This is a genomic window from Desulfotomaculum copahuensis (genome assembly GCF_001655685.1).
Taxonomy (GTDB): Bacteria; Bacillota; Desulfotomaculia; order Desulfotomaculales; family Desulfovirgulaceae; genus Desulfotomaculum_G; species Desulfotomaculum_G copahuensis.
This window is the reverse complement of sequence record NZ_LYVF01000009.1, coordinates 1-115,343: the sequence shown is the minus strand read 5'-3', so window position 1 is coordinate 115,343 and position 115,343 is coordinate 1. Positions and strand designations below refer to the sequence as shown.

The 115,343-nt window shown below is 57.5% G+C and carries 105 protein-coding genes and 1 riboswitch (1 of these 106 running past the window's edge); of the genes, 24 read left to right on the top strand and 81 right to left on the bottom strand.

All coding sequences use genetic code 11. From position 1 onward, the window contains the following. From A6M21_RS01215 to A6M21_RS01155, 14 genes are all read right to left on the bottom strand, one after another. On the bottom strand, positions 1–595 hold the start of the coding sequence (locus A6M21_RS01215) for a TM1802 family CRISPR-associated protein (protein ID WP_151191744.1). It extends 1,508 nt beyond the left edge of the window; the window shows 595 of its 2,103 coding nt (coding positions 1–595); it begins with the start codon at positions 593–595; the stop codon falls past the left edge of the window. Between the two features lie 41 nt (positions 596–636). After that, positions 637–801 carry a type III-B CRISPR module RAMP protein Cmr1 gene (gene cmr1 / locus A6M21_RS19415; RefSeq protein WP_201721812.1) on the bottom strand — a complete coding sequence of 55 codons (165 nt, stop codon included), beginning with the start codon at positions 799–801 and terminating at the stop codon, positions 637–639. A gap of 7 nt (positions 802–808) precedes the next feature. Further along, complete coding sequence (locus A6M21_RS01210) at positions 809–1,066, bottom strand: hypothetical protein (protein WP_151191743.1); 258 nt, start codon at positions 1,064–1,066, stop codon at positions 809–811. Positions 1,067–1,177: 111 nt separating this feature from the next. Continuing rightward, positions 1,178–3,178, bottom strand: coding sequence for a TIGR03986 family type III CRISPR-associated RAMP protein (locus A6M21_RS01205; RefSeq protein WP_282434516.1), 2,001 nt, complete (start codon positions 3,176–3,178; stop codon positions 1,178–1,180). A 22-nt stretch (positions 3,179–3,200) separates the two neighbouring features. Further along, positions 3,201–3,761: a type III-D CRISPR-associated protein Csx19 gene (csx19, locus tag A6M21_RS01200; protein WP_078060293.1), complete on the bottom strand. Its 561-nt coding sequence runs from the start codon at positions 3,759–3,761 to the stop codon at positions 3,201–3,203. Continuing rightward, on the bottom strand, positions 3,751–5,262 hold the full coding sequence (locus A6M21_RS01195; protein ID WP_151191742.1) for an RAMP superfamily CRISPR-associated protein: 1,512 nt from the start codon (positions 5,260–5,262) through the stop codon (positions 3,751–3,753). The genes csx19 and A6M21_RS01195 overlap by 11 nt, the downstream gene beginning before the upstream one ends. After that, positions 5,243–6,841, bottom strand: a complete 1,599-nt coding sequence (locus A6M21_RS01190) for a type III-B CRISPR module-associated Cmr3 family protein (protein WP_066666070.1) — start codon at positions 6,839–6,841, stop codon at positions 5,243–5,245. The genes A6M21_RS01195 and A6M21_RS01190 overlap by 20 nt, the downstream gene beginning before the upstream one ends. Further along, positions 6,835–7,506 (bottom strand): RAMP superfamily CRISPR-associated protein, encoded by a 672-nt coding sequence (locus A6M21_RS01185; protein ID WP_066666069.1) that lies wholly within the window; start codon positions 7,504–7,506, stop codon positions 6,835–6,837. The genes A6M21_RS01190 and A6M21_RS01185 overlap by 7 nt, the downstream gene beginning before the upstream one ends. Next, positions 7,481–9,124 carry a hypothetical protein gene (locus A6M21_RS01180; RefSeq protein ID WP_066666068.1) on the bottom strand — a complete coding sequence of 548 codons (1,644 nt, stop codon included), beginning with the start codon at positions 9,122–9,124 and terminating at the stop codon, positions 7,481–7,483. Before A6M21_RS01180 ends, A6M21_RS01185 begins: the two co-directional genes overlap by 26 nt. Before the next feature lie 17 nt (positions 9,125–9,141). After that, positions 9,142–10,314, bottom strand: coding sequence for a PDDEXK family nuclease (locus A6M21_RS01175; RefSeq protein ID WP_066666067.1), 1,173 nt, complete (start codon positions 10,312–10,314; stop codon positions 9,142–9,144). A 398-nt stretch (positions 10,315–10,712) separates the two neighbouring features. Then, positions 10,713–13,061, bottom strand: coding sequence for a CRISPR-associated helicase/endonuclease Cas3 (locus A6M21_RS01170; protein ID WP_066666066.1), 2,349 nt, complete (start codon positions 13,059–13,061; stop codon positions 10,713–10,715). Further along, entirely contained in the window at positions 13,058–13,786 is a 729-nt protein-coding gene (gene cas5, locus A6M21_RS01165; protein WP_066666065.1) for a CRISPR-associated protein Cas5, read from the bottom strand. The genes A6M21_RS01170 and cas5 overlap by 4 nt, the downstream gene beginning before the upstream one ends. Before the next feature lie 6 nt (positions 13,787–13,792). Then, positions 13,793–14,779, bottom strand: a complete 987-nt coding sequence (gene cas7b / locus A6M21_RS01160) for a type I-B CRISPR-associated protein Cas7/Csh2 (protein ID WP_066666064.1) — start codon at positions 14,777–14,779, stop codon at positions 13,793–13,795. Next, the gene (locus A6M21_RS01155) at positions 14,776–16,815 is read right to left on the bottom strand and encodes a TM1802 family CRISPR-associated protein (RefSeq protein WP_066666063.1); all 2,040 of its coding nucleotides are present in this window, start codon (positions 16,813–16,815) and stop codon (positions 14,776–14,778) included. Before A6M21_RS01155 ends, cas7b begins: the two co-directional genes overlap by 4 nt. Before the next feature lie 234 nt (positions 16,816–17,049). Here A6M21_RS01155 and A6M21_RS01150 point away from each other — a divergent pair, with 234 nt between their 5' ends. Beyond that, positions 17,050–17,955: a nucleotidyl transferase AbiEii/AbiGii toxin family protein gene (locus tag A6M21_RS01150; protein ID WP_066666062.1), complete on the top strand. Its 906-nt coding sequence runs from the start codon at positions 17,050–17,052 to the stop codon at positions 17,953–17,955. Positions 17,956–18,098: 143 nt separating this feature from the next. On the opposite strand, the gene cas6 is transcribed toward A6M21_RS01150, so the two are convergent. From cas6 to A6M21_RS01120, 6 genes are all read right to left on the bottom strand, one after another. Beyond that, complete coding sequence (gene cas6 / locus A6M21_RS01145) at positions 18,099–18,848, bottom strand: CRISPR-associated endoribonuclease Cas6 (protein ID WP_066666061.1); 750 nt, start codon at positions 18,846–18,848, stop codon at positions 18,099–18,101. Positions 18,849–19,435: 587 nt separating this feature from the next. Continuing rightward, positions 19,436–19,708 (bottom strand): ferritin family protein, encoded by a 273-nt coding sequence (locus A6M21_RS01140; protein ID WP_066666060.1) that lies wholly within the window; start codon positions 19,706–19,708, stop codon positions 19,436–19,438. Positions 19,709–19,872: 164 nt separating this feature from the next. Beyond that, positions 19,873–20,358: a flavin reductase family protein gene (locus A6M21_RS01135; RefSeq protein ID WP_066666059.1), complete on the bottom strand. Its 486-nt coding sequence runs from the start codon at positions 20,356–20,358 to the stop codon at positions 19,873–19,875. Between the two features lie 286 nt (positions 20,359–20,644). Then, complete coding sequence (gene alr / locus A6M21_RS01130) at positions 20,645–21,763, bottom strand: alanine racemase (protein WP_066666058.1); 1,119 nt, start codon at positions 21,761–21,763, stop codon at positions 20,645–20,647. A 98-nt stretch (positions 21,764–21,861) separates the two neighbouring features. Further along, on the bottom strand, positions 21,862–23,007 hold the full coding sequence (ald, locus tag A6M21_RS01125; RefSeq protein ID WP_066666057.1) for an alanine dehydrogenase: 1,146 nt from the start codon (positions 23,005–23,007) through the stop codon (positions 21,862–21,864). Between the two features lie 308 nt (positions 23,008–23,315). After that, on the bottom strand, positions 23,316–24,719 hold the full coding sequence (locus A6M21_RS01120; RefSeq protein ID WP_066666056.1) for an amino acid permease: 1,404 nt from the start codon (positions 24,717–24,719) through the stop codon (positions 23,316–23,318). Between the two features lie 393 nt (positions 24,720–25,112). Between A6M21_RS01120 and A6M21_RS01115 the strand changes: the two genes are divergently transcribed. Together A6M21_RS01115 and A6M21_RS01110 are read left to right on the top strand one after the other, a co-directional pair. Next, a complete protein-coding gene (locus tag A6M21_RS01115) occupies positions 25,113–26,405 on the top strand; it encodes a sensor histidine kinase (RefSeq protein WP_066666095.1) in 1,293 nt (430 codons plus the stop codon). Next, complete coding sequence (locus A6M21_RS01110; protein WP_066666055.1) at positions 26,377–27,462, top strand: response regulator transcription factor; 1,086 nt, start codon at positions 26,377–26,379, stop codon at positions 27,460–27,462. The genes A6M21_RS01115 and A6M21_RS01110 overlap by 29 nt, the downstream gene beginning before the upstream one ends. Here the strand turns inward: A6M21_RS01110 and pyrE are convergent. Continuing rightward, entirely contained in the window at positions 27,410–28,012 is a 603-nt protein-coding gene (gene pyrE, locus A6M21_RS01105; RefSeq protein ID WP_427854587.1) for an orotate phosphoribosyltransferase, read from the bottom strand. The genes A6M21_RS01110 and pyrE overlap by 53 nt on opposite strands. A gap of 139 nt (positions 28,013–28,151) precedes the next feature. On the opposite strand from pyrE, the gene A6M21_RS01100 reads away from it, so the two are divergent. Further along, a complete protein-coding gene (locus tag A6M21_RS01100; RefSeq protein ID WP_066666054.1) occupies positions 28,152–28,322 on the top strand; it encodes a small, acid-soluble spore protein, alpha/beta type in 171 nt (56 codons plus the stop codon). Positions 28,323–28,576: 254 nt separating this feature from the next. On the opposite strand, the gene A6M21_RS01095 is transcribed toward A6M21_RS01100, so the two are convergent. The 4 genes from A6M21_RS01095 to A6M21_RS01080 all read right to left on the bottom strand — a co-directional run bounded on the left by A6M21_RS01095 (position 28,577) and on the right by A6M21_RS01080 (position 32,027). Further along, positions 28,577–29,077 carry a YajQ family cyclic di-GMP-binding protein gene (locus tag A6M21_RS01095; RefSeq protein ID WP_066666053.1) on the bottom strand — a complete coding sequence of 167 codons (501 nt, stop codon included), beginning with the start codon at positions 29,075–29,077 and terminating at the stop codon, positions 28,577–28,579. Positions 29,078–29,212: 135 nt separating this feature from the next. Next, positions 29,213–29,944: an orotidine-5'-phosphate decarboxylase gene (gene pyrF / locus A6M21_RS01090; protein ID WP_066666052.1), complete on the bottom strand. Its 732-nt coding sequence runs from the start codon at positions 29,942–29,944 to the stop codon at positions 29,213–29,215. Between the two features lie 157 nt (positions 29,945–30,101). Continuing rightward, a complete protein-coding gene (locus A6M21_RS01085) occupies positions 30,102–31,031 on the bottom strand; it encodes a dihydroorotate dehydrogenase (protein WP_078060290.1) in 930 nt (309 codons plus the stop codon). A 156-nt stretch (positions 31,032–31,187) separates the two neighbouring features. Beyond that, positions 31,188–32,027 carry a dihydroorotate dehydrogenase electron transfer subunit gene (locus A6M21_RS01080; RefSeq protein ID WP_066666051.1) on the bottom strand — a complete coding sequence of 280 codons (840 nt, stop codon included), beginning with the start codon at positions 32,025–32,027 and terminating at the stop codon, positions 31,188–31,190. A 324-nt stretch (positions 32,028–32,351) separates the two neighbouring features. Between A6M21_RS01080 and A6M21_RS01075 the strand changes: the two genes are divergently transcribed. Beyond that, positions 32,352–33,347, top strand: a complete 996-nt coding sequence (locus tag A6M21_RS01075) for a polysaccharide deacetylase family protein (protein WP_066666050.1) — start codon at positions 32,352–32,354, stop codon at positions 33,345–33,347. 133 nt (positions 33,348–33,480) lie between these two features. On the opposite strand, the gene carB is transcribed toward A6M21_RS01075, so the two are convergent. The 6 genes from carB to A6M21_RS01045 form a co-directional block, all read right to left on the bottom strand. Beyond that, complete coding sequence (gene carB / locus A6M21_RS01070) at positions 33,481–36,714, bottom strand: carbamoyl-phosphate synthase large subunit (protein ID WP_066666049.1); 3,234 nt, start codon at positions 36,712–36,714, stop codon at positions 33,481–33,483. A 73-nt stretch (positions 36,715–36,787) separates the two neighbouring features. Continuing rightward, positions 36,788–37,867: a glutamine-hydrolyzing carbamoyl-phosphate synthase small subunit gene (carA, locus tag A6M21_RS01065; RefSeq protein ID WP_066666048.1), complete on the bottom strand. Its 1,080-nt coding sequence runs from the start codon at positions 37,865–37,867 to the stop codon at positions 36,788–36,790. Between the two features lie 153 nt (positions 37,868–38,020). Beyond that, positions 38,021–39,310, bottom strand: coding sequence for a dihydroorotase (locus tag A6M21_RS01060; RefSeq protein WP_066666047.1), 1,290 nt, complete (start codon positions 39,308–39,310; stop codon positions 38,021–38,023). Next, positions 39,303–40,223 (bottom strand): aspartate carbamoyltransferase catalytic subunit, encoded by a 921-nt coding sequence (locus A6M21_RS01055; protein ID WP_066666046.1) that lies wholly within the window; start codon positions 40,221–40,223, stop codon positions 39,303–39,305. Before A6M21_RS01055 ends, A6M21_RS01060 begins: the two co-directional genes overlap by 8 nt. 43 nt (positions 40,224–40,266) lie before the next feature. After that, positions 40,267–40,806 carry a bifunctional pyr operon transcriptional regulator/uracil phosphoribosyltransferase PyrR gene (pyrR, locus tag A6M21_RS01050; protein WP_151191741.1) on the bottom strand — a complete coding sequence of 180 codons (540 nt, stop codon included), beginning with the start codon at positions 40,804–40,806 and terminating at the stop codon, positions 40,267–40,269. A 186-nt stretch (positions 40,807–40,992) separates the two neighbouring features. Further along, on the bottom strand, positions 40,993–41,268 hold the full coding sequence (locus tag A6M21_RS01045; protein ID WP_066666045.1) for a YqhV family protein: 276 nt from the start codon (positions 41,266–41,268) through the stop codon (positions 40,993–40,995). Positions 41,269–41,384: 116 nt separating this feature from the next. On the opposite strand from A6M21_RS01045, the gene A6M21_RS01040 reads away from it, so the two are divergent. The 3 genes from A6M21_RS01040 (at position 41,385) to A6M21_RS01025 (ending at position 44,436) form a co-directional block, all read left to right on the top strand. Then, the gene (locus A6M21_RS01040; protein WP_066666044.1) at positions 41,385–42,692 is read left to right on the top strand and encodes an MFS transporter; all 1,308 of its coding nucleotides are present in this window, start codon (positions 41,385–41,387) and stop codon (positions 42,690–42,692) included. Between the two features lie 386 nt (positions 42,693–43,078). Further along, positions 43,079–43,834, top strand: a complete 756-nt coding sequence (comA, locus tag A6M21_RS01030) for a phosphosulfolactate synthase (protein WP_427854586.1) — start codon at positions 43,079–43,081, stop codon at positions 43,832–43,834. Between the two features lie 146 nt (positions 43,835–43,980). Beyond that, positions 43,981–44,436 carry a DUF441 domain-containing protein gene (locus A6M21_RS01025; protein ID WP_242868721.1) on the top strand — a complete coding sequence of 152 codons (456 nt, stop codon included), beginning with the start codon at positions 43,981–43,983 and terminating at the stop codon, positions 44,434–44,436. Here A6M21_RS01025 and A6M21_RS01020 read toward each other — a convergent pair. Both A6M21_RS01020 and lspA read right to left on the bottom strand, forming a co-directional pair. Next, positions 44,433–45,377, bottom strand: coding sequence for an RluA family pseudouridine synthase (locus A6M21_RS01020; protein ID WP_066666040.1), 945 nt, complete (start codon positions 45,375–45,377; stop codon positions 44,433–44,435). The genes A6M21_RS01025 and A6M21_RS01020 overlap by 4 nt on opposite strands. After that, positions 45,364–45,837 carry a signal peptidase II gene (lspA, locus tag A6M21_RS01015; RefSeq protein WP_066666039.1) on the bottom strand — a complete coding sequence of 158 codons (474 nt, stop codon included), beginning with the start codon at positions 45,835–45,837 and terminating at the stop codon, positions 45,364–45,366. The genes A6M21_RS01020 and lspA overlap by 14 nt, the downstream gene beginning before the upstream one ends. 333 nt (positions 45,838–46,170) lie before the next feature. Here lspA and A6M21_RS01005 point away from each other — a divergent pair, with 333 nt between their 5' ends. The 3 genes from A6M21_RS01005 (at position 46,171) to A6M21_RS00995 (ending at position 47,823) form a co-directional block, all read left to right on the top strand. Continuing rightward, a complete protein-coding gene (locus tag A6M21_RS01005) occupies positions 46,171–46,506 on the top strand; it encodes an AMP-binding enzyme (protein ID WP_066666037.1) in 336 nt (111 codons plus the stop codon). A gap of 40 nt (positions 46,507–46,546) precedes the next feature. After that, positions 46,547–47,377: an SDH family Clp fold serine proteinase gene (locus A6M21_RS01000; RefSeq protein WP_066666036.1), complete on the top strand. Its 831-nt coding sequence runs from the start codon at positions 46,547–46,549 to the stop codon at positions 47,375–47,377. A gap of 212 nt (positions 47,378–47,589) precedes the next feature. Further along, positions 47,590–47,823, top strand: coding sequence for a hypothetical protein (locus A6M21_RS00995; RefSeq protein WP_066666035.1), 234 nt, complete (start codon positions 47,590–47,592; stop codon positions 47,821–47,823). Between the two features lie 16 nt (positions 47,824–47,839). Here A6M21_RS00995 and A6M21_RS00990 read toward each other — a convergent pair whose 3' ends face one another. Beyond that, positions 47,840–49,024: a hypothetical protein gene (locus A6M21_RS00990; RefSeq protein WP_066666034.1), complete on the bottom strand. Its 1,185-nt coding sequence runs from the start codon at positions 49,022–49,024 to the stop codon at positions 47,840–47,842. A 193-nt stretch (positions 49,025–49,217) separates the two neighbouring features. Between A6M21_RS00990 and A6M21_RS00985 the strand changes: the two genes are divergently transcribed. The 3 genes from A6M21_RS00985 to A6M21_RS00975 all read left to right on the top strand — a co-directional run bounded on the left by A6M21_RS00985 (position 49,218) and on the right by A6M21_RS00975 (position 50,503). Further along, the gene (locus A6M21_RS00985; RefSeq protein ID WP_066666033.1) at positions 49,218–49,559 is read left to right on the top strand and encodes a phage holin family protein; all 342 of its coding nucleotides are present in this window, start codon (positions 49,218–49,220) and stop codon (positions 49,557–49,559) included. A 164-nt stretch (positions 49,560–49,723) separates the two neighbouring features. Next, complete coding sequence (locus A6M21_RS00980; protein WP_066666091.1) at positions 49,724–50,203, top strand: bifunctional nuclease family protein; 480 nt, start codon at positions 49,724–49,726, stop codon at positions 50,201–50,203. 60 nt (positions 50,204–50,263) lie between these two features. Next, positions 50,264–50,503 (top strand): hypothetical protein, encoded by a 240-nt coding sequence (locus A6M21_RS00975; RefSeq protein ID WP_066666032.1) that lies wholly within the window; start codon positions 50,264–50,266, stop codon positions 50,501–50,503. A 130-nt stretch (positions 50,504–50,633) separates the two neighbouring features. Here the strand turns inward: A6M21_RS00975 and pheA are convergent, their stop codons facing one another. Next, the gene (gene pheA, locus A6M21_RS18580; RefSeq protein WP_066666031.1) at positions 50,634–51,983 is read right to left on the bottom strand and encodes a prephenate dehydratase; all 1,350 of its coding nucleotides are present in this window, start codon (positions 51,981–51,983) and stop codon (positions 50,634–50,636) included. 157 nt (positions 51,984–52,140) lie between these two features. Next, the gene (aroF, locus tag A6M21_RS00965; RefSeq protein WP_066666030.1) at positions 52,141–53,154 is read right to left on the bottom strand and encodes a 3-deoxy-7-phosphoheptulonate synthase; all 1,014 of its coding nucleotides are present in this window, start codon (positions 53,152–53,154) and stop codon (positions 52,141–52,143) included. A 644-nt stretch (positions 53,155–53,798) separates the two neighbouring features. On the opposite strand from aroF, the gene A6M21_RS00960 reads away from it, so the two are divergent. Next, the gene (locus A6M21_RS00960; protein ID WP_242868720.1) at positions 53,799–55,940 is read left to right on the top strand and encodes an acetate--CoA ligase family protein; all 2,142 of its coding nucleotides are present in this window, start codon (positions 53,799–53,801) and stop codon (positions 55,938–55,940) included. A 31-nt stretch (positions 55,941–55,971) separates the two neighbouring features. Here the strand turns inward: A6M21_RS00960 and A6M21_RS00955 are convergent, their stop codons facing one another. Beyond that, complete coding sequence (locus A6M21_RS00955; RefSeq protein ID WP_066666029.1) at positions 55,972–58,131, bottom strand: diguanylate cyclase; 2,160 nt, start codon at positions 58,129–58,131, stop codon at positions 55,972–55,974. A 419-nt stretch (positions 58,132–58,550) separates the two neighbouring features. Between A6M21_RS00955 and A6M21_RS00950 the strand changes: the two genes are divergently transcribed. The 7 genes from A6M21_RS00950 to A6M21_RS18570 all read left to right on the top strand — a co-directional run bounded on the left by A6M21_RS00950 (position 58,551) and on the right by A6M21_RS18570 (position 64,447). Beyond that, positions 58,551–58,847, top strand: coding sequence for a zinc-ribbon domain containing protein (locus A6M21_RS00950; RefSeq protein ID WP_066666028.1), 297 nt, complete (start codon positions 58,551–58,553; stop codon positions 58,845–58,847). 328 nt (positions 58,848–59,175) lie between these two features. After that, a complete protein-coding gene (lgt, locus tag A6M21_RS00945) occupies positions 59,176–59,970 on the top strand; it encodes a prolipoprotein diacylglyceryl transferase (protein WP_066666089.1) in 795 nt (264 codons plus the stop codon). A gap of 151 nt (positions 59,971–60,121) precedes the next feature. Then, complete coding sequence (locus tag A6M21_RS00940) at positions 60,122–60,409, top strand: hypothetical protein (protein ID WP_066666027.1); 288 nt, start codon at positions 60,122–60,124, stop codon at positions 60,407–60,409. 206 nt (positions 60,410–60,615) lie between these two features. Further along, positions 60,616–62,874, top strand: coding sequence for an FtsK/SpoIIIE family DNA translocase (locus A6M21_RS00935; protein WP_066666088.1), 2,259 nt, complete (start codon positions 60,616–60,618; stop codon positions 62,872–62,874). Positions 62,875–62,921: 47 nt separating this feature from the next. Then, complete coding sequence (locus A6M21_RS18575; protein ID WP_161485973.1) at positions 62,922–63,074, top strand: hypothetical protein; 153 nt, start codon at positions 62,922–62,924, stop codon at positions 63,072–63,074. A gap of 108 nt (positions 63,075–63,182) precedes the next feature. After that, positions 63,183–64,079 (top strand): Gmad2 immunoglobulin-like domain-containing protein, encoded by an 897-nt coding sequence (locus A6M21_RS00930; RefSeq protein ID WP_066666026.1) that lies wholly within the window; start codon positions 63,183–63,185, stop codon positions 64,077–64,079. Positions 64,080–64,279: 200 nt separating this feature from the next. Beyond that, positions 64,280–64,447 carry a hypothetical protein gene (locus tag A6M21_RS18570; RefSeq protein ID WP_161485972.1) on the top strand — a complete coding sequence of 56 codons (168 nt, stop codon included), beginning with the start codon at positions 64,280–64,282 and terminating at the stop codon, positions 64,445–64,447. 367 nt (positions 64,448–64,814) lie between these two features. On the opposite strand, the gene A6M21_RS00925 is transcribed toward A6M21_RS18570, so the two are convergent. The 44 genes from A6M21_RS00925 to A6M21_RS00715 form a co-directional block, all read right to left on the bottom strand. Then, positions 64,815–66,926 (bottom strand): penicillin-binding transpeptidase domain-containing protein, encoded by a 2,112-nt coding sequence (locus tag A6M21_RS00925; protein ID WP_066666025.1) that lies wholly within the window; start codon positions 66,924–66,926, stop codon positions 64,815–64,817. A gap of 17 nt (positions 66,927–66,943) precedes the next feature. Beyond that, on the bottom strand, positions 66,944–67,564 hold the full coding sequence (gene cobC / locus A6M21_RS00920) for an alpha-ribazole phosphatase (protein ID WP_151191739.1): 621 nt from the start codon (positions 67,562–67,564) through the stop codon (positions 66,944–66,946). Between the two features lie 167 nt (positions 67,565–67,731). Beyond that, a complete protein-coding gene (gene cobD, locus A6M21_RS00915; RefSeq protein WP_078060289.1) occupies positions 67,732–68,859 on the bottom strand; it encodes a threonine-phosphate decarboxylase CobD in 1,128 nt (375 codons plus the stop codon). A 2-nt stretch (positions 68,860–68,861) separates the two neighbouring features. Then, positions 68,862–69,629, bottom strand: coding sequence for an adenosylcobinamide-GDP ribazoletransferase (gene cobS / locus A6M21_RS00910; protein ID WP_066666024.1), 768 nt, complete (start codon positions 69,627–69,629; stop codon positions 68,862–68,864). Continuing rightward, the gene (locus tag A6M21_RS00905) at positions 69,626–71,020 is read right to left on the bottom strand and encodes a cobyrinic acid a,c-diamide synthase CobB (RefSeq protein WP_066666085.1); all 1,395 of its coding nucleotides are present in this window, start codon (positions 71,018–71,020) and stop codon (positions 69,626–69,628) included. The genes cobS and A6M21_RS00905 overlap by 4 nt, the downstream gene beginning before the upstream one ends. A gap of 102 nt (positions 71,021–71,122) precedes the next feature. Continuing rightward, on the bottom strand, positions 71,123–72,067 hold the full coding sequence (cbiB, locus tag A6M21_RS00900) for an adenosylcobinamide-phosphate synthase CbiB (protein ID WP_345788072.1): 945 nt from the start codon (positions 72,065–72,067) through the stop codon (positions 71,123–71,125). A 69-nt stretch (positions 72,068–72,136) separates the two neighbouring features. After that, a complete protein-coding gene (locus tag A6M21_RS00895) occupies positions 72,137–73,690 on the bottom strand; it encodes a cobyric acid synthase (protein WP_066666022.1) in 1,554 nt (517 codons plus the stop codon). A 101-nt stretch (positions 73,691–73,791) separates the two neighbouring features. Continuing rightward, positions 73,792–74,352, bottom strand: coding sequence for a bifunctional adenosylcobinamide kinase/adenosylcobinamide-phosphate guanylyltransferase (gene cobU, locus A6M21_RS00890; protein WP_066666021.1), 561 nt, complete (start codon positions 74,350–74,352; stop codon positions 73,792–73,794). A gap of 180 nt (positions 74,353–74,532) precedes the next feature. Beyond that, positions 74,533–74,707: riboswitch (cobalamin riboswitch) on the bottom strand. Positions 74,708–74,923: 216 nt separating this feature from the next. Beyond that, the gene (acpS, locus tag A6M21_RS00885) at positions 74,924–75,289 is read right to left on the bottom strand and encodes a holo-ACP synthase (protein WP_066666084.1); all 366 of its coding nucleotides are present in this window, start codon (positions 75,287–75,289) and stop codon (positions 74,924–74,926) included. A 242-nt stretch (positions 75,290–75,531) separates the two neighbouring features. Continuing rightward, positions 75,532–75,966 (bottom strand): DUF3842 family protein, encoded by a 435-nt coding sequence (locus A6M21_RS00880; protein ID WP_066666020.1) that lies wholly within the window; start codon positions 75,964–75,966, stop codon positions 75,532–75,534. A 244-nt stretch (positions 75,967–76,210) separates the two neighbouring features. After that, positions 76,211–76,477 carry a translation initiation factor 2 gene (locus tag A6M21_RS00875; protein WP_066666083.1) on the bottom strand — a complete coding sequence of 89 codons (267 nt, stop codon included), beginning with the start codon at positions 76,475–76,477 and terminating at the stop codon, positions 76,211–76,213. Between the two features lie 162 nt (positions 76,478–76,639). Beyond that, a complete protein-coding gene (locus A6M21_RS00870; RefSeq protein ID WP_066666019.1) occupies positions 76,640–77,830 on the bottom strand; it encodes an LL-diaminopimelate aminotransferase in 1,191 nt (396 codons plus the stop codon). Positions 77,831–77,994: 164 nt separating this feature from the next. Then, positions 77,995–78,831, bottom strand: coding sequence for a PHP domain-containing protein (locus tag A6M21_RS00865; protein ID WP_066666018.1), 837 nt, complete (start codon positions 78,829–78,831; stop codon positions 77,995–77,997). Positions 78,832–79,099: 268 nt separating this feature from the next. Further along, a complete protein-coding gene (locus A6M21_RS00860) occupies positions 79,100–80,065 on the bottom strand; it encodes a dipeptidase (protein WP_066666017.1) in 966 nt (321 codons plus the stop codon). 194 nt (positions 80,066–80,259) lie between these two features. Continuing rightward, on the bottom strand, positions 80,260–80,520 hold the full coding sequence (gene spoVS / locus A6M21_RS00855; protein ID WP_066666016.1) for a stage V sporulation protein SpoVS: 261 nt from the start codon (positions 80,518–80,520) through the stop codon (positions 80,260–80,262). Positions 80,521–80,649: 129 nt separating this feature from the next. After that, positions 80,650–81,426 carry a TIGR00282 family metallophosphoesterase gene (locus tag A6M21_RS00850; RefSeq protein ID WP_066666015.1) on the bottom strand — a complete coding sequence of 259 codons (777 nt, stop codon included), beginning with the start codon at positions 81,424–81,426 and terminating at the stop codon, positions 80,650–80,652. A 15-nt stretch (positions 81,427–81,441) separates the two neighbouring features. Then, the gene (locus A6M21_RS00845) at positions 81,442–81,960 is read right to left on the bottom strand and encodes a hypothetical protein (protein ID WP_066666014.1); all 519 of its coding nucleotides are present in this window, start codon (positions 81,958–81,960) and stop codon (positions 81,442–81,444) included. Positions 81,961–82,111: 151 nt separating this feature from the next. After that, a complete protein-coding gene (gene rny / locus A6M21_RS00840) occupies positions 82,112–83,635 on the bottom strand; it encodes a ribonuclease Y (RefSeq protein WP_427854585.1) in 1,524 nt (507 codons plus the stop codon). Between the two features lie 282 nt (positions 83,636–83,917). Then, positions 83,918–84,394 (bottom strand): regulatory protein RecX, encoded by a 477-nt coding sequence (locus A6M21_RS00835; protein ID WP_066666012.1) that lies wholly within the window; start codon positions 84,392–84,394, stop codon positions 83,918–83,920. Between the two features lie 15 nt (positions 84,395–84,409). Continuing rightward, positions 84,410–85,462 (bottom strand): recombinase RecA, encoded by a 1,053-nt coding sequence (gene recA / locus A6M21_RS00830; protein ID WP_066666011.1) that lies wholly within the window; start codon positions 85,460–85,462, stop codon positions 84,410–84,412. A 102-nt stretch (positions 85,463–85,564) separates the two neighbouring features. Further along, positions 85,565–86,803, bottom strand: a complete 1,239-nt coding sequence (locus A6M21_RS00825; protein ID WP_066666010.1) for a competence/damage-inducible protein A — start codon at positions 86,801–86,803, stop codon at positions 85,565–85,567. 164 nt (positions 86,804–86,967) lie between these two features. Beyond that, positions 86,968–88,443, bottom strand: a complete 1,476-nt coding sequence (locus A6M21_RS00820; RefSeq protein ID WP_066666009.1) for an AAA family ATPase — start codon at positions 88,441–88,443, stop codon at positions 86,968–86,970. Between the two features lie 130 nt (positions 88,444–88,573). Beyond that, positions 88,574–89,113, bottom strand: a complete 540-nt coding sequence (locus tag A6M21_RS00815; protein WP_066666008.1) for a hypothetical protein — start codon at positions 89,111–89,113, stop codon at positions 88,574–88,576. A 23-nt stretch (positions 89,114–89,136) separates the two neighbouring features. Further along, positions 89,137–89,682: a CDP-diacylglycerol--glycerol-3-phosphate 3-phosphatidyltransferase gene (gene pgsA / locus A6M21_RS00810; RefSeq protein ID WP_066666007.1), complete on the bottom strand. Its 546-nt coding sequence runs from the start codon at positions 89,680–89,682 to the stop codon at positions 89,137–89,139. After that, positions 89,679–91,007 carry a 30S ribosomal protein S12 methylthiotransferase RimO gene (gene rimO, locus A6M21_RS00805; protein WP_066666006.1) on the bottom strand — a complete coding sequence of 443 codons (1,329 nt, stop codon included), beginning with the start codon at positions 91,005–91,007 and terminating at the stop codon, positions 89,679–89,681. The genes pgsA and rimO overlap by 4 nt, the downstream gene beginning before the upstream one ends. A gap of 249 nt (positions 91,008–91,256) precedes the next feature. Then, positions 91,257–91,562 carry a hypothetical protein gene (locus tag A6M21_RS00795; protein ID WP_066666004.1) on the bottom strand — a complete coding sequence of 102 codons (306 nt, stop codon included), beginning with the start codon at positions 91,560–91,562 and terminating at the stop codon, positions 91,257–91,259. 25 nt (positions 91,563–91,587) lie between these two features. Next, positions 91,588–92,355: a RodZ domain-containing protein gene (locus tag A6M21_RS19030; RefSeq protein WP_427854584.1), complete on the bottom strand. Its 768-nt coding sequence runs from the start codon at positions 92,353–92,355 to the stop codon at positions 91,588–91,590. After that, the gene (mnmH, locus tag A6M21_RS00790; protein ID WP_066666003.1) at positions 92,249–93,436 is read right to left on the bottom strand and encodes a tRNA 2-selenouridine(34) synthase MnmH; all 1,188 of its coding nucleotides are present in this window, start codon (positions 93,434–93,436) and stop codon (positions 92,249–92,251) included. The genes A6M21_RS19030 and mnmH overlap by 107 nt, the downstream gene beginning before the upstream one ends. 186 nt (positions 93,437–93,622) lie before the next feature. Continuing rightward, positions 93,623–95,917, bottom strand: coding sequence for a DNA translocase FtsK (locus A6M21_RS00785; RefSeq protein WP_066666002.1), 2,295 nt, complete (start codon positions 95,915–95,917; stop codon positions 93,623–93,625). A gap of 370 nt (positions 95,918–96,287) precedes the next feature. After that, the gene (locus tag A6M21_RS00780) at positions 96,288–96,926 is read right to left on the bottom strand and encodes a cobalamin B12-binding domain-containing protein (protein ID WP_066666001.1); all 639 of its coding nucleotides are present in this window, start codon (positions 96,924–96,926) and stop codon (positions 96,288–96,290) included. Between the two features lie 51 nt (positions 96,927–96,977). Next, on the bottom strand, positions 96,978–97,295 hold the full coding sequence (locus A6M21_RS19215) for a uroporphyrinogen decarboxylase family protein (RefSeq protein WP_201721811.1): 318 nt from the start codon (positions 97,293–97,295) through the stop codon (positions 96,978–96,980). 13 nt (positions 97,296–97,308) lie between these two features. Next, entirely contained in the window at positions 97,309–97,986 is a 678-nt protein-coding gene (locus tag A6M21_RS19210; RefSeq protein ID WP_201721810.1) for a uroporphyrinogen decarboxylase family protein, read from the bottom strand. Between the two features lie 38 nt (positions 97,987–98,024). Then, on the bottom strand, positions 98,025–99,389 hold the full coding sequence (locus tag A6M21_RS00770; RefSeq protein WP_066666000.1) for an MFS transporter: 1,365 nt from the start codon (positions 99,387–99,389) through the stop codon (positions 98,025–98,027). A gap of 24 nt (positions 99,390–99,413) precedes the next feature. Beyond that, positions 99,414–100,556 (bottom strand): glycerate kinase, encoded by a 1,143-nt coding sequence (locus A6M21_RS00765; RefSeq protein ID WP_066665999.1) that lies wholly within the window; start codon positions 100,554–100,556, stop codon positions 99,414–99,416. Between the two features lie 325 nt (positions 100,557–100,881). Further along, complete coding sequence (locus A6M21_RS00760) at positions 100,882–102,111, bottom strand: CdaR family transcriptional regulator (protein ID WP_066665998.1); 1,230 nt, start codon at positions 102,109–102,111, stop codon at positions 100,882–100,884. A gap of 159 nt (positions 102,112–102,270) precedes the next feature. Further along, the gene (locus A6M21_RS00755; protein WP_066665997.1) at positions 102,271–103,521 is read right to left on the bottom strand and encodes an L-lactate MFS transporter; all 1,251 of its coding nucleotides are present in this window, start codon (positions 103,519–103,521) and stop codon (positions 102,271–102,273) included. A gap of 15 nt (positions 103,522–103,536) precedes the next feature. After that, positions 103,537–104,538 (bottom strand): uroporphyrinogen decarboxylase family protein, encoded by a 1,002-nt coding sequence (locus tag A6M21_RS00750; RefSeq protein WP_066665996.1) that lies wholly within the window; start codon positions 104,536–104,538, stop codon positions 103,537–103,539. Positions 104,539–104,932: 394 nt separating this feature from the next. Then, positions 104,933–105,256, bottom strand: coding sequence for a DUF6951 family protein (locus A6M21_RS00745; protein WP_066666082.1), 324 nt, complete (start codon positions 105,254–105,256; stop codon positions 104,933–104,935). Between the two features lie 22 nt (positions 105,257–105,278). Beyond that, positions 105,279–106,559 (bottom strand): ASKHA domain-containing protein, encoded by a 1,281-nt coding sequence (locus A6M21_RS00740; protein ID WP_066665995.1) that lies wholly within the window; start codon positions 106,557–106,559, stop codon positions 105,279–105,281. 205 nt (positions 106,560–106,764) lie between these two features. After that, positions 106,765–108,384: a response regulator gene (locus A6M21_RS00735; protein ID WP_066665994.1), complete on the bottom strand. Its 1,620-nt coding sequence runs from the start codon at positions 108,382–108,384 to the stop codon at positions 106,765–106,767. Positions 108,385–108,386: 2 nt separating this feature from the next. Continuing rightward, entirely contained in the window at positions 108,387–110,246 is a 1,860-nt protein-coding gene (locus A6M21_RS00730) for a histidine kinase (protein WP_066665993.1), read from the bottom strand. A gap of 90 nt (positions 110,247–110,336) precedes the next feature. After that, on the bottom strand, positions 110,337–111,134 hold the full coding sequence (locus A6M21_RS00725; RefSeq protein WP_066665992.1) for a methyltetrahydrofolate cobalamin methyltransferase: 798 nt from the start codon (positions 111,132–111,134) through the stop codon (positions 110,337–110,339). Positions 111,135–111,668: 534 nt separating this feature from the next. Beyond that, complete coding sequence (gene gap, locus A6M21_RS00720) at positions 111,669–112,694, bottom strand: type I glyceraldehyde-3-phosphate dehydrogenase (RefSeq protein WP_066665991.1); 1,026 nt, start codon at positions 112,692–112,694, stop codon at positions 111,669–111,671. A 143-nt stretch (positions 112,695–112,837) separates the two neighbouring features. Next, on the bottom strand, positions 112,838–113,602 hold the full coding sequence (locus A6M21_RS00715; protein ID WP_066666081.1) for a DeoR/GlpR family DNA-binding transcription regulator: 765 nt from the start codon (positions 113,600–113,602) through the stop codon (positions 112,838–112,840). A gap of 326 nt (positions 113,603–113,928) precedes the next feature. Between A6M21_RS00715 and A6M21_RS19410 the strand changes: the two genes are divergently transcribed. Both A6M21_RS19410 and A6M21_RS19405 read left to right on the top strand, forming a co-directional pair. Next, positions 113,929–114,138, top strand: a complete 210-nt coding sequence (locus A6M21_RS19410) for a nucleotidyl transferase AbiEii/AbiGii toxin family protein (RefSeq protein WP_427854581.1) — start codon at positions 113,929–113,931, stop codon at positions 114,136–114,138. Positions 114,139–114,467: 329 nt separating this feature from the next. Beyond that, complete coding sequence (locus A6M21_RS19405; protein ID WP_066665989.1) at positions 114,468–114,779, top strand: DUF6922 domain-containing protein; 312 nt, start codon at positions 114,468–114,470, stop codon at positions 114,777–114,779. The last annotated feature ends 564 nt before the right edge of the window (positions 114,780–115,343 follow it).

The window sequence follows — 115,343 nt, the reverse complement described above, 5'->3', positions numbered from 1 at the left end:
CCATATAAAGATAAGATCCGCCGGTTTCGGGGAATACCAGGGCAATCAGGGCATACCCCTGATTCCGCTTATCTGCTGCCTTCGCCTCTACTTGCTCCACCAGGCTGCTGAGCCGGCCGGCAACGGCTTCCAGATCCCTTTCACTTAAACTAACTGGCAAGTCAAGGGTTTTATCCAGCCGCTTGTCGAGAAACTTTACGACCTCGCCAGGAGCCGTCAATTTAGCCATGCTGTTCGGGTATGCCGGGTAGACGGCCACCCCGTACCGCCCCTGGGGTACTGTGGGATTGCCTCCGGAAGCCAGGGCATAGGGCAGGGCCAGTCCGCGGGCGGTATCCGGCATGAACACCGTCTTTTTTTTCTTTGCGCTTTTCTTTTTCACCTCACTTTCCAGTTCCTCATAATCGCCCCAGGTCATGAGTGGCAGGACACCCCACCTCAGACATTCCTCCCCAGGGGCCAGCTCAACAACGATAACATTTTCCAGAAACCTTCCATCGGTGGAGACGTCCGTAACCTGATGGAGTGTCTCGGCAGGAGTCATGCCGTAGGCCAGGAAAGGTCTGCCGGTAGAGATTAGTTTTTCTATAAACACCTGTTTCACCACCTTATAAGATAAAATTGAAAAAGACTTTTCTACCTATCAAGCTTAAAACCATCTTCCGCCTGAACGGCCCGCCACCAAAAGCGCATGGCGCCTTTCAGCGAAGGGGCGCGGAACTCCGGTGTCAGACCGTCCGCTCCGGCTATAAACATCGGCGTCAAAACGCGGCACTCAAAAGTTATTCTTCCTACAGGCACAATACTTTCACTCCCTTCTTTCCCTGTCCAGCCAGATCAGCTCACCCAGCACATAGGGGTCGTCCCTCTGCTCCTGCGGCAGGCGCCGGTCCACCAGGTCCGCCCGCCGGACCGCCCGGCCCAGATCCGCAGCAAGGGCGGCCACCTGCTGCACGGTATGCTGCATGGCCGTGGTACCGCCAGTGATATTCACCACCATTTCATCCGCCTGCTTGACGGCCGTGACAATGTCCTCGAAGGTTGAACAACGAACGAGGTAGAGCATTGTTTCACTTCCCTCGTTCAGGAATAAATTCCCGATGTATTTTTATCATAATTCCTTTTCCGTCTTCCTTTTCAATTAGATATTTGACTATACCATTCCCCGGAAACATTCTTATAATGATCCATCTCTATCGGATTTATCAATATCAAGGGGGTCCGGCAGAACCCTGCGATCCTTGAAGGAACTGAGTTCCATATAGCCAGTACTTTCCCGAGGCGGCCCTGGCCACTCCAAGATCTTCAAAAGCCTCATGATACGTCCGGTGTCAGCCAGACAATCGGCGTTTTCTTTGTCGGTAGAGTCAATGGCTTCTAAGATTTTTGACTCAAAAGCTTTCATCAATTGTTCCGGGCTCTTATTGACAACATCTCCCTGGTACCAGATACCATTCTGCATCAATTTCATATAGCGGCTCTTACGTTCCATCAAGTTCAACTCCGGTACAATTTTCACCGTCCCCATGCCCAAGGGCTTGCCCATCCCTAGCTTATGGCGGTACCCTATCCCCTTTTTACCGGGAAGCATCAGCACCCAAAGCAAGGCTCCCAGTTCTTCGTCTTTTAAATTTTCAAAGTAAATACGGAAAGTGAATTTCACTCCGGGCTTCACCGGTATGATACGGGTATACTGTTTAAAAAACCGCTTCATTTTTTCTTTATCAGATTCCACTATGTCCTTTAGGTTGACGCAACCTTTATGCCAGTAAAGCTTATGCCCCCTTATGACCGTTGCGTGCAGCGGGCTGGCATAGTGGCAAAGCCTACTGGGATTATCCGGCTCCGACTGGGTGAGATAATGCTGAAAAGCCGTGGGCTTTGGCGAACTGAGCACTTTCGGCGGAACCGGCTTTTCTGCCGACAAGCAGCCGCCTGGAGCCGGCAGAAGACGGGCATCGGTGAAAAAGACCCGCCCGGACCGACCGTCTGTTATCTTTTCTTTAACTTCTTTGGCGGCAGAAGGTGCAAAGCCGAATATGGCTTCTGCCATGTCCAGTTCTCCTTCTCCGCGCAGAGCCAGGGGAACAAAGTCACGTGGGGTGGCAGCACGATTCAATTGTTCCGGAATGGCTGGTATTCTAAAATTTGGACAGTGCCCGAAAAAGAAAACCCGGCGGTTTTCCAGAATATAGAAAACTGGACGACCATCTACAAGACATCCATACTCCCTGTCAAACGGCTTTTCTTTTTGGAAAGGAGTCAGCGTATTCTTGTAATCTTCCAGAACATTTTTTTCGATCTTCAAAGGATTTGCTCCATTATCTTTTTCCAGTACAATAACATGGGTGGTTCTTCGGGTTTTCTGCTCCTGGCTGGCCGCCTCCCCTGCTGTTTCCCGCATGCTGCCGGTGCAGACGAGAACCCCTTTATACTTGTAACCGGCATTTCTTGCCCCAATTTTCTGAACGACGAACTTTCCCTTTATTATTTTTCCGTCAAAACTAATGTCATGATACTGAGGAATGTATTCTGGATCTTCCAGTTTAATAAAGCCCCGCAGTCCCGTTATTTTTTTGTCTTTCACTTCCAGGTAAGGCTTATAAGGCTTTTTCGCGGCCAATCCGCATTTTACGGGCTCAAGTGCCGGAATGATAAACCAGTCGTTTCTTTTTTTCTCAAGGTAGCCTGCCTTGACACCGGTCATCATGCTGCGATAGACCGCCGCCAGGGGATCCTTTTTCTGAGAGGCCGCCACCGCGCGGAAAGTCACCCCGGGTTCCCCGGCCACCCACTGCATCTTGCCAAAAGATGCAATCTCCAAAAGCGACCGCGTCATACCCCGCAGGCTGCTTCCCGGTATCACCGGCTGCGGCGGCCGGCCGGGACCGTTGGTGGAAAAAAAACGGGCCCGCTCGTTCTTATGATCTTCAGCCAGCTCGTGAAATTCCTTATCCCCGTATTTTTTGAAAAAGTCCGGGCTCATGGCCGACCGGATGTAAAGGGGCGTCTCCACAGTGAGGGTACAGTCGATGTAACCGTTGTTGCAGGTGTAGACGTCATGTCCGGGCAGACTACCGACATCAACTGTCACCACTCTTTCCGGCAGGGGGACAAAATTATAAGGGGCGCGGGCTACACGGCGTGGGTCTTTAGGGCTCTCGTGTCTCGGGTTCACCTTGGATTCACTTCCTTTTACGTCAATATTTCAAGGACACCAGGCGGCTAAAGGCAATAAAAGCCTGGCCGTCGTCGGAGTCGTAATCTATATAGTGACGCACTTTAAGCCTTACCGGCAGCTCAGCCCCTTCCGGCAGCGGCGGGGCATGGAGCAGTCCTTCGCTGCCCTGCCGCAACAAGGCAAAGCCGTCTTTCCAGCATTCAAGCTTATTACCCCACAGGAGTTGGTCTTCATCATAATATTCTTTCTCCTCCCCCACGCCGTCCCGTATCAGCCTGGCCCGCCGGTCACCGCCGTCCTGCCACAAAAACAGCTCTCCCTCTTTTCCGAAAAGGCGGGCCTGCTGCAGCGTGACCGCCCTCAAAGGAGGGGAAACCTCCGGAAAAGAATCGCCGGAGAGGGCAAGTCCCGCCTCCCTGCTTTCGCCCCAGATCACCCCGTCATCCGCATGGGCTAAAAACCAGCGCAGGCCGTAAAGGCGGCTCTGCCGGCAGAACCAGTCCTTAATATCATTTTCCAGTCCTGCCGGAACCGGCAGACAATCAATTTTTACCAAACCTGCGGTCATCTTACAGGCCATTTTCCTCCATCCTCCTTACAAATGCCCGCACATGTTTTTCAAGTTCTTCCGGTGGCCCGCCTTCGATAATTAACTGGTTGACCGAAGTTTCTCTCAATAGCCATTCCTTTTCCAGCCGGCCGTTGTTTATGCAAGCAACTCTTGCTTCCAGCCCCCTCAGCCGCCCCCTGCCGATACCGGCCCCGCCGCCCAGGGGCAGGTCGCCGGTCCACAGGTCCTTCAGCAACAACAGCAAAAGCCCGATCTCTTCTTCCTCCGGATTCTGGACCGTTAGTTTCACCTTTACCCTTGTTTCATCCAGGCCATAAAGCGGCTGCTCGTTGAAGAGGGCTGCCGGGAAAGCGCCGCCGGTAAAACGGTCTATCTTTACCCGGTTCACCACCTGTTCCAGCGGTGCGACGATTTCGGTCTCCTCCACCGCCAGGCGGCCGGCCCGGGGAGCCCTGCTTTCTCCGGGCGGGCCGAAAAGTCCATTGACCAGATCGGTGGCATTTTCCTCTGGGCCAATAGTCCTGGCGATGCGCAGCGCCCGGGCCCGCAACGCGCCGGCCAGGCTCGTACCGCTCAACACCGGCACCGGGCGGTGCCGCTTAAGCCGAAAAGACCGTAAGTGCACCGCATCCGGATCGTCCGCCCCGCCCGAACCGGACCTGATAATCAGAGAGCCGTCCAGGGTAAAGATGGCGTCCAAAGAAAAGAGCCCCCGCCTGTCCAGGTCGGCATCAGGCACGTTCAACAGTTCACTGATCCGGGGGCCGCCGGCCTTTTCGCCTTCGCCGCCGGACAACCATGCCCAAAGCCCTTCCGGCCTGCCCAGGTTATAATGGTGCACTTCCCACCAGTTCACCCGGCAGCGGCCGAAGCCCCGGTTTTTACGGGCTCCCAGGGCTATCTCCCCCCTCTCCAGCCCCTGCAGTGTTATAGCCAGCCCGTGCAACAGCTTTTCCCGGTCACCTTCCTTAACCAGAAGTTCCAGGCGCAAGGGGAATCCAGCGCCGGCTGCCAGCAATTCCCAATCGTATTTTTTCTTATCTTCCGCAACACGGGTTGCCGCGTTGACGGCTACCCCATCCCGTAACTCAATTTGGTAACCAGCACTTTTGTTCCCGTGCGCCGTTTCATCAGTAAATTTCCCGTTGGCTTCATCACCCGCCGGAAAGGGATTTTCCTCCGCCAGGACGTCGCTGACTATAAGCCAGCTTTGTTCGCCTTCGTCGTCTTTTTGAAAACCGAGTAAGGTATTTTCCAGGCTGCCCTTCTTACCATCCGCCCGGTAGCCCTGCTCCCGCTCCCGCAGGTAGTTACGCAAAGCTCCGGCCAGGGATGCGCCTGTGAGGACGGCGCGGCCTGTCAGGGAGTCCCGGTGAAGGGGCATGTCCACCATGGTAATCCCACCATCTCCCCCAAAGTGGGCCGGAGTTTCCAGTACCAGCCGGCCGGTGATCACAATGCGCTCGCGGATCTCGCGGCTATGCATCCATTTACATCTGGCTTCCTGCACGGCTCCGTTCCTCCTTTACCGCTTTACCCAGCACACCATCAATCAACCGGACGGTGTATTCCAGGGCCAGTTCAGGGGTCAACTCCGGCTTAAGTCCCCCCACCGAGGGCAGTTTTTTCTTTTCCACTCCGAGGATATCCCACATCCCGTCAAGATTCCCGGCCATTTCTTTTACCCATTTTGCCAGCGTCTGTTCCAACAAACCATCTTGCACAACTGCCCTGCTGAACTGTATAGAAGCCGTTTTCTTCATCTTTTCCAGGTGATCGAGCAACGGCTCTATTTTCTTTTCGCCGATTGCCTGCCTCAGCACGGTTCGCAATCTGGAAACCTGGCTTCTGTTGGGGAGGGATTTGATGGCTATGCGCTGTATGGCGCCTGCCAGATATTCGTCCAATTTCGCCCGGAGCATCCGCTTCACCATTATTTCAGCAAGGAAGCGGGCCTCCCCGTCGTCTTCACCTAAAACATAGCGCGGACTCTGATCTTCGGCAGCTTTTCCCCGCACGGTTATCTCTTCGGTCCGGTGCCAGTTCACCGCCAGGCGTCCGAATCCCTCTACGCGTCTTTCGCCAATGCCGGTTACGACCAGTTTTTTCAGGCGATCCATAAGCTCCTTACTATATCTGTAAATAAAAACACTGCCGGCCTGGATGGCCATGGACTGGGGAAGGGGCAGGTTCCAGGTGCGGTTGAAGCCGCCCACAATGCGGGTGCGCTTGAAAGCTCTCAATTTTTCCTGGCCGGGCACATGAAGGGCGGGTTCCAGGTCCGCTGCCCAATTGCCGGTCTTCCCGTCCCGAACAAGAGCATCACTTAAAAGAGTTACCACCACCTCGCCCGTATCCTCTCCCACGGGGTCGTATTCCCGCCAGTGGTCCTCCCATGACGCATCACCGATCTCCACCCTGCCGTAGCCGGCCAGGTGTGAACCGCCCAGACTGAATTCCGCTCCCCGGAAAACCAGCCTCTCGAACTCATTTTTAAAAGAACCAGCTTCGGCTGCAGGCAGCTCTTTCGTAAAAACAATGGCAGCGCGGTATCTCTCACCCGGCGCCAGGGCCTGGTATCGAAAGACATTGCTCGTCCCGGGACGATTCACCCGCTGCCGGTCACCCCGGTCAATGTGCAGGCTCAGGTGCCAGTCAGGCTGGTAAAATTCCGCGCACAGTTCGTTTGCCCCAGTTTCTTCCACATCACAAAAAGGCTTGTCAACATGTTTCCAAACTACGGCCTGATCAGTTACGTCTTTGACTGCAAAGTCAAAAGCTGGTTCTTCTGTATCCTTTTCCGCGTGCCAGGAAAAGGGGGTGGGCAGGCTGCGCCCGCCTCTGCCGGTGACGGGATAGGCGTTTAAAATGCATACGGTTTCATTAAAAAACATCCGGCGGAACTGACTTTCAGCAGCATCTACTTTTCCACCCCGTTTCTCCCGGCGGATGTACCGGTTGATAAGGGCGCCGCGCAGCACACTGCCCGGGATGAAGTTGAAGCTGACGGCGCTGTTGGGGTCGCCTGCGCCCATCCGGGTGACCAAAAGAGGTTCCAGAAGAGTTATGGTAAAGGTATAGGCTAGCATCGCAGCACCTCCCTTTGAAAAACGCCAAAATACTTCTGTGTTACGTCCGCCATGTTGTGGTCGCAAAGCAATGCCTTGAGCTCACCCAAACCCCGGTTGCGCCCGGTGCCGGCCCGCCGGAGGGCCTTCACGCAGGCAGCCAGAAGAGCCAACTCCCCCGGCCCGGGTTCCACGTAAAAAGTCAGGGGCGCTTCAAAAACAGTCTCCCGCAGGATTACCCGCACAGAACGCAGCATCTCGTCCCGCGAGGCGCCGGTTTCAGCGCTGACGGCCGTCTGCCGGCGGATCGCTGTAAGAGACTCCAGCACCTGGCCGGGCTCGAGTTCCTCCCGCCCGACGCCGCTTTCCACCGCCTTCCGCAATTTCTCAGGCAGGCGGGCGTCTCCAACGTGCATGATGGACTGGTCACCGGCGCTGCTGCCGGGACAGCCGAACAGCCTTTGGGCCGCCTGCCGGAGGCTCTCATCCCATTTGCCTTGCAATCTTAAAGCAAAAATGATATTGGCGCACTCTTCCTGAAGGACACCTTTCAAGGCCCGGCCTCCCAGATAAGGGAGTCCCCACTGGTCGTGAGAGACCTCTGCGTCCACCCCGCCGGCCACCCCATCCCCCCGGCCGAAGACGGCATCGGTTAAAAGTTTAAACTTCAGCCACATTGTTTGCATGGTCAGCCACCTCCAGCGGTACGAAAAATTCCAGGGCTTCCAGGACGTCATAGCAAGTGCAGCGCCGGTCGACGTAGCCGTTTCTGGCGGATGCGTCATTGCCCGGCACAGCAGGTAAAAGAGGCAGCTGATAAATCAGGCGCAACTGCTCCACCGCTTCCTTTCCCCGGCGCAAAGCATCCTGCAGGCCCTTCAACTTGTTCTTCCTGGATGACCATTGATCTTTTTTAAACTCACCCACCATGAAGGCAAAGAAATCCCAGGCCTGCCAGTCCGTTCCCTTTACACCGCCCAGGCGGACCGGCCGCATGTTAATGGTTCTGTTATCCACGGTGTAGTCCTGCCGGCGGATCAGGTCCAGGGGCCGCAGTAAACCTCCCACAGCGAAATGCCAGTCCATGGCCGAGACTTCACTCTCACCGCTTTCCCGCTCCATCTCCTTTATATATTTTTTCGCGGATTGAGCCAGTTCTTCGGCCAGGCGGTACGCTCCGGCAAAGGGATAATGGGCCTTTACCACCGCCACCCCGGCCCTGGCCGACAGGGGTCGGCCGTTATCGGACAGCGGTTGGCCGCTCAAAATGGAAAGGTATTTCTGGGCTAAGGTAAGGCCGAGGCGGCCTTCACAGACAAAAGTGGTGTCGTCGCCGCCGAACACGATGGGACGAAAAGGAAGATAATTTTCTTTCAATTCAACAATGCCGGCCACCTTTTTGGCGCCGTCTGATTCTACGATGGATCCTTTTAGACAATCAACGGTTGCTTTCAGCGCTTTTTCGCCAGCTTCATTTACAGAATTGGAAAAACGGCGCATTGCCAGTATGTAAGGGCGGTTGTCCCCGGGTTCCGGGTATTGTTCGGCAATGGCGTTGACCCGGCTGCCTATCCCGTTACCGTCGGCATGCGCCACGGCAATGTAACTGGACCTCCCTCTGGCGAGGCCGAAGTCGTCGAATTCTTTGGGTATTCTGTACCGTTCTTTTCCGTCATCCAGGGTCAGGAGCTTCAAAAGCCGGCTGTGTGCCCCGTCAAAAGCCTTCAGCTTGGCCCGTACCGCCGCAGAAATACGCCTTTCCTCTTTGGCCTCTATACACACCGCCGGCAGGCCGGTGAACTGGCAGTCCGCCGTCACCCCCAGGCCGAGGAGCGGCGCCGATACCGGACGGTCGGCCTTTTTGGCGCTCAATTTTCCAATTACTTCTCGTACCTTTTTGGAAAGGGGGTCATTTTGCCAATCAAATTCTCCGTGCTTCACAACCACCTGCAGCCCCGGCGCTTCCAGCAAAGCACGCCGGGTGAGCCTTCCGGCGAATTCTTTCGCTTTTTCCAGGCAGCAAAACAGGATTACAGCGTTGCCCCCGCCCGCGTAAACCAATTCCGAAACCAGCCCGTCCCGCTCTATTTGCAGATCATTAATAAATTCTGCATTCACAACAATTTCTTTTTTCTCTAATATGATATTGGTAAGCCCTACTTCGGTTAAACCTTCGTACACCCATTCGTGGGTGACCCGGTGGACCAGTTCGGAGGCCCCCACGTTCTGTTTGAGGTTGTTGCTGGAAAAGACGTAATCCTGAATGGCTGCCGTATCCACCACAGTCAGCGCAAGCCGGCCCATACTTAGCCCCCCTTAAATTATGAGTTGAACCAGTCCATCAAGTATTCCGTCAGGGCCGGCCAGTGTTTTGATCCAAAAACGCGGATCTTTTTTTTCGGCACGTCCCATGACTCTTCCACCTCTTGTTGCAATAATTCCGGCCGGTCATAATTGCAAACAAGACCCACCTTGGCCTCGTCCCCTCCCATCTGCTTGGCCCGCACGTAAGCTTCAAAAAGGTGTTCCTTGCATTTTGCCTTATCATCTGAGACAATACATGATATGGCAAATAACTGATACCCCAGGATCAGGGCGACGTCCAGTTCAAAAGAACTGTCCTTTTGTTTAGAGTCTTTCTTGCATCTTAGATTCATGCCGTAATCACTGACATTAGTAATGTCATTTCGGTTAACTAACTGTATGATAATATTCAAAACATGGTTTTCCAGCCATTTTCCTTGAAACCAGATCTGGCTGGAAGAAAGCCCCCTTTCATAGCCCAGGAACCGGGCCAGGTTGTCTCCGTTGAATTCCAAACCATCGCAAATTTCCCGCATTGCCTGGATAACGCCATCCAATTCGTCCACTTGTAAAGGCAAATCTTTGCATTGGTTTTTATTTACCCATCTCTTCCAGACACTCAATGATTTTTCGTTTTTGTTAAGATCGGCGATCGCTTTACACAAATGAGGATATTTCAGTTCCTTGGAAAATTCATTTTCATCGAGGGTCAAGCCGTGCAGACTCAAAAGTTCTTTAAAGTTTATATTCACCTTGTTATTTGCCGTTATCTCAACTGGATATGCTCCCGATCTACCGGCTATCATTTTTAATTCCCAGGCGTCCAGGTAACTGAAAATGGCGTCGGGATCCGCATCTCTTACCGCCTGGAAAGCATGTACGGCCATTAGCTTGGTCCCGCCGGTATAATTCAGACCGATAACCGATTTGTCGCGGGCATATTTAGAAACCTCGCTGTAAATAGAGCAGGGGTCCGCCTCCTTTACCGACACCTTGCTCCATTTGCCCTCCGGCAGCTTTAACGTGCTCACCAGCCTGTTCGCCAGGTCCCCTGTCTCATCGCTGTGCACGAGATAAACGTGTGTTTTCGGACCGGCCAGCAATTTTGCTGTGACATAATTGGGCAGTGGATTGGTTCCAATAAGCAGAAAAAGGTGGTCGGTCGTGCATGAGGTTAATAATTTAGACATTATGTGGCACCATCCTTTTACTCCTAATCCTGGCATCTCACAAGATGTCGTAACTTGACCAGAAAATCTTTACATTTTCTTATTCCTTTCCTACTAAATCCTTTTGAAACTTCACATAAAGTTCATAGTCTCCTTCTTGCCGGTCATCATATAATTGGTCATATAGCCTTCCGTATTCTTCTTCTATGCAGCGAACGAAAAACTCCCCGCAGCCAATTCGCGTTCCGCCGATCTCAAGCTTCCTTCGGCCTTCTGTTATCAGTAACGAGCAATTTTCATATGTAATTCACTTTTGTTCACTGGTATACTACTCCGTCTCTAATTATTTCTTTTTTTGTTGGCAAAATTGATATCTCCCGCCCGGACTGCTTGAAACATGGCCGCGGAAAACAAACCACTTACAAAACCCTCGTTTCCCCCTCGACCAACAAACCGCGCTCGCTGGAATAATAACCTTCCTGCAAAATCCAGTGTCCAAGGTAATCTTCGGCTATCTGTTGCGGGTGAAAGCTAGGCCTGGCGTAAACACCAACGGAGATACGGGCAATTCGACCGGCCAGCCTTCTCCAGGCTTCCCTGCGCTTCCAGCGGTCGTGCTCACCACTGGCTCTGGCCATATCTTCTTTTAATTGAGGATCTTGCTGAATTACTAAAAACGTATATTGCATTTTTTCTTTTCCCCGCAGGAGTTCATGCACGGGCAGGTCTTCCTGCCAGCGGGCAAACCTGATCAAATGGATTCCGCCGGTATCTTTTTTGGAAAACAAACCTTGAAAGTAGCTGTTGGACAACTCAAGCACCTCTTCTTCCGGCACTTCCGTTTCGTTTTCAATCAAGTCCCTGGTCACCTGGAGGTGAATGGGATCATAAATCATTTCAGAATACCTTTCCCCTTCTTCGTCCACCAGGTCGACGATCTCCACCGGACAGCGACCTTTCTTGCCCTCCCGGTTGCAGCGCCCGGCAATCTGAACCAGGCTGTCCAGCGGAGCAAAGTCCCGGAGGACCAGGTCCATGTCGATATCGACACCGGCTTCAATGCACTGGGTGGAAACAACAATACACGGTTTACCCGCCTTAATCTTCTTAATAATCTCCAGGCGGTCCCCGGGAGTTACGTCCGCGCTGATAAAATAAACAGGTACCCCGGAAGCAGTTGAGGACGGGCCGGCCAGGGCATCTCTTACTCTCCGGGCGCTCCGGCGCGTGTTTAAGGTGAGCAAGACCCGTTTATTTTCCCCCGCCCATGCCGGCAGGCGGCTTTCCAACTCTTCACAAAACTGCTCTATGGACAATTTCTCTTTGGTTCTAAAACGAAGAACGTACCTTTTACAACTGGAGAAATATTTTTCAAACCCTGGGAGAAGCGGTAGCGTATCACTTACAAAGGGAGGTAATGTAGCCGACATCAGTAAAATTCTGCTGTTGCATGTCGTGACAAGGCTTTTAAATATTTTTTCCAGGGGTTGCCATAGCCGGCATGGAAGAGACTGCACCTCGTCCATGATAATAACGGCGTCGCAGAGATTATGAAAGCGCATCTGGTATCTGGCCTCAGGGTCCATCAGGCTCATCAGGAACTGGTCGTAGGTGGTGATAATTAACTCACTCCGCCAGGTATCCACATAGAAAGGCCTCTCCCCCTCTTCCAGCCATTCCGCATAGTTACGGTCGGCAAGGGAGTGGCTGGTCAGAAGCCATGCGCCGTCCGCCTCATACCCGCCGGCTTGCAGGAGATCTCCGTACACTTTTGTTGTCTGATCGATGATAGACAGAAATGGCAGTACCACAATTATCTTTGAGGGCTTGCCGGTTTCAGAAGCAGTCTTCTCTCTTAATTTAAAGGCCCAGTTGGCAGCCAGAAGGGTTTTACCGCTCCCTGTGGGTGCGGTCAGGCTGAAAATCCTTCCCTTCTCGTTTTTATCTATGGCAACCATTACTTCACGCCTGGCTTTTTGTCTCAACTGGTTCGTCGCCGAATCCCCGGGCATGCCTATATACTGATCAATCCACCGCGCCTGCCATTGCCTGGCGTCTCTTTTCAGATAACGCTCCGGGTCGGAAACAGCCAGAAACGCCTTATCGGCCTCCAGAAGCATGGAATAGACCAACTGGGCTTTCAGACGGAAATCAACGGCATCTTCTATGGATAGGGAGAACAATTTGGCTGCGACCCGGTTAATAAGAAATTTTTTTAATTTTACGAGAAATTTAACGACATCTTGAGCAGCAAGGCGTTGAAGGGGGTCTTTAAGATCAACGCCTGTTTCTTTTGCCAAGGCGGAGAAATTGACCATGCTCAACTGTTTTTTTAGCAGCCTGGCCTTTTCGCCACCGGCAAAATTGTCAATATCCCATTCCGGGCAGGAGGCTCCACCGAGCTTTTTTTCCGGCACCGTGGGCAACCTGCCGTGGTGACCCCTGGCAGCGGCCGCCAGAATCAGAGTATCCAGTTCGTCCCACCCCCCGTCAAGGGCTATGGCAAGGGTAAACAGCAGGGACAGGGGGGTATGGGACTTTTCGTCACCGGCCCCCCTGTAGCCGGGGGGATCTTTGATATATTCCTGAAACGCGCTCGTTCCCTTGCCCAGGTCGTGCAGTTCGGTCAGTTTTCCCAGCAGTTTTTTTACCGCCGGCGTTATTGTTTCCGGTAAGTGCCAGCTCCAGATGCCTTCCAGGGCTTTTTTGACCTGCTCGATATGTTCTTTGAGAAAGAGGTGCGGATGTGAGTTTATTCTTTCATTCATAAAAACATCAAAACCTTCTTCCCCGCCAGGTATGCCCCGGCGGTGCGGACCGGCACCGGGCGTCCTTCCCTCTCCATCAAGTAGCGGGCATGGTCAAAAACCCTTTCCGGGCTTACTGTTCTGGGCATTCGCAAAATGTTGACAGCCAGCTTATCGCTATATATCCTCTCAATGTCCGGTTTAACCTGTTCCAGCATCATAACGGTTTCCACCGGATAAATTCCTTCCGTCAGCTTTTCGGCATCCACGGTGCCAATATACTCCAGATCCGCCATCATCTCCGACAGCCCCAGATGTGGCTGGAAATACCAGCGTCTTTCCTTCAACCTTCCTTCCAGTTCGCTGTGGTAAGGCTCGGGCAATCCGGCCCATACTTCATATGAAGGCTCGAACAGCCATTCCTGATTAATCAAGGTGGCCTTTTCCGGTTTGGTAATTTTTTCTTGTTTTTGGTTTCTCTTTACCTCATATGGAAGTGAGTCGGGCGGGTCTTTGCGTAGCTTCGCCTTGTGCCAGTGCGTCTGAGGGATCTTGCCGGCAAGCGCTACTTCCATAGGTTCAAGGGCCACCTGCGGCCGGTCCTTGGCCAGGCCCAGCACGGCTCCTGCTATCCCCATGAGCACAGTCCGCGGCGGAACAGGGTAACTGATGGCGCTGGCCCCCGCATCCGCCCGTAAAAAATGGCCGAAACGCCCCTTTATGCGAAAGTTGATTAACTTAATCATTACTGATCAGCAACCTTCGGATATGCTTTCGATATCCATGGATACCCATCCGGCAGGCAGACCGGATGCAAGCTGGATATCTTCCGAAAGGGCGTAGCGCACCGTCTGAATCCGGCCGGACTGACCCGTGATCCTGTCCATAAGCATGCTCAGATCCACACGGTAGTCCGCCGGAGAAGACCAGGCCTTCTCATCTTTGCCGTTGACGGCGGCCAAACGGACGTAATCGTGCAGCCGGCCAAACTGAAACTCCTCTCCAGACTTGTATTCCACACTTATCAGCAGGTGCGGGACCTGACCCACTTTGGTCCTGGTGTTTGCCGCCGACCGCACGCCATGCCAGAGGGACTTCAAAAGCATCTCGTAATCAGAGTCGGTCATCCTGGAAATCCTGGCGGAATGCTCGTTGGCAACCCCCGAAAAGCCAATCATGGCGTACCGCAAGCCGAAATAAGTGGTGAAGGTCCCCTGCTCCTTGGACTCATCGCTGGCAAAAACCGACGTACCATGGATATCGACGCTTTCCGCCCGGTGCAGTACTTCACCCATATTCATCTGGACGGCACCGGTCATAGTCTTGGGCTCCGGCTTCGGCTCCCATTTTTCTTCTTTACCATCTTTGTTCATGATTTTTCCTTCTTTAAAGGCGAAGGAACTGCCGAACAAACGAGCGTCAATGAAGGCGTCCAGGATAATTTCCACCAGCTCTTTACCTTCGGCTTTTTCCTTTCCCACTGTATTCAGGTAATGGGCCACCCGTCCGGTCAGGTTGGTCGTCCTTCCTTCAATGTTGCCCACCAGGATGTCATATCCCCTGTGCTTCAAAAAATCCCTAGCAAAACGCTTCAGGCGTACGTCGGTAACATAATAAGTCCCATCGGGTAAAACTCTGGGGCGGTTTTCGTCGGGATCCCCATTCGGGTTTCCCATCTTGATATCGTACAGAAATAGAAATTCTCTCCGTCCGGATAAAGTTTTTTCATCGTCGCTCATTTAGAACCCCCTCCTTTATTTTTTTCTTCTCCAGGCAATATGTCGGCCACCATGGACTGTCCCAAAAGGAGATAATAGTTGGTCTGGGTTTCATTAAGATTGATTGCGTCCCCCAGTTTAACCCCTAAATGACCAATTTCCGAGATAAGGCTCCTTACTTTTTCACTTTTTTCGGTTTCATAGGCCAGCAGCTTTTCTCTGATCTTTGTGTAAAGCTCCGGTAAATCTTTTCCCTGCAGGGTGAGCCTTTTCAGCCAGCTCAGGGCGTTTGCGCCCACATTTACCCCCCTGGCGCCCTGGACCTGTAGCAGTTTCCCGTAAAGCACGCCCAGCATGAAGGCAAACGCCTTTTCTGGCGTGTTTATGCCGCTTTCCGGCCCGAAGTATGGTCTCAATTCTTCCATCCCGGGCTTGAAGTATTCTTTTTCCATCTCCATACACCCCACCTGTTTGAAATAATACAGCCACCAGTTCAGGTGCCTGACCCATCCGGCCGCCGTCAGGTACGGCCCCTTTTTACCCATGCCCTCATACAACAACCCCCTATGCCCTTCTTTCTGTTCTAAAGCCTCCAGCCAGTACCAGCGTGCCGTCGTCATAATCTCCTCCCAGAAGCGATCCTCCGGGATCCCGCTGTGACGGTAAACGCTTGCTGCGACCAGCCTTTTTAGCTGAAAAAGCTGCTTGCTTTTATTTACGCCTTCGGCCTTTTTACCACCCGGTCTCCAAAACAATGGACGCAGTGCCCGCAGGGACAGGTCCGGCTTGAAGTCCGCCTGCCCCTTTCGCAGCGGCACTTTTGGAAACAGGGGGTGCTTCCAGTTCAGCGCGACGGCGTTTTTTTCAGAAAGCTCCCTTAGCCGGCTGGGAACCACGTCGACAATCATACCGGTCACGTTCGCTATCTCCTGGCCGATGTCGGCCCAGAGGATGAGCAGATTCAAGACAGCCATTTTATCTTTCAGGAGCTCAAGGAGCCAGTCTTCATCCTGTTCCGCATCATCAGACATGTTTTCAATATAATCTTCTACTTCCCTCAAGACTTCGAGGCGGTCTTCTACCGGCAAACCAGGTAAAAACGACGGGATTATTAGGGCATTTTCGCCGGCGATCCTGGCGCTGAAGGGCAGCCTGTCTTTTTTCGGCCCGGTTTTTTTCAGGACGTGAAATTTATATATATATAGGAGATCGGCACAGGAACCGCACAGGGCAAACCTTTTCCAGGCCTCTACTGTATCAACCCCGGGAAAAGCGCCGGCCCTGTCCACGTTACAGAGGTTTATACCCGCCCCTCTCAATGCGTTGGGATAAACAGTTACCCCGCCGGCACCGCAAATGCAACACGTTTCTTCCTCTTTAGCCGGTGCATCTTTAGTAGCATATCTTTCCCCCGCCAGTTTCTCTGTCAACAGGTAATCAAGATACAGGGGGTTCTCACCCGGCAGCAGGCCTTTACTGTCCCTTACAGTAAGCATTACCGTGCCCTTTTGCGGCCCGATCCTGTCCACCGCGCACGCAAGCATGTTTGCGTAATCGCGATCCCGCCAGTTAAGCACTTCTCCACCTGGCAATCTGATCTCGTTACAGCCAAGGATGTCTACAATATCCTGGAAATAGGGTGACCAGGGCCTGTCTGCCTGTGCTACCTCATCAAAATATTTCATCGTCGTGATCAAAATTTTTTCCGACGGCCCACCTCCTTTCGTCTTATCATAGCTTCTTTTAATAACAGGCCCGACCTGGGCGCTCTGCGAGCCGGAAGGCCGCATAAATGGCAACTTGTCAGGCGTGCATCCCTGACCACCGGCACCGCTCACTATGTCCTGTACTGAAAGCCTCACCAGATTGTCAGCGCATTTCTCCAAAATATATACCGTTCCCATCCTGCCGCTGTCCTCTACCAGATAGGGAAACATCATGCCGGGAAAATTCCGGCGCAGGCTTTGATACCAATCTTCCACTTCAGCGGGCAGTTCTTCCCCGGCCAGTTCCCCCACAAGGAAATCCAATGCCATCACACGTGCCGCATCAATCAATTTATCACCTCCAAAATCGAAATGAATGTAAATTTCCTTAGATTGTTTTTATTGCAAGAATTACTTTACTTTAGATTACCTCATGTGGTAAAATCTTGTCAATAGTTTTTATTTAAACCTAAAAGATAATTTTTTTAGTATCCCTGCCAAGGAATTGAAACGATTGTTTTTATTGCCATTTAGCCTACCTATAAGGATTTAGCACTTGCTTAAAAACACCCGGGAGGGCTGTCATTGAGTCTGGACAAGAGCCGCGAAAAAGCTTTATTCTGGAGCACGCCGGAGGCTGTTTTAAAAAATCCTTCCTTTGCCACCTGGCTTACCAAGACCATCCTGTGTGAAGGTTCGGCCGCCGACATCGCCAAACTGGACATCCATCAGATTGAACAGACACTGACCGAAAGGTTTCTGCCGGCTGGAATAAGGACAATCTGGTCTGAATATTTGCATTCCGAAACGCAGAGGAGAGAAATAACTATGCGCCTTAATTCCTTGCAAAAAAAGACGTTAAAAATATTTACCAAAGTAAACAGCACCGGTGACTTTTACTTCACTGGAGGGACGGCCCTGGCCGTATGCTATCTCAAGCACCGTGAGTCGGACGATCTGGATTTATTTACTGATCAGGCCATTTCCCTGCCGCCAACGGCGCGGGAATTTGAAAGCCAGCTTCATGCGGCCGGTCTTGATGTGAAGGTGGAGAGGAGGCAGGCAACCTTTGTCAGGTTTTTAATTGAGCAGGAATTAAAGGTTGACCTGGCCCTTGATGCTCCATTCAGGCTCAAACCACCGGTACAACTTGACATCAACGGAATTAAAACATTTGTGGACGGGCTGGAGGACATCGCCGCCAATAAGATGCTGGCCTTGTTCGGCCGGGCGGAACCCCGCGACTTTATTGATGTTTATTTTCTATCCAGGGAGTACTTCGACTTTATGGAAATGACCAAAATGGCCGCCCAAAAAGATACCGGCTTTGATCTGTACTGGCTTGCCGCAGCTATGCAGGAGGCGGAAAAGATTGAACTGCTTCCGGTCAAAATGCTTAAACCTTTCAATCTGCAGGATTTGAAAACTTTCTACCGGGAGCAAAGGATCAAGCTGCTCAGGCGCATCGTCGGCAAGCCCGGCGGAAGTTAACGTGTAATACAAGACGCAACTGCGGTTGGCAAAATCAGTTTAACGCCATCTTTTAACGTCATCTATTGATGCCCGGTAACGCGGTTAACCGAAATACTTTGCCGGGCGTTATTAAGGCAAATCAATTTGCTAAAGTTAACTTTTCACGCCTTTCTTCCCCCCGCCTTCTCCACACACCCGTACCCCATGCTGCCCTTGCCCCCCAGACCGGCGTCCAGGGCCGTCTGCAGCAGTTCTTTGGGGCCGCTCAGCTGCAGGGGGCAGGTATAACCCTTGACCACCGTCCCCTTATAGGTGGTCACATGCAGGCGCGGCCTGTTCAGGGGGCGTACGCGGACCTCCCCCTCCGGGGCCTGGCGGCCGTGAAAGGCCTGGTACTTCTTCGCCAGGTTGGCAGTGATCAACTTGTCAAACTCCCCCTCGCCCGGCTGGTAATAACAGGTGTAGCGCCCCCCTTCGGGCCGCAGAAGGGTACTGTAGGCCACCACCGGTGACAGTGTGCGCACGGCCAATACCCCATCGTCCGCAAACTGTTCGTCGAAGCGCACCTCCTCCACGCGGAAAATTGATTGTCCCAGGCGGAGACGGTTCCGGGAAAGCAAATTATTAACCAGGGCCAGGAAAAACTTCACGTCCGGCGAAGTAACCACCAGGGTTGCCGTTTCCGGAAAAGCGATCGTCCCCGCGGTCCGGTCCAGGTTGAACCTGCCCAGAAGCCGGGAAAAGGCAAACATTTTATAGCTGCGCCCGCTGTTTTGAAAACCCCCGTCGTGCAGGCGGGCGGCCGTTTCCTCCGGCAGCGCGGCGTAAATGGCGGACTGGATCAGATAGTTGTAATGAATGGGCACGGCCGGCGTAGACGGCTCCATGCGAAGCTTTATGTACGCGTGCAAAGATATGACCCCCAAGCAATTAATTAGCCAGCCTTAAAATACTCTATAGTTACCAGACCTTACCTGTTATTACATGCCGGATCGCACAAGACCCGGTATATTGCGAAAAAGAGGCTTTGAAGTCACTGCAAGCCTGTCCAGCGGGAATCCCGTTGTTCCCGGGTGTTCCGGGAACGCCTGCCCGGCTTGTTTCAACACCGGTGCCAAATATGATTTAGTGTTGATTATAATCAATTACCCGGACAGCTTCCTGTCACCCATAAATTTTTAACGAAAAAATTTTTACAATAATTCCACACCACCACCGCAGGCAAAAAAAGCGCCGGTACAGTGAGCAAGAAAACTGTATGCCGGGGCAGTATAGGACTGCTAGACCTGAAAATTCAAGATTATTTCCGGTAACGGCCAGAATATCCCATCCAAATTATTGCTAAGTTCGCCAGGTTACTACATATTTCCTTCCCGGATCAGAGACATTTTAAGGACTCCTTGGGACCCGGGGTAAAGTTTTTGAAAGAGCATTATGGCTGACGGACTGGGTGTCCGGCACCATTATGATGAACGAAGCGCCTACGGCACACCCTTAATTATTGTTCCGGCATCTCCTGATAAGTGGAATGCTGCGAGTTATACTGGTTGATTTCCTGGTATTTGTTCAGGACATCACTTTGCCCGGAGGATTCCGCCAACTGATCCCGGATCACTGCGATATGTTTTTCCTCGGCCTTGGCCAAATCGGCAAACAGGCCGGCAAGCTTCCGGTTCTCACTGTCTTCGGCTTCCCGCATATAGCGTACGTATTGCATCAAAGCCTGCTCCTTCTGGTTCAATGCTTCCTGCAAATGGCTCAGGGTGTGCATAAAGCCCCTCCTCGAAGTTTTAAATCCTGTATAATATTTTGTTTAATCCCGCTTATTTTATCCCGCGCAAAAAAAATCCGGACACAAAAAGAGCAGCCCCTCCGGCTGCTCTTTAGCGCATATTTATTATACCCGGCAAGCCGCTTTCCCTGACTTGCCTTACATCACCGCATACTCACAGTTTTCCCCCGGTACATGATCAGCGGCTGCACATCTGCTGCTGCCACATCGGCCGCCACCACTTCGCCGATGAACAGGGTGTGATCACCGGCCGTATGCTGTCCGGTTACTTTGCATTCCAGGTTGGCCACACAGCCGGACAGGCGGGGAACGCTGATCGCCTCCGCCGGCTTTGTTTGCAAATTGAGCCGGGCGATCTTGTCCACATCCCGGCCGGAACGGGAGCCGCAGAAAGTTGATACTTCCTGCTGCGCCGCACTGAGCACGCTGACCATGAATTCACCGGTGCGGACAATCATGTCGTGCGAATAGCGGCCCGGAGCGACTGAGACCATCACCAGCAGGGGATTCGCCGAGACCTGGGAGACCCAGGCCGCGGTCATCACATTGTGTTTATCATTTTCCTTTGCCCCGACCAGGCAAACCGGCCAGATTAAAGTATTCACCGCGATTTTTACTTCTACAGCCATTTAAACCACCCTCCCAAGATTGGCGGCAAATCCGCCGGGTAAATATAAACCATAACTGGCAAAATCGTACCAGGTAGAGTATAGCACCGGGAAGAGCGGTTTGTCAATTTGCGCTGAACTGGCTCATTTAAGTAAGACAATACCCCGGAGAGCTACCTCCGGGGTTGGTCCTGGCACCGGTGTACACGGGCAAGTCCGCCGGTGACGGACTTGTGGAAGACCTGCTCCATATACACCCGCAGTAGAACGCCGGCGTTTTATCCTAGAGCGGCGCGTCCGGGAAAACCTACTCCACATACACCCGCGGCACCCGCTTGCTGATCAGGCAGACCAGCTCGTAGTTGATGGTGCCCATTTTGGCGGCCGGTTCTTCCACCGGCAGGAACTGATCGCCCTGGCGGCCGAAGAGCACGGCTTCGTCGCCCACCTGCACATCCGGGATGCCGGTCGCGTCCACCATGCACTGGTCCATGCACACCCGCCCGATTACCGGGGCGCGCCGGCCGTGAATAAGCACTTCGGCTTTGTTGGACAAGAGACGCGACCAGCCGTCGGCATAACCGATGGGCAGGGTGGCAATGCGTGCCGTGCCGGCGGTGGTAAATTTGCGCCCGTAGCTGACGGAGGTGCCGCCCGGCACTTCTTTGACGTAAGCCACTCTGGCCTTGAGTTGCATGGCCGGTTTCAGGTCGATGATTCGCTTTACTTCGGACGACGGCCACAGGCCATAAATGATGATCCCCGGGCGCACCAGATCCAGGTGCATTTCGGGCAGCTCCAGGGTGGTCGCGCTGTTGGCCACGTGTTTGACCGGAATGCTGATTCCCCGGGCGGCGATGCCGTCCATGGCCTGCATAAAGCGGCCGAACTGCCGGCGGGTGAAGGACTTGTCCGTTTCGTCGGCGGTGGCCATGTGGGTGAAAGCTCCTTCCACTTCCAGGCCCGGCAGATCGGACACTGCAGCGGCGAAATCCGGTGCTTCTTCCGGCGTGACACCGATGCGGCTCATGCCGGTGTCGATTTTAAGGTGCACTTTGGCTGTTTTGCCGGCTTTCACCGCCGCGGCGGAGAGCGACCGGGCCATTTCCATGGTAAATACGGTCTGGGTGATGTCGCGGGCGACCAGCATGTCAGCCTGCTCTTCCGGCGTATAGCCCAGGATCAGGATGGGCGCGGTGACGCCCCCCTCCCGCAGGGCCAGCGCTTCATTCAATATGGCCACAGCCAGGCGGGTGGCGCCGTTGGCCAAAGCCACCCGGGCCACGGGCAGGGCGCCGTGCCCGTAGGCGTCGGCCTTGACCACGGCCATCATCTCCGTGCCCGGCTTTAACAGCCCCTTGATTTGCCTTATATTGTGTGCAACGGCGCCCAGGTCGACTTCCGCCCGGACCGGACGGGTAAGCATAACCATCTCTCCCTTGTAGATACGGCGAAGGCCCCTCAGGCGAGAGGCCTTTGCTTTATCTATTCTACACCGGTGCGCCGTCAGGCACAACCGGTGCGCTAGGCGATGCGCATCATATCAACGGGCACATCGAGCAGTTCGTTCAGCGGCGTGTAGGGCATATTCAGCCCTTCGGCCACGGCTTTGTAAGTTATTTTGCCGTCCAGCACGTTGACGCCGCGGGCCAGGGCGATATCGTCCTTGGCCGCCCGGGCCAGACCCTTGTTGGCCAGTTCCAGGGCGTAGGGCAGGGTGACATTGGTCAGGGCAAAGGTGGAAGTGCGGGCCACCGCGCCGGGGATGTTGGCCACAGCGTAGTGGATGACGCCGTGCTTGACATAGGTCGGGTTGGTGTGTGTGGTCACCCGGTCGGCGGTTTCCACGCTGCCGCCCTGATCGATGGCCACATCAACAATTACGGAGCCCGGCTTCATCGCTTTGACCATATCCTCCGTGACCAGCTTGGGCGTCCGGGCGCCGGGAATGAGCACCGCACCGACAACCAGATCGGCATCCTTCACTGCTTCCTTGATATGATAGCTGTTGGACATGTATGTCTTCACCCGGGCGCCGAAAATGTCGTCCAGATAGCGCAGCCGGTCGGCGCTGTTGTCCAGGATGGTAACCTCGGCGCCCAGGCCGATGGCTACTTTGGCTGCATTGGTACCAACGGTGCCGCCGCCGACGATGGCCACCTTGCCAGGCAGCACGCCCGGCACGCCACCCAGCAGCACGCCGCAGCCGCCGTACTGTTTTTCCAGGAACTGGGCGCCAATCTGAATCGACATGCGGCCGGCCACTTCACTCATCGGCATCAGCAGGGGCAGGGCGCCCCGGTTGGTCTGAATGGTTTCATAGGCCACACCGGCCACTTTTTTGTTCAGCAGCGCTTTGGTCAACTCCGGCTCCGGAGCCAGGTGCAGGTAGGTGAACAGCAGCTGTCCCTCTTTGAACAGATCGTACTCCGACGGCAGGGGTTCTTTGACCTTCATGATCATGTCCGCCTGCGCGTACACATCCTTCGGTGCGGGCAGCATGCGCGCACCGGCGGCCACGTAGGCGTCGTCGGCGATGCCGCTGCCCAGACCGGCGCCGGCTTCGATGACCACCTGATGGCCGGATTTAACGAAAGCCTCCACTCCGGCCGGGGTGATGCCCACCCGGTATTCGTTGTCTTTAATTTCTTTGGGAACACCAATAATCATCTTCACGTACCCCCTTTTAAGTGTTTATACCCTTGCGCAGCGCATAGTTAACGGTGCACGATACACGCTTCCTGTTATCTATTTTCTCATATTTTACACAAAATACGTGCTACTTTCTTGCCCGGCGCTATTAAAATTTTGACCGGTTTGCCCTCTATTGTTGTTAAGCTCAATCAATGCCTGGTTTTTAAAAAAACTTCAAGCAAACGTTACGCCGCCGCTATTATGGTTAAATGGAGGACCCCGCCGGATGTCCGTTCTTTCTTTATGCGGCGGGGTCCAATGACAACCGTTGGAATGAGCGCAAGTTACAGGATTTTCTTGGCCGGCTCAGGCTGCAGGCGCCCGCTGTCCCTCCGGTGCAACCCGAGGAGATAGTAGGCCGCAATGACCACGGCAAACCAGATTACACCCACGTACAGGGCAATCCGGGTATCCGGAGTAAAGAACAACAGGACTACCACAAAGGCCAGGAAAGCCAGTACAATCCAGTTGGCCACCGGATAACCCGGCGTGCGGTAGGTCACTTTGGCCAGCTGATCCGGGCTCAGCGTTTTCCGGAATTTCATCTGCACCACCAGGATCAGACCCCAGACAAAGATGGCTCCCAAGGTGGCCACACTGGTTACGTAAATGAATACCTGTGCGGGCACCAGGTAATTGAGCACCACACCCAACAAAAGGCAGATGGAGGAGAAAATAATGCCCACAAAAGGAACTCCTGTCCGGCTCAACTTGCCGAAAAATGCCGGGGCGTTTTTCTGCAGCGCCAGGTTGTAGAGCATGCGCCCGGTGCTGAACAGGCCGCTGTTGCAGGAAGAAAGGGCCGCCGTGAGCACCACGAAGTTGATGATGCCGGCCGCCGCCGGAATACCGATTTTGGCGAAGGTCATCACAAACGGACTGCCCTTGGTCCCGATTTCATTCCAGGGATAGATGGACATAATCACCACCAGCGCACCGACATAGAAGATCAAAATCCGGTAGAGCACCTTGTCGATGGCCGAAGGAATAGCTTTTTCGGGGTGCTGCGCTTCACCTGCCGTCACGCCGATCAGTTCCACTCCCAGGTAGGCGAACATCACCATCACCAAAGCCATGATTATGCCGCTGAATCCTTTGGGGAAGAAACCGCCATGGGACCACAGGTTGCTAAAGCCGAGGGCCACCCCGTGATTGCCCAGGCCGAAGAAAATCATACCGGCGCCGACAATAATCATCACCACGATGGTCACCACTTTAATGATGGCGAACCAGAATTCAAATTCACCGTAAGCCTTGACGGCAATCAGGTTGACGATGGTCATGGCCACCAGGGCGATCAACGGCGGAATCCACTGGGGCATGCCGGGAATCCAGAATTTTACGTAAACACCGATGGCGGTGATTTCCGCCATGCAGGTGGTCAGCCACATGAACCAGTAAGTCCAACCGGTGACGTGCCCGGCCAGAGGGCCTAAAAAACGGTTGGCGTAGGCGCTGAAAGAGCCGGAAACCGGGTAGGCCACGGCCAGTTCGCCGAGCGCCCGCATGATGATGAATATGGCCAGGCCGCCGATGACATAGGAAAGCATCAGTGCCGGACCGGCTGTTTTAATGGCGGTGGCCGAACCGAGGAACAGGCCCACTCCGATTGCTCCACCGAGGGCGATTAACTGGATATGCCTTTCCTGCAAACCCCGGTGTAGCTCTTCTTTTGGCTGCTCGAGCATATCATTACCTCCTTTTGGTTTGATTTCTTCACTTTACAGATATCATTGACGGTATATGAACACATCCCGCCCTTTCTACCCGTAAAATCCGGTGCTTTGACCACAATAGCGCTCAACACCCGCTGTCAACGCCGGCCTCAACCCCTCCCCGCTTTTTAAATTACCTGATATATAAGACATGCAACAGATTTTCGACAATTTCAGCGGCATCCCTTGACAGGTAATATACCAGGATTGTCAAATATTTTAGCCCTGTCATATGACGAACAGGAACAGGCTGAAACTATTTTTACCCCGTCTGTTATTATTTTTACCCCCTCCGGCCGGAAAACCTTAACATACCCGCCGGGCGGCAAATTTGTTATAATTGTTTCAGGAACGGGAGGAATCTGTATGCGCTACAGCCGGGAAAACCTGCTGCATCTGATTGAACGGGACAAGTTCTTGAAGATAATTGAAAGTTTTACCAACGCCACCGACATTACCATTGATATCAATGATGTAGACGGAAATCCGCTGGTGGAACATGAGTTTTTTTACGGTTTTTGTTCCAGCGTCCGCTCCACGCCGGAAGGATTGAGACGCTGCATCCGCTCAAACGCCGAAGTAGGCTTCAAGACGGCAGCCACCGGAGAGGTGTGTTACGGCACCTGTCATGCCGGGATCATGCTCATGGCCGTACCGCTGGTGGTGAATGAACAGTTCTGGGGGTCGATTACCTGCGGTCAGATGCACCTGACCCCTCCCGGAGAGCAAGGTATCGGGGAAATGCTGCGCGCCACCGCCGATCTGGGGCTGGACCGGGAACATTTGATCAAAACCTTCCAGGAGATTCAGGTTTTTACCCCGGAAAAATGCCAGGCAGCCTCCCAGCTCATTCAGTACGTGGTCAACTATATTACCGAGTTGATTTACCGGGCCAGTGTCCAGGAACAGAAAAACAGGGAAAAACTGCGCTCCATGCATGAGGCCAAAACCAGGGCCGAACTGGAAAACAGCCTGCGCATGGCGGAATTGAAAAACCTGCAGGCGCAGATCAAACCGCATTTTCTTTTTAACACATTAAATGTAATCACCAGTCTGGTCACTTTGCATGAAAACGACAAGGCTTTAAAGACACTTTACGCCCTGTCCAACCTGCTGCGCTATAATGTGCAGCACCCGGCGGAACTGGTGCCGCTGCACCAGGAACTGAAATATGTACAAAGCTATCTAACCATTCAGCAAACCCGTTTCGGGGAGCGTCTGAAAACGCGTATTGATCTCGACGAGCGGTTGTTGGACCTGCCGGTGCCTTTTTTAAGCCTGCAGCCGCTGGTGGAAAACGCCTGCATTCATGGTCTGGAGCCCAAGGAAGGTACGGGCGGCCTGTTGATTACCGCCCAGGCGCGGGAAGACCGGGTGGAAATCCATGTGGTGGACGACGGGGTGGGCATTCCGCCCGCCGTACTGGAGACGCTGCGCCTGAATCTAAAACGGCCGCAGTTAGCCCTGCCCGGGCGGACGGAACGCGGTATCGGCCTCCGCAATGTCGATGAAAGGCTCAAGATTCATTTTGGCCGCGAATTCGGGTTGCTCCTGGAAAGCAGACCGGGAGAAACCCGCGTACGCATGCTGCTGCCGGTCAACGGACCGGTCAAAACAGGGGGATTGAATGATGTACAGCATATTGCTGGTGGAAGATGAGGAGTTGGAACGCAAGTTCCTGCGTCATTTGGTGGAAAACTGCGGCCGCCCGGTCAGGGTGGCGGGGGAGGCGGCCAACGGCAAGGAGGCAGTGGAACTGGCCGAAATGCTCAACCCGGACATTGTTTTGATGGATATACGCATGCCCGGCATGGACGGACTGGAGGCCACCGCCCGGATTAAAGCAAAAAACCCCGCCGTGGAAGTGATCATTATCACTGCCCACGGCCGGTTTTCATACTCCCAACAGGCCATTAAGAACAAGGTTTCCGACTATTTATTGAAGCCGGTACAGCCGGAAGTACTGGCCGAAGCCCTGGACCGGGTCATCACCGGGCTGGAGGCACAGCCGCCCGGGGTGGAGCGTTTCCTGGCCACCGCCCCGGCTTTGAACGCCGCCGCGTCCGATCTGGTCAAGGCCATTCGCTACTGTGATGCCGGTACCGCCCGGCAGTCCGTAAACAGGCTTGTCGACGGCTTTCTATCGGAAACGGGCCACCCGGACCGGGAACAACTGGCTGCTTTTGCCTTTGAAATGCTGGTCACGGCCGGCCAGGGCCTGCTGGCCGCCGGCGCCGGCGAGGTGGCGGTATCATCCCAGCAAAACGATCTGGCCAGGGAAATAAAAAACATTTCCAGCCTGCCCGGACTGGTGGCCTGGGCGGAAAAAGTCTACCGGGTGCACATCAGCTGGGTGCAGGAGCATAACGCCACCGGCGACCGGGCGGTGATCCGGCGGGTGCAGGAGTATATGCGCCGGCATTACAGCCGGGGGGTGACCCTGGAGGAAGCGGCCGGTTACGTTCATCTGAGCCCGGCCTATTTAAGCCGCCTGTTCAAACAGAAAACCGGCTCCAGTTTTGTCGAGCACCTTACCGCCCTGCGCCTGGAAGGGGCCAAGGAACTGCTCATTGCCTCGGATCAGACCATCGACCAGATTGCCACCACGGTGGGATTCAAAAATAACAGCTATTTCACCGCCGTATTCAAAAAGCGTGAAGGGGTCACGCCTTCGGAGTTCCGTGCGCGGGGGCAGGCTGACGGCTCCCGGGCTTGACGGCCGGCAGGCCACGGCGGCATAAGGGGCATTCCTCCGGCGCATAGCTTACCGCCGGCACCGTCACCAGGGCATGAAAGGGGACGCCAAAATCCACCGTGCCGTTGCTGCGATCGACCAGGGCGGCCGTTCCGGCCACCAGACCGCCGGCCCGGCGCACCACGTCGATCACTTCACGTACGGAGCCGCCGGTGGTCACCACGTCTTCCACCACCAGCACCCGTTCACCGGGCGCCAGTTGGAACCCCCGGCGCAGGGTCATGACCCCGTTTTCCCGTTCGGCGAAAATATTACGCGCTTGAAGCGCCCGGGCCGCTTCATAGGCCACCAGGATGCCTCCCATGGCCGGCCCGGCGACCACGCCGATCTCCCGCCCCTGAAAGGGGGCGGCCAGTTCCCGGCACAGCTCTTCGCAGTAACGGGGGTATTGCAGCACCCGGGCACACTGGAAGTAGCGGTCGCTGTGCCGGCCGGAGGTGAGCAGGAAATGCCCCTTGAGCATGGCTCCGGTTTTTTCGAAGATTTGCAACACTTCCTGTGATGTCAAAATTATCACCTCGAAAAATTTTTGCAACGCATAAATATGCCGGCAAATTCAGGATAAAACAAGAAATTTATTAAAGCATTGAAACTGCCCGTCAAAGGCATAATAAAAATGCTGCGTTGCCCGGAAAAAAGGGGGCAGGCTGATGAGCAGACGGCGTGGGGGCTTGATGTCCGACCGGTTGAAGTACGAGTTGGCCGAAGAACTCGGAGTGGCCGGCACCGTGCGTACAGAGGGCTGGGGCGGCGTTTCCTCGCGGAACTGCGGCAACCTGGTCCGCCTGGCCATCGAAAGGGCCGAACGGGCGATGATGTAAGGGCAACAGCAGCGGGGGATGCGCCTTCGGGCGCGTCCCTTTCACATCACATCCCGTGCCGGGCCCGGCCCCGGCAAAAGCCGTCCGGAAACCGCATCCGGAAACAGCATGCCGGCCGGGCGAAAACCCCGCCAGGCCGGAAAACGGTGCAGGCGGTCCGGCGCCGGAAAATGCCACCGGAAAGGGCGCCACCGTTCAGGCGCCGGAAACCGGCCCTGGACAAACCCGGTCTTGTTACCCCTACCCGGGGATGGTTACATAGTTCGCATGTTGATAAACTGCAGGGGCACTTCCCACTCCTGCTCCCTGATCAGGCGGATCACCGCCTGCAGGTCGTCCCGGCTTTTGCCGCTCACCCGCACCTGATCGCCCTGATAAGACGCCTGTATTTTCAGTTTGCTCCCCTTGATCAACTTGATGATCCGTGCCGATATCTCCTTGTCCAGCCCCTGAATCAGTTCCACCCGCTGGCGCACCGTATCGCCGGCCGCCTTTTCCACCTTGCCGTAACGCAGCGCTTTCAAATCCACTTTGCGTTTGAGCAGGCGGGGCTCCAGCACGTCGACCAGGCTTTTCAGCTTGAAATCATCATCGGCGTGCAAAATGATTTCTTTCCCGTCAAAATCAAGGCCGCACTTGCTGCCCCGGAAGTCAAAACGGGTGCCGATTTCACGCCGCGCCTGATTGACGGCGTTGTCCACTTCCTGCAAATCTATTTGAGATACAATGTCAAAGGAATTTTCCTTCGCTGCCATTGTTCGCCACCTCCCACAACTTTCAGCCAGCATTATACCACAAGAAGCGGAAAGAGCCAAATGAAACCTGTTACGGCGGGTTGAAACGCCGGGCGGTTTGGCATGTTGTTTAATAAACCGGTTGAGCCCGGCTTTTTAAACGGCGCCGGCCATTTCCGCCAGCAGCGCCCGTGCCGCCGCCGCCGGATCCGGCGCCCCGGTCACCGGACGGCCCACCACCAGATGGCTCGCTCCGGCGGCCAGCGCCGCGGCCGGAGTCATGATTCGACGCTGGTCACCGCTGCCAGCGCCGGCCGGGCGTATGCCCGGAGTGACAACGAGAAAGTCCGGCCCGCATTCCCGGCAAACCAGCGCCGCTTCCCGGGCCGAGGCCACCACTCCGTCCAGCCCGCACTCCCGGGCCAGGGCGGACCAGGCGGCCACCCGGTCCTGCACCGTCCCGGACAGACCCAATTCACGGTTGAAAGCCTGTTCATCGATGCTGGTGAGCACTGTCACGGCCAGCACCCGCGGCCGGCGGATTTTCAGCCGGTCCGCTTCCTCCCCGGCCGCGGCGGCGGCGGCACGCATCATGGCCGCCCCGCCGGCGGCGTGCACCGTGAGCATGCTCACTCCCAACCGGGTGAGGACAGCCGCGGCATGCCCCACCGTATTGGGTATGTCGTGCAGTTTCAGATCCAGAAAGACCCCGGCTCCCCGCTCCTTTAAGACGCTCACCACCGCCGGCCCGGCGCTGTAAAAAAGCTGCATACCGGTTTTGAACATCCCCGCGTACGGCTGCAACAGCTCCACCAGCTGCAGCGCCTGCTCCTTTGTATCCACGTCCAGCGCCACAATCAACTTTTCCCGTGCCTTGTCAAGCTCCAATCATTCACGCCTCCCCCATCCCCCGGACCACCGGGTTTTTGAATTTACCGCCGGTTCGGAACCGCCCTGTTTATCCTTCCCCGGCATGAACTTCCACCGGTATTGCCGCGCGGTGTCTTGTCCGGGCTTCCCGCCGCCGCTTCCTTCCCTGCCCGGGCTATTTTCCGTCTTTCCCGTGCGCCGCTCCCACCAGTTCGTTTATATCCCGGACGCCGTTGTCGGTCATGAACTTTTCCAGGCCGTCAATGACATCCATGGCCGCCCGCGGGTTGACGAAACTGGCCGTGCCCACGGCCACGGCGGTGGCGCCGGCCATGATCAGTTCCAGGGCGTCCGCCGCGGTAACCACGCCGCCCATGCCGATAATGGGCAGCTTCACCGCCCGGTACACCTGCCACACCGCCCGCACGGCCACCGGGCGGACGGCCGGACCGGAAAGGCCGCCGGTCACATTGGCCAGAAACGGCCGGCGGTGCTTGATATCGATGGCCATGCCGAGCAAAGTGTTAATCATGGAGAGGGCGTCGGCACCGGCGGCAGCGGCGGCTTCGGCTATTTCCACGATGCTGGTTACATTGGGCGACAGCTTGACGATCACCGGACGGGTGGTAACCGCCTTCACCGCCCGCACCACACCGGCCGCAGCCTCCGGATCCACGCCGAACTGCAGGCCGCCCTTGTGTACGTTGGGGCAGGAAATGTTCACTTCCAGGCCGGCCACCCCCGGCGCGCGCTCCAGCCTGGCTGCCAGGCGGGCGTAATCATCCTCCGTATCACCGGCGATATTCACAATCACCGGCAGGTCAAACTGCCGCAGGTAGGGCAGTGCTTCGGCAATAAAATGCTCCACGCCCGGGTTTTGCAAACCGATCGCGTTTAAAATGCCGGCCGGGGTCTCCACAATACGCGGCGGGGGGTTGCCTGCCCGCGGCTTCAAGGTGGTCCCCTTGACAACGATCGCCCCCAACCGGTTCAAGTCGACATAGGGCGCGTATTCCGGCCCAAAGCCGAATGTGCCCGAAGCGGTGGTCACCGGGTTCTTCATCCTGATGCCGGCGACATTTACGGCCAGACCGGGCCTGCTCACTCCTGAACAACTCCTTCATCAAAGAATGCGGCAGGCGTTCACCCCACCGCCATAAACCGCCACTGCGGGAAAAGTCGGGCCGGTGTAAAGAAGGTCCGTTTCCGCCGGGAACGGAATGGCACGGCCGCTCCACGCCCGGCGGTACCGGAATTGGCATCAAATCCGGTCTTCCCAGAGCACCGCATCCGCCGCAAACACCGGCCCCTCCACGCAAACCCGCTGGTAACCGGACGGACGCCCGTCCTCCCCGGCCGTCCGGCAGGCGCAGGCCAGGCAGGCGCCCACGCCGCAGCCCATCCGTTCCTCCAGGGAGACCTGGCCGGGCACCCGGTACCGCTTGAGCAGTGCGCAAACCGCCTGCAGCATGCCCCGCGGCCCGCAGGCGTAAACCGCATCCACCTCCCGGCCGGCCAGCAGGGGAGCCAGCAAATCCGTCACCGGACCGTGATGGCCCGCAGAACCGTCGTCCGTCGCCGCCCGCCGGACAAACCGGCCCGGCGCGAGCCATTCATCCGGTGGTCCGGCCGCGGGGAGTGACGGCACAATCAACTGCTCCCGGCTGCGGGCGCCGGCCAGTATATAACCGGAAACATCCCGTTCCGCCAGTTCCTGGCACAGAAAAAACAGCGGCGCTGCGCCGATGCCGCCCCCCACCAGCGCCATCCGCCGCCCCGGCGCTGGTATGGTAAAGCCGTGTCCCAGCGGCCCCAAAACATCCAGGCGGTCACCGGGCCGCCTGGCGGCCAGCAAGGCCGTTCCCCGTCCCGCCACCTGGTATAGCAGGGCCATCCGTCCCTTTCCCCGCTCCACGGCATGGATGCTCAAAGGCCGGCGTAACAGGGGATCGAGGTTTTCCGCACAGCGGACATGTACAAACTGCCCCGGTGCGGCGGCGCGACAGACCGCCGGCGCATCCAGCCACAAAAGTCGAATTCCGGCGGCCACCTCCCTGTTTTCCAGCACTTCCGCCAGCACGGCACTTTTTAACGAGACCATCCGTTCACACTCCAGTAATCAGGTTGATTCCGTACCGGCACAGGAAACTGATCGCCGGAAAAAATTTGTGCCGGCGCCCCGGCTATTAAAGGAATAATTGACAGCTGTGGCGAATAAATAGCTACTTTGTCGAGTATATATATACACCCGGAGACAGCGCCGGCGCAACTGATCCGGCCTGATTGCACACAATCAAGCTTCTATAGTTTTGGCGGTTCCGCCTGCGGAAAGGATCCGCCCGGCTGCACGGCCGGTCCGGTATGATCATTAACCGGATAACCGCTTGCGCAAAGTTGGACTTGGAAAACGGAGGCAAAAATAAAAATGAATCTCTCCTTATTCGCCAAAACCCTGCTGGTCCTGACACTTCCCTGGCTGCTTCCTTTCAACATCCACGCGCACGCCGCCGTACCGGCCGCTTACCAGTCCAATACCTACGAAAACCGGGTTGCCGTGCTGATGTACCATCATATCAGCAATACCGCCCGGAGCACCTCCACCATCACAACCCGGTTGTTCGCCGCACATCTGGATGCCCTGCAGCAAAACGGCTATCATGTCATTTCCTCGCCGCAACTGGCCGCATTTTTGTCCGGCCGGGCGGCCGTACCGCCCCGGGCGGTGGTGATCACTTTTGACGACGGCTATGAATCGTTTTACAAATACGCCTATCCCGCCCTGCGGGAACGCCATATGCCGGGCACCTGCTTCATCATCGTCAGCGCCGTGGGAGCGGGTGCCGATACACACACCCGGATGAACTGGAAGCAGGTACCGAAACTGACCTGGGCGCAGATGCGGGAAATGCAGGAGCACGACATGAGCTTCTATCCCCATTCCTACGACAACCACTACCTGGCGCAAACCTCACCGGGACCGGCCGGCCGGAACCTGCGCCCCGCCCTGGCCGGACCAATCTGGCTGGCCAAGCTGCACCGCCGGGAAACGCAGGCCGAATATGAGCGCCGGGTACACAGCGACCTGTTCAAGGCCAAAGAGATCATGGAAAAGGAACTGGGCCGGCCGGTGGATCAGTTTTCCTGGCCCTACGGGGCGGCCAGCCCGGCCGCCATGCGCATCGGGGAATCACTGGGCTATAAATACTTTTATTTTATTGACAAGGGACTGGACGATCAATTCACCGGTCCGGTCCACATCAGACGTATCAATGCCGGCAGCCCGGGCATAACGCCGGACATACTGCTGAAAAACCTGAACAAGTACGCCCTGCTTCCTCCCCCGCATCAATGGCAGGAAACTCTTTACCTGTTCCATCCGGCCTTGACCGGCCAGACCATCTTGCTGACGGACACCATTTAAGAGCGGGTGCGCTCATGCACCGGCAAGCATCTTTACACCACAAGCGGTTATCCCCGCCGGAGCGGAGCGTCCGCCATCTCCCGTGGCGGCACCCACCGGAAACTGCCGGAAACCGGCCGTTCAGACAACGCATTTATGCGTCCCGGATCTGTCTGCCGGCCGGCAGCGCCTGCAGGGGTACCGGTTCTATTATATCCCCCTCTTTGATCGAGGTGAGCACTTCCAGCATGGCCCAGGCGGTGTCCAGGGAAGTCAGGCAGGGCACGCCGTGCTCCACCGCCGCCCGGCGGATGCGGAAGCCGTCCCGTTCCGGCTCTTTGCCCCGGGTGAGTGTGCTCAGCACCAGGTGGATTTTCCCCGCCCGGATTAAATCTTCAATGTGAGGTGAACCTTCGCGCACTTTGTTCACCTGTTCCACGGCCAGGCCGGCGCCGGAAAGGTATGCCGCCGTGCCGGCGGTGGCGCAAATGTTATACCCCAGATCCGCCAGCCCTCTTAAGACGGGCAGCGCCTCTTTTTTATCCCGGTCGGCGATGGTGGCCAGAATCGTGCCGTCCCCGGGAATGCGGTAACCGGCCGCAACCAGCGCCTTGTACAGGGCCGCCGCATAGTCCGTATCCACCCCCATCACTTCACCGGTGGACTTCATTTCCGGCCCGAGGGCGATATCCACCTGAAGCAGCTTGGCAAAGCTGAACACAGGCGCCTTCACCCCGGTAAAATTTCCCTCCGGGTATAAACCGCCCCGGTAGCCCAATGCTTTTAATTTGCGCCCCATGATCGCCTTCGTGGCCAGGTTGACCATGGGAATGCCGGTGATCTTGCTCATGTAAGGCACGGTACGGCTGGCCCGGGGGTTGACCTCCAGCACGTACAGCCTCCCCTCGTGAAGCACATACTGGATATTAACCATGCCCCGCACGTTTAAAGCCCGGGCCAGGCGGGTGGTGTAATCCACCATCAACTCTTTGACCTCCCGGCTGATCTGGGCGGTGGGGTAAACGGCAATGCTGTCCCCGGAATGCACACCGGCACGCTCAATGTGCTTCATCACCCCCGGAATGAGCACCGTTTCTCCGTCCGCAATGGCGTCCACTTCCAGTTCATCCCCCTGCAGGTACTTGTCCACCAGCACCGGGTGCTCGGGAGTAACCTGCACGGCGGTATTCAAATAGTTGAACAGTTCTGCTTGATTATAGACTATTTCCATCGCCCGTCCGCCCAGCACGTAGGAAGGCCGCACCAGTACCGGAAAGCCGGTTTCCGCCGCTATCTCACCCGCTTCCGCCGCCGAAAAAACCGTCCGTCCCGGCGGCCGGGGGATGTCCAGTTCCGCCAGCAGTTGATCAAAACGTTCACGGTCTTCCGCCCGGTCGATGTCCTCCACCGCTGTGCCCAGTACGGGTATGCCGGCTGCGGCCAGCGGCGCGGCCAGGTTGATCGCCGTCTGCCCGCCGAACTGTACGATCACGCCTTCCGGACGCTCCTTTCCCAGGATGTGCAGCACATCTTCCGGGGTCAGCGGCTCGAAGTACAGCCGGTCGGCGGTATCGAAGTCGGTGCTCACCGTTTCCGGGTTGTTGTTGATGATCACCGCCTCGATCCCTTCTTCCCGCAGCGCCCATACCGAGTGCACCGAGCAGTAGTCGAACTCCACCCCCTGACCGATGCGTATGGGACCCGAGCCCAGCACCACCACCTTGCGCCGGCCGCCGGCGGCCGCTTCGTCCTCACCGTCGTAACAGGAGTAGTAATAGGGCGTCACCGCCTCGAATTCGGCGGCGCAGGTATCGACCATCTTATATGCCGGGACGATGCCGTGCCGGCGGCGCAGCGCCCTGATTTCTTCCGGCGGGCATTTGGACGCCCGGGCCAGACGGGTGTCGGCAAAACCCGTTTCCTTGGCCCGGCGCAAAACATCCGCGGTCAGGCCGTTCCGGCCCGCCCGGTACAGCGCCTTTTCCATCTCCACGATATTTTCCAGCTTGTTCAGGAAATAGGGATCAATGCCGCTCAAACGGTGGATGCGTTCTTTCAGCATGCCCCGCCGCAGCGCTTCGGCCACGGCAAACAGGCGCATGTCCCCGGGCCGGGACAGCATTTCTTCCAGCCGGGCATCATCATGCCCGGCCATCTCCGGCGGAAGCAGGCCGTCCTGCCCGGTCTCCAGTGAGCGCACCGCCTTTTGCAGTGCCCCTTCCAGTGTCCGGTCGATGGCCATCACTTCGCCGGTGGATTTCATCTGTGTGCCCAGGGTGCGGTCGGCCAGGCTGAATTTATCAAAGGGCCAGCGGGGGAACTTGACTACCACATAGTCGAGTGCCGGCTCGAAACAGGCATACGTCTTGCCGGTGACCGCATTTTTGATTTCGTCCAGGTTCAGGCCGACGGCAATTTTGCTGGAAACCTTGGCAATCGGGTAGCCGGTGGCCTTGGAGGCCAGGGCGGAAGAACGGGACACCCGCGGGTTCACTTCAATCACGTAATAGCGGTCGCTTTCCGGATCCAGGGCGAACTGTACATTGCAGCCCCCGGCCACCCCCAAAGCGCGGATAATGTTCAGGGAGGCGCTGCGCAGCATCTGATACTGCTTGTCGGTCAGGGTCTGCACCGGCGCCACCACGATGCTGTCCCCGGTGTGAATGCCCATCGGGTCGATATTTTCCATACTGCAGATGGTGATGCAGTTGTCAGAGCCGTCGCGCATCACCTCGAATTCGATTTCCTTCCAGCCCACCAGGCTCTTTTCAATCAGCGCCTGGTGAATGATGCTGGCCTTCAACCCCCGGGTGACAGTGGCCGCCAACTCCTCCCGGTTGTCAACCATACCGCCGCCCGAACCGCCCAGGGTGTAGGCCGGCCGCACCACCAGGGGGAAACCGGCCCGGCCGGCGAAAGCCACCGCTTCCTCCACACTGTTCACAATCGCGCTGGCCGGCACGGGCTCCCCGGTGCGCTCCATGGTGGCTTTGAATTCTTCCCGGTCCTCGGCCCGGCGGATGGCTGCCAGGGAAGTGCCCAGCAATTCCACTCCGTTGGCTTCCAGCACCCCGGCTCCGGCCAGCTCCAGCGCCAGATTCAAACCCACCTGGCCGCCCAGGCCGGCCAGCAGGCCGCCGGGCTTTTCCCGCCCGATGATCCGGGCGACGAATTCCGCTGTCAGGGGTTCCACGTAAACCCGGTCGGCCATGTGCGTGTCCGTCATGATGGTGGCCGGATTGCTGTTGATCAGCACCACTTCCAGGCCCTCTTCCCGCAGTGCCCGGCAGGCCTGAGTACCGGCATAGTCAAACTCGGCCGCCTGCCCGATCACAATCGGACCGGAGCCAATGACCATCACTTTTTTGATTCCTGGTTTAACCGGCATAAAAAACGGTAGGCCGTCCTTGCCGCCGTCCGGTTTTTCCCCGGTCCGGGCGGCCGGGCAACCGGCTACCGGGTCACCTCCCGTATTGTCGCATTAGATCCATAAACTGGTCGAACAGGTAGGCCGATTCCCGCGGTCCAGGCGAGGCCTCGGGATGGTACTGCACTGAAAAAACAGGCAGGTCCGTGTGCCGGATGCCTTCCACCGTACCGTCGTTCAGGTTGCGGTGGGAAACAACCACCGGCAGGCCGGCCAGGGAATCTTCAGCCACGGAAAAACCGTGGTTGTGGGAAGTAATATAAACCTTGCCGGTGGCCAGATCCTTCACCGGATGGTTGGCTCCCCGGTGGCCGAACTTCATTTTGTAGGTTGTCGCCCCCAGGGCCAGGGAAAGCACCTGGTGCCCCAGGCAGATGCCGAACATGGGCCGCCGCCCGATCAGTTCCCGCACCGTCCGGATGGCCGCCGGCACATCCACCGGGTCCCCCGGGCCGTTGGCCAGCAGGATGCCGTCCGGATCCAGGGCCAGTATTTCCTGCGCCGTGGCCGCGGGGGGCACCACCACCACCCGGCAGTCCCGCTGCCGCAGATGGCGGATAATGTTCAGCTTGGCCCCCATATCCAGCAGCACCACGGTGGGGCCGTTCCCCTCCAGGGTATAGCTTTTTTCCGTGGCCACCTCCGGCACCAGTTCCTGGCCGGTAAGCTGAGGGCAGGAACGCGCCCGGACCACCAGTTCCTCTTCATCCGCACAGGTGGTGCTCAACACCCCGCGCATGGTGCCCCGGCTGCGCAGATGACGGGTAAGCGCCCGGGTATCCACGCCGGACAGGCCGATCACATTCTCCCGGCGCAAAAAATCAGCCAGCGTATGGCTTGCCCGCCAGTTGCTGGGCCGGTCGCAGTCCTCACGCACCACGAAGCCGCGCACAAAGGATCTTTTCGCTTCGTAGTCGTCTATATTCACCCCGTAGTTGCCGATCAGGGGATAGGTCATCACCACAATCTGACCGCAGTAGGAAGGGTCGGTCAGAATCTCCTGATAGCCGGTCATGCCGGTGTTGAAGACCACCTCCCCCCAGCTGTCCCCACCGGCGCCGAAGGCCCGGCCGGCAAACACGGTTCCGTCTTCCAAGGCAAGTACTGCCTGCATGCATACAACACCTCCCAATTTGGTGGTGAACCGGGTCAAAGTCCGCTGCGGCGGTTGCCGTCCGTAAGGCGGCCCGGCGGAGCAGCGGTTGTCAAACGCGGTGCAAGCCGGGTCAGCGGGCCGGACGCCCGCTGCGCGTATATTACCTCCGGATTACCGGGTTGGACCGGCATCGTAAACCACCCGGCCCGCGACTATGGTCAGCACAGCCAGGCCGCGCAGCGTACGCCCGGCAAAAGGATTGTTGCGCCCTTTGCCGGCGAACCGGTCCGGGTCGACCACGGCTTCCAGTTCCGGATCAATCACTGTGATGTCGGCTGTCACGCCAATCTCCAGAGTGCCCCGGGCAATCCCCAGCACCCGCGCCGGGTTGACAGTCAGCCTGCGCACCGCCTCCACCGGGCTCAATACGCCCGGCGCCACCAGTTCCGTCCACACCAGGCCCAGGGCGGTCTCCAGGCCCACCATACCGCAGGGCGCTTTGGCGTATTCCACGTCTTTCTCCTCCGGGGTGTGGGGCGCGTGGTCGGTGGCAATCACATCAATGGTGCCGTCGGCCAGCCCCGCCCTGAGGGCGGCCACATCTTCCGCCGTACGCAGGGGCGGGTTCACTTTGGTGGCGGTATCGTAACCGGCCACCGCTTCGTCGGTGAGCGTGAAGTGATGGGGCGTGGCCTCCGCGGTCACCGGCACCCCCCGGTTTTTGGCCTCGCGGATTAAACGCACCGAACCGGCCGTGCTCACGTGGGCGATATGCAGCGGGCAGCCGGTTGCTTCGGCCAGGATGATATCCCGGGCAACCATCACTTCCTCGGCGGCGGCCGGGATGCCCGGCAGGCCGAGCACGGTAGACATGTACCCCTCGTGCATAGCGCCGCCGGCAGCCAGGGAAGGTTCTTCACAGTGGGAGATGATGGTCAGTCCGGTCATTTTGGCGTACTGCATGGCCCGGCGCATGATCGCCGCGCCGGCCACCGGACGGCCGTCGTCGGACAGGGCCACCGCCCCGGCCTCCTTAAGGGCGGCCATTTCGGCCAGTTGCTCCCCTTTGCTTTCCCGGGTAATCGCGCCAACCGGGAAAACATTCACCATTCCTTCGGTCTGTGCCTTTGCCCGGATGTAGCCGATCACCGCCGGGTTGTCCGCCACCGGATCGGTATTCGGCATGCAGGCCACACTGGTAAACCCGCCCCTGGCGGCGGCCGCCGTCCCGGTGGCGATGGTTTCTTTGGCCTCGTAGCCGGGCTCGCGCAGGTGCACATGCATGTCGATCAGGCCGGGCGCCACCAGCTTGCCGGACACATCCAGCACCACCGTCTCCTCCACGGTCAGCTCCCGGCCCACAGCGGCGATTTTGCCGTCAGTAATGAAAACGTCCGCGGCAATGATTTCCCCGGCCAGGGGGTCGATCACCCGGCCGCCTTTCAGCAAAAGCCTATTCATTCTTGCCACCTCCGGACAGCAGGTACAATATGGCCATGCGCACGGCCACCCCGTTGGTCACCTGCTCATTGATCATCGATTGCACGCCGTCGGCCACCGCCGGGGATATTTCCACCCCCCGGTTGACTGGTCCCGGGTGCATGACCAGAGCACCCGGCCGGGCCAGGGCCAGCCGCTTTTCATCCAAGCCGAACAAACGGGCATACTCCCGTACGCCCGGAAACAATCCCTGCTGCTGCCTTTCCAGCTGGATGCGCAGCATGATCACCACGTCGGCGCCGTCCAGCGCCTGTTCCATGTTCCGGCAGACCGCCGCCCCGGTGGCTTCGATGCCCGGCGGGATCATGGTGGCCGGCCCGCATAACCTGACTGTGGCGCCCATGGTGGTAAAGCCCCAGATATCGGAACGGGCCACCCGGCTGTGTAAAATATCCCCGATCACGGCCACTGTCAATCCATCCAGACGTCCGGTTTTTTCCCGCACGGTAAACAGGTCCAAAAGCGCCTGACTGGGGTGTTCGTGGGCGCCGTCCCCGGCGTTGATCACCGCCGCCGGCACCGTACGCGCCAGCATTTCCGCCGCCCCGGCCATCGGATGGCGCAGCACCACCACGTCCGCCCCCATGGCGCAGATGGTGCGGGCGGTATCCTTCAAGCTTTCCCCCTTCACCACGCTGCTGGCTGAAGCGGAAATGCTCACCGTATCGGCGCTCAAATATTTGGCGGCCAGCTCAAACGAAGTGCGGGTGCGGGTGCTCGGTTCGTAAAAAACATTGACCACCGTGCGCCCCCGCAGGGTAGGCACCTTTTTGATCTGCCGGCCGGTGATCTCTTTCATCGGCACGGCGGTGTCCAGGATCCGTGCGATCTCCGGCGCGGTCATCTGCTGCAGGCCCAAAAGATCCTTTTTCATTACGCCTTTCCCCCCGACGGCTCCTGCCGTTGCATGTAAACTGCTACTCTTTTTCCAAAATGAGCACTCTTTCCTCGGCGTCTATTTCCTGCAGGCGTACTGAAACGACTTCCCGCCGCGAAGTGGGTACGTTCTTACCCACATAGTCGGCCCGGATGGGCAGTTCCCGGTGACCCCGGTCGATCAGGGCGGCCAGTTGAATCTGCCGCGGCCGGCCCAGGTCCATGATCGCGTCCAGGGCGGCCCGGATGGTGCGGCCGGTATAAATAACGTCATCAACGAGCACAATTGTCTTATCCGTCACCGGAAAGGGCACTTCCGTCCGGTGCACCAGCGGCTGCTGGGCCAGGGTGGTCAGATCGTCCCGGTAAAGGGTGATATCCAGTGTGCCCACCGGCACCGAACTGCCCTCGATTTCCCGGATCCGCTCCGCCAGGCGGGCGGCCAGGGGCACCCCCCGGCGCCGGATGCCGATCAGGGCCAGGTTGCCGGTACCCTGATTGCGCTCGATTACCTCGTGCGCGATCCGGGTGAGCGCCCGCCGGATACCTTCCCGGTCCATGATCTGTGCTTTTTGTCGCATATCCAGTCCTCCCAAGTGTAAAAAATCGGGCATGGATTTAAAATGCACATAAAAAAGCCTGCTTACACCGGTAAGCAGGCATAATACGCCTCACGTCAATCGACCTTACCGGCCTCACGGGACCGATTTCAAGGTGACTTGATTATCCTGTTTATTTTACCAGCGGCCGGCTGAAAATGTCAAGCCCTAAAGACGGTGCACCCCGGTAAAAACCAGGGCGATGCCGAGCAGGATCAAAACCAGGCTGGACAGGGGCACTTTACCGGCCAGACCGGCCAGACCCAGGCTGGTGGTGGTGATTAAAACGGTGGGACCGACCAGTGCCAGCAGGCAGTTTATTTTAAAGGCCGTCTCCACCCGGTTGAAATAGAGCATGCCCATGGCCGCGCTGAACTCGATGCTGGCGGACAAAATCCGCAGGGCGGCCATACTGAGCACGATCCGGTCCAGCATTAAAAACATTGTTACCAACTCCTGCCAGAAATTTACTTTTATTTCTTATGCGGCATCCGCCCGGCAAATGCATACCCCCGTCAGGCGCGGAAAAAATAAGACCAGCAGAAAGGACGTTGATACAGATGGAACCTCCCCACCGGACCGCCGTGCTGGCCGCTCTAAGCGGTGTGCCCCTGATCATGGTGTTGGGCAACTCGATGCTGATCCCGGTTTTACCGGCCATCAAAGGCGCCCTGCACCTGACCGGCTTCAAGGTCAGCCTGCTAATCACCCTGTTTTCCATTCCGGCCGGCATGGTCATACCTGTTGCCGGTTTTTTATCCGACCGTTTCGGGCGCAAAAAGGTAATCATCCCCGCTTTAATCATCTACGGCCTGGGCGGCGTTGCCGCCGGCCTGGCCGCCCTCTTTTTAAAGAGCTTCGTTTTTCCGGCCATTCTGGGCGCCCGGATCATCCAGGGCATCGGGGCGGCCGGCACCGCCCCCATTGCCATGGCCCTGACGGGCGACCTGTTCACCGGACCGGAACGCTCCAAATCCCTGGGTATCATTGAGGCGGCCAACGGCCTGGGCAAAGTGATCAGCCCCGTGCTGGGCGCCCTGCTCGGCCTGATCACCTGGTTCGCCGCTTTTCTTTTTTTCCCCCTGGTAGTCATACCGGTGGCGCTGGGGATCTGGCTTTTGATCCGGGAACCGTCCGGCAACCGGAACAAACAGAACCTGGGCCAGTACCTGCATTCCATCGCCGCCGTATTTGAAAAAAAATCGGCCATGCTGCTGACCTCTTTTTTGGGTGGTTCCGTGGCTCTGTTGCTCCTGTTCGGGGTGCTCTTCTTCCTGTCCGAATACCTGGAAACCGCCTTCCGGCTGAGCGGAGTGCGCAAGGGACTGGCGCTGGCCGTACCGGTCCTGTTTATGTGCAGTACTTCATATATTACCGGCCTTTTGATTAAAAAACACCTGGCCTTGATGAAATGGCTGGTGGTGACCGGGCTGGCGCTGATGGCCGCCTCGCTGGCCGTGCTCGGTTTTTACCAGACCACCTGGCTTTTTTTCGTGGCCGTCTCCCTGGCCGGGGTGGGCACCGGACTCACCCTGCCCTGTCTGAACACGATCATCACCAGCGCCACTGCCGCCGAAAGACGCGGACTGGTCACCTCCCTTTACGGAGGGGTGCGCTTTGTGGGCGTGGCCCTGGGGCCGCCCCTGTTCGGCCTGCTGCTGGGCTACAGCCGCCCGCTGATGTTCTTCTCCACGGCCGGTCTGGCCGCCCTGGCCGCCCTGCTTTCTGCGGTGCTGATCCGGGTGCGCGACATGACCGCCCCCGGCGGCGGGGCGGAAAAAACCGCCGCCGGGAACAAGACGGAAGCCGCCCGCAGCGGTCAAAAGCCGGCCTGGGAATTCAGCCCGGCGCGCAAACCGTCGCCTTGACCGTATTTCCCCCTTTTGGTGCGCCAGGCGGGCCGTCCGGCCGGCGAGTCCGGACGGCCGGAAAGTGACGGCCGGGAATGCGCCGCAAGCTTCGGGGCGCATGGGTTTGTCAGGCACGCCGTTTGCTGTTTTGCGGTCCGTTTCCGCCGTCCGCCGGCGGTCTTTTTTGCCTTTTTTGCCAGGGTAACCTTCCCGTTAATCAATGAATAATTTAAAAGCACGGCAAACTCCGGCGGCAATCTGAATCCGGAGGTGACTGGCGACAGGCGGCCTGCCGGAAGTCCCCCGGCAGACTGTTACCGCGAAAGGAGATGAATGCCGTGAATGAACAAGGGACGGTAAATGGATCATGGCGGGAACTGCTGCACTTCCCCCTGGGGAAAAGAATGTCCAAACCCCGGGAACAGGGACTGACCATGATCATTGACAAGGGTCTCGGTCCGGCGGAAACCAGGGACATCCTGCATGTCGGCGGGCAGTATATCGATTTCTGGAAACTGGGCTTCGGCACTTCCGCCCTGTACCCTCCGGAAATGCTGGCGGAAAAAGTCCAGCTGATCAGGTCTTCCGGCATTGAGGTTTACCCCGGCGGCACATTTATGGAAGTGGCGATTTTACAGGAAAAACTCGACGAGTACCTGTATCTTGCCCAAAACACGGGATTTACCGCCGTGGAGGTGTCGGACGGCACCATTGACCTGCCCGGGGAAATCCGGGAGCGGGCAATCACCCGGGCGGCGGAGATTGGACTGCGGGTTTTAACGGAAGTGGGGAAAAAAGAACAGGGCATGCCCGCACCGGTGGCCGACCTGGCCGCACTGGTCAGGAAGGATCTGCAGTACGGCGCCTACCGGGTGATTCTGGAGGGGCGTGAATCGGGGGTCAACGTGGGGTTGTACGATGAGAACGGGCGATTGATTCGCGATGAGTTTGAAGAATTGCTTTCCCTGATCGACGATCCGCGGGCTTTGATTTGGGAAGCCCCGCTCAAGGATCAACAGCGGGATCTGATCATCCGCTTCGGCCCCGACGTCAACCTGGGCAACATTCCGCCCCGCGAAGTGCTGGCCCTGGAAGCGCTTCGGGTGGGCCTGCGCGCCGATACCCTGCAAACCACCCTGAACCGGCGTGCAGCGGGTTAAAACACAAGGACCGGCACCGGCGTTTCGCACGGCGTTGACAGAAACTTTCGTTATGCGGGCGGCACTTCTTTGCCGTCCGCCCCGGTAATATCGGCCGGCCGGCGGGCATATGTTAAAACATCATGTCCAAGGTGAGGCGAAGGCCAGTGCCCGGAGTAACCCTGCTGGTGGTATTGCTGCTGGTCGGCATCATCGCCCGCTCCAATCTCATTGCCACCGCCGCCTGCGTGCTGCTGATCCTGAAATTCTTCAACCTGGGCTTTTTATTCCCCTTGCTGGAACGGCGCGGCCTGGAGGTGGGGCTGCTCTTCCTGCTGCTTTCCATACTGGTCCCCGTGGCCACCGGCAAGGTACCGGAAAAGGAACTGCTCAATAACCTGACTTCACTGCCCGGCCTGCTCGCACTGCTTGGAGGCGCTTTGGCCACGCACCTCAACGGCGAGGGGTTGAAACTGCTTCAACTGCAGCCGGAAATCATTTTCGGCCTGGTCATCGGCTCCATTTTCGGGATTGTCTTTTTGGGGGGCGTGCCGGTGGGACCGTTAATGGCCGCCGGCGTCACCGCCCTGTTTATGGAAGTAATCCGCCTGCTCAAACACTAGCACAAGCCGGACGGTCCATCCGTTCCCCCAATATCCAGCCGGTCCAACACCGCCTGCAGTTCCACCGGCAGCGGAGCGGTAAATTCCATGTATTCCCCGCTGCGCGGATGGTTGAAACCGAGCAAATAAGCATGCAGGAACTGTCCCTGCAAACCCAAATGCGTCTGTGCCGGGCCGTATTTCAAATCCCCGGCCAGCGGGTGGCCCAGGTAGGCCAGGTGGACCCGGATCTGATGCGTGCGCCCGGTTTCCAGGCGCAGCTCAAGCAAGGTATATTGTCCGTAGCGCCGCCGTACCCGGTAATGAGTCACCGCCGGCCGGCCGCCCCGGGCCACCACCGCCATGCGCTGCCGGTCCCGGGGGTGCCGGCCGATGGGCGCATCCACCGTACCGGCATCCTCCTTGAAATTGCCGTGCGCCAGGGCCAGGTAACGGCGGGCAACCAGGCGGTCCTTCAACTGGCGGGCCAGCTCAATGTGCGCGGCATCGTTTTTGGCCACCATCAAAAGACCGGCAGTGTCCTTGTCCAGGCGGTGGACGATGCCAGGCCGCAACACCCCGTTCACTCCGGACAAATCACGGCAATGATAGAGCAGGGCGTTGACCAGCGTGCCGCTGAAGTTGCCCTCCGCCGGATGCACCACCAGTCCCCGCGGCTTGTTCACCACCACCAAATCCGCATCCTGATAATAGATGTCCAGAGGGATGTTCTCCGGCTGCACCGCCAACTCCCGGGGCGGCGGTACGCGCAGCACCACCTCATCTGCGGCATGCAACCGGTAGTTGGCCCGGGCGGTCCGGCCGTTCACCGTCACCAACTCTTCGGCAATCAGCTTTTGAATATGCGAACGGCTCAGTTCCGGGTTTTCCCCGGTCAGAAAAACGTCCAGCCGACAGCCGGCCTGTTCGTCCGCCACCCGGAAAAATTCAATGTCCGGCATCGGGATCCATCCCCTGCCGGCCGGCCGTCCGGTCGCTGCGCCAGATTTCGATGACTAAAAGGCAGGCGCCGATCACAATGGCTGTATCAGCCAGGTTGAAAACCGGCCAGACCCGGAAATCAAGAAAGTCAACCACCAGGCCGAAACGCAGCCGGTCGATCAGATTGCCCAGTGCGCCTCCGGCCACCAGGCCCAGGGAAAAGCGCAACAGGCGGCGCCCATCCGGAATACGCCGGTAGCCCACCACCACCGCACCCACTACCAGCAGTGCCACACCGATAAAAAAGGCGGTCTGATGAGCGAGCAAGCCGAAGGCTGCCCCGGGATTGCGGACATAGGTCAAATGAAAGACATGCGGAATAATGGTTACCGATTCCCCTTCCCGCATCAGATGCTGCACCAGTTCCTTGGATGCCTGATCCAGCAACAAGGTGGCCAGTGCCACCAGGACTAGAGACACTGTTGTTCCCCCTTTGGCGATCTTTTTTCGCACTGAACCTGCGCCTGGGAAAATTGAGCTTGCACACCGGAAAAGCTTATTCCCGGAATGAAAACGAAGGCGGTCTGCTTCCGGAAGCCAACCGGCGGCATGACCCACGCACCGGAAACATCACCCTTCTTTTACCCGATCCCGGCCGTCACCTTTTGCATCACTCCAGCATATCTTACCATAAAATTACCGGCACATGTTATTTTAATTCCCCGATCCAGCAGGAGTTCGTCAAGACATAGCGAATTTTCTGTCATGAGCAGTAATTGCAACACATAAAGATTTCCTGATGGGGGGATTTATATGACTGCCAGTAATCAGTCAAACGGCGGAAATATAGTGGTCGACCATTTTCTTTTCCGGCGTATTGAAGCGGCGCTGTACCGTAACCCCGCAGTAGCGGATGCGGCGGCATCCTATGTGCCGTCGGAAAACGGCGAGCAACTGGTCGTATTCGTGGTTCCGGGAAAACCGGATCTCACCCCCGAAGCATTGGCCGGATATATGGCCGCCTGCCCGGATTTAAAACCGCACCAGCTTCCGGAACAATACGTGCTGGTGCCGGCCATTCCGCGCACGGCCACGGGCAAGTTCCAAAAGGTGGAATTGATTAAGCATCTGCGTGGTACCGGCGGCTAAGCGGTCCGCCGGCAGCAAACAATATGCTAGGGGAGATTTGATGCAGTCTTTTTCTTTCGGCGACCTGCTCTGGATCTTCTTCATCCTGATGGCCATTTTGCCCGCCTGGCGGCAGTACCGCCTGGAAACAGTGCGGATGGGATTGATCCGCAAGCTGGAAAAGAAAAGGGGCTCGCGGCTGATCACCATCATTCACCGTCAGGAATCGCTCAGTTTTCTGGGCATTCCCATTTCCCGTTACATCAACGTGGAGGACTCGGAAGCTGTTTTACGGGCCATCCGCCTTACTCCGGACGACATGCCGATCGACCTGGTGCTGCACACCCCGGGCGGTCTGGTACTGGCCGCCGAGCAAATCGCCCGGGCGATTCAAAAGCACCCGGCCAAAGTGACGGTATTTGTACCCCATTATGCCATGAGCGGCGGCACCATGATTGCTCTGGCAGCGGACGAAATCAACATGGATGAGAACGCCGTACTGGGACCGGTGGACCCGCAACTGGGTGAACTGCCGGCCGCTTCCATTCTGGAAACAGTGGGGCTGAAAGGCCGGGAACGGGTGGACGACCGCACCTTGATGCTGGCCGATATTGCCGGCAAGGCATTGCGACAGGTGAACGATTTTATTTATCACCTGCTGGCGGAAAAAATGCCGTCGGAAAAAGCCCGTCAGCTGGCGGAAATTCTGTCCTGCGGACGCTGGACACATGATTACCCGCTCACCTGCGAACAGCTTGACGGCATGGGACTGCCCGTGCGTTGCGAATTGCCGGCGGAAATCTATACTCTGATGGACTTCTATCCGCAGCCGCCGCAGCGGCGCCCGTCGGTACAGTATATTCCCCTGCCCTACAGCCGGGAAAAGCACTGACCGCCGCAGCCCCGGACAATTGCGCAACCTTTGAAACATTTGGCTTGTACGGCGGCCTCCGGCGAAAAAACTTCAGGAGGCCGCCGCTTTATGTCATGTATCGGCAAGATAAAAAAGGGAAAAAATGTAGCGGGATGAAACCTTTGACTCTGTGTGACATAATATAACAAAGAAGGCGGCAGTTTAAAATAATATATTCGGAGGTATGATTCTTGTCCGAATTGGAACAGGTTGGTGCAAAGTTATCCCAGGCGCTGGTGATTATCCGGGAAGCTGTGGATTTGAGTTTGCAAATCATGAGCCAGGGCCCGTCCAAGGCCAAAGAAGTGACAGCGTTATGGGAAAACTTTTTACGTGAATTCCTCAGTTATATCAAACAAAAAAGCCGGGAAACCGGACGTAACCTGTTTTCCGCCATCTCCTTCCCCCGCATCTGGCCCCGTTGACGGATACCACGGTGTTTTAACGGGCCGGGCGGTTCAAGGCGATCCATTTTTCCCTTTCCGCCCGGCTTTCCCGCGGCCGGCCGCCATCAATAACCAGCGCCAGCCAGATTAAAAGCAAGGCGATGATCAGCGTGACGGCGTGAAAACGCAGCACTTGTGCCAGCAAGCCGCCCGGGCCGCCCGCCCGTCCGACAAAGAGCAACGGCCCGGCGGCCAACCCCAGACCGTATACAGCCAGCCCGGCGGCCGCCGGACGGAAGTTGGCCGAACCCAACTCAAGCAGCAGGCCCGCCAAAAGCAACGGGACCGTGAGCCAGACGGCAAACAACGGCCAGCGCAGAAACGGCAGCAGGATTGCAAGCACCACGGCCAGACCGTTCAGGTATCTTCCGGCCGGGGCCACCCGCTTGAACCAGGTGTGTTTTTCCATGGTCAAACCGAAAAATTCCACGGCCAGAAAAAAGACCTCCCGCCAGGCCAGCACCTTCTGCCAGGTGTTTAAGGTGGGGGTGATCACGGGCAGTGAATCAGGATCATGCCTGATCACCGGATTTAAATAGGACAATATTTCCGGCCCCAGGGACAATACCAGGGTGGCCGTCCAAACCGGCCACTGATCAAGCGGGTCCAACCGGCCCAGGTAAACGGCGGTCAGGTATACGGCGGCAAAAAACATGGCGTGCAGCGGCCGCCAGGAGGCGCACCACAGGGGCAGCAGGCTGAGCGCCAGTACGGGCAACAAGATAACCGCCGCCAGATAAGGGGTGAACGGGCGCATGCACACTCCCAGGATCAATGCCGGCAGGGCGGTATTCAGCCAGACCCCCGGGTGCCGGTAATAAGAAGCAAAAAAGTAAGCGCCAAAGGCCAGGTTGTAAACGGCGACCATAGTCAGTCCGGCCAGTGCCGGTGCGGCCGTTTGCAGCGCCAGGGGTAAAATGGGACCGAACGGGTTGAGCTCAAAGAGCATAAAGCCCTGCGCAAACGATCCCAGGATCAGGCCGGACACAAAAGAACGCCTGTGCAGGCGACCGATCCGCCAGGCTGAATACAAGCCGGACAACATGATTACCCAGGGCAAAAACAAATATTCCCCAGCCCATACCGACAACATGCCCAAAATGAGCCCTTCGAACAGGGACATCGAACGGATCGGGTAAAAATCTTTCAGGCTGCAATCATCCTGATCATCACTGTACAAAAGCCCTTCACTCCCCGTCTATAGCCTCGCCTCATGGCATTAATATTAGGTTTTTCGACAAATGGAGAAGAATTCCTGCCCTGGAAGGGAAAAAAGCAACCGTTGAACGACGGCCGCCCGGGCAGGAATATGCGCGCAGCTGTCGAAAGAAGGCGGTGACGCCCCAAAAAGGCTGTCCGGAGGTGATTGATAAATGAAGTGGCTGCTGAACATCTGTCTGAACGGACTGGCCCTGCTGCTGGTCGATTTCCTGGTGCCCGGCATTCACCTGGCCGGGATCGGACCGGCGGTGCTGGCCGCCTTTGTGCTGGGAGTGATTAACACCCTGATCCGTCCGGTGCTGATTTTTTTCACCCTGCCTCTGACGGTGGTCACCCTGGGGCTGTTCATTTTTGTGATCAATGCCGTAACCTTCACCCTTACCGCCTGGCTGGTGCCCGGTTTTCACGTCTATACTTTTTCAGGCGCCTTCTGGGGGGCTTTATTATACAGTGTGGCCGGCTGGCTGATTAACCACCTGGTGCTGGACGATTAACTGTCCGGTATGAAATCCGGGGATTTGCATGTGAATATTTATCTGAACAGTAGTATTTGACAACCAGGGGTTCAATGATAAAATAACATTAAGAGCGGGCGTTGAAAATACAAGCGGCAGTCATTGTGTACCGCTGTAAAAATGCGGAAGGGAAGGTGACAGCGATGATCCGTGTTAATGTGAAAGGGATTGCCTATGACATGTCCGGTAATCCTATTATTTTGTTGACCGACCAGCAGGAGGAACGGGTACTGCCCATCTGGGTGGGATTACTGGAGGCACACGCTATTGCCGTTGCCCTGGAAAAAGTGGCCATGCCCCGGCCGCTTACCCACGACCTGTTGAAAACTGCCTGCGAACAGCTGGGAGCGAACATTTCCCGGGTGATTATTTCGGATCTGCAAGACAGCACCTTCTACGCCGAGGTTCATCTGCACCTGCCGGAACAGGAAATGGTCCTGGACGCCCGGCCCAGCGACGCGGTAGCTCTGGCGCTGCGCGCGTCGGCGCCTGTCTTTTTGACCGATAAACTGACCGAGCAGATGATGGAAATCAAGGACATCTTCGATGATGAAACCCGTGCCGAACTGGAACAGGCGCTGGATCCGGAAATGCTCAAAGAATATAAAAAATCCCTGCATTAATGTGCCGGGCCGGGTTGATCATGCAAAGGGATAAGAAAATAACGGACGGATAAAATAATAATGCAATTTAAAAGGCAGGGGGTGCCCGCTATAACCAGGCCGCATATACCGGGGGACAACGGCTACCGCCGTCCGGAAAACATCACCGATCTGCACCGCCCCGTGGGCTCGCCCACGGCACGGGAGATCGAATCACAGCAGGCGCAACTGAAAAGCGTTCACCGCCACGGGACCGGAAAGGATATCAAATGGGGTATGGCCTGTAAAACAGGCCTGCGGGAAGTGGAACGGGAAGATTAGGGGGCCGGAAATCCGGCCCCTTACTCATTAGTAATCTATTGATGCGCTGCAGGATCGCTCCGGACCTGTACATGTGCTTCCCGGTGAACGCCCCGGTTATGTTGCCGGGGATTTGGCGTTCACTCCGGGGCTAAACCTGTGCTCCTCCGGATTTATCTTGAATTTCCACTGCCTGCCGGATCAGCAGTTGAAACACCTGTTTCATCAGCTCCGGTCTCACCCCGGCCGCCCGGGCATGCTCCCCGGCCCGGCGCAAAACTTCTTCTTCCCGGGCATAGTCGCGGATCCGTCCGGCCTGTTTCAAGCGCCCCACCTGCTCCACGAGTTGCATACGCTGAACCAGTAAATCCACCAGTTGGGCATCCACGGCGTCAATTTGCCGGCGCAATTCCGGCAGCCCCGGCCCAACCGGCTCCTGCCGGCAAACGCCGGCCGCCCGGTCTGCCTCCCCCCCCGGCACATATGCCGGATGCGGCCAGCCATCCCCGTTCCGCTCCGGCAGGCCGGTTTTTTCCAGCCCGGCCTGACTGTTGACGGCAAAACAGCAACCTTCCCCGCCCGGACCGCTGCTGCCGCCGGACCGGCACCCGGCCGCCCGGCCTGGCCCGCAGCCCGCTCCCCGTCCGGGCGCCTTACCGGCGCCCTCTTCCAGCGGGCGATAGGAACCCAGCAGGCGCAGCCCGGCGCCGCGTGCCGCCAGCGCCTGCAGCGCTTCTTTTACCGGCGCGTCCTGCCGGTGGCCGGCCAGGTCGATAAAAAACAGGTACTCGCCCAAACGGCTGCGGGCCGGACGTGATTCGATGCGGGTCAGGTTGATTCCCCGGCGGGCGAATTCCGCCAGCGCGCTGTAAAGCTCCCCGGGACGGTCGGCCACGGAGAAAATCAGGGAAGTCTTACAGCCGGCGCCGGGTTCACCGTCCTGCCTGCCGAGCACCACGAAGCGGGTGGCATTGCTTTGACAGTCATTGATTTTTTCCGCCAGCACACTCAGACCGCAGGCCCGGGCGGCTGCCCGGGTGCCGATCGCCGCCCAGGGTTCCCCGCTGGCCGCCACCATGGCAGCGGCCGCCGCCGTGCTGGCCGTTTCCATTTCCAACGCCCCGGGCAGGAGGCGCCGGAGATACCCGCGGCACTGGGCCAGCGCCTGGGGGTGGGAGAGCACCCGGCGTACCGCCGCCACCGTCATCCCCGGCCGGGCCAGCAAATGATGCTCCACCGGCAGCACCATTTCCTTTTGAATGAACAGGCCGGTAAAACGATGGGCCAACAAATCCTGGGTGCGGTTCACCGCCCCCTCGCTGGAATTTTCCAGCGGCACCAGCCCGGCCGCCAGTTCCCCCCGGTCCACGCCAGCCAGCACATCATCCAGGGATGGCAGGCACACCGGCTCCAGGTCACGCTGTTCACCGGCCGCCAGATAGTATTGCAAGGCCAGTTCGGAGAAAGTCCCCGGCGGCCCGAGATAACCGATCTTAGCCATTGCTGAACCCCTTCGCTCCAAATTTTCTTGCCTTGCACCGTGACGTATAATTCATTGCAAGCCGGTTGCCGGCCTCCACCATACCTGCCGCTCCACGGCACCCAACCCTTTTTGCATCCGGCTTCTGACTTCCGGCCTCTGACCACAGACATCCGTTTTACGCCGCGCGCCCCACGGCGGCGGCCACGGCACGCAATTCCTGCATCATGGCCGCGAACTGGGCCGGGTTGAGGGACTGCTGGCCGTCACACAGCGCCCGGGCCGGATCCGGGTGCACTTCCACAATCAGCCCGTCGGCGCCGGCCGCCACCGCCGCCCGGGCCATGGGCGCCACCAGCCGGCGGTCGCCCGTGGCGTGACTGGGATCCACAATTACCGGCAGGTGGCTCAAATTCTTCACCAGGGGCACGGCGCTCAAATCCAGTGTATTGCGGGTGGCGTTTTCAAATGTGCGGATGCCCCGCTCGCAAAGGATTACCTTTTCATTACCCTCGGACACAATATACTCCGCGGCCATCAGCCATTCCTCGATTGTGGCCGACAAACCGCGCTTCAGCAGCACCGGCTTGCCGGCGCGGCCGGCCATCTGCAGCAGGCGGAAGTTCTGCATGTTCCGCGCCCCCACCTGCAAAATATCCACGTATTGCACAGCCACTTCCAGGCTGTAGGCGTCCACTACTTCGGTCACCGTGGCCAGCCCGGTTTCCGCCGCGGCCTCGGCCATCAGCTGCAGCCCTTTTTCCTCCAATCCCTGGAAGCTGTAGGGCGAAGTGCGGGGTTTGAAGGCGCCCCCGCGCAGAACACGCGCCCCGGCCTGTTTGACCAGACGGGCCGCCGCCAGCAACTGCTCGCGGCTTTCCACCGCGCACGGCCCGGCGCAAACGACCAGTTCGCTGCCGCCGATGACCGTTTGTCCCACCGTGACCAGGCTGTCTTCTTCTTTGGCCTCCCGGCTGACCAGCTTGTATGGTTTCATGATCGGTACCACTCTTTCCACCCCCGGCATCAGTTCCAGTTCCCGCAGGTCCAGCGCCCGGCGGTCGCCCACCGCACCGATGACAATCCTTTTAATGCCGTGAATCAGATGCGCTTTGAAGCCCAACCCCTCGAGGCGCGCCACCACCGTCTGCACCTGTTCTCCGGCCGCCTGCAGATCCATGACTACCACCATTTTAACCACCCTTTCCCGTTGTTAATTTAAAATCAAAAAGCCCGCAGCATTCATCCCAAGGGACGAAAGCTGCGGGCTTCCGCGGTACCACCCTGTTTAACCGGCATAAAACTACACCGGTTCACTCATTTACAGGTACGGGAAACACCCTCACCGGACCGCCACGGCGCGAAAAAAAATAAAAGCTTGCCGTCCCAGGGACGGGAAGCTTTTGCTTGCCGCGTTACCACCCTGCTTGATCATTCCGGCAGCAGCCGGAAATGATCCGCTCGGTCCGGATACCGGATCAATACTCCGATACCCGCTTCCCCTTAACGCCGGAAGAAGGCGGCCCGGCCTACTTGCCGCCACGCGGTTTCAGCCTGCGTCTTGGGAGGGAACTTCAACCGGTCATACTCTGAAGGCGCTTCCAGTCGGTGACGCCTTCTCCCTGGAGAACTGTGTCCGGCCTACTTTCCTCCTGCATCGACTTTCACTCGATCCACTTGAACCTAATTATAACCCGGAAAGGCCGGCGGGGCAAGAGGGGATTTAAAAAAATTTCCACCCGGTGCCGGAGGATATTTTGTTGTCCAAAAAGTATATATTATGATAATATTTTAATTAATAGTATTATTAACAAAAGATCAAAGGCGGTGTATTCATTGGTTAACATTCCGGATGGCTTTTTAACCCCCCGTTCTATCGCCCTGGTGGGCGTCTCCACCCGCACCGGGCCGGCTGTCTTCAATGTCATCGACCAGGTGCTGGCCGGCGGGTTTACCGGACGCATCTACCCGGTCAACCCGCGGGGCGGGGAATTAAGGGGCCTCCCTGTTTACCGTTCGGTTTCGGAAATACCGGAAGTGGTGGATCTGGCCGTTATATCCACCCCACGCACGGCGGTGCCGGAAATAGTCCGGGAGTGCGCGGCCCGGGGCGTCAAAGCCGTCATTGTGATTACCCAGGGTTTCGCCGACGCCGACGAGGCCGGACACCGCCTGCAGGAAGAACTGCTGCAGGCCGTGTCCGGCACCGGCACCCGCCTGGTCGGTCCGAATACCATCGGCGTGGTCAATCTATACGACCATTTGAACACATCGTTCATTGAATTCACCAGGCAACCGGCCGATACGGCCACCATCTGCCAGTCAGGCATCTTTTTGCTCGGCTCGGCCGACTTCACCTGCGGGATCGGTCTGGGGGTGGACATCGGCAACGCCGCCGACATCGATTTTAACCAGACGCTGGCCGCCCTGGGCACGGACAGCCGGATCCGGGTACTCAACCTGCACATGGAAGGACTCGCGGACGGGCGCCGCTTCATGGAGATTGCCCGGCAGGTGAGCCGTGAAAAGCCTGTGCTCTGTCTGAAAACCGGCCGCAGTGAGGCCGGCGCCCGGGCGGCCAGTTCGCACAGCGGCTCTTTGGCCGGCGAGGACCATGTCTTTGGCGCCGCATTCAAACAGTGCGGCGTGATCCGGGTGCGGGACGTGGAGGAGATGCGCTACTTCAACAAGACTTTTCTCACCTACCGCTCCATGCCTGGCCGGCGCCTGGCCGTAGTCACCATCAGCGGCGGCGCGGGCATCGCCGCCGTGGACGCCTGCGGCGATTACGGCCTGGAAGCGGCCCGGTTCAGCGCGCAGACAAACGACAAGCTGGCTGCGGTATTCCCCGGTTGGATGGAGGTGGGCAACCCGGCCGACATCTGGCCGGCCGGCATGTCCCGGGGTTACCGGGAGGTTCTGGAACTGGCCCTGGACACCATTTTAGACGATCCGCAGGTGGACGCCCTGTTGATGATCAGCCCGGCCTACGTGGATCCGGACGCCGACCCGCGCCTGGACATCAGCGCTCATGTCAACCGGGCCGCCGCCCGCCACCCGGACAAGCCGCTGGCCCTGTGGATCTTCGGCGCCTACCGGCGGGAACTGACCGCCAGAATGGAAGCGGCCGGGCGGGTGGCCGTCTACCCCTCACCGGACCGGGCGGTGGCTTCCCTGGCCGTCCTTTACCGGTACGTGCACGGGATAAAAAATGCCCCCGCTGCTTTGCCGGCTGACACCGGCGGCATAAACCGGGAGCTGGTGGGGCAAATTCTGGCCGCCGCCCGCCGGGACGGACGCACCACCCTGAACGAGGAGGCGCTGGATGTGTTGCGTGCCTGCGGCATCCCGGCGCTGCCCTACACTCCGGCCATAGACGGCGCCGGAGCGGTACGGGCGGCCGCGGATTTTGGCTATCCGGTGGTGATGAAGATTGCCAGCCCGCAGATTTCCCACAAGTCCGATGTGGGCGGGGTGAAGGTTAACCTGACTGGCGCGGCGGAGGTAAGGGCGGCTTATGACGATATGCTGCACACCGTTAAAGAGCGTATGCCGCAGGCGCGGATCAACGGCGTGATCATCCAGCCCTATCGCCCCGGAGGCACCGAGGTCATCCTGGGCAGCAAGCGCGACCCCTCCTTCGGCCCGGTGCTGGTTTACGGCCTGGGCGGTATTTACACCGAACTGTTCCGGGATGTGTCCTTCCGCATCGCTCCGATCACCGGGGAAGAAGCGCGGGAAATGATCCGGGAAACCAAATCATACCGGCTGTTAAGCGGCTTTCGCGGGCGGCCCCCGGCCGACCTGGACGCCCTGGCGGAGTGCCTGCTGCGCCTGGGCCGGCTGGTCGCCGTGCAGCCGCAAATCCGGGAAATGGACATCAACCCCCTTTTAGCCGGCCCGGACGGCGCTGTGGCCGTGGACGCCCGGATCACCATCGACAACCATACCGGTGAAGAGACGCCGGAACAGAAATAGCGCCGGCACCCCGCGACCTTTCGGCTGGCGGCTATCCCGCCACCCACGGTTCGCCGTCCGGAGCCGCTTCCTTCATGTCCACCAGCACCGCCAGGAAAGCCTCCACCACCGCCGGATCGAACTGTGTGCCGGCGCAGCGGCACAGTTCCTGCACCGCTTCCGGCCAGGGCCGTGCCGGTTGGTGCGGCCGGACGGTGATCATGGCGTCGAAGGCGGCCGCCACGGCAATCACCCGTGCGCCCAGGGGAATCTCCTCCCCCTTCAGCCCGGCCGGGTAGCCGCTGCCGTCATAGCGCTCCTGATGATGCATGACCAGCGGTACCAAAGGCTCCAGCGCCCGGATCGGCCGGATGATGTTGGCTCCGGTCACCGGATGCTGCTTGATCTGCTCCCATTCCTGATCGGTCAGCGGACCGGGTTTGTTCAAAATCTCCCGGCAGATACGCACCTTGCCCAAATCGTGTACAAAAGCGGCCAGCCGGATGCGGTTTATTTCACCCACCGGCAGGCCCAGTTCCTGGGCGGCGGCGGTGGCGTAACGCACCACCCGCTCGGTATGGGCGTATGTGTAGCGATCTTTGGCGTCGATCACCTGCAGCAGTGTTTTGATCATATAAGTCAGCGGCGACTCGGGCTGCTTCAATTGCAACTCCAACTCGGGCAGGGCGGAAAAATAGGGTTCCACCCGCTTGCCCGTACCTCCTTTGGCCCGGTACAGGGCCTGGTCGGCCATCTTGACCAGACCCCAGGTGCTGGTGGCGTTGGTGGGATAAACGGCCAGCCCCATGGAAACGGTCAGCTTGCCCGCCGGCAGGCGTCCGGCGTTGAGGAAGGGATAATGTTCAATCCTTTCCTCCAGGGATTCGGCCAACTCCCGCGCGGTGGTGCTGTCGGCGCCCGGCATGATCACGGCGAACTCGTCTCCGCCGTAGCGGGCGACCACATCCCCGGGGCGCACACCGGCGAGCAAAACCTGGCCGAATTCTTTTAACAGATCGTCCCCCATCGGATGGCCCAGAATGTCGTTGTATTCCTTGAAATTATCGATATCCAGCATCAGCAGGGCCAAATGGCCTTTTTCCACCATCGCCCGCAGCATTTCATCCCCCAGGCGGTCGAAGAGATAGCGGTAGTTGTACAAACCGGTCAGGGAGTCACGTACGGCCAGACCCTGCAGTTCGCGGTTTTCCCGGCGCAACAGCTCCTCCCGCGCCTTGCGCTCGGTGATGTCCCGGGCAATCAGCATGGCGCCCACCACACCGCCACCGCCAAAGGAAAAAGGCTGGGCATCAATCATCAGCACGTGCCGTCCGCCGTCCGGACGCTGGTATATATATTCTTCATTGCACCGGGCCGCCCCGTCGGACAACACCTGTAAAAAGGGATAGTCAAATGGCGCCGCCCCGTCAGGCGCGAAGACCTGCTCAAAATCCTTCCCCTGGATTGCCGCCCCGTCAACACCGAACAGGCGCTCGGCGACCGGATTGATGCCGGTAATCCGCCCGGATTTATTCACTGTAACAATGGCGTTACGGCTGCTGGCCATGACCATGGCATAAGTACCGGCCTCCTGTCTAATGCGCCGGCTCAAGGAAACCAGCAGCAGGACCACCACCAGCACGCCCGCCGCCAGTATAACCAGGCTGACGGCCATAACCATGGCCACCTGGCGGTGATTCTCCTGCCGGCCTTCATCCAGTTGCTCCTCTTGATAGGAGACGAATGCCCGGCTGGCGCCGATCATTCCCCGCACCTCGGAGAGGGGCAGCATATCCGCCCGCACCGGGGCGCCGGGATGGGCGTCTTTCCAGGCAATGGCCTGATCGCCCTGTTCCTTGAACAGCTGATACTTGTCAGCCAGGTCCGCCACAAGCTTTTTACCCTGCTCCGTATGCACATATTCTTTTAAGCCGGCCATCCGCCGCGTGGCGTTCTCTTCCTCCAGCTGATAACCATCCACGTACCGGCGCTCGCCGGTGAGCAGGTAGCTTTTCACCATCAGAGCCATGTATTCATGAGAAGCCAGCAGGCCTTTGGCCTCACTGACCTTCCAGGCCCGTTCGCTGATCAGCACCGAGTAGGAGCGGTCAATGGCCTGCAACTGCCACAGGGACAACCCGCCGACCAGAAACAAAAATACCAGAATGATCCCCAGTCCCAGTAAAAGATTTTGTTTGATGTGAAACTGCATCCCCGCCTTGCCCCTCCCCGGTTGTTATTGTGAGAACTTTCTCATACCATTATACAACGCTTTTTGCCGCAATGACAGTACCAATTAACAAACCGGCATCCGCAAGGGAATATACGGCCATCTTCCAACCCATGCCTTTCATAGTATTTAGTCAAGAATAAAAAGATGCACTGATCTTATTTTCGCGATTGAAGTCGCCGCTTCCTGCCGGACGGGGAAAATTCCCCGGCGACTGCGTTACCCCGTGCAGCAGTTAAAACTGGACCAAGCTGCCTATCGACAACCAAAACAGCTCATGATATAATCTTGCAAACTGGTTCTTCGGCTTCCGGCAAATATCCTTCTCCTTGGTTTGGGGGCGGGAAGTTTTTGTTCAGGCCCTAAACCAGTAAAACCCCGATTAAGGAGAGGGTTCGTGCATGGTTTATGAGGACAAATTGCTCACCTGCAGGGATTGCGGTGCTGAATTCGTCTTCACCGCCGGGGAGCAGGCCTTTTATGCCGAAAAGGGCCTGACCAACCAGCCCGGACGGTGCCGCGAGTGCCGGCGCCGCCGTAAGGAACAACAGGGCGATACGAACGGGGAAAGGCAGATGTATGACGCTGTCTGCTCCACCTGCGGCGCCCCCACCCGGGTTCCGTTCAAGCCTACTGGACGCAAACCCGTTTATTGCCGGGAATGTATGTCCATCAACCGGCGGATGAGTTTTCGCTAACAACCGGAGGCCTCGACCCGGCGGGTCGGGGTCTCTTTTCATTCGCCTGGCTTTGTGCTTGTTTTTTCGTTTCCCGGGCGCAGGTGCCGGCGTATTTTTTCAACCTCCCTTCCAGCCGCGTCAGGTCTTTTCCCGGAAAGCGGCCGGCGCCGTTGTGCCTGCAACAACCTATGGCTGTTTTTCTTTTTTAGCGGTATAATTAGAAAACAGGCGGGTGACAATACCATGTTGACAGTTGAAGCATTGAAAAACGCATTGAAACGTTTTCGCGGCGGGAACCACCGGCCATCACGGCCGGATTAACAATTGTTGTGAGGTGAATGAGGAAGTGATTAATCCTGTTGCCATCCATCTGGGTCCGCTGCCGATACGCTGGTACGGTATTTTGATGGCCTCGGCATTTGTCATCGGCATTATCCTGGCCAGCCGCCGGGCGCGGCAAAACAAGCTGGATCCCAACCATATCCTGAATATGATCACTCTGATCATTCCGGCGGCGATTATCGGCGCCCGCCTGTACTACGTGCTCTTTGAGTGGTCCAGCTACCAGCACAACCCGCTGGAGGCACTGGCCGTCTGGCATGGCGGACTGGCCATTCATGGCGGACTGATCGGCGGCGCCCTGGCCGGGCTCTGGTATGCCCGCCGGCACCGGTTGAAAATCTGGCAGTTGGCCGACATTATGGCGCCCAGCTTGATCCTGGGCCAGGCTATCGGCCGCTGGGGCAACTTTATCAACCAGGAAGCGCACGGGGGGCCGGTTTCAGCTTCTTTTATGGCCCACTTTCCGGCTTTTATCCGCAGGCAGATGTTCATCAACGGGCAGTACTACCAGCCCACCTTTTTATATGAATCCCTATGGGACCTGGCGGTGTTCATTTTTCTCCTGTGGTACTGGCCCCGCCGCCGTTTCAGGGGCGAGGTGGCCATGCTCTATCTGGGACTCTACTCGGTGGGCCGGTTCGTGGTGGAGGGCATGCGCACGGACAGCCTGATGCTGGGACCGATCCGGGTGGCTCAGCTGGTCAGCGTAGTCCTGGTACTGGTCTGCATCGCCGGCATATTCTACGGGCGCACCCGCGCGGCCGCCAACCCCGGACCGGTTAAAACGGAACAAAAATAGCGCCCGGGGGACAACCCGGTCCGTTCCTGAAACCGGCCGCATAATTAAGCGGTCCGGTTTTTCTTTTAATCAAAATTTAACCTGTCCGGCACTTTAACCTTAACATTGACATTATATACTGAAAGCAAGAAAATTCCGGAGGGTGAAAAGAATGATCAGCGGGCAGAGCCTGGCGGACGCCACCAACGCCCTGCAGGAAAAAGGGCTGAAGGTGTCGCCGATCAAAGGCACCGAGCAGTTGCGCACCGAATTTCCCCGTGGTTATTATGTTTCCATCGGTAAGCACGTGGCCCTGGAACTGGCGGAGCGGATTAAAAACAACCCGCAAATTGACGCGGATCGCATCAGCGAATACTTCCGGGCACGCATTTTCTACGGCCCGGCAGTGGCCAATTCCATGCTGGACGCCCCCCGCAGCCAGGTAAGAAAACCGGCTTAACCTCCTCTCCCCAAACATAAATGCCGTGCCGGCAACGGCGTTCCCGCCTCCACGTAAGGCGGGAACGCTTTTTTTATCTCCCGCCTGTAATTTACAGCCGGTTTATCCAGCGCACTTGCCTGCCGGTCCATTTTATGGTAAGCTCAGGATATAGTGAGAAAGGTCAATATTTGCCGGCATCCGGCGGAGAAAGGAAGCGTAATACGTTGACCAGACGGTCCAAACCGGCGCGGAAGGAATTGAAATACGAACTGTGCGGACTTGCCTTAATTTGTCTGGCCCTGCTCGGTCTGGCCAGTCTGTTCACGCCGGCGGTGGGGGCAACCGGCCATTTTCTGGCGCGGGGCCTGTCCATTACCGCCGGCAAGGGACGGTACCTGCTGCCGGTTTTGTTGATCCCGCTGGGGGTAAAAGTAATGCGTGAAGGCAGCCGCACGCGGATTACCCCCCGAACGGGGGGCATAGCTTTGATCCTGATCGCTTTTTTAACCGCCCTGCATCTTTCCGTTCCCCCGGCCGGCTCTTTTCCGGCCGCCATGCATGGTGACGGCGGCGGCCTGGCCGGAGCGGCGGCCTGCTGGTTGTTCCGTATATTTTTCGGCCAGATCGGCAGCTATATCGTGCTTGGTGCCGTGACACTCACCGGCATCCTTTTGTTGACCGGCAAATCACTGGTCCAACTGGGCAAAATGGTTGCGGCCCTCCCGGCCGGCCTTGCCCGGCGGATCCGGCAACGACTGGAGAACCTGCTTTCTCAAACCACGGAAGAAAACAAAAATGGCCGTAAAGTGGTTTCCCTGCCCGTAGAACGGCCGATCCCGCCCAATCTGGCGGCGGGTGGAGAGCCTTCCGGGACGGAACCGGAGACCATCCCCGGGCCGGAAACCGGCAAACGGCGCAACAGCGCCCGCTGCGCCCGGGAACCGCGGGAGCCACAGGCCCAGATTGCCGCCGAAGCGGCAACGCTTCCCTGCGCCCTGGCCGATGGACGCGCCTACCGGCTGCCACCCACAAGCCTGCTTACCCGCCCCCAACCGCGGGATGGCAGCAGTCTGAGCAAGGAAATAGAAGAAAAAATACACGTGCTTGAAGAGACCCTGACCAATTTCGGCATCAAGGCCAGGGTGGCCCAGGTGGCGGTGGGGCCGGCTATCACCCGGTATGAGATCCAGCCGCCGGCCGGGATCAAGGTGAGCCGTATCGTCGGCCTGGCCGATGACATCGCCCTGGCCATGGCCGCCCCGGATGTACGCATTGAGGCGCCCATCCCCGGTAAGGCGGCGGTGGGCATCGAGGTACCCAACCGGGAGATTGCCACCGTACAGCTGCGGGAATTGCTGGAATACAGGGAATTTACCGGTGCCGCCTCCCGGCTGACCGTCGCACTGGGCCGTGATATCGCCGGCACACCCGTTTTAGCGGATCTGGGCCGCATGCCCCACCTGCTGGTAGCCGGGGCCACCGGTTCGGGCAAAAGCGTGTGCATCAACACGCTAATCGCCAGCATACTGTTCAAGGCCACACCCGACGAAGTGAAGCTGCTCATGATCGATCCGAAAATGGTCGAGCTGACCACCTACAACGGCATCCCGCACCTGGTCGCACCGGTGGTCACCGATGCCAAAAAGGCCGCCGGAACATTGCGCTGGGCGGTCAAAGAAATGGAACGCCGTTATGAGCTTTTTGCCGGCGCCGGGGTGCGCGAAATAAGCCGTTACAACAGCCAGGTGGAAAAAACGGCAACTGCGGCCGGCGCTGACCCGGACCGGGAAGGGGAGATTCCCCGCCGCCTGCCCTTCGTGGTAATCATTATTGATGAACTGGCCGATTTAATGATGGTAGCCCCGGCCGACGTTGAAGATTCCATCTGCCGTTTGGCGCAAATGGCCCGGGCGGCGGGCATGCATCTGGTGGTGGCCACCCAGCGTCCTTCTGTTGACGTGATCACCGGCCTGATCAAGGCCAACATTCCGTCCCGTATCTCCTTCGCCGTTTCCTCCCAGACCGATTCCCGCACCATTTTGGATATGGCCGGGGCGGAAAAGTTGCTGGGCAAAGGGGACATGCTGTTTTACCCGGTCGGTGCGCCGAAACCCCTGCGGGTGCAGGGCGCCTTTCTGTCGGACAGTGAAGTGGAAAGCCTGACTGGATTCCTGCGTCAACAGGCCAAACCGGTATTTGACGAACAGGCGGTGCAGGCGCAACCGGTGGAAGATGACTCCGCCGGACCGGAAGACGATGATGAATTGTTGCCCCAGGCCGTACGGATTCTGATTGAAAACGGTCACGCCTCCATTTCCATGCTCCAGCGCCGCCTGCACATCGGTTACGCCCGGGCGGCCCGTTTGATCGATATGATGGAAAGACGGGGCATCGTGGGTGGATTCGAAGGCAGCAAGCCCCGGGCCATACTGATGACCATGGAACAATACCGGCAGGTCTTCAAGCAGGAGCGCACCGGTTGACTTGCGCACCCAAAAATGATAAATTTTTAGCAAAGGAGGGATCAGTCATGGGTTCGTTCATGGATAACTGGACCGTTTTCTATGCCGGTATGGTCATTATTCTTGGCGTCGGTGTCCTGGCGGCCATTTTTGCCAAACCGGTCAATGAGGAAATTGCGCAGGTGGAGGAAAGGTCCAATGGCCGCACGGCAGCTCACTAATCAATAAACCGGTGTACAAGAATTCCCCGGCAAAGGGAATTCTTTTACTATACTTGTGCCGCCTGCCGCCTATGGTATACAATCACTGAAAGGACGGTGTTTTGCAAGATGAAGTTGTTTTCCCGCAAACGGTCCCTTTTTCCCCCGCCCGTTTTTCTGCTGTTATTCCTGCTGGTGGCGTCGGTGGTTTTGGCCGGATGCGGCCAGACGGCCCGCCCCGGCGGTCAAAAACCGCCGGTAGGACAATCACCGGCCGGACAAAACACGGCTCAACAGCAACCGCTTGCTCTGCCGGTTTATTACCTGAAGTCGGCGGATGGAGAAGAGTACCTGGTCCGGGAAATCCATTACGTTTCCAACACCGGGGATCCGGTGACCGCGGCCCTGGAGAAACTGATCGCGGGCCGGCCGGTTACTCCCGGGGCCGCACGCGTACTGCCGCCGGATACCAAAATACTGGGTGTCAAGATTAGTAACGGACTGGCCACGGTGAATTTCTCGCCGGAAGTGCTCAAGGCGAACGTAGGCGCGGAAGGTGAGGCGCTGGGCATCCAAAGCATAGTGGACACTTTAACCGAGTTTCCGGAAATAAAAGCGGTCTCTTTTGAAGTGAATGGTAAAGTGGACCAGCGCACAAAAGACTGGTGGGGCCACGTCGGTTTATACGAACAGCCTTTTCATCGCGACGTATCCCGGGTATATGAACCGGCCATCTGGGTCACCCATCCGACCACAAACCAGATTGCCGGCGTACCCCTGCTGATCAAGGGCAGCGCCCGCGTTTTTGAAGGTGCCGTTACCGCCCGTCTGCTGGATGATCAGGGCCGGGAACTAGCCAGGGGCACGGCCACCGCTTCCAGTGCCGCTCCCGGCCGGGGGGACTTTGAGATTCAATTGAAATTCACTCCACCCCCGTCCGGCAAGGGAACGCTGGAGGTATTTTCGCTCAGTCCCCGGGATGGCAGCGAGCAAAACAAGGTGACCATACCGGTAAGATGGCCTTAAGCCGGGCTTGCGCAACAAGCAAAAACCGGCCGGCATGACAGAACTTCCAGCAGCCTTGTACAACCAGGACGGTACGGCACCTTTCCTTGAACCATAATCTGTGCTATACTGGTTTTGTTCAAGATAATTCAGCTGTCGAAGATCAGGGGACAAACCGTCACGGAAGGTCTGTGAACAGCTCTGACAAAGGGGGGGACTTCTTGGCCAAAGAAAAAATCACCGCCGGTCCGGTGGTGATTGAAACATCCCTGGGTGAAACGGTGGAACATTTAACCAGACGCGTTTCCCGGGAAATGCTCTGGGTTGTGGTCAGTGCCGTGGTTTCCGTGGCCCTTGGACTGCTGGCCGGAAACCTGTTCAAGTTTTAGCGTTTCTTCGGGGCGAAGTCCGGAGACTTTGCCGCGAAGGTTTTTCCGGTCATTGCACGCTACCTGAAAACGGTCTTCACGCCGGTTGGAATCTCAAGTCCCTGCGTGTTCATCACGCAGGGACTTGTTTTGCCGAAAAGAAAACCCACTCTCCTGTGGGTTTGGGAAGAAGGAGGTATTTATTTAACCATCCGGAAAATCATCCGCTCCGGCGGATGAGATCACTGCCGGCAGCGCAGACAGTGATTCTGAAGTTATACTACTACATAATATCTCTTTTCGCTGTCGGCCGGACGACCAAATGATTGTCCGTTGTCCGACCTTTCGACAAATTGTGCCAACGGACAGGAATACACCGACCGCCTGGTCAGCCGCCGGGTGGCGGCTGAAATTCCACCGTCACCGTTGACCCCCGGGAAACATGCGCCCCGGGTGAGGGTTCCTGTTTTACCGCCACCCCGCTGCCCGACAGCTTGATGTTCAGTCCCAGATCCCCCAGCACCGCCCCGGCTTTTTTCATGGTCAGGCCGGTTAGATCCGGTATGGTGATTTGGCCGGAAGCGCTGGTAACCTGCAGGCTGACAACAGCGCCGGGATTTACATTCCGTCCGGCGGCCGGCTGTTGGCCGCTGACCACGCCCTTGTTTCCCGGCGTCCAGCAATTCAATCCCCGCTCACCGAGCAACCAGCGGGCGTCGTCCACAGGCAGCCCGATCAGATTGGGCACGGCCACATTATTCCCGCCGGCCGCAACTGTCCCTCCGGACGCGCCGTCCGGCTGTTCCTGGCCGGCCTCTTCGGGTACCCCGAAGTAACGCAGAGTGTCCCGGACCACCGCGCTGAACGCCGGCGCCGCCACATCGCCCCCGTAATACTGCCCCTGCGGTTCGGCCACCATCACCAATACGGCCACCCGCGGGTTGACAGCCGGGGCGAAACCGGCAAAGGAACTGACATACTTACCCGCCTGATACCCTCCCGGGCCGGGCACCTGGGCGGTACCCGTCTTGCCGGCCACCGTGTAGCCCGGCACCAGCGCCTTTTGACCGGTGCCCTTTGTCACCACCTTTTCTAAAAGACCGGTTTCCTGGCTTGCCGTTTCCGCGGAAATCACCCGGCGCACCAATTGCGGCCGTACATCCTTGATCACTTTGCCGGTACCGTTGGCAATCTCTTTGACCAGATGGGGCTGAAGCAACTGCCCGCCGTTGGCCACCGCGCAGATAGCGGTCAGCAGTTGCACCGGTGTAACGGCAATGGATTGTCCGATGGACATGGTGGCCACATTCAACGGGGAAGCATTTTTTTCCGGAATGACAATGCCCGGTTCCTCCCCGGGCAGGTCGATATTGGTTGGTGAACCGAAACCGAAACCTTGAATATACTTATAGAGCCTGTCCCGGCCCAGGCGCAGGCCGACCTGGGCAAAAACGGCGTTGAGGGAATCCTCCACCCCCCGGGCAAAGGAAACGCTGCCCAGGTTGTTCCTTTCCGCATCGTAAATCCGCCGCCCCTGCACCACTGCATAGCCGGGATCGTCAAACCAGTCCCCCGGATGCACTACACCCTCCTCCAGCCCGGCGGCTGTGACGATAATTTTAAAGGTGGAACCGGGTTCATAGGTATAATAGGTGGCCGGGTTCTGGCCCCAGACCCGGGAAGGATAATCCTGCCAATGGGATGGATCGAATGTGGGGCGGCTGCCCATGGCCAGCACTTCGCCGGTCTGCGGATCCATGACCAGGATCACCGCCCGGGCCGGTTTATAAGTCGCAACAATCCGGTCCAGCTCCCGTTCTACAAAAAACTGGATGGTCTGGTCGATGGTCAGCGTCAGCTGGTCTCCCGGCCGGGAAGGGTAAATCAGGGCGTCCGTCTGCGGGATCTGGCGTCCGTCGGCATCAACCTGCATCACCAGGCGCCCGGGAGCACCGGAGAGCTCCCGGTCGTAACTCTTCTCCAGGCCGTACAGCCCCTGGTTGTCGTTGCCGGCGAAACCCAGCACATTGGCCGCCAGGCTGCCCTGTTTGTAAGCACGCTTGCTGGTTTCAACAAAACCCAGGCCGCTTATATTCAGGTGGCGCAGTTTTTCCTCAGTGGCAAAATCAACTCCGTACTTCAACCAGGCAAAAGGCTCCTTGCCGCTAAGTTTTTTATATACCTCGTCCCGTTTCAGCCCGAGCAGGGGAGCGATCTTGTCCGCCGCCGCATCCGGGTGCTTGAACAATTCCGGGTTGGCATAAACGGAATAACAGGGCACACTGGTCACCAGCAGATTATGGTTGCGATCATAAATATTCCCCCGCTCGGGCTGCAGGGTTATTTCCCTGGTCTGGACCTGCTCCGCTTCCCGGCGCAGTTCGCCGCCCCAGACCAGCTGCACCCAGAACAGGCGCAAGATGAGCAGGGCAAAAATAACCGTACCGGCAAGCATGACAATGGTCACCCGGCGGGGAATTAAATTTATGCGTTCAGACATGGCCGCAACTCACCTCTCTATTCCCCCCCGGCCAGGTGACTGCAGTCGTTGAACAGCGTCAGCATTCCCCGGTCCCAGGCCGGAAAATCAATGATCGAAAGGCAGGCGTTGTCCAGGCGCAGGCGCCAGTATTGATTCAGATCCATACCCAGTATCGATGCCACAATGGTGCGGATCGGACCGCCGTGGCAGACCACCAGCACCTGCTCCCCGGGGCGGTTTTCCACAATCCGCCGGATCTCGGCCGTCACCCTGGCCGCCACCTCGGACAGCGTTTCCCCGCCCGGTATGCGTGTCTGCAGCGGCTTGTCCCACCACTGACGGATTTCTTTATCGTACCGGGCGCGGATCTGTTCCGCCGTCAGTCCTTCCCAGGCTCCGAAATTTATTTCCCGCAAGCCGGTCAGTTGCTGCACCGCCAGATTGTGCGGGACGGTTAAAATCCCAGCTGTTTCCACCGCCCGCCCCAGATCGCTGGCATAGGCGGCGGCGAAGTTTTCCTTTTCCAGACGGACGGCCAGCGCCCGGGCCTGTTCCCGCCCCCGTCCGGAAAGCGGTACATCCACATGTCCCTGGAAGCGCAACTTGGCGTTCCAAGCCGTCTCGCCGTGCCTGACCAGAAATATGCGCAAAAACACTACCTCCCTAACGGCCATGATTTTTTGAACACCACCGACAAATGAAAAAGGCGATGGCCGCACCCCGTCGCTCCAATGCTCCGGTCCGACGAAACACCGGCCGGCCGCGCCGGCGGGAGATGAGAACAGTCACCGCACGGCAGGCTGCCATTTTTTCCGGCAGCCGGTCAAGTCCGGTCACCGTTCAACACCGCGGCCAGGGCTTCCACCAGCACCCGGTTTTCCTCCCGCCGGCGCACGGCCACCCGGATGTAGGCGCCCCGCAGGCCGGGGAAATTGCTGCAGTCCCGCACCAGCACCCCCCGGCGGCCGAGCAGGTGTACCAGTTCCGTGGCGGAACAGCCCGCGGCGCCGGCGTCCACGAGCAGGAAGTTGGCCGCCCCGGGCCGGACGTTGATTCCGGGCAGGGCATTAAGCCGTTCCCGCAGCCAGACCTGCTCTTCCGCCACCAGACGCCGGGTGGCGGCCATGTACTCCTTGTCGGCCAGCCCGGTCGTGCCGGCCACCTGGGCCAGCGCGTTGACGCTCCAGGGATCCCGCGCCTCTTTCAGCCGCCGGATGAGCGGCGGCGGGGCGGCCAGCGCCCCCAGGCGCAGGCCGGGGAGGGCAAAAAACTTGGTCAGGGAGTAAAGCAGGATCAAATTCGGATGCTGCCCGGCCCGAGGCAAAAGGGAATATTGTTCCCGTTCCGGTACAAAATCCATAAACGCCTCGTCCACAATCACCATCGCCCCGCATCCGGCCGCCGCATCCAGCAACTGCTCCAGTTCCCGCCGCTCTACCAGGGCGCCGGTGGGATTGTTGGGCGTACAGATAAAGAGGGCGTCGTTTTCCGGCAGCAGGCGCAGCAACTCCGCCACCGGCGGGACGAACCCGCCGGCCGGATCAGCCACGGCGTAACGCATAACCCCCCCGTTGCATTTTACCGCCAGGCCGTATTCGCTGAAGGTGGGAGCCGGGGCCAGCGCCCGCCGGATGTCCAGCACCCGGGCCAGCAAATAGATCAACTCAGCCACACCATTGCCCGTCAGCAGGCAGTCCTGATCCACCTTTAGATAACGGGACAGTGCCGCTTTCAATTCCCGGCAGTCGGGATCGGGATAATGGCGGATCTGCCACAGATTGTCCCGGATGGCCTGCAATGCCGCGGGCGAAGGCCCCAGGGGATTGATATTGGCGCTGAAGTCCAGAAAATCCCGGGGGGACAGGCCGTATTCCCGGGCCGCCCGCACCAGGTTGCCGCCGTGGGGCGGAATCCCTGCATCCATTTTACCACCATCTCCCATCTTTTGCATCATCAAAACCCCCCCGGCCAGGCAAAATATTGGCCGGCCGCCTGCCCCAAAGCACAGGCAACCAGCAACAGCAGCACTTCCAGGATTTCATTCACCGCCCCGTATGTATCGCCGGTCAAACCGCCCAACTGGTGCGTAAAACAGCGGCAAAGCCAGTGCGCCGCCGCCAGGGCGGATAAAAACAACAGCATCCCCGCCGGCCCGGCCAGAGCGGCCGCCACCACGGCCTGCAGGGTGGCCAGGGCCAGTTCCCGGCCGCCGGTGTAATCGGCCTGCAGCCGGCCCAAGCCCTGCGGCCGGGCATAAGGAAAACGGGCGATGGCGTAAACCATGCCCCAGCGGCTCAAGGCCGGTACCACCGGCAGCAGCCGGGGCACAACCAAAGGCGGCAGGGACAGCAGCAGGGAATATTTCAACAGGAACAAAACGGCCAGGCCGATCACTCCGAAGGCCCCCACCCGGCTGTCCCGCATAATTTCCAGCATCTGCTCGCGGGGACGGCCGCTGAACACCCCGTCCATGGTATCCATAAAGCCGTCCAGGTGCAGGCCGCCGGAAAACACCACCAGCCCGGCCACCAGCAGGGCGGCAATGGCCGGACGGGGGAATAAAAAAGACACCGCCAGATAAAGCAAAAGCCAGCAGATTCCCAGGATCAACCCCACCACGGGGTAAAAAAGGGGCGCCCGGCCGTAGGCACGTTCGTCATACGCCCCCCGGTAAATGGAAAAGCGGGTCAGAAACTGCAGGGAGACAATAAAAGTTTTCACCGCGCCCCCTCCCTTTTGGCCCGGAAACGGGCGCAACGCTCCACCAGGGCGGCGGCTGCCGCCGGGCAGGCGGCAAAGTGCAGGTGCAGGTAAGCGGCCAGCAGGTTGCCCAGCACATAGCCGTCCGGCCGCCCCGTATCCTCCCCGGCCTTGCGCAGGGTATAAGCCCGGGGAAAGGGCATTTCCTCCAGGATGGAATAATGAAACTCATGCCCTTTAAGACCGGCTCCGGCCGTAGCCAGAATGTTGTCCGTCAACACCGTAGCCTGGACATAACCCAGGGCGGCCCGCCGGCGCTGCATCCGGCAGCGCCCGGGCAAAAGACCGGCCATCGGATATTCCCGGCCCTCAAAGTCACTGATCGAACGGGTCAGGTACATCAGGCCGCCGCACTCGGCGTAGACGGGCATGCCCCGGGAAAAGGCGCGGACAAGCTCCTGCTTAAAGTTTTCATTTTCCGCCAGCTGAGGCAAAAACATCTCCGGAAAGCCGCCCCCGATGTAGAAGCCGTCCAAATCAGCGGGCAGCCCGCCGCCGGAAAGGGGACTGACCGGCACCAGTTCAGCGCCCAGGGCGACCAGCAAATCCAGTCCGTCCTGGTAGTAAAAGTTAAAGGCGGCGTCCCTGGCCAGACCCAGGCGCACCCGGGGCGGCCGGGGGGTGGCGGGAAAAATGCGTGGCTCGATTTCCGGCAGGGACGGCGCCTGGCGGGCCACGCGCATCAACCGGTGCAAGTCCACCCCTTCCCCCAGGGCGGCAGTCATTTTTTCCAGGTGCGCCCTCAGCCCGCCTTTCTCGGCGGTGGGCAACAGGCCCAAATGCCGTTCGGGCAGGCTGATTTCAGCATGGCGGCCGACCCAACCCAGCACGGGCAGGCCGGCCTCCCCTTCAATCACTTCTTTCAGGATGGCGAAATGGCGCGGACTGCCCACCCGGTTCAAAATCACCCCGGCCAGGGGCACTGCCGGATCCAGGGTGCGAAAACCCAGCGCCACCGCTGCCGCGCTGCGGGCCATGGAACGGGCGTCCAGCACCAGCACCACCGGCGCCTGCAATATTTTGGCCACGGCGGCGGAACTGCCCTCACTGGTCGCTCCCCGGCCGTCATAGAGCCCCATGACGCCTTCAATGATGCAGATACCGGCACCGGACGCGGCGCGGCAAAAAACCTCCCGTATGCCGTCCGGCCCCAAAAACCAGGCGTCCAGATTGCGGGAAACCCGGCCGGTGGCGGCGGTATGATAACCGGGATCGATATAATCCGGCCCCACCTTGTAAGGCTGCACCCGGTAGCCGGCCCGGGTGAAGGCGGCCATCAGCGCCGTGGCCAGGGTGGTCTTGCCCACACCGCTATGCGTGCCGGCAATGAGTATGCGGGGAATATCGGGCATGTGATCACATTCCTTCAAGTTAACATAAAAATATTGCCCGGAAAACTGCGCCAGTCGCTCCTCCGGTACGTCCACCGCCTTAAAGAGCGGCTGTTTTTCACGTTAAAAGACCGCTCCCGCCAGCCGGGCGGCCAGCATGCCGCTGAGCACCGCCAGCGCGGCGGCCAGATACATCATGTCCACCGCCTGGCGTACATGGTCGGGCTGCAGGTGCAGGTGCGGCTCGCCCATATAGGCACGCATCTGCGCCCGGCCGCCATAGTAGTTCAATCCGCCCAGACGCACCCCCAGCGCACCGGCCATGGCCGCCTCCGGCCAACCGCTGTTCGGACTGGGGTGGGCGGGCGCATCCCGGCGCACGGCCCGCCAGGCTTCCCCGGTCCGCCGTCCGGAAAGCCAGGCGGCGGCCAGCAGGCACAGCGCGGTCCAGCGGGCGGACAGAAAATTGGCCGCGTCGTCCAGGCGGGCGGAAAACCAGCCCAGATCCCGGAATCGCTCATTGCGGTAGCCGACCATGGAATCCAGGGTGTTCACCGCCCGGTAGGCCATGGCCAGGGGCGCCCCGCCCAAAAGGGCGAAAAAAAGGGGGGAAACAAAGCCATCCACGATGTTTTCGGCCACTGTTTCCACCGTGGCCCTGGTCACGTCCGCGGCATCCATCGCCGCCGTATCCCGGCCCACAATCCAGCCCACCCGCTGCCGGGCCAGGCACAGATCGCCCGCCGTCAGCGGCTGCAGCACCGCCCGGGCGGCCGACGCCAGCGAGCGGGTGGCCATGGTGGTGGAAATGAGCCAGACATTCAAGACCACAGCCAGCCAGGGATGAACCAGCCCGGCCAGCCATAGCAGGAACGCTGTGGCCGCCCAGGCCGCGCTAACGACCGTAAGGGCCAGCAGCACGCCGGCCAGGCGCAGGCCGGCCGGACGGTGGAAAATGCGGCGCAGCAACTTTTCCAACCGGTCGATCAGTTTGCCGATCAACACTACCGGGTGGGGCAGCCAGGAAGGATCTCCCACTGCCAGATCCACCAAAAAAGCAGCCAGCACTTGCAGCAAGAAATCTCCCTCCCAACCTCCTGCTTGCAGGCCTCATCCGTCTGCCCGCCCCGGGCCGCTTCAATTCCCCTTCCGTCCGGGCAGGCCCATGAAGCCGTAGATCTTCTCCATGTCCAGGCTTTCCCGCACCACCGCCGCCAGCCGGTTGTAGTCCCTTTCCCGCTGCGCGGACAGGGAGGCTCCTTGTCCGGGTCTAAGCGGGGAAAGGCCCTTGCGCACACGCAGCGTATCAATGAAACGACGGCGAAACTCATCCCGGTCAAAGATGCCGTGAATATAGGTGCCGAAAACCAGGCCGTCCCCGCTCACCGCCCCGTCGGGCAGGTCAACGGCGCAGCCCGAACGCAGCCGGATCCGGCAGGCCGGGCGTGTACCGGCACCCCGGTCGGTGCGTCCCATGTGGATTTCATAACCGGTCAGCGGCAATCCGGCGGCTTCTTCCAACAGCGGACCGCCGCCGCAGACCACCGCTTCCACCTGGGTGGTCACTTTGTCCCAGATAAAGGTGGTGGACACATCCAGCAAACCCAGACCGGCCACCCGGGATACGCCGGATTCGGTGTGCCCGGGGTCGTTCAGTTCCCGGCCCAGCATTTGAAAGCCGCCGCAAATGCCGACCACCGGCACGCCCTCTGCCGCCAGGCCGCGGATCTCGTCCGCCAGGCCGCATTTTTGCAACGTGACCAGGTCTTCAATGGTATTTTTACTTCCCGGCAACAGCACCAAATCCGGCCGGCCGAGGGATTCCCCTTCGGCCACATAGCGCAGCTTTACATCGGTTTCATCCTCCAACGGATCGAAATCGGTGAAATTGGAGATGTGCGGCAGATGAACGACGGCGATCTCCACTTCCCGGTGCACCGGCGCGGTGCTGCGGCGCAGGCTTTCCTCGGAAACGGTGTCTTCCTCCTGAACACGGAAGCCCTGGAAGTAAGGAACGATACCCACCACCGGCACGCCAGTTTTGGCTTCCAGAAAATCCACCGCCGGCTGGAACAGGCGCACGTCGCCCCGGAATTTGTTGATGATCACCCCGGCCACCCGCGCCCGGTCTTCCGGCGACAGCAACTCCAGCGTCCCCACCACCGAGGCCAGGGCGCCGCCCTTGTCGATGTCCACCGCCAGCAGCACCGGCGCCTGCGCCTGGCGGGCCACGCGCATGTTCACGATTTCGGTGGCCTGCAAATTAACCTCCGCCGGACTGCCGGCGCCTTCAATGGCCACCACCTCATAGTCCTTTCGCAGGCGGTCCAGCGCCTCGCAGATAATGCTCCATACCCGCCGGGCGTAGCCGTTGTGATATTCCCCGGCCGTCAGGTTGCCCACCGGCCGGCCGAGCACGATCACCTGGGATGATGCCTGGCCGGTGGGCTTAAGCAGCACCGGGTTCATATCCACGTGGGGCGCCAGCCCGGCCGCCTCCGCCTGTACCACCTGGGCGCGGCCCATTTCGCCGCCGTCCGCGGTAACAAATGAGTTCAAGGCCATGTTTTGTGATTTGAACGGTGCCACCCGGTACCCGTCCTGGTAAAAGATACGGCACAGGGCGGCCACCAGCACGCTTTTACCCACATGGGAAGCGGTGCCTTGCACCATAATGGTTCTGGCCGGCATAATACAACCCCTCCGTTTTTGCCGGGCGGCGGCCCTCCGGTGCCATCCCGCCCGCCTCACATTATTTTAAAGCCTGCACCCGGGCGGCGGCCCTCCGGAGGCTAATCCCCGGCAACCGTCCGGGAAAGCGACTTTATCTCCACCGGCAGGCCGGCCACCACCAGGTAAACCTGATCCGCCCGCCGGGCCAGGTACTGGTTTACCCGTCCGGCTATATCACGGTAATTCCGGCCGAGCGGATTGTCCGGCACCAGGCCCAGCCCCACTTCATTGGACACCAGAATCACCCGGGCCGGCGCCGGGCCGGCGGCGTCGGCCAGTGCCCGGACACGTTCCAGGATCAGTGCCTCCGTTTCTTCCACCGGCCGTTCCGGATCATGCAACAGCAAATTGGTGATCCACATGGTCAGACAGTCCACCAATACCGCGTCCGCCGCCCTGCTGAAAACACGCACCACTTCTTCCGGCCGGAAGGACTCCTCCACCGTTTGCCAGGCCGCCGGCCGGCGCGCCCGGTGATGGGCCACCCGGCGGGCCATCTCTTGATCGCCCACGGTGGCCGTGGCTACATAAACCACCCGCGGACCGGCCCGCCCGGCCAGTTCCTCGGCAAAACCGCTCTTGCCGCTGCGCGCCCCCCCCAGCACAAGGATTAAAGCCACTTGAAAACACCCCCGTCCCGCTTGTTTACCGCAACTGCTTTGGCACCGCCGGCGCCGGATCAACTGAAGCCTGCATTGGATTTTCAACATAAAATAAAACCCCAGTCTGCAAAGACTGAGGATTTTGCCAGGTTCGATCCTTCGCCCCGTTGGAAACCATGCCCCTTTACTCGCGAAGGGGCGCCAAGGCACCGGCAGGCAGGTATCCTGGCTCCCGGCTCATCGCTTGCCTTACGCCTTCCCTGGCGGTGGCAAATGAAGGCAGCTAACCGGTTACAGTGGCGGAGACCGCTCAGGTATCACACCTGATTCCCTATTATCCCCTTGCGGGGGCACCTGACGGCTACAAGGCCGTTATGCATTTGACATTGTTGATCCGGATAAACATTTCTACGCCGCTGTTAAAATTCCTGCCGGTGGAGCGAATATTTTCCCGCCCGGCGATCCGCCGGTGCGGGACGCCCGCCGGTATATACTTGCATCCTTGACGGTTCCGGACGGACAACCCGGCGGACAAATCCGGTTTGTGACCGGACACCGCTCCCTGAAAGGCTGAAAGGTAAATCACGTTCTATTCCAGCAGGGCGATGGCTACAGCATGATTATCCGTATGACTGAGTGATATTTTTACTTCCCCGCCTCCCAGGAATTCCAACCGGCTGCGGGCTTCACCGTACAAGTTGACAGCCGGTTCACCGGAAGGGAGTTTGATAATCTCGATATCCGTCCAGGCCACCCGGCCCAGACCTGTTCCCAGAGCCTTGGCCACCGCCTCTTTGCCGGCCAGGCGGGCCGCCCAGTGGGGCGCCTGCTTGCGGCGGCTGCTGCAGTAAACCTGCTCGGCCGGGGTAAAAACCCGCCCGGTAAAACGCCGGCCGTATTTTTCCACCAGCCGTTCAATCCGCGGCACCTCTACCAGATCAATGCCACAATGCAAAACTCCATCCCCCCCGAAACAACACCGGAAATCACCCGCGGTAACGCACCAACCGGATACGTCCCGGCCGTTTCCGGATACCCGGCGGTAATGCCGGATGCATATCGCACATTTCACCATCAAAACAACCCGGCGCCGGATCAGTTTCCACCGCCACCGTTTACTGTGCGTTCACCGCCGCACCGTTCCCCGCCGGAAACTGTAAAACCGGCGCGCATGACGGCTGTCTTTTCCGGCACGCATCACCCGGCGGCATGTCCACCGCCGCGGCGTACGTACTCCTTGACCCGGAGCACCAGCTCGTCAATCAAGTGCGGCAGGGGTTCGGCGCGCATCCCCACCAGTTCCACATCGCCCCGGACAATCGGCAGCAGCACCTTGGGGGCCGGGCTGCCGCCAAGCGCCGCGGCCATGGCCGGAGTGAGTTCGCCCAGCATGGCGTTGGGGAAAAGAATGCTTACCGGACCGGTGATCAAATCCACCCGGCGGGCGTTGAAGATCACCGCATTTTCGCCAGTTGCCCCTTCATTGGCTCCAGCGCGCAGCATTACCGAAGTGGCCAGGGCATTGGTGCCCAGGGCGAGAAATTCCACCTCGTCCGGTAATTCCCGGCGCAGTTTCTCCATGATGTGCTTGCCGATACCGCCGCCCTGCCCGTCCACTACTGCAATACGCATCAACAACCCCCATTTCAATTTAGACCGGGAATGCACCGGCTGCCGGTCCTCTCCCAAGCGGTAACGGGCAAAAAAGCACTCCGGGTAAGCAAAAACGCAGTCCGTCCATGCTTATCCCGCCAGACGCTGTCAGTGGATTGAAAACACGTTTTTGTCGGATTAATATATAACCTGTCATTTTATGATTCCTCTGTCAGTAGTAACCAGATTTTCCACAAACATATGCACAATATGTGGATAAATGCTAATTTGCTGAATCATGCTCCTGCAGTCTGGATTCCAGTTCCATAATACGCAGGTTTTTTTTCAGCAGCCAGCGGGCATAACGGTAATTGTCCCGGTGCAACTTGCGGTTTTCCTTTTCCAGCCGGGTTTGAAAATAAATTTTTTCCTTCTCCATCTTTTCAATCAGGTTCATCAATACCCGCCGGCTCAAGCGCAGTTGCTCCACCTTTGCTTCCAGTTCCTGCACCCGCTGCTGCAGGTATTCCATTTCGGAACAGCCGTCCATGGCGCCATCACCCCGTACCAGGTCATCTAACGCTAGTATATGCCGGGCCGGCAGGCCATAGACGTGGTTGAGGGGCCGGTGCAAGCGCAACCGGGCATCAAAGGGCATCCGGGCGACCTGGAATATCGCACTCCCGTTTTGAAAGGTCATATCCGGATCAGTTTACCCGCGGACAGCGCAGGAAATATTTCCGCGTCCGAACATAACGGCAATCCGTTCCACCGCTTCGGCCAGCACCTCTTCCTCCTGCACCAGGCCGATACGCACATATCCCTCTCCCTTTTCACCGAAGGCCAGTCCGGGGATGACCAGCACGCCGGCCTTTTCGAGCAGATCCAGGGCAAACTGCCGGGAAGAGGCATAGCCGGACGGCAGGGGCGCCCAGACAAACATGGAAGCATTGGGCTTGGGCATCCGCCAGCCCAGCGAAACCAGGCCGTCCACCAGCACATCCCGGCGCTGTTGGTAAGTGGCGGCCATTTCCCGTACACAGTCCTGCGGACCCTCCAGGGCGGCGATACCAGCTTCCTGCACCACCCGGAAAACCCCGAAATCAATGTTCGATTTCACCCGCCCCAGCGCCTCCAGCACCCGGGCATTGCCCAGGGCGAAGCCGACACGGCAGCCGGCCATGTTGTATGTCTTGGACAGGGAATAAAATTCTATACCCACTTCCCGCGCCCCGGGCACTTCCAGAAAACTCGCCGGTTTAAAACCGTCATAGGCCAGTTCGGCATAGGCCACATCATGGCAAACCAGAATATCGTGCCGGCGGGCGAAATCCACCACCTGTTCAAAAAAGGAGCGGTCCGCCGAAGCAGCCACCGGGTTGTTGGGATAGTTGAGCCAGAGCAAGCGCGCCCGTTGCAACACTTCGACCGGAATGGCGGACAGATCGGGCAAAAAGCGGTTTTCCGCCAGCAGCGGCATGGGGTGGAGTTCCCCGCCGGCCAACAGGATACTGCAGGCGTAAATGGGGTAACCGGGATCCGGTACCAGGGCCACATCACCCGGGTTGATGCAGGCCAGGGCGAGGTGGGCCAGACCGTCCTGGGAACCCATGAGCACCAGTACTTCTTTTTCCGGATCCAGTTCCACGCCGAAACGGCGCCGGTACCAGCCGGCCACCGCCCGGTGCAGCCCGGGCAGTCCTTCCATCGGGTAGCGGTAGTTCAAGGGATTGTCCACCGCCCGGTGCAGCGCCTGAATGATGTGAGGGGCCGGCGGCCGGTCCGGGCTGCCCACGCCCAGATTGATCACCTGCACGCCGCGGGCTTCCACCTTTTTTTTAAATTGCTCCATTTCGTTGAAAATGGCCGAACTCAATTTTTGCATGCGCTGTGCCAGTTGCATTTTGGTCAACACCTCAACTGATTAAGAGATAAATATTACGCGAAAGTTTCCCTGCATACGGGCTCCCGTCCAACAACGGCCAAAAGTGTGTCCGGATGGAATATCCGGCAGATTGTCCGTTCCCGGGTCACAAGGCAAGCTGTAAAAAACACCCGCCGGCTGCTTTAACTTGTGCGCCGGCTTTTTCCCCCGGCCAGTTCCTTCAACTCCCGCACCACTTCACCAGGGGCGGTGGCTGCGGCCAGGCGACCGTGTTTACGGTGATCCAGTCCGTGAAAGTCGGAACCCCCGGTGCCCACCAACCGGCAGCGGCGGCAAAGCATCCGGTAACGCTCCGTCGCCGCGGCATCATGCTCCGGGTGATAAACCTCCAGGCCCTGCAGGCCGGCCCGGACTAAACCGGGGATCAATTCATCGCACCGGCTCAGGCCCGGATGAGCCAGCACAGCCACCCCGCCGGCATGGCGAATCAACCCGATCGCCGCTTCAGGCGTGTATTTCAAGCGCGGTACGTAGGCCGGCCGGCCGTCACCCAGGTAAAGATCGAAAGCCTCCTCCAGGGAAGACACCGCCCCGGTCTTCACCAGCGCCCGGGCCACATGCGGACGCCCCACCGCCCCGCCCCGCACCTCCGCCGCAACCTGCTCCCGGGTCAGGGGGAAGCCCAGGCCGGCCAAACGGGCGAGCATCTTTTCCAGCCGCTGCTCCCGGTCATGCCGGAACATCTCCAGTGTGGACAGGAGCGGTCCGTCATTGACATCGATCAGGTAGCCGAGCATGTGAATCTCCCGGCCGCCGTACCGGGTGCCCAGTTCCACCCCCGGCAAAACCACCTGTCCAAGCTCCCGCCCGGCGGCCAGTGCCGGGACGACTCCGGCCACTGTATCGTGATCGGTAATTGCCAGGGCGTCAAGACCCAACCCCTTCGCCATCGCCACCACCTGCGCCGGCGTTCCGGTACCGTCCGAGGCGGTGGTATGTACATGCAGATCAGCGGCCATAGTTTTTCTCCTCATACGTATTTGGCTATCTTCGACGTAAAAATGCCGATTTCCTTCAAGATGACGTTTAATGTTCCCTATTCACCAATAGGCAACACACGCCAATATGCTATGGCCCGAAAGTAACTTTGATTTTAAGATAAGGCGCAGAAAGAAGGGATCAGCCGGACATACACCTGCAAGGATTGCGAAAAACCCGCACAGCCGCAGTGGTCAATGAACCGGAAAGTTCCCGCCTCCAGGCGAAAGCGAAGGCGGGGGGCGGGCTTTACTTGAGAACGGTTTTCAGCACCCGCAGGAAATTGCCGCCCATTATGCGGCTGATGTCCTCTTCAGGATATCCCCGCCGGGCCAGCCCCTCCGTGAGGCGGGGCAGGCAGGACACATCCTCCAGCCCGGCAAGCGTGGACTCAATGCCGTCGAAATCCGACCCCAGACCCAGGCACTCCACGCCGCCCACCGAAATGATATGCTCCGCGTGGTCCAGCAGGCGCTCCAGGGTAGCGTTGTCCGCGTCAACAAAGGGCGGGTAGAAGCATAAACCGATCACTCCACCCCGGGCGCTCAAGGCCCGGATTTGGTCGTCACTCAGGTTACGGGGGTGGGAGCACAGGCGGCGGCTGTTGGCATGGGAGGCAATCAGCGGACCGCCGGACACTGCCAGCACGTCCCAGAAACCGGGTTCCGCCAGATGGGAAACGTCAATCAAAATACCCAGCCGGTTCATTTCTTTTACCGCTTCGCGGCCAAAGCGGGTCAACCCGCCGCGTGTGCCGGACTCGCCCACCCCGTCGGCCAGTTCATTGCGGCCGTTCCAGGTCAGGGTGATGCTGCGCAGTCCAAGACGGTACAACATACGCAGCACAGTCAGCCGTCCGGTGAGCGCATCGCCCCCCTCCAGGGACAACAGTGCTCCTATTTTCCCCTGCGCACAGGCCTTCTCAATATCCGGATAATTGTATACGGACATGATGGCGTCCGCGTTTTCCGCGAGTTCCCGGTAAAAGAAGTCTATCTGTTCCATTACCCGGATCAAGGCCAGTTCCCGTTCCTCCGGCGGAACAAAGGCGGCAAAAAACTGCAGGGAAACGCCGCCTTTTTTCAGCCGGGGCAAATCAACATGCCCCCCGCAGCCGCCGGACAGACGGCGCCTGTTCTTTTCCGCCGCCGACAGGAAATCGCAGTGAGCGTCCACCACAGTCAAGCGCCGGTGCAAATCAGTATGTTCAATCATCAAATAATATCCCCCTTCACCTGCAAATAATAGATTGTGCCCCCAAAAAAACAAAGCGCAAGCATCCGGCCGGCAACCGGCCTTTCAGCCGGATACCCTGCCGTAGAAGCTGACGTCCAATGTGCTGTGCTCATTAAAAAACCTGTTTATTCCGATGAACAAACAGGTTTGCCGGTTAGTTTGTCGGTTGGATGCTATCGCGGTTCGACAATCAACTTGATGGCCGTTCTTTCCTCACCGTCGATAATGATATCGGTAAAGGCCGGTATGCAGATCAGGTCAACTCCACTTGGTGCGACGAATCCTCTGGCAATTGCTACCGCTTTGACCGCCTGGTTCAGTGCGCCTGCGCCAATGGCCTGAATCTCGGCACAGCCGCGCTCCCTGAGTACTCCGGCCAGCGCGCCGGCTACGGAATTTGGACTGGACTTTGCTGAAACTTTTAATACATCCATGCGTCGACCTCCTTCTAGTGTGGGCAAAAATGTTCCAGGCATACTTTTCAGCACCTTTTTTTCATCTATATTCGCTATTGAAAGATAAATTCCTTTTTACATGCCCAAAAATTTATCCCGGTATTCTGACTATTCATAATTTTGTATGCGCCTGATTTCCACCGCTTCACCCGTTTCTGCATCAATGTCAATGAGAACGGCGTTAAACTGGTAAAGACCGACGGCCACCTCGAAACGGCGGGGCAGCTGGGAAATGAACTTTTCCAGCACCAGTTCCCTTTTCACTCCGATTACCGAATCCCGCGGACCAGTCATGCCCACATCGGTAATGTAAGCCGTACCTCCCGGCAGCACGCGTTCATCGGCCGTCTGCACATGGGTGTGTGTACCGCAGACTGCTGCTACCCGCCCGGCCAGGTGCCAGCCCATGGCCACTTTCTCCGACGTGGCTTCGGCGTGAAAATCCACCAGTATAATGCCCGCCTTGCCCTCAAGAGCGTTCAGCACCTGATCCATGGCCCGGAAGGGGCAGTCCAGGCTGGCCATAAAAATCCGTCCGGAACAGTTGACCACGGCAATTTTCACTGTTTCCAGTTCAAAAATGCGCACCCCGGCTCCGGGTGCACCGGGCGGATAATTCAGCGGCCGGACCATGCGCTCTTCTCCGGCAATATAATTTAAAGCCTCTTTATGATTCCAGACATGGTTGCCCATGGTCAACACATCCACCCCGCAGGACAGCAGCTCTTTCGCCACCTCCCGGGTGATGCCGTTGCCGCCGGCTGCATTTTCGCCGTTGGCGATCACAAAATCGATTTTCATGCCGGAACGCAATGCGGGGACATTCTCCCGGACTGCCCGCCGGCCGGGCGCCCCGACAATATCCCCGACCATCAAAAAACGCACCGTGTTTCCCCCATCCTATTTGTTAAAGACGAGCACCCGGCCTTCTTCCCGGAAGGCAAACAGGTACTTGTCCCCGCTGGCGTCCCTGATGCTCTCCAGCATATGTTCGATTATTTCTTCCTGTATAAGCAGGTCCTCTTCGAATAGCGGCTCATTATCGTCGGTAACCAGATGCCTGTCCAGCTGCAGGCGCAGCAGTTGCACAATCAGGGCGATTTCTTCCTGGACCAGTGTTTCCACATCCCGCTGCACCTCGATCATGGTCAACTGTTCGCAAACCTGGCAGTCGATCCGGCTGAGCCGGGTTTCCCTGTTTTCCAGTATATTAAAAACAGCAATGCTGTCCAGCAATTTTTCCTTGATTTCGCCCATATCCGCAGGCACGAGCACCTGGGATGAAATAAATGTAAACTTGAGCACCTGTCTGTCCGGATCGAAATTGATCGTGGCCACTTCCGGATAGCGTACCAGTATGGAAATCAGCAGCCCCACGCTGTCGGTCACGTCTTCCTTACCCGAGTATGCGACGCCCAAAACCGTCACCTTCCTTAATTCCGCGCACCGGCGAATATGTTATGAATTCGGTTTGATTTACTATAATCCTGCCGGCAGGCGAAAACCGCTGCAAAAAAATTTATGACAGTACAGGAAAAATGACCCCGCACTGCGGGGTCATTTTTCCTTATTACTTGGCGTAGTCCACAACCCTGGTTTCCCGGATGATGGTCACTTTGATCTGTCCCGGATAATCCAGTTCGGTTTCAATGCGTTTGGCGATTTCCCGCACCAGGCGCACCGCGGCCAGGTCATCCACCTTGTCCGGCTTGACCATGATGCGGATTTCCCGTCCGGCCTGAATGGCATAGCATTTATCCACGCCCTCGAATGAATTGGCAATATCCTCCAGCTTTTGCAGCCGTTTAATATAGGCTTCCAGAGTTTCCCGGCGGGCGCCCGGGCGGGCGGCTGAGATGGCGTCCGCCGCCTGGATGAGCACCGCAATGATTGTTTTGGGTTCCTCATCTCCGTGGTGGGCGGCAATGGCATGCAAAATCTCACCATGCTCCCGGTATTTGCGGGCCAGGTCGACGCCGATGGTCACGTGCGGCCCTTCCACTTCATGGTCCACTGCCTTGCCGATGTCGTGCAAAAGACCCGCCCGCTTGGCGGTCTGCACGTCCACCCCCAGTTCTGCCGCCATCAATCCGGCCAGGTGGGCCACTTCAATCGAATGCTTGAGCACATTCTGCCCGTAGCTGGTGCGGAACTTCAACCGCCCCAGCAGGTTGATCAACTCCGGGTGCAGGCCGTGCACACCGGTTTCAAAGGTGGCCTGTTCGCCGGCTTCCCGGATCTCGTTTTCCACTTCCTTGCGTGCTTTCTCCACCATTTCCTCAATCCGGGCCGGGTGGATACGGCCGTCGACAATCAGCTTTTCCAGGGCGATGCGGGCGATTTCACGCCGGATCGGATCAAATCCGGACAGAATCACTGCTTCCGGAGTATCATCAATAATTAGATCAATCCCGGTCAATGTTTCAAACGCCCGGATATTCCGGCCCTCCCGGCCGATAATACGCCCCTTCATCTCATCACTGGGCAGCGGAATCACCGCTACCGTGGTTTCCGTAACGTGATCGGCGGCACACCGCTGTATGGCCAGGGAGATAATTTCGCGGGCTTTCTTTTCCCCTTCTTCCCGGGCCTTGTTTTCAATTTCCTTGATCATCAGGGCCGCTTCATGCTGCACTTCTTTTTCCACGTCGGACAGCAACTGCTGGCGGGCTTGTTCGGAAGTAAAACCGGAAATCCGCTCCAGTTCACCGACCTGTTGTTGATATACTTCCTGCAAACTGGTCTTGATCTGATCAATTTCCGCTTCCTTGCGGTTCAAAGTTTCCTCTTTACGCTCAATGCCTTCAATTTTGCGGTCAAGAGTCTCTTCTTTTTGAACCAACCGTCTTTCCAGGCGTTGCAGCTCGGACCGGCGATCCTTGTTCTCCCTCTCCATTTCATTGCGCAGCTTGAGTACTTCTTCCTTGGCCTCCAGAATGGCCTCCCGCTTTTTGGCTTCCGCCACTTTTTGTGCTTCTTCCACAATTTTGCGGGATTCCGCTTCGGCCGAGGCGATTTTTGCTTCCGCCAGATACTTCCTTAAAAGATATCCGGCCAAAAAAGCCACTATTATGCCGATAATCAATAAAACCATCCATGATGTGTAGCTTTGCATGACAATATTCACCTCCTCTTATGCATGATCAAAAAAAAGACCGAGTAACCCTCGGTAGAAAAAGAATCGGTATGCTATTTTATGGAAACAGGCAGGATCAAACCCCACTAGTTCCAATAAACGGTTTGAGCAAAGCCAACCAAAACCGCCCCATGCCCCGGGATTATTGGATATTGGATTGTCATCTATTTCAAGCCCGCTCCAGCAGCAGCCAATTCAATTTTCTCCCAAAGCTAATTTTATCTTCTTTTGCACCGAATGTCAAGGCTTATCCCCCGTTTGCCCTTCCAGACAACGGTATACACGGAATATGATATCATATTTATATCCCCGCCGTTGTAAAAACGCCGCCACTTTCGGCCAGGCATAACGTTCCCCCATCCGCTCCCGGCGGCGCCCGGCCAGTTCCAGTGCGGACTGAAACTGCTTTTCTTCGTCCAAACCGGCCAGTGCCTGTTCAATAATCTCCGCCGGGACACCTTTTTGCCGCAATTCGTAATCCAGTCCGGTCCGGCCCAGCGGATGCTCCGCCAGGCGCCAGCTCACCCACTGGCGGGCAAAGGCCAGATCGTCCAGCAGGCCGGCTTCCTGCAACCTGTCCAGCACCTGCCCGATCACCGGCGGCTCAAATCCGGCCATGGCCAACCGCCGGGCGAGTTCCTGCCGGCTGCGGGCACGCCGGGCCAGCAACCGGCAGGCACGCTCCCTGGCCCGCTGAAAATCCCCCTGCTCCGTCAATGACGCTCACCAGCCTTACAATTGCTCTTCGGCCAGTTCCGGCGGTTTCTCCTCTTCCACCGCCGAAGGTGCCTTCACGCCGCCCATATTCAACGTCTGACGGATCCGGCTTTCAATCTGGCCGGTCAAATCCGGGTGTTCGCGCAGGTATTCCTTGACATTTTCCCGGCCCTGGCCCAAACGCTCTTCCCCGTAAGAAAACCAGGCACCGCTTTTGTTTATGATTTTTAGTTCTGTGGCCACATCCAGGATGGTCCCTTCCCGGGAAATGCCCGTACCGTACATAATGTCAAAATCAGCGATTTTAAACGGCGGGGCCACTTTGTTTTTAACCACCTTGACCCGGGTACGGGTACCAATCACATCGGTGCCCTGCTTCAACGTCTCCTGTTTGCGCACCTCCAGACGCACGGAGGCGTAAAACTTCAGCGCCCGGCCGCCGGGCGTGGTTTCCGGATTGCCGAACATGACCCCCACTTTTTCCCTCAACTGATTGATAAATATGGCCGTGGTCCGGGATTTGCTGATCACCCCGGTCAACTTGCGCAATGCCTGGGACATCAGCCTGGCTTGCAGTCCCACATGCGCGTCTCCCATTTCCCCCTCGATTTCCGCCTTGGGCACCAGCGCGGCCACCGAGTCAATCACCACTACATCCACCGCCCCGCTGCGCACCAGCATCTCACAAATCTCCAGCGCCTGCTCGCCGGTGTCCGGCTGCGACACCAGCAGATTGTTGATATCCACCCCCAGATTGCCGGCATAAACCGGATCCAGGGCGTGCTCGGCGTCGATAAAGGCGGCCGTGCCGCCGGCTTTCTGTGCTTCGGCGATAATATGCAGGGCCACGGTGGTTTTGCCCGAAGATTCCGGGCCGTAAATTTCCACCACCCGTCCCCGGGGCACACCGCCCACCCCCAGGGCGATATCTAACGAAAGCGCCCCGGTGGGGATAACCTCTACATTCAACCGCGCCGACGCCTCACCCAGCTTCATAATGGAGCCCTTGCCGAAATGCTTTTCAATGTTCGCCAATGCGGTTTCCAGCGCTTTTTGCCGTTCGCTCAATTATTTCCGCCCCCTCTCAAAACAAATGTTCGAACATATTTTACCCCGCCTGCCTTCAACTGTCAATAAAAATTCCCGTCTTGGACAACTGGTTGCCGCCGGTTACTGTGCCAGCAGGCGCAGGCGGATCATATTCAGCCCGGTGTTGGCCGCGCCCTGGCGGATGGCCTGACGCCGGCCGGGAAAATGGAATTCCCGGCAGCAGGTCCCGTCCGCTGCGGCCAGGGCGATATAAACCAGTCCCACCGGCTTGCCGGTCGAACCGCCGCCCGGACCGGCGATACCGGTCACGCCCAGGCCGAAATCGGCGCCGCTTAAACGGCGCACCCCTTCAGACATGGCCACCGCCGTTTCCCTGCTCACCGCCCCGTAGGCTGCCAGAACCTCCGCCGGCACACCGAGCACCTGCTCTTTAATCCGGTTGTGATAGGCCACCACTCCGCCCAGAAAATATTCCGAACTGCCGGCCACCGCCGTCAGGCGGGCGGCAATCAGCCCGCCGGTGCAGGATTCGGCCAGGGCCAGGGTAAGACCGCTCTCCGTCAGCAACCGGCCGACCACTTCCTCCAACACCTCGTCATCCATGCCGAAAATAAAGCCGCTCAAACGGTGACGCACCTTTTCCAGCAGGCCGGCCACCATCCGGTCGGCCTGCGCCGGATCTGCATGCCGGGCGCTGATGCGCACATGCACTTCCCCCGGCTTGGCCAGATAAGCAATGCCGGGGTTGGTCTGCCCGCCCAGGTCCCCAATGCGCTGCTGCACCACCGACTCGGAAATGCCGGTCACCTTGAGCAAGCGGGAGCGGGCGACGATACCACGATCGCTCAACCCGGCCAGATAGGGCTCCAGGAATTGTTCAAACATGGCACGCAGTTCACCGGGCGGGCCGGGTAAAAGCGCCAGTATTTTGCCGTTATGCTCAAGCAGCGCTCCGGGAGCCGTACCCCGCGGGTTGGGCAGTATTTTCGCCCCGGCGGGGAAACAGGCCTGTCTGGCCATGCTTTCCGGCATGACCATGCCCCGGCGGGCCATGAATTCCTTGATTTGTTCCAGGGAAGGTTGATCCAGCACCATGCCCAGGCCGAGCACCCCGGCGGCCGTCTCCTTGGTCAGATCGTCCGTGGTGGGCCCCAGCCCGCCCGTGGTGATCACCAGCGCCGACCGGTCCAACGCCCGGCGCAATATGCCGGCCAACCGGTCCCACTGGTCGCCGATGGTGGTATGCCTGGCCACTTCGATGCCCAAAGCGGACAGCCGTTGGCCCAAATACTGGGCATGGGTATTTAAAACTTCTCCCAACAACAATTCGGTACCGGTAAAAATCAATTCTGCCTGCATTAATACTCCACATCCTTGCGGTATCATGAATTCAAGATAGTTTTCGCCGGCACAAAGACAAAACCCTGCCGGGCGGGAAAAATATCCCGCTGCCCCGGATAAAAATAAAAGGCCTTGTATCAGGCCTTTCCGTTTATATATATTTATTCCCCCTCCGGCCGGTTTTACGCCGCCGGCCGGCCGATGATCCGGCGCAGTTGCTCACCGGTGATTTTCTCTTCATCCAGCAAAAGCCCGGCAATTTTAAGCAGGGTTTCTTTCATCCCGGACAGGTACGATTTCACCCTTTCCTCCTGGGCGTGGATGATCTCTGTGAGCACCCGGTAGCGCAACCCGACGGGCAACGTTTCACCGTCCACCACTCCCAGGCGGGACATGCCGGTGTTCAAAATCTGCCCGGCGGTGCGGGTGGCCTGCTGAAAGTCGTTTGCCGCCCCGGTGCTCCGGTTTCCCAGCACCAGATCTTCCGCCGCCGCGCCGGCCAGCATGACAGCAATCTGGTTTTCCAGGTGGTCCCTAGTATAAAGGTAAGTGTCGTCCTCCGGGGTCTGACGCATGTAGCCCATGGCCTGCCCCCGCGGGGTGATGGTCAGGGTGGAAACCGAACCCGGCCTGACCATCTCACTGACCAGGGCGTGACCGGTTTCATGAATGGCCACCCGCCGCAACTCGGCCACCGCCGGACGGCGATCCAGACGGTCGCCCATCATCACCTTATCCACCGCCTCGTGAAAATGGCGGTGAAAAATGGCCTGACAATCTTCACGCATGGCCAGGATGGCCGCCTCGTTGGCCAGGCTTTCCAGGTGGGCGCCGCTGAAACCGAAGGTTTCCCGGGCCAGTTCCTCCAGGGAGACATCCTCCGCCAAGGGCTTGTTGGCCGTGTGCAGTTTCAAGATCTCCAGCCGGCCCTGCCGGTCCGGCAGATCCACCTTCACCTGGCGGTCGAAGCGGCCCGGTCGCAGCAGTGCGGGGTCCAGCATATCCACCCGGTTGGTGGCGGCCACCACCAGCACGCGCACTTTGTCGTTCACCTTCATCCCGTCCATCTCCACCAGCAACTGGTTCAACGTCTGGTCGTATTCATGATGGCTGGTGGTCTGACCCCGCTTGCCGCCCAGAATATCGATTTCATCGATAAAGATCAGCGCGTTGCTTTTGTTCTGCTTGGCCGCCATTTCCCGCGCCGTCTGGAACAGGCGGCGCACCCGCTGGGCGCCCACACCGGCGTACATCTCGATGAACTCCGACCCGCTGCAGGACACAAAGGCGGCATCGGTATAGCCGGCCGCCGCCCTGGCCATCAGGGTCTTGCCCGTACCGGGCGGTCCGGTGAGTAATATTCCTTTTAACGGACGAATGCCCAGGCGTTTGATTTCCTGATAGTTTCTGATGAAATCCAGCGCTTCCCGCAGTTCCTGGATGGCCGCCCCTTGTCCGCCGATATCGGAAAAGGTGATCTCATGCCGGGGAACCACCTCGGCGCCGGCAAAATTTTTAGCCAGCAGTCCCCGGGAGCGGGCGATGTAATAAAGGCCGCCGCCGGCGGCGGCCAGAAAAATCAGCGGGGAAATGTCGTGGCCGGTCATAACCAGGAAAATCACACCGGCCAGGCCCAAACCCAGCCCTATTTCTTTCATGGCGACCTTCCTTTCCAGTTTCCAGACAACCAGTTAATCCATCCTTTTCAACAAAGGACATAACGAAACACCATAATTATATCATAAATCGCGGCAAATGGACCAGGGAATCGCTGCCACCGGCATGGACTCAGGATTGCTGAACGGCCGGCGGCATCTTGGCCGTGCGCGGGATCACCTGGTAGAGGTAATGCCGACCATGGCTCATTTGCAGGTAAATGTTGTCCTGATCCAGGAATATCCTGGCCGACGCTCCCACCTTTGCGGCGTGCGCTGCAATATAATCCGCCATTTCGCGGTAATTGCCCCGGGCGACGGCCTCATATACGGCAAACTGGCTGTAATAGTAGGCTTCATTGAGCTGGCTGTCCCGGTCGTCCTCTATTTCCAGTTTGAATTCCTTGTCGCCCAGCACTCCCCGGATGCTTTTCTGCAATCCCTGATAGGTGTCCATCAGATTGTTCACCGGTTTCAGGCGCACCGCCACCCGCAGCACGGGCTCCCGGCGGTGAACAGCAAAGGAGGCCACGGCCGGATTCTGTTTCAACACACCGGCCAGGGGCTCCTGATAGCTGTATTTGTTGTAAAGCCACTGGGCGCCCAGAAATACCCCCAACCCGGCCAGCATGGCCAGCAAAACCACGGGGATGCGCCAACCGTGCCACTGCATGGAAATATGCCCTCCTTAAAAGCCTAAAAGCCGCCCTTTTTCAGCACCGTCCAGCCCCGGCTGAAATAATCAAGACCCGACCAGACGGTAAAGAAAACAGCGGCAAACATGGCCAGATTGCCTACGCTCAAGCGGGTGGCGTTAAAAGGAACGTCTTGTAAAAACAGGGCCACAATAGCCACAATCTGGGTCACTGTTTTTACCTTGCCCAGCCAACTGGCGGCCAGCACGGTCCCCTCCGCCGCCAGCAGCGACCGCAGCCCGGTAACGGCAAATTCCCGGCCGATAATGATCATGGCCACCCATCCCGGCAGCCGGTGCAATTCCACCAGGGAAATAAGCGCCGCCGAAACCAGCAGCTTGTCCGCCAATGGATCCATCAACTTGCCCAACCGGGTGATCAATTGCTGCCGGCGGGCGATATAGCCGTCCAGACCATCGGTGCTGGCGGCCAGGATAAACACGGACGCAGCGACATAATCCCCGAAAGGCACATGCAGGGAGACCACTGTCAAAAAAATGGGGATCAAAAATATCCGCGCCAGTGTCAGCCGGTTCGGCAAGTTCATGGAATTAACTCTCCTATCAGGTCGTATTCCCCGGCCCGGTGTACGCGCACGGTAACCAGACTTCCGGAAGCCATGCCCCGGTCCGGTCCGGTAAAGACGACCCGGCCATCCACTTCCGGGGCGTCGCCCCTGGTGCGGCCGTAGTAGCGGTCTTTCCGCCGGCCTTCCACCAACACCTCCACCTTCCGGCCGATCAGGGAAAGGTTGTGCTCCAGGGATATTTTTTGCTGACCGGCCATAGCCCGGTGATAGCGTTCTTCTTTCAATTCCTCCGGCAACTGGCCGGGCAGGACGGCCGCGTGGGTGCCCTCCTCGGGACAAAACTTGAATATGCCGGCACGTTCAAACCGTACTTCCTGCATAAAATCCAGCAGTTCCTGGAACTCTGCTTCCGTTTCACCGGGAAAGCCCACAATCAGGCTGGTGCGCAGGGTCAGTCCGGGAATGCGGTTCCTGAGCCGTTCGATCAGGCGGCGGATGTACCGTCCGTCACCCCGGCGCCCCATGGCTCCCAGGATGCGCCGGTTGATATGCTGCAGCGGCAGGTCCAGATAAGAGCAAATCTTTTCCTCTTCGGCCATGGCCGTGATCAGTTCATCCGTGACGCCGTCGGGATGGCAGTATAATAGACGCAGCCAGGCCACCCCCGGCACCGCGGCCAGACGGCGCAACAGGGAGGCCAACCGGTAATCCCCGTAAAGATCCCGCCCGTAACTGGTGGTATCCTGGGCCACCAGGATTACTTCCTTCACTCCGCCCGCAGCCAGCGCCGCCACCTCGGCCTCCACGGCTTCCATGGAGCGGCTGCGGTAGGGACCGCGGATGGCCGGAATGGCGCAAAAGGAGCAACGGTGACTGCAGCCCTCGGCAATTTTCACATAAGCGGTGTAGCCAGGCGTAGCCTGCAAGCGCGGCAGGCCGGTGTCATAATCATAACCCGGAGCGCCCAGAAAAGTCACTTTTTCCCCGCTCAGCGCGCGCCAAACCGCATCCGCCACCCGGGGCACCGCCCCGGTGCCTAGCACACCGTCGATCTCGGGCATTTCGGCCAGCAGCTCCCGGCCGTAACGCTGGGCCAGGCAACCGGCCACCAGCAGCACCCGGCAACAGCCCCGTGTTTTAAAACGGGCCAGTTCCAAAATAGTGTTGACCGATTCCTCCTTGGCTGGAGTGATAAAACCGCAGGTATTTACAATCAGTACCGCCGCTTCCTCCGCCCGGGGGGTAACGGTAAAGCCGGCCGCCTGCAACTGCCCCAGGATTAATTCGCTGTCCACCAAATTTTTCGCGCAGCCCAGACTGACCACGCCCACCGTTTGTTCCATACCCGTCTCCTTCCCCGCCGGCCGGACCGGTCCAATGTCAGTATACCGCAGGAGAAAGGAGGCTGTCAAAAGACGAAATAAAGCCCCCCTCCGGCGGCCTGCGCCGTCCCGGCACACACAAAAAAGAGGCCCGGGCACAACCCCCGCCTTTGGACATCGCCATTTCCCGGCAGATGATCTTCAGAACACCGGTATCATTGAATTTAAGCACTGCAACCCATGTCACCCCCGGCCGCCGGATGCGGCCGTTTACTCGCCCAGCAGGTGAACCAGCCGTTCATGGATGTGTTCGCTCAGCTGTTCCATAGTGCAACGCAGGGAATGATCCAGAACATAACCTTCCCCCCACCGGGTCAACAAATATTGGACAAAAGCCATATACCCGTTCACTGAAGCAACCCGGAAAACTTCCCGGAAGGCGTTATGCCCGGCCGGAATATCATCACGGTGGGTAATGGTGAAACCGGATAAAACGCCCCCGTCACGGCGCCAGGAAAGCACCCCCTCGTATATGCTCATCTCCCGGCCGCAGGCGGCGCAGATCAAATTATCCATGGCAGCCGGCCCCTTTCATCAAACGCTATCCCTGATTGGCGGGAGGGAAGTTTTTAGTCACCACCTGGTAGGGACCGCCCAACGCCCCTAGATCCCGGCCGTTATATTGCACATTGACCGCACCGGCATTGCCTAGTTTCACCCATATGTTCTTTTGCCCTTTAAAGGCACGGGACTGATTGGCGGCCAGTTCGCCGGTAAACTGGGTTTTGCCGTCCACCACCACCTGCATCCAGCAACTGTCCCGGGTCACATTGAGCACCAGGTTCACGCCTTTGGCCTGTGTATTCGCACCGGATGTTCCGGAAGCGTCCTGTGGTGCAGTCTGCCAACCCCGGCCGGATGTCCCCGGGTTGGCCGGCGCCACCGGTGAGGGTTTGCTTTTGGGCGGCTGATCAGCCACATGTCCACGCGTCCAGGGCAACCCGGCGGACAGCCAGCCCGCTGCGCCCACCAATGCCACCACCAGCGCCGCCCCGGCGATGCGGTAGGCCGTGCGGCGCACCGGCGCCGGTTTGTTTTCCCCCGCTGCGGGCAGGGCTTCAACCGGGGATATATCCACCGGCCGCGCATCCACGGCCGGAAATTGTTCGTCGTAACTGGCCGCCATCAACTCGCCGTCCAGTCCCAAAAAACGGGCATAGTTACGTAAGAAACCCTTTACATAAACCCGGCCCGGCAGAACGTCAAAAGCTTCCTTTTCCAACGCTTCCAGGTATCTGCCCCGGATCTTGGTAGCCTCTTCGGCATCCGCCAGCGAAATACCGCGAGCCAGGCGCGCCTCCCTGAGCATATTGCCGATTTCCACAACCTTCACCTCCCTCGAGATGATCATGCCCGGGCAGGGACAGCACAAACCGCCGTACCTTGTCCACCGCTCCCGGCAAATCGGACATATCCACCGAAAGATGATAATCGTCGCTTGGTCCGGCCGGATATTTGTACAGGGGATCATAATACCCGGTCAACAGATCGGAAAAGACCCGGTTGAAATCCCCCCCGGCCAGTTCCCGGTTCAACTCCGCCACCCGCTGCCGGCCGAGGTACTTTTCCAGCGCCGCCACGGCCTTTTGCAAGGCATCCACATTGCCGTCCGGCCCACGGATGTAGTCCTCCCGGATGCGCCGCACCCGGTTTTCCAGACTGTCGTAAAGCAGCACCCTGTAGCCCTCCTGGATGGATTTGAACACCACCGGCGGCACCAACAACCGGCCCAACCGCCTGCTCTCACACTCCACCACGAACAATCCTCTGGTTTGCGCCTGACGCAACGCCTGTACGATCAACCCTTCAAACATCTTTTGGGACGGCGAAGGCGGCATGCCGATCTTGCCGAAGACCGAACCGCGGTGAGCGGCCAGGCCCTCCAAATCCAGCACCGGCACTCCTGTTTGCGCCAGCGCCGTGAGCAGGCGGGTCTTGCCCACGCCGGTCAGCCCGTGCAGCACCACCGCCCGCAGCGGCAACGACTCCCGTCCCAGGTATTCATTGACATAACGACGGTAGGCCTTGTACCCGCCCAGAATGCGGTATACCGGAAATCCCATCACTTCCAGCAAACCGGCGCTATACTGGCTGCGCAATCCTCCCCGCCAGCAAAATAACACCACCGGACGGCCGGCGGCCAACCGGTCGAAACTGGCTATAAAACGGGGCAGCCGCGGCGCGGTCAAGTCCAGGCCCAACCGCCGGGCATACTGGGGCCCCCGCTCCTTGTAAGCGACGCCCACCAGGGCTCGTTGTACATTATCGAGCAGGGGTATGTTCACTGCGCCGGGAATAGTTGCTTCGGCAAATTCCGCTTCCGAACGTACATCGACCAGAACGGCGCCGGTAAGGTCAAGTGCCTCCGGCACAGTAATGTTTCTTTGCATAACCCTCTCTCCCGCCCGCCGTCCCCGTCCCCGGTTCTTAGCTGCGGGCGGCACCGGCCCGCTTCGCCAACTTCTTTATATTATATCATTTCCGTTCGCCCGCCGCACAAACCGGCGGAAAACCAGCGGTCAATAAGTCCTTTTTTCTACATTCACCGCCGGTTTCCTCTCGCCTAAAGATTAAATTTAGCGTTTTCTAAAAGCGTGCTCGTACTGATCCAGGGTCATCAACACGGCCCGCGGTTTACTTCCTTCATAGCCACCCACTATTCCTTTTCTTTCCATAATATCAATCAACCGTGCCGCCCGGGCGTAGCCCACGTGCAGGCGCCGCTGCAGCAGTGAGATGGAGGCGTGGCCCGACTCGATGAATATCTGCACCGCCTGGGGCAGCAGTTCATCTTCCAGTTCCGGACTTCCTTCCTCCCGGCCGCCCTCGCCTGTAAAACGCTGTTCGTACCGGGGCTCACCCTGCTGCTTCAGGAAGGCCACCAATTCTTCCACTTCCCGGTCGGAAAGGAAGGCCCCCTGCACCCGTACCGGTTTGGGCGCACCGACCGGGTAAAACAGCATGTCCCCTTTGCCCAGCAACTTTTCCGCCCCGGCCATATCCAAAATGGTACGCGAATCGATCTGGGAGGACACGGCAAAAGAGATGCGGGAGGGAATATTGGCCTTGATCAATCCGGTGATTACATCCACCGAAGGCCGCTGGGTGGCCACCACCAGGTGCATGCCCGCCGCCCGGGCCATCTGGGCCAGGCGGCAGACGGCATCCTCCACGTCGGCCGGGGCCACCATCATTAAATCGGCCAGTTCGTCAATGATGATCACCATCAGGGGCAGTTCCACACCTTCGTCCGCCGCCGGAGCGGCGGGAGCATGCCAGTGTGTTCCGGCGGCGGACACCGGCTGTCCGGACACCCCGCCTCCGGACGCTACGCTCCGGTTGTAGCGGGTGATGTCACGCACCCCGGCGGCGGCGAAAAGAGCATAGCGGCGTTCCATCTCCCTGACCGCCCAGCGCAAAGAGGTGGCCGCCTGCTTGGGATCGGTGACCACCGGCGCCGTCAGATGGGGAATGCCGTTATAAGTGGCCAGTTCCACCATTTTGGGGTCGATGATTAAAAACTTCACCTGATCCGGGGAGGCCTTGAACAGAATACTGGCAATCAATGTGTTCAGGCATACGCTTTTCCCCGAACCGGTCGCCCCGGCAATGAGCAGGTGGGGCATGCGGGCCAGGTCGGCCAGCACCGGGTTGCCGGCGATATCCTTGCCCAGGGCCACCGTCAAACGGGAAGGGGCCTCCATAAATTCCGGGGTTTCCAGCAACTCCCTCAAATGCACCATGGCAATCTCCCGGTTGGGCACCTCGATCCCCACCGCGGCCTTGCCCGGAATGGGCGCTTCGATGCGCACGTCCGGCGCGGCCATGGCCAGCGCGATGTCGTCAGCCAGACCGACGATGCGGCTCACTTTGATCCCGGGCGGCGGCTGGATCTCATAGCGGGTGATGGTCGGCCCGCGGGAAACCTGGGTTACCTTGGCCCGTACACCGAAACTTTCCAGGGTTTCCTCCAGCACGCGCACATTTTCGGTAATGTCCTTGGTCACACGGGCGCTTTTGGGACGCGACGGCCGGGCCAGTATGGTCAGGGGCGGCAAATGCCAGGCGCTCTCCGGCAGCGGCGGCACAACCGTGAAACGGTCCGGTTCGCGCTGGCGTCCGGTTGGAAAGACAATACGCAGGCCGTTTTTCGGTTTACCCTCCCGGAGGTGAGCGGCCGGCACGGACACCGGCGCCACCGGCGGGGCGTCCGCCGCCGCCGGATCCGGTTCCGCGCAACCGGCGCCGCCCCGGTCAATGATCACCGGCATGGCCGGGGGCGGCGAAACGGGTTCGGGCATCTCCTCTTCTGTTTCGGTAAAAAGAAATCCTTCCAAACGCTGCCGCCAGGCAGCGTAAAACCCCGCCGTGCCGGCGGCCAGCTGCCGGCACAAGGCGCCCAACGGAGCGTTGGCGCTTAACAGTACGCCCACCAAAGTCAGCGTGGCCAGCACCACATAAGTACCGACCGGCCCGAAGGACCCCTGAAGCAAAAAGACGCAGCCGGCGCCCAAAAGCCCGCCCCCCTCACCGGCCCAGCCGGCATTCAGTGTATAAGGGGCCGGAATAAACGCCAGATGCAAAAGGGCGAGCGCCACCAGAAACAGCAGGGCCGGCCCGCCGAAACGCCGCCCGGCGCGGGCTCTTCCCCTCCCGTGCCCGCGGGCCAGCCGCCAGCTCCACAAAGCAAGCAAAACCGGGAACAGGAAGCGTCCCTCCCCGGCCACCCCGCGCAGCAGCCGTTCCACCGCCCAACTGATCACTCCGGCCGACGGATTGAGCAGACTGAGCAACCCCAGCACGGCCAGGGAAAACAGGGCGATACCGGCAATCTCAAATTTTATCTGATCTTTGGCTTGTTTGACGACCATTTCCGGCCCCACCCGCAAGTATAAACTAGATCGTCCCAGTACATCTATATTTTACCACAGGAGAAAATAAAACGTCCACTGGATTTTTCCAGTGGATGGACAACAATTCCCTGCAAGCGGGAATTGGCGGAACTTTGGTATCCAGTGGAAGACGGGTACTGATGGATGGTAATATCAAAGTCGTTTTTCACCGTAATATTCCTATGACATGAGAAACCTTCGCGGAGAAACCTTCGCGGAGAAGCCTCCGGGTTTATCCCGGAGGAGTTTAACGCCAATCACAAAGCTCCCCCGGTTTTCTCACGCCGGGGGAGCTTTGATTGCCTGATAAACCGTAATTTAACGAATCATACGCCCGGGATAGCTTTTTTTAGTCCCTGCCGATCAGTTCACGCACCCTGTCCACAGCCGAACCGGCATCCGCCGCATAACCGTCGGCGCCAATTTCACCGGCAAAACGTTCGCTTACCGGCGCGCCACCCACAATCACCTTGACCTGACCTTGGTAAGCGTCGCCGATTGCTTTTACCGTTTCACCCATAAAGCGCATGGTGGTTGTCAGCAGTGCCGATAATCCGACGACCTGGGGCTGATGTTCTTTTATGGCGGTGATAAACTTTTCCGCCTTGACGTCCGTACCCAGGTCAATCACCTCATAACCCGCTCCCTGAAGCATCATCCCGACCAGGTTTTTGCCGATATCATGCAGATCGCCCTGCACAGTGCCAAGAATAATTTTGCCCAGGTATTTCCTTTCACCCGCGGCCGTAATGGCCGGTTCCAACACTTTCAGGCCCATTTTCATCGCCCGCGCCGCCACCAGCATTTCCGGAACAAATATCTCGTTATTCTTGAATTTCTCACCGACCACAGTCATAGCGGCAATATAACCATCAGTTATGATGTCGTCAAGAGTCAGTCCGTTTTCCAGAGCCTGACGGGTCAGATCCTCGACTACCGGTGCCTTCCCGGCAATAGTCGCCGCTTTGATTTCTGCAAGTAAAGACACGAGTTTATCCTCCTTGATGATTAGTTCATTTTACATTCAATATCTTTTAAGCTATCTGCTTTTGCAGTATTCTTCAACTGTCTCCACAATAGCCTTGAGATTACGGTTGGGGGTGGTCAAAGGAACAGCACATTCCGGAGCAATGATTTCAACCCCGGCCTCGATGTTTAACAAAGTCTCTTTGCGCACATCATCCGGCGTTCCCTTAAACAACGTTTCGGGATTATTGATACTGCCGGCCAGGGTAATACTCCCCTTTACTTTTTCATGAGCCGTTTTGGGCGACACTTTGGAATCGAAATGGAAACATTTAAATCCTGCCCGGGCTATATATTCAAGCCGGTCAGTGGTATTCCCGCAAATATGCAAAATAGTCGGCCCGTTAATTTTTGGCGTTCATCTCCTGGTGAATGGGAAGTAGAAAATCACGGTAACATTCTCCGCTCACCAGATCACCGGTGGCATGATCGGCGACAGTAACCACATCTGCTCCTGCGTCAAACTGGGCATTGGCAAAATCAACCGATAAACCTTTAAGCTTATTCAAAAAACCGCGGACTTTATCCGGATCCAAAATCGTATCCAAAAGAAAATTCTGGACACCGTAAAGATGATATGATAAAGTCCATGGCCCCATTACCTTGCCGACAATACAAACATGGTTACCGTACTCACTCTTCAAGTGTTTAATAGCGCCCAGGACAGTTGTAATTGATGGCCTGTCAAAAAAATCTGCTGGTATGAGAATTTCATCAGGATCATGATAAGGATTTTCCAGGACATCTGGCATTGAGTCAATGCTTCCCCAGTTCATTTTTAACCCAAATGCGGCTGATTCCTGTTGTACGCTAAAATAAGGTGCGACTGTATCAAAGCCCAGGATTTCATACCCGGTCGCAGCTAATGCAGCCATCTTTAATGGATCAAGGTGTGCTTCCGGGAAATATACTCCACATGCTTTCATCGATTCAACAGTGGCGACAGATACCGGGTTTCCTACCGGGATGCGGTCCGGTCGCTGCCCCAAAAGGGCAGCCATAAATCTTTCCTTAGGTTTCATTATGAGATTACCTCCATGCTAAAGTATACAATTACTAATTATGCTATTGTTTCCTTTTGTACCAGAGTTTCTTCATTTTTCCGATCAACCAGTTTAAATGCAGCTACAACTCCGATAATGGCTGTAAAGGCAACCCAAATCCAAGCCCAGAAATAATTAACATTTTTGGTCACAGGATTTGTTATGATTAACCAACCCATAACATAGGGAGACGCTGCAGCAAACATATAAGCAAAGCAGTTGACAAAACCCATTGCTTTACCATAAACCTCTACTGGAAACATATCGGCAGGCAGGGAAATGGCCGGTCCCCAAACCATATTGGAGAATATCCCCGCTCCGGTCAGTGTTAAAAGAAGCACATACGGCGAAACGCCTTTTTGTAAGGTGGCCAGAATAATGATAAAAGGAATCATAAGAAGAAAACAAAGAATAATCATCGGCCTGCGACGTCCATTTAATATGCGGTCACTTACCCAACCACTACCAAATGAGCCGACAGCGCCGCCGATAAAGTATATCGACGCCCATACCCCCATTTTCATCACGTTAAAATTAAATACCTGGGTGAGATACATTGCTGACCAGGTCATTACCCCCCAGTAGGCCAATTGTGCAGCTATATATACAAAAGTCAGGGGTATAAAACCGGGAGTTTTAATAATTTTAGAGAGAGGTATGTCTCTAGCCTTTGCCTTGTTTTCTATGAGATCAACATTTCCAGATTCTATATCTGCTTTAGCAATTAGCCCTTGTTCGATCTCTTCTTCATATGATTCTATTGCTTCTTCCTTACCAACAAACTTGTTCTTTTCTGGCCTATCAAACACTGTAGTTAAAACAAGTATTAATGGGATAATGCCAAAGAAAGCGAGGACATGAAAAACAGCACGCCAATCGCTATTAAGGCTTTTAAACATATATGTTGAAAGAATAGGCGCCCATGCCGGTGTAATAATCCAGGCCCAAGACACAATGCTCTCCGCGCGCGCCCGCTGGAGAGGCGGGAAATAGCGAACAATTAACCTCACTGAAGGAATAAATTCAGTTCCAACCAGGATACCAAACAGGGCCATTCGTAAATAATATTCACCGACAAAATGCATATCGCCCATCAAATAAGTTAAGACACTCCAACTTAATATTGAAAATATCATCACCTTGCGGGATCCTATTTTATCGCAAATCCATCCAGTTATCATCTGCGATGGCCCGTAAAATAATAACATCAATGCTGCACCGATCCCGATTTCTACAGTATTCATTCCAATTGATTTGCTGATAAATGGCATGAGTATATTAGTTTTAACCCGGTCCAGGTATTGTATGGAGTAACATATTGTTAAAATAACCAGTAGTACATATCTAAACCGGTAGGCGGTCCTTTTTATATTATCTACCATATCAAACTACCTCCCTAAAATATTTCAATCGCAACCTAGCCGCCATAAGCGCATCAACCGCACCGTCGCCTCCTCCAGAAGCACCGCCGCATTTTGCATCGCTTCCGACAGTTCCATGGGACGGGGGATTATGCCGTATACGGCATTAATGCCGTGCTGATAAACTTCCGTATACCCCGGCCCGATGCTTCCAACCAGCGCCACCACCGGCAGGTTGTGTTTTTTCGCCAGGCGGGCCACACTTACCGGAACTTTACCCAAAACAGTTTGGTGGTTAATTTCCCCCTCACCGGTAATGACCAGATCAACCTCATTTTCGGTTATAAACTCATCTAATTTACATAATTCCAGCAACATATCACTGCCGGGCACCAGCCGGCCGCCCAAAAAGGCCGCCAATCCGGCGCCCAGACCGCCGGCCGCACCGGCGCCGGGCAGGTCATCCACCTTAATTCCGTAAGTCTGCCGGATTAATTCCGCCAGGCGGCGGAGTAATGTATCCAAACGTTGAACCTGCTCCGGCGTGGCCCCCTTCTGCGGGCCGAAAACAACCGATGCGCCGCGGGGTCCGTAAAGAGGAGAAGATACATCATATATACCGGTTACTTCAACACCGGCGAGCCGTTGATCAAGACCGGAATAATCGATCCCGGTCGCCTGCGCCAGGTTGCTTACGCGGGGTTCCAGCGGGCGGCCGGTTCCGTCCGGAAAGCGTATGCCCAGGGCCGCCGCCATCCCGATGCCGCCGTCATTGGTGGCGCTGCCACCAAGGCCGACAATCACCCGCCGGCATCCTTCAGCCACCGCCGCCAGAATCAATTCCCCCACCCCCAAGCTGGTGGTTGATTCCGGATTACGGCGCTCCGGCGGTACCTGTGGCAACCCGCAAACCGAAGCCACTTCCAGCACCCCGGTTATGCCGTCTGACAGCACCCCGTAAACAGCCTTTACCGGCCGGCCGAGCGGTCCGGTCACCTCTGCCTCCAACAGCCGGCCGCCGGCCGCGTTTATTATTGCCTCGACTGTACCCTCACCCCCGTCGGCGAGGGGAACTTTCTTTACTACAGCCTGCGGAAAAACAGCTTTAATCCCCCGTTCCATATAATGCGTCGCCTCAACTGCACTGAGACTGCCCTTGAATGAGTCCGGGGCCACTATGAACAGCATCCAGTTTCCTCCAAAACAGATTTTTTGCATTTTGGACAAGCACGTTGTAACATATAGTTAACCCCCTTTATCTGGAGCGTTAAGGCATATACCACCTCCCTGGTTAATTTTCTTTTTGGTATAATTTTTCCATTGCCCTCCAGGTATAGCGCCAGACATATCATCCAACACAAGTGATTAATGCCTAGTTTTTCTGTCTTTTCATTAAATTCACCTTTTACATAAAATCCAATGTTTCTTTGCTCTCCAAATTATTTTTTGTGCAAAGTGCATAAAAAAACAAGGTGCCCGGGCAGAGCACCCTGCTATCCGTTATATTGCTCCATTATTCCGCTTGCAAATATCTCCATGCCACTATGGCCAGTTTCAATTTCAGTGCATCCTGAAAGGAGAGGGACGGACGATACCCGGTTAACTCCTCCAGTTTTTCCAGACGGAATATGACCGTGTTGCGGTGTACAAACAAGGCCCGCGCCGCCCGGGTAACATTGAGACCGTGCTCAAAAAGGGCTTCCAGTGTATTGAGCGTTTCATCCAGGTGCCTGGCCTCACCTTCTTTCAACAACGGTCCAAGCACCTCTTGCATGTAGTCACGCAACACCTTTCCGGGCAATATGGCGAGCAAATTTTCCACCGGCATGTCTTCCGCCCAGTAGGCCTTACCCCGTCCCCACAGGCGCTGACCGGTGTCAATGGCCGCCAGAGCTTCTTTGTATGATTGGGCATATTGACGATAATCCCCGTATAGCTTTCCCACCCCCACCGTCACAGTCAAACCGGTATCTTGATAAATGTCATCCATTACTTTTTTGATTACCATTTGTACTTCTTGCTTTTGCTGTTTGTTTATACGCCAATTCTTGCTGTCTTTCAGCACCACAAATTTATCTCCACCGGCAAAGGCAATCAACTCCTTGCCGGATATGGAGAAAGCCCTTTCAATGGTGTGAAAAATACCCTCTTTTAATTGCTGCAAGGCCAGTTCCCCGGTCCGCATATCATCCCGGGAGGAAAGCTTTTCCTCCACCACCCGGCCGAAACGGTCCACGTCGATCACAATGGCATATCTGGGTATCTGTAAATCATATGACAAAATGGACGCCCTGGCTAAAAAAAGGGCTTCATTCGGACCGCTTTCACCGGCCAGCAGCTCTTGCATGAAGCTTTCCCTGGCCCTTGTTTCCAGGTTGAGCTGTTCTTTCAGCACCAGTTGTTCCAGCATCAATTCTACGGCAACCCGTACCAGTTCCCCGCTGGAGCGGACTTCTTCCGGGTCGCCGCTAATGCCAACCACTCCGGCAATTTTCCCGCCAAAGACAATGGGCAGGTTCACCCCCGGCCGTACGCCCCGTAAGACATTCATATCTGTGGTGGAGATTTCCATCGAATGGCCATTGGCAATAACCCGTGCGGCCCCTTCATGAAAGCTGCCCAGGCGATCGCGATCCCCGCTGGCGATAATCACCGCCCGGTGATCCATGATATTAATGTTTTTCTTAATAATGGCCATTGTTTTGTCCACAATGGGCTGCGTCAGTTCATGAGTCAACAGCATTTTAGAACCTCATTTGCCGGAAATCAGCGCATCAATCTTGCACTAAAGATAATTATAGTCTAAAAATGTCAGTCTGAAAATGTTTTGCACAGCAGTTTCGGGGGCTTTACCATCTAAAGATCGCGTGATCGCAAAGGACCGGTTAATCAGTCGGCAATGCTACATTTTGGCAATGGTATCCGCGGCCATCTGTTTGGGCGGCCTGATCAGCAGGGTCATCACTGCGGCCAGCAAAAGCAGAACAGCCGAAATGATGTAGGCATTATTATAAACCTTGTACAGGTCGGCCATTCTGCCGCCGACAACCGGTCCGATCAGAGAGCCAGCGGCCACGGCGGTGAAGACCAGTCCGTAGTTAATCCCGGCATGCTTCAACCCGTAATAGTCGTAGGTGATTGACGGGAACAGGGATAGCAGGGAGCCGTAGGCCAAACCGGTCAAAACGGAGCCCAAAAGCAGTGCGGGAGCAGACCGGTAAGTGGCAAACATGAACATATTTGCTGCCTGGATCAGGAAAACCAGCAGCATAGTTCTGCTGCGTCCCAGCCGATCGGAAAGCCAGCCGGCCAGAACCCTGCCGCCGGCATTGGCTATGGCCAGCACCGCCACAAAAACGAACCCCCAGTTCAAACCGGCTTGAATCCTGGCGATCTCGGCCAGTTGGCATATAATCATCAAGCCGGCGGATACGGAAAAGGCATACATAATCCAAATCAGATAAAACTGAGGTGTAGCTAGCATTTCCACGGGTGCGAAACTGCGCCCGGAGGCAGCATCTGTTGCGGCCTTTGTGGCCGGCGGAGGACCGCCGAGAGGCTGATGTCCGGACGGCGGAAAAGCAAGTACCTGGGCCAAAATGACGCTTACGGCAAGGAAGATCATGCCTTCCACATAAAAGGTGTGGATAACACCAAAAGACTTGATCAATGAGTTGGTCAGCGGGGCGATATACACCGAGGCCAGACCGAAACCGGCCACCACCAGGCCGGAAATCTGCCCTTTCTTGTGCGGCATAAACCATTTGACGGCCGCCGGAGTGGCGGCGGCATAACCAAAGGCTATGCCGCTCCCGACGATTACACCAAACGTAATGGTTAAAGTCTGAAGGGAATTGCCGAGGAGGCCCGACAGGATCATGCCCAGACCGACCAGGATACCGCCGATGGTGGCCACCCGGCGTGGCCCGGCTTTATCGACAAGCCATCCGGCCGGCACCATGATGATGGGAAAAACAACATAGGCGATGGTATAGGGAATGACCGAAGCTGTCTTACTCCAACCAAGCTGGCTGATCAAAGCGGCGGCAAAAACGCTCCAGGAATAAACAACCCCGAGACACAGGTTTATGCCAACCCCGGCGAAAGTAACCGCCCAGGCCCTCCCCGCACCGGTTTGCCTTGATGTGGACATCGCATGCACCCCCATCTAGTCCAGCTCAATTGGATAGCGGCCGTATTTCTTGATGGCATCCCGCATAGCCAGGACGTTTTCCAGCTTCGCATAGCTCGGCAAGCTGTTGGCGCTGCTGCAGATATAACCACCCCCCGGGGCGGCCACCCGGATCCGTTCCTTAACCTCGGCATCCACCTCTTCCGGAGTACCCAGAGTCAAGGTATAGTCAAGGTCGATATTGCCCACCAGGCAGACGCGGTGGCCGTAATCACGCTTCATCCTGCCGATGTCCATCAGCCCCGGCTGGATGGGATGAACGGCGCTCATTCCCAAAGTAAGCAGGTCGTCCATAATAGGGAAAAGATTGCCGTCGCTGTGAAAGATCCAGGGCTTTTTGATCGCCTGAGCGACCACTTTCATGTGGGGCAGAAGGAATTCCCGGAACATTTGCGGTGAAAACCAGGGGCCGCGGTTATCGGCCAAATCGTCGTTGGCCCAGAAGAAATCAAAGTCGAGTTCATTTAAGTGTTCAACCACCCGTGCCGACCACTCGGAAAAGCGCCGGTGGACCTCATGGACCAATTTCGGGTTGTCAAAAATGGCATAGGAAAATTGTTCCAGCCCCATGCTGTTGATTGTTGATGCGGCGCCCAGGCGGATCCGGGCAAAAACTGCATATTTACCTTTGTAACGTGCTATCCAGTCGGCAATCTGTTCATAGCGGGCCGGATGATCCGGATCGGGTAAATACTGGTCAAAAAGTTTCAATGATGCTTCATCCACCAGCAGGCCTTTTTCGACAAAATTTCGACCGTCAGCATCCGTACCCATTTTAGCTACCCAGGGCGGGAAAAAGTCAAAAGTCACTTTAGTGGGATGGTAATACTTTTCGTGAAAGGCATCGCCGCCCTGCATGGACTGACCGGTGCCGGCAGCGCCGCCGGTGGGATAATGGTAACCAAAGCCGTCCAATCCCAGGGTCTCACATAGTTCCACCGGGGTAAAATCGTCCCGGCCCATGATCTGGATTTGCAATGGTTCCTCCACATCATTCTCTACAAAGGGTACCCGATCGGTATTCCTTTGGCCAGGGCCGTCATTACCCTTTCGCGTGGGGTCATGGTCATGATAAAACACCTCCATAGTTTTTAACTGGCTTTAGCGGAATATTCTTTCCATCTCGGGAAGCATTTTTCCGACGCCAGTTACCGCTGCATAACAGGCGGGAGACAATTATTTAAAAGTCTCAGATAAGAAAAGTTGCAATTAATATGCCATTTAGTCAATATCCAATTTTCAGCCTGATTGAGCGCTAAAAAAGAAAAGTGATTCCATTTAGAATCACTTGCATACCGCCTATGCTGATTTTACATCAATAAGCATACTGTTCCAAAATGTTACCGCCGTCAGTGGTATAGATGCCCGGCCCTTACGCATCTTCCTTCCATATTTCAATCGAAGCCTTCTGCGGCAGGGCCAGGCCGGCGGCTACTTCGATCACTTTGAGCAGGCCGGACGGGCCGGGGCAACCGGGGTGCGGGCTGTATTTGGCAAATGTCTGGTAGACGGTTCCGAGATGCAACTTTTGAAACAGTTCCTGGTAGGCGTCCACTTCCGACAATTCGGCCGCGATTTTCCGGTAGTTGGGACAGTCGCTGGCGATCTTTATTTGCACATGCCGGCCGTCCTGACACTCCGCTTCCGCATTGATGGTGAAACCACATACTCCGCTTTTAATGATTCCTTTAACCATTTTCATGCCTCCAAAAAGCTTTTTAAAAACTCAAGGCATCGATAAACCGGTCCTGGAAACCGGGCCGTGCCGAGAGCTCCACATGCTCGACCCGCCGCGCCAGAGCGGCGGCCTTTTGCCGTATTTCAGCCGAAAGCAGGGCCAGCCTGGCCCCCGCCCCGGCGGCATTGCCCACCGGATAAATCCGCTCCGGGGAAACGGGGGGCAACAACCCCAGGGACAGCGCGCTGTGCTTATTGATATAACTGCCGAATGCCCCGGCCAGCAGCACCCGGTCGATGTCGCCGGCGGTCAGTCCCGCCTGATCCAGCAGGATCTCAATGCCGGCACGGATGGCAGCCTTGGCCAGCTGCAGTTCCCGTACGTCTTTTTGTGTCAACAGCACCGGCTCAGCCCCGGTTTCTTCCCACGAGGCCAGGACAAAACAATTCCCGCCCGCTTCGCTTTCCAGCCTGCGCTGCAGGGCGCCGGGCAGATGCCCCGCCTCATCCCGGGAAATCATTCTGCCCCCGCTTTCGATCACGCCCGCCCGCACCAGTCCGGCCACCGCGTCCATCAGACCGGAGCCACAGATGCCCCGGGCGGGAACGTCCCCGATTACCTTCAAGTGCACGTCATGATCAACGGTCATGCCTTCAATGGCACCGGCGGCCGCCCGCATGCCGTGGCGGATCTGCGCCCCTTCGAAAGCCGGCCCGGCGGCGGTGGAACAGGTCATCAACCGGCCCTGGACAGCAAGAACGATCTCCCCATTGGTACCGATGTCCACCGCCAGGCCGAATAAACGGCGGCTGGTATCCCCCGCCTCCACCGCCAGCACCCGGTCGCCGGCCAGCACGGCGGTGACCAGGCCGTTTTTTGCTCTGATGGCCGTGGGCAGGACGCGCAGGGCGGCCAGTTGCAGAACCAGATTATCGTCGCCCAATGCCGCCAGCAGGCGTTCGGCATCGGCCACCTGGTTTTCCAGGGAAGGGGGCCGGGTTTGACAGAGAATTTTCCGTACGCCCGGCTCCGGAATAACATTTATTTCAGTCCGGCTGAGTTCACTTTTGCGGTACAGGGACACCTCCGACCGGGGAATCTCCACCACCAAATCACTGGTTACAGCGGTCCGGCAGGCCAGCACCCACCGCTCCGACCCGTTTTCCGGCAGCCGTACCCGGCATTTGCCGCAGGTCCCCTGGCCGCCGCAGGGTCCTTCCAGTTCCACCCCCGCCTCAATGGCGGCCTCCATGATGGTGACGCCGGAGTCGACATGCACCTCAACCCGGCCGGGCAGAAATGTTACTTTGTTTTTGCTCACTGCTGCCACTTCCTTTAAGCCAGTTTGCCGCGATGTGTCCGCCGGATCTACTCATAAGCAGACCCGGTCAATTTCCCGCGTGACCGGAAAACCCCCAATAGGCCAGCTCCCCTATTTCCTGTTCATTGCATTTGTCATTACTTTGCTTTATCCGGATCATCCAAAACGGATCAGCTGATTCCCGTGCACACGCACCGGTGGTCCATTAACTGTGTTTTCCTCTTCCCCTGAAGATGGTGGGCGTACACCCTTCGAGTTTTTTAAAGACCTGCCCGAAATAGCGGTAATCACGGTAACCCACCCGCGCGGCAATTTCCGTCACCGGCAAACCGGTAGTCAACAAAAGTTCCCTGGCCGCCTTCAACCGCAAACGGGTCAGGTAATCCAAAAAATTCTCTCCCTGCGCTTTTTTAAACAAGCGGCTGAAATAGCAGGGGCTCAAATCAACCTGCCGGGCCACTTCTTCCAGGGAAAGATCCCGGTGCATGTTTTCATCAATAAACTTGACGGCCCGGCGGATTAAATTGCTGTTGCGGTGTTCCCGCGCCTCCGCCACCTTGTCCGCCAGCAGGCCGACTTTTTCAATCATTTTGGCCCGCACTTCGTCCAGTGATTCCAGGCTCATGAACTCACTGCTGCCGGCCAGGAAAATGCCGGCTGTTTCCTCCGCACCGGCACCGCCTTCCAGCGCCGCACGGGTAACCAGGCTGCCCAACTCCAGCAGCTTCATCTTTAAAACCGGCGGCCGCATTTCCTGTTTAAGCATCATTTCCGCAATCAGACGGGCCAGCTGGCGGCAGGCGGCGTCCTTGTCCCCCAGCCGCACCGCATGGGCCAGTTCCTGTTCCGCCGGGGAAGCGAAATGCTGGCGATAACCCGGCCGAACAGTAACGTCATCAGCGTGAATAACCTGATCCCCGCCGTACAGCACGCGGTACTCGACGGCCGCCGCCGCTTCGGCGTAGGAACGGGTCAGCCCGGCCGGACTATCCGCCGGCCGGCCCACACCAACCGTTACCGTCAGAAGCGTTTGCCGGCGGATCAAATCGCAGAGCTTTTCCCCCAGGCGAATGGCAGTTTCCCGGACGGTTTGCCGGCCTGATATGTGCTCCACGGGCACAAGCAAGAGAAATTCATCCCTGAAACCAGGAGCCACCAGTGCACCCGGCCATTGGGAAACAGCCCGTTCAATAATCTGCAAGATCTTTTTTTTCAGGAACTGCCGTTCTATTTCCGGCATATTCTCCGTTCCGGCATGAAAATTGTCCACTGCCGCCAGCAGGACCAGGCGGGGCAGGGGGTTAAGGCCTAAAAATTCCGCCCGCGCCCGGATTTCTTCCTGTTTAATGTTACCGGCCACCAGATCCAGGGCAAACCCCAGGCGGATCTGGGGCAGCATCTCTTCCAGGGCGGCTTTCAGGTTTTCGGTTTCCTGCCGGTCCGCACGCTCACGGGCAATCTCTCCGGCCAAATCGTCCAGCATGGAGATCATTTCTTCCCCGGCCACCGGCTTTAATAGATACTGGGAGGCACCCATGGTAATCGCCTGCCGGGCGTAGGTGAACTCATCGTAGGCCGTAACAAAAACCAGACGCGCACCGGGGAGCAATTCGCGGATGGCCCTGCCGGCCTCAAGGCCGTCCATTTCCGGCATCTTTACGTCCAGCAGCATCACGTCTGGCTGCAGTTCCCGCGCCAGTGCCACCGCTTCGGCGCCATCCCCGCATTCGGCAACGATCTGGTAGGCGGGGCGTTCTTTTTCCAGCACGCGGCGGATGGCCAGCCGTTCCAGCGGTTCATCGTCGGCCAGGAGCAGCTTGAGCATTTTCAACTCCCCCTTTCTGCTTTGGAAAAGGGAAAAGTAAGCTGGACACTGGTTCCGGCCCCGGGCCTGCTCTGCACATTCAAGGCGCAGTCGCTGCCAAAATAATGCTGCAGGCGGCGGAAAACATTGACTATACCCAGTCCGCTCACCTGACCCCGGTCCCCGGACCTTACTTCCAGATCAAATATTTCCTTTTGCAATTCTTCCGTCATTCCGATGCCGGTATCGCAGACTTCCATATGCACCTGGCCGCCCACAACCCGGCCCTTGATCGTAACCCGGCCGCCCTCTTTCAAGGGCTCAAGGCCATGAATGACGGCATTTTCCACCAGCGGCTGCAGTATCATACAGGGCAAACGGGCTTCCAGCAGCGCCGGTTCCACGTCTATTTGGCTGGCCAGCCGGTCACTAAAACGGGTCTGCTGAATGAACAAATAATCCTGCACGATGGCCAGTTCTTCCCGCACAGTAACCAGGCTCTTCACCTGGTAAAGGGTGTAGCGCATCAGCCTGGCCAGAGCGCGAACCATCTTTTCCGTTTCCGGCGCCTCCTCAAAAAGGGCCAGACGGGAAATAGTATTCAGGGAATTGAAAAGAAAGTGGGGACCGACCTGAGATTGCAGGGCTCTTAATTCCGCCTCCCCGAGTGCCTGTTCCAGCTTGTGCTGATTCTGCAGGAAGTGGATAAAGCTGTTGCGCTCCTCTTCCACCTCTTGCTTGGCCACCAGCACGGCATTCAGCTGCACAACCTGCGCGGCGATAAAGGAAAGCAGCCCGCAGACGGCCTCCAGTTCCTCCAGGGAAAGAACCGGTATGTCCGCCGGTTCTTCCTCCCCGGATGGACTGTCACCGGCCAGCCGGCAATGGCCACAGAGGATGGCGCCGACCATGCCGTCCTCGTTGGCCAGGGGATAGGAGATCTCCACCAGTCCGGCCCGGCAACGGTAGACAAAGGCTTTTTTAAAGCGGCCGACAAATGTGGTCAAATCCTCAACGGAGGAACAAACTGCACCCCCCCGGTCGTCCAGGGCGTGGCAAAAGCGGGAGCAGTCAAAAAACCGCCCCGGGGGGGAAAGAAGGTTGCCGCCGGCATCTAGCATGACCAGATGCAAACCGGACAGGGAAGCAAAAGATTGCTGCAGTTCTTCCAGTGACCCCTCACCCGGGAAATGGGCCAGAGTGGCCGGCGACAGGGCGGCCACCCGCTTCCGGTTGACGCCGGTAAGCTCTTTGATCAGCGGAATAGCGCCGGTGGCGTCCGGCGCGTAGGCATCGGCGCCCATCTTTTTCGCCCTGGCGGCCGACAAAGGGGCGCCGCCGACGACTATCTTCACCTTTTGACGCAGTCCGGCCTCCTCCAGCGCCTTGATGGTTTCTTCCATCGTCCTCAAGGTTGTGGTGATCAATGCGGAAAGGCACACGACATGGGGACGGTGCTTGATCACCGCTTCCACAAAGCTGCCCGGCGCCACATTCACTCCCAGGTCAGTCACTTCAAAACCGGAGGCTTCCAGCAAAATACCGAGCAGGTTTTTGCCGATATCATGTATGTCCCCGTGCACCGTCCCGATTACAGCCCGCCCGGTTGCCTGCACCTGGCTGCTGAGCATGAAAGGTTTGAGTTCCTGCATGCCGGCATGGATGGCGCGGGCGGTAGTGATCAGATCCGCGACATAAATTTCACTGCGCTCAAATTTTTCACTGACTACATCCATGGCCCTGACAATGCCGTCAGAAATAATCAGGGCCGGCTCCGCACCACTTTGCAGTGCCCGGCGGACTTCCTCCCTCACTTTGACCGCGTTGCCGGTGATACTGGAGGCAATTATTTCCTCCAGCGAAGCCTTGATCAAAGACCTCATGGCGTCTCACTCCTACAGTTTTGAAAAAGCCGCAGGCAGGGGATTGCCCCTGCCGCAGCCGGACCTATATAATTAACCCGGGGAGAGAGATTAAACGAACAGTTTGCCGGAACGCTCCGCCGCAATATACTCCAGGCAGAATTCATCCCGGCCGGCCAGAGCGTTGGCGGCGATCAGCAGGGACATCAGCTGCCGGTCCAGGGGGTCCAGGATAAAGGCATCCATACCCATGGCCATGCACATGACCGCAAAAGCCCGGTTGATCAGCCGGCGCTGGGGCAATCCATAGGAAATGTTGGACAGGCCGCTGATCACATGCACCCGGGGATATTTTTCCCGCAAGCACCGCGTGCTCTCCAGCGCTTCCGGACCATGGGCGACATCCACCGCCAGCGGCTTGATCAACGGATCCAGGTAAATATCCTCTTCCGGCACACCAGCCGCCACCAGTTCCGGCACCAGCTTTTCCGCCACACGCAGCCGGTCGGCCACCGATTTGGGCATGCCGGAGTCATCCATACAAAGGGCGATCACCGCGGCTTTATATTTTGTCAACAACGGCAGCACTTCTGCCCAGCGCTGCTTTTCAGCTGAAATGGAGTTGACCAGCGCCCTGCCCTTACAACGGGACAGGCCCGCTTCCAGCACCTCTGGACTGGGGCTGTCAATGCACAGGGGAACGTCAACCACTTCCTGGACGGTGTCCACCAGCCAGGTCATCATGGCCGCTTCCGTACCGAAGTTGGTACCGCAATTGACATCGATCACATTGGCGCCGGCATCCGCTTGATTTTTCGCCAGTTCCTGCAGGTACAGTTTGTCCTTTGTCTCAATGGCCGCGGCGATGGCCTTGCGGCTGGAATTGATCAATTCGCCGACAATCAGCATGCCACGTCCTCCTTGACCTTGTTCATGTTGCCAACCATCAGGGCCGCTTTGATTTCATCAAGAATTGCCATAATTTATTCCTCTCCTGTCTTAAAGGTTTTTTGCTCGTCTTTAGTTTATTGCAAATTTTCTTGCCGGACAAGGCGAAATTATTTACATGTGTTTGCTTTCTTGTCTTCTCATGCTACCGGTGCAGCACCATCCATTTTCATCACAAGATATGGATTTGCTAAATAATGTTACAAGCAAGTGCCAAATACTCTCTACTTGCTACATTAAGCAATATTTTGCGCCGGCGGCCCCGGGTTAGTCATGCCAACATAAGGAATAGCCTGCATCATATCGATTTTCCGTTCTAAAACCTTAGCGTTTACAATATGCCATAAAAAAGGGGGACCATGGCGTTGCCATAGTCCCTTTATATTGAAGAAGGAGGTAGTGGGCTTAATCTTACAATGCTAACGTTCCCTTAGTTTAGGCACTCTGGCTGACCAGCGTCACCGTTTCCCCCGCCGGCCGGAATGACCGTGACCGCTACCCCAGTCGTGCAGCTACCAGCAAGGCCAAATCCAGCACCCGGTTGGAATAACCCCACTCGTTATCATACCAGGACACCACCTTGACCATATTGCCTGCCATCACCATGGTGGAGAGACCGTCAATAATGGAGGAATGTGGGTTGCCGTTAAAATCACGGGAAACCAGCGGCAAGGAACTGAAGGCCAGAATTCCCTTCAGAGCGCCCCCGGCAGCTTCTTTCAGAACAGCGTTAATCTCGTCCACAGTGGTATGTACAGCCAGCTCAGCAACCAGGTCCACCACCGACACGTTGGGGGTGGGCACCCGCATGGCCAAACCGTTCAACTTGCCCTTCAGCTCAGGCAGCACCAGCGCCACTGCTTTGGCGGCACCGGTGGTGGTAGGGATGATCGACTGCCCCGCGGCCCGGGCGCGGCGCAGATCCTTGTGCGGCAAATCCAAAATGCGCTGGTCATTGGTGTAGGAGTGCACCGTGGTCATCAAGCCCTTGACAATGCCGAACTTTTCATGCAGCACCTTGGCGAAGGGGGCCAGGCAGTTGGTGGTGCAGGAAGCATTGGATAAAATATGATGGCTGGCCGGATCATAGGTGTGGTCGTTTACACCCATGACAATGGTGACGTCCACCTCTTTGGCCGGGGCGGAGATAATCACCTTCCCGGCGCCCGCCTGGATATGCCTGGAGGCATCAGGTCCCCTGGTGAAACGGCCGGTGGATTCAATGACAATGTCAACGCCCAGTTCGCCCCAGGGAAGTTTAGCCGGGTCCGTTTCGGCACAAACTTTGATTTCAGTACCGTTAACTAAAATGGCTTTTTCGGTGCAAGCCACTTCGGCGGCCAACTCGCCGTGCACCGAGTCGTATTTCAGCAAATGGGCCAGGGTTTGCGGACCGGTCAGGTCGTTTACGGCAACAATCCCGACGGGACTTCCCTGCTCAATCAGGTTTCTCTTAATCATAGCCCGGAGCACATTCCTGCCAATCCGTCCAAAACCGTTAATGGCGATTTTCGCAGCCATTCCAAATTCCCCCTGTAGTAATTGAATACCTTTTTTCAGCGGCACCGGCAGTATAAAAACTATTTAACTAAGGATAGTTTTTCGCTAACTGAAAGAATGCCCCGGACAGGACACCAACTGATAAAAACCAGTACTTTTTTTAGCTAATCTTCTTCCAGCCCGGCTAAAAGAACTTCAACTCCCAGGTTTTCAAGCTCCTGCCGGGTATGATCCGGCAACCGGGAATCAGTGACCAGAATATCCACTTTGTCCCACTGGGCAAAGGTATGATAGTATACCCGGCCGAATTTTTCACTGTGGGAGACAAGAATTACCTGCCCGGCAGCGGCGATCATCGCCTGCTTGACTTCGGATTCCAACATGTTGCCGGTCGATAAGCCACGCTCGATACTCACACCGGTAGCGGCAAGGAATAATTTATCGGCGTTAAAATCTGCAAAGGCGGCTTTGGCCATTGGTCCCACCAAAGCATAAGTGGTCCCGCGCGCCTCACCTCCAGTAACAAACAGGGTCAATTCCGGACGGTTCAGCAAAACGGTGCTAATTGGCAATGAGTTGGTAATGGTTACACAGGGCTTTTTCAATGCCCGGGCAACGGCCAAAGTGGTTGTTCCGGCATCCAGGATAATCGAGTCTCCTTCGGCCACTAAATCCGCTGCCAGCCTGCCGATTAAGGTTTTTTCCCGTTCAGCTTCTCCCAACCGGGTGAGAAAACGGGCACCGGAAGAAGCCGGGGGGTAGAGCGCCCGTCCGTGTTCGCGCTGCACCAGACCCAGATTGGCCAGCGCTTTCAAGTCACGGCGAATGGTCATTTCAGACACGTCGAAACGATGAGCCAACTCCGTAACAGTCAGGTTCCCGTGTTCCTGGAGCAAAAAGCAAATTTTTTCTTGACGCCCGGCGCTTATGCATCTTCCTCCTGTATCAGGTGAACTCATCTCTTTTAAAATGGTCACACTCCTTCAGATTAGCCATTATTGAACATTTAAACATATTTTGTGTTTATATAAACATTATATTCTGCATATACCAACAAGTTCCTGCTAAATTCGTGTTTATTAGAACAAAATTTTTATAGAAAAGAATCCGCTTGCTGGTCATGAGCGGAACCGGGAACATAACACCGGCCACATAGCTTGTTATAACGGAAAACCGGACGCGGCTCTTTGCATATCTGGCAGAATTTTCTTTTCGGACGGTTGTTTTCAGGTTATAATATTACCAGGTGATTTTTATGTTGACGGAAAATCCGGATTCTGTTCTTGACCGGAATGGATGGCAAGTTTGCAGAAAAATCGGGGAGAGTTTTTTAGCGAAGGATTTCTATCTAGCCGGCGGCACCGGACTGGCCCTGCAATTGAAGCACCGCAGGTCATTTGACCTTGACTTTTTTAGGACGGAGGGCAACAATAAGGGACTACCTGGATATTTACTATCTATTTAAGTTAGGAATAATAACTTTAGAGGAAATAATATCCAGTGCAAACAAAAAGTATATAATTAACCACGAAAATGTCTTCTCGACCCGTTTGTTTCTGGAACAAATCATTTATATGAAAGATTTGGAAGATAAAGACGTTGCTCCGAATTTACTTTTTTCATCGCTATCGCCAAATGAGATTGAAAATTATTTTAAATCAATGGTCGAAAACTATTTAAACAAACATGTAATAAAACAAAGTAACTAGCGGCCAATATCATATTGAAGTCCCATTTCCTTACCACATATTACGGCCGATAATTTGAAGTTACTTTGGATCGGGGGCGCTTTTCTTGATACTGCCATCTTTACTTGCACCACTTTTCCGGAATTATCTTTTTGACACCATTGATCCCGAAAGGGATTTTAAGTTTATCATAAAAACTACTCTTTCCACCGGGTCATGGGAGCAAATATTATGGCTGTTTGAACATTACGGTGAGAAAAGAGTGCGCGAAACATTCCTGGAGGATTATTACGGGCTCCGGTCTTTACCGGAAAACGCCCGCAAACTCTGGGAACTGGTATTTGTTGAAAAGCCGGCGGTTGAAAAAACGGCTTTGCCTGGCGATAAATGGCGCTGCCGGCGTATGGCGGGAGGGTAAACCTGCTCCGGATAAACACGAAGCAGGTCTACCTCAAAAAATCATCTGACACCCGGACTACCTTTCCACGCTACGCGCTTTGGTCTCCCGCCAAAACAGGCTAACACTGGCCCTCCTCCATGTAAAAGGCTGCCTGCTTGATTCTAACTAAGATGGTTTTATGTTTTAGAGGATAAACCATTTACATGAAAGTTTTTACACTCCCAGGATTGCCAGGCGCTTAAAAACGCCGGCGTGATTGAATCAAAAGCACCGGGAGCAGTTTAATCCCGGTGCTTTTGTAATAGCCCCTCCAGTAAACCATGCCGGTCATTGATTGACTTCCTCAAGCGAAACAGGCCTGCCTTCCTCAAATGACTTTTTAGCAGCCAGTCCGGTTAGAACCGGCTGAAGGCCATCAATGCCGCTAACAAGAGGTTCTTTGTCGTTTAAAACAGCGTCAATGAACGCTCTTACTTCACATGCTGGTTGTACTGTAAATAAACCACATGGGTCTGCAGGAACTCTTCCAGGCCGTGTTTTCCGTCGTCGCCGCCGATGCCCGAATGGGGTGGACCCATTTGT

What these genes read in the sequence shown, in the direction of transcription:
- A6M21_RS01210 (WP_151191743.1), bottom strand. Translation starts at nt 1,066, where the DNA reads ATGCTCTACCTCGTTCGTTGTTCAACCTTCGAGGACATTGTCACGGCC.
- csx19 (WP_078060293.1), bottom strand. Translation starts at nt 3,761, where the DNA reads ATGGCCTGTAAGATGACCGCAGGTTTGGTAAAAATTGATTGTCTGCCG.
- A6M21_RS01190 (WP_066666070.1), bottom strand. Translation starts at nt 6,841, where the DNA reads ATGCTAGCCTATACCTTTACCATAACTCTTCTGGAACCTCTTTTGGTC.
- A6M21_RS01185 (WP_066666069.1), bottom strand. Translation starts at nt 7,506, where the DNA reads ATGCAAACAATGTGGCTGAAGTTTAAACTTTTAACCGATGCCGTCTTC.
- A6M21_RS01180 (WP_066666068.1), bottom strand. Translation starts at nt 9,124, where the DNA reads ATGGGCCGGCTTGCGCTGACTGTGGTGGATACGGCAGCCATTCAGGAT.
- A6M21_RS01175 (WP_066666067.1), bottom strand. Translation starts at nt 10,314, where the DNA reads ATGTCTAAATTATTAACCTCATGCACGACCGACCACCTTTTTCTGCTT.
- A6M21_RS01170 (WP_066666066.1), bottom strand. Translation starts at nt 13,061, where the DNA reads ATGAATGAAAGAATAAACTCACATCCGCACCTCTTTCTCAAAGAACAT.
- cas5 (WP_066666065.1), bottom strand. Translation starts at nt 13,786, where the DNA reads ATGATTAAGTTAATCAACTTTCGCATAAAGGGGCGTTTCGGCCATTTT.
- cas7b (WP_066666064.1), bottom strand. Translation starts at nt 14,779, where the DNA reads ATGAGCGACGATGAAAAAACTTTATCCGGACGGAGAGAATTTCTATTT.
- A6M21_RS01140 (WP_066666060.1), bottom strand. Translation starts at nt 19,708, where the DNA reads ATGCACACCCTGAGCCATTTGCAGGAAGCATTGAACCAGAAGGAGCAG.
- A6M21_RS01135 (WP_066666059.1), bottom strand. Translation starts at nt 20,358, where the DNA reads ATGGCTGTAGAAGTAAAAATCGCGGTGAATACTTTAATCTGGCCGGTT.
- alr (WP_066666058.1), bottom strand. Translation starts at nt 21,763, where the DNA reads ATGCTTACCCGTCCGGTCCGGGCGGAAGTCGACCTGGGCGCCGTTGCA.
- ald (WP_066666057.1), bottom strand. Translation starts at nt 23,007, where the DNA reads ATGATTATTGGTGTTCCCAAAGAAATTAAAGACAACGAATACCGGGTG.
- A6M21_RS01120 (WP_066666056.1), bottom strand. Translation starts at nt 24,719, where the DNA reads ATGCTCGAGCAGCCAAAAGAAGAGCTACACCGGGGTTTGCAGGAAAGG.
- A6M21_RS01115 (WP_066666095.1), top strand. Translation starts at nt 25,113, where the DNA reads ATGCGCTACAGCCGGGAAAACCTGCTGCATCTGATTGAACGGGACAAG.
- A6M21_RS01110 (WP_066666055.1), top strand. Translation starts at nt 26,377, where the DNA reads ATGTACAGCATATTGCTGGTGGAAGATGAGGAGTTGGAACGCAAGTTC.
- A6M21_RS01100 (WP_066666054.1), top strand. Translation starts at nt 28,152, where the DNA reads ATGAGCAGACGGCGTGGGGGCTTGATGTCCGACCGGTTGAAGTACGAG.
- A6M21_RS01095 (WP_066666053.1), bottom strand. Translation starts at nt 29,077, where the DNA reads ATGGCAGCGAAGGAAAATTCCTTTGACATTGTATCTCAAATAGATTTG.
- A6M21_RS01080 (WP_066666051.1), bottom strand. Translation starts at nt 32,027, where the DNA reads ATGGTCTCGTTAAAAAGTGCCGTGCTGGCGGAAGTGCTGGAAAACAGG.
- A6M21_RS01075 (WP_066666050.1), top strand. Translation starts at nt 32,352, where the DNA reads ATGAATCTCTCCTTATTCGCCAAAACCCTGCTGGTCCTGACACTTCCC.
- carB (WP_066666049.1), bottom strand. Translation starts at nt 36,714, where the DNA reads ATGCCGGTTAAACCAGGAATCAAAAAAGTGATGGTCATTGGCTCCGGT.
- carA (WP_066666048.1), bottom strand. Translation starts at nt 37,867, where the DNA reads ATGCAGGCAGTACTTGCCTTGGAAGACGGAACCGTGTTTGCCGGCCGG.
- A6M21_RS01060 (WP_066666047.1), bottom strand. Translation starts at nt 39,310, where the DNA reads ATGAATAGGCTTTTGCTGAAAGGCGGCCGGGTGATCGACCCCCTGGCC.
- A6M21_RS01055 (WP_066666046.1), bottom strand. Translation starts at nt 40,223, where the DNA reads ATGAAAAAGGATCTTTTGGGCCTGCAGCAGATGACCGCGCCGGAGATC.
- pyrR (WP_151191741.1), bottom strand. Translation starts at nt 40,806, where the DNA reads ATGCGACAAAAAGCACAGATCATGGACCGGGAAGGTATCCGGCGGGCG.
- A6M21_RS01045 (WP_066666045.1), bottom strand. Translation starts at nt 41,268, where the DNA reads ATGTTTTTAATGCTGGACCGGATCGTGCTCAGTATGGCCGCCCTGCGG.
- A6M21_RS01040 (WP_066666044.1), top strand. Translation starts at nt 41,385, where the DNA reads ATGGAACCTCCCCACCGGACCGCCGTGCTGGCCGCTCTAAGCGGTGTG.
- comA (WP_427854586.1), top strand. Translation starts at nt 43,079, where the DNA reads ATGTCCAAACCCCGGGAACAGGGACTGACCATGATCATTGACAAGGGT.
- A6M21_RS01020 (WP_066666040.1), bottom strand. Translation starts at nt 45,377, where the DNA reads ATGCCGGACATTGAATTTTTCCGGGTGGCGGACGAACAGGCCGGCTGT.
- A6M21_RS01005 (WP_066666037.1), top strand. Translation starts at nt 46,171, where the DNA reads ATGACTGCCAGTAATCAGTCAAACGGCGGAAATATAGTGGTCGACCAT.
- A6M21_RS01000 (WP_066666036.1), top strand. Translation starts at nt 46,547, where the DNA reads ATGCAGTCTTTTTCTTTCGGCGACCTGCTCTGGATCTTCTTCATCCTG.
- A6M21_RS00985 (WP_066666033.1), top strand. Translation starts at nt 49,218, where the DNA reads ATGAAGTGGCTGCTGAACATCTGTCTGAACGGACTGGCCCTGCTGCTG.
- A6M21_RS00980 (WP_066666091.1), top strand. Translation starts at nt 49,724, where the DNA reads ATGATCCGTGTTAATGTGAAAGGGATTGCCTATGACATGTCCGGTAAT.
- A6M21_RS00975 (WP_066666032.1), top strand. Translation starts at nt 50,264, where the DNA reads ATGCAATTTAAAAGGCAGGGGGTGCCCGCTATAACCAGGCCGCATATA.
- pheA (WP_066666031.1), bottom strand. Translation starts at nt 51,983, where the DNA reads ATGGCTAAGATCGGTTATCTCGGGCCGCCGGGGACTTTCTCCGAACTG.
- aroF (WP_066666030.1), bottom strand. Translation starts at nt 53,154, where the DNA reads ATGGTGGTAGTCATGGATCTGCAGGCGGCCGGAGAACAGGTGCAGACG.
- A6M21_RS00955 (WP_066666029.1), bottom strand. Translation starts at nt 58,131, where the DNA reads ATGCAGTTTCACATCAAACAAAATCTTTTACTGGGACTGGGGATCATT.
- A6M21_RS00950 (WP_066666028.1), top strand. Translation starts at nt 58,551, where the DNA reads ATGGTTTATGAGGACAAATTGCTCACCTGCAGGGATTGCGGTGCTGAA.
- A6M21_RS00940 (WP_066666027.1), top strand. Translation starts at nt 60,122, where the DNA reads ATGATCAGCGGGCAGAGCCTGGCGGACGCCACCAACGCCCTGCAGGAA.
- A6M21_RS18575 (WP_161485973.1), top strand. Translation starts at nt 62,922, where the DNA reads ATGGGTTCGTTCATGGATAACTGGACCGTTTTCTATGCCGGTATGGTC.
- A6M21_RS00930 (WP_066666026.1), top strand. Translation starts at nt 63,183, where the DNA reads ATGAAGTTGTTTTCCCGCAAACGGTCCCTTTTTCCCCCGCCCGTTTTT.
- A6M21_RS00925 (WP_066666025.1), bottom strand. Translation starts at nt 66,926, where the DNA reads ATGTCTGAACGCATAAATTTAATTCCCCGCCGGGTGACCATTGTCATG.
- cobD (WP_078060289.1), bottom strand. Translation starts at nt 68,859, where the DNA reads ATGCAAAAGATGGGAGATGGTGGTAAAATGGATGCAGGGATTCCGCCC.
- A6M21_RS00905 (WP_066666085.1), bottom strand. Translation starts at nt 71,020, where the DNA reads ATGCCCGATATTCCCCGCATACTCATTGCCGGCACGCATAGCGGTGTG.
- A6M21_RS00895 (WP_066666022.1), bottom strand. Translation starts at nt 73,690, where the DNA reads ATGCCGGCCAGAACCATTATGGTGCAAGGCACCGCTTCCCATGTGGGT.
- A6M21_RS00880 (WP_066666020.1), bottom strand. Translation starts at nt 75,966, where the DNA reads ATGCGTATTGCAGTAGTGGACGGGCAGGGCGGCGGTATCGGCAAGCAC.
- A6M21_RS00875 (WP_066666083.1), bottom strand. Translation starts at nt 76,477, where the DNA reads ATGGACGGCTGTTCCGAAATGGAATACCTGCAGCAGCGGGTGCAGGAA.
- A6M21_RS00870 (WP_066666019.1), bottom strand. Translation starts at nt 77,830, where the DNA reads ATGCAACTGGCACAGCGCATGCAAAAATTGAGTTCGGCCATTTTCAAC.
- A6M21_RS00865 (WP_066666018.1), bottom strand. Translation starts at nt 78,831, where the DNA reads ATGGCCGCTGATCTGCATGTACATACCACCGCCTCGGACGGTACCGGA.
- A6M21_RS00860 (WP_066666017.1), bottom strand. Translation starts at nt 80,065, where the DNA reads ATGATTGAACATACTGATTTGCACCGGCGCTTGACTGTGGTGGACGCT.
- spoVS (WP_066666016.1), bottom strand. Translation starts at nt 80,520, where the DNA reads ATGGATGTATTAAAAGTTTCAGCAAAGTCCAGTCCAAATTCCGTAGCC.
- rny (WP_427854585.1), bottom strand. Translation starts at nt 83,635, where the DNA reads ATGGTTTTATTGATTATCGGCATAATAGTGGCTTTTTTGGCCGGATAT.
- A6M21_RS00825 (WP_066666010.1), bottom strand. Translation starts at nt 86,803, where the DNA reads ATGCAGGCAGAATTGATTTTTACCGGTACCGAATTGTTGTTGGGAGAA.
- A6M21_RS00820 (WP_066666009.1), bottom strand. Translation starts at nt 88,443, where the DNA reads ATGAAAGAAATAGGGCTGGGTTTGGGCCTGGCCGGTGTGATTTTCCTG.
- A6M21_RS00815 (WP_066666008.1), bottom strand. Translation starts at nt 89,113, where the DNA reads ATGCAGTGGCACGGTTGGCGCATCCCCGTGGTTTTGCTGGCCATGCTG.
- pgsA (WP_066666007.1), bottom strand. Translation starts at nt 89,682, where the DNA reads ATGAACTTGCCGAACCGGCTGACACTGGCGCGGATATTTTTGATCCCC.
- rimO (WP_066666006.1), bottom strand. Translation starts at nt 91,007, where the DNA reads ATGGAACAAACGGTGGGCGTGGTCAGTCTGGGCTGCGCGAAAAATTTG.
- A6M21_RS00795 (WP_066666004.1), bottom strand. Translation starts at nt 91,562, where the DNA reads ATGGATAATTTGATCTGCGCCGCCTGCGGCCGGGAGATGAGCATATAC.
- A6M21_RS19030 (WP_427854584.1), bottom strand. Translation starts at nt 92,355, where the DNA reads ATGCTCAGGGAGGCGCGCCTGGCTCGCGGTATTTCGCTGGCGGATGCC.
- mnmH (WP_066666003.1), bottom strand. Translation starts at nt 93,436, where the DNA reads ATGCAAAGAAACATTACTGTGCCGGAGGCACTTGACCTTACCGGCGCC.
- A6M21_RS00785 (WP_066666002.1), bottom strand. Translation starts at nt 95,917, where the DNA reads ATGGTCGTCAAACAAGCCAAAGATCAGATAAAATTTGAGATTGCCGGT.
- A6M21_RS19210 (WP_201721810.1), bottom strand. Translation starts at nt 97,986, where the DNA reads ATGAAACCTAAGGAAAGATTTATGGCTGCCCTTTTGGGGCAGCGACCG.
- A6M21_RS00770 (WP_066666000.1), bottom strand. Translation starts at nt 99,389, where the DNA reads ATGGTAGATAATATAAAAAGGACCGCCTACCGGTTTAGATATGTACTA.
- A6M21_RS00765 (WP_066665999.1), bottom strand. Translation starts at nt 100,556, where the DNA reads ATGCTGTTCATAGTGGCCCCGGACTCATTCAAGGGCAGTCTCAGTGCA.
- A6M21_RS00760 (WP_066665998.1), bottom strand. Translation starts at nt 102,111, where the DNA reads ATGCTGTTGACTCATGAACTGACGCAGCCCATTGTGGACAAAACAATG.
- A6M21_RS00755 (WP_066665997.1), bottom strand. Translation starts at nt 103,521, where the DNA reads ATGTCCACATCAAGGCAAACCGGTGCGGGGAGGGCCTGGGCGGTTACT.
- A6M21_RS00745 (WP_066666082.1), bottom strand. Translation starts at nt 105,256, where the DNA reads ATGGTTAAAGGAATCATTAAAAGCGGAGTATGTGGTTTCACCATCAAT.
- A6M21_RS00735 (WP_066665994.1), bottom strand. Translation starts at nt 108,384, where the DNA reads ATGCTCAAGCTGCTCCTGGCCGACGATGAACCGCTGGAACGGCTGGCC.
- A6M21_RS00730 (WP_066665993.1), bottom strand. Translation starts at nt 110,246, where the DNA reads ATGAGGTCTTTGATCAAGGCTTCGCTGGAGGAAATAATTGCCTCCAGT.
- A6M21_RS00725 (WP_066665992.1), bottom strand. Translation starts at nt 111,134, where the DNA reads ATGCTGATTGTCGGCGAATTGATCAATTCCAGCCGCAAGGCCATCGCC.
- gap (WP_066665991.1), bottom strand. Translation starts at nt 112,694, where the DNA reads ATGGCTGCGAAAATCGCCATTAACGGTTTTGGACGGATTGGCAGGAAT.
- A6M21_RS19410 (WP_427854581.1), top strand. Translation starts at nt 113,929, where the DNA reads ATGTTGACGGAAAATCCGGATTCTGTTCTTGACCGGAATGGATGGCAA.